The organism is Lachnoanaerobaculum sp. ICM7 (genome assembly GCF_000287675.1).
In the GTDB taxonomy this organism is placed as follows: domain Bacteria; phylum Bacillota; class Clostridia; order Lachnospirales; family Lachnospiraceae; genus Lachnoanaerobaculum.
Map to the genome: position 1 here is coordinate 57,672 of NZ_ALJL01000036.1, position 115,343 is coordinate 173,014.

Here is a 115,343-nt window from a genome sequence, read left to right on the forward strand (position 1 = left end):
TTATAATATTTGATATTTATGAGAACAATGCTTATGAGATTGAGCAGGAACTGTTGATGAACTATCCGAAGCTGAATCTCGATACAATAATAGGATCTGTGAGAGATTTAAAGAAGCTTGAACAGGTATTTGCAACATTCAAACCTGATGTGGTATATCATGCGGCGGCACACAAGCATGTTCCGCTTATGGAAGACAGCCCTTGTGAGGCTATAAAAAACAATGTAATGGGAACATACAATACTGCACTTGCGGCATTACATTACGGATGTAAAAGATTTGTACTTATCTCAACAGATAAGGCGGTAAATCCCACAAATGTAATGGGAGCCAGCAAAAGAATGTGTGAAATGATTATCCAGACATTTGCAAGGAAAGTAAAGGAAGGAAGAGCAGGTGAGCTTAGACCTATACAGGTGCAAAAGGATAACAGAATTATCGGTATGGAAGAGTATTATAGTGCTGTAGAAAATCCCACTACAGAGTTTGCGGCTGTCAGATTCGGAAATGTGCTTGGAAGCAACGGTTCCGTAATACCTAAGTTTAAAAAGCAGATAGAAGCCGGAGGTCCTGTCACAGTCACACATCCCGATATTATCAGATATTTTATGACAATCTCGGAGGCTGTATCTTTGGTACTGCAGGCAGGAAACTATGCAAAAGGCGGTGAGATATTTGTCCTTGATATGGGTACACCTATAAAGATAGACACAATGGCAAGAAATCTTATAAGACTCTCAGGACTGCGCCCCGATATAGATATCAAGATAGAATACTCAGGGCTTCGTCCGGGTGAGAAACTCTTTGAAGAGAGACTTATGTCCGAGGAAGGCCTCGAGACTACACCGAATAAACTGATAAGTATAGGTAAGCCTATTGATTTTAATGAAGATAAGTTTTTAAAACAGCTTAAGTTATTATCCGTATATATGGGAGAGAACAACGGAAATATCCGTGAACATATAAAGGAGATAGTGACAACATATCATATAGCGCAAGTCGACAGCATAAATAGTGAATTATTTGATAACAAAAATGAAATTGCAAACGGATTACATCATGAAGACTTACCACAGGCAGCAAATTGATTTTATTAACTTAAAAAGCTTACAGGAGCAGTCTTGTAGGCTTTTTTCTTTGTATAGAGTTTATTGGTTATCATGAGTATATATGATCAAAAAAGAGAGGGAAGATGTTTAGTACAGATAAAATATATGAAAAATTTGATAAGAGAGTGTGGTTGAGCAGTCCTACCATGCATGGGAAAGAACTTGATTATATGTCAGAAGCCTATAATACAAACTGGATGTCGACAGTAGGAAAAAATATTGACGAGGTTGAAAAGCAGGTTTCAGAATATATAGGAGTTAAACATGCAGTAGCATTATCATCAGGTACTGCGGCTCTTCATTTGGCAATGAAGTTGGCAGGGCTAAAGGTATATGGTATGCCAAAACCCGGAGTAGGAGCTTTACAGGGAAGGAAAGTTTTTTGCTCAGATATGACATTTGCCGCTACTGTAAACCCCGTAGTATATGAAGGAGGAGAGCCTGTATTTATAGATACCGAATATGACACATGGAATATGGATCCGAAAGCACTTGAGAAAGCATTTGAAATATACCCTGACGTAAAGATAGTGGTAATGGTACATCTGTATGGAACACCGGGTAAGATGGAAGAACTTATTTCCGTTATAAAGAAGCACAATGCTGTTTTGATAGAAGATGCTGCAGAATCAATGGGTGCAAGTTATAGAGGAAAAGAGACAGGGACATTTGGTGATTACGATATCATATCATTTAACGGAAATAAAATAATTACAGGAAGTAGCGGAGGTTGCTTACTTACAGATGATGAAGAAGCTGCAAACAAAGTTCGTAAATGGTCTACACAGGCCAGAGAAAATGCAGCATGGTATCAGCATGAAGAACTAGGATATAACTATCGTATGAGCAATGTAGTAGCTGGTGTAGTTCGTGGACAGTTCCCATATCTGAATGAACATATTGCTCAGAAGAAAGCAATTTATGAAAGATATAAAGAAGGATTAAAAGGTCTTCCAGTTTCTATGAATCCAATTGACTTTGAAAATTCTGAGCCGAATTACTGGTTGTCATGTCTGATTATTGATAAAGAGGCAATGTGCAAGCAGGTTCGTGGCGAACAGGATGTTTGCTATGTAAAAGAAGCAGGAAAGTCTTGTCCAACTGAAATTCTGGAAGCAATTGCATCTATTAATGCAGAGGGAAGACCAATTTGGAAACCAATGCATATGCAGCCAATTTATCGCTTGAATCCGTTTGTAGTAAGAGATGGAAATGGACGTGCCAGATCAAATGCGTATATTGCAGGTGGTGTAGCTGATGTAGGAATGGATATTTTCACAAGAGGATTGTGCCTGCCTAGTGATAACAAAATGACCGTAGAGCAGCAGGATAGAATTATCGAAGTGATAAGAGCATGTTTTGAATAAGTACAGTAATTGTGGGAGAAATTTATGAAGAAAGTAGGTAATCATAAATTATATCGTAAAATGGGATTTTACGAAAAACATGTAAAAAGGGCGATAGATATTTTTTGCTCAGGTCTGGCAATTATTGTGTTTTGTTGGTTATATGCAATTATCGCATTGTTGGTTCGAATTAAGTTAGGAAGTCCTGTGCTTTTTACTCAGTATAGACCAGGGCTTATTGATCCCAAAACAGGAAAAGAACAAATATTTAAAATGTATAAATTTCGAACAATGACAGACAATAAAGATGCAGAAGGAAATTTGCTCCCAGACGAGGTGCGTTTGACAAAATTTGGAGCATGGCTTAGATCAACATCATTGGATGAATTGCCGGAAGCTTTTTGCATTTTGAATGGCACGATGACGATAATAGGGCCACGTCCACAGTTGGTAAGAGATATGGTATTTATGTCTGATGAACAAAGAATGAGACATACTGCAAAACCAGGTTTGTCAGGACTTGCACAGGTGAGTGGAAGAAATGCAATTTCATGGGATAAAAAATTACAGTATGATTTGGACTATATAAAACATGTTTCTTTCGGGCGCGATTTGAAAATCCTTTTTAAAACTGTCGAAAAAGCATTTATTAAACAGGAAGGGATTACAGAAGAAGGTAGTGTAACTGCTGCAGATTATGGAGATTATCTTCTCCAAATGAAACAGATAACTAGAGAAGAATACGAAAAAAAGAAGAACGAAGCAAAAGAAATATTAAAAGGATTGAAGTAATGAATGGATTGGTTTCAATAATAATGCCTTCATATAATACTGCTAATTTTATTGGTGAGACAATAAAATCTGTATTAGAGCAAACTTATAAAAATTGGGAATTGCTGATCGTTGACGATTGTTCGACTGATAATACAGATGAAGTTGTAGCAAGATACAACGATGAACGCATTACATATATGAAAAATTCAAAAAATTCAGGTGCTGCAGTTTCGAGAAATAAAGCACTGAACGTTGCTAGGGGAAAATGGATTGCATTTTTAGATAGTGACGATTTATGGTATCCAACTAAACTTGAAGAACAGATAAAGTATATGGAAAAGAATGACTATGCTTTTTCGTACACCAGTTATAGAGAAATAGATGAAAATGGTGTGGAAAATGGTGTAGAAGTGACAGGACCCAAACGAATAACAAAGATAGGAATGTATCGTTATTGTTGGCCAGGATGTTTGACAGTTATGTATGATGCTGAAAAAGTTGGAAAAGTACAAATTGCCGATATTAAGAAGAATAATGACTATGCTATGTGGTTAAAGATAATTAAAAGAGCAAATTGCTATCATTACGATAAAGTATTGGCACAATATAGAAAAAGATCAGGCTCTATCTCTAATCATGGATATTTAAAACTGATAAAATGGCATTATAAGTTATTTAAGGAAGCGGATAGCAAAAATAGTATAATATCGTTACTTTTGACTTTTCAGAATTTAGCATATGGATGTTGGAAAAAGATACGATATGTTAAAAAGGTGAGTTAATTATGAGTATGAATGACATGCTGAGAAAAATGGCAGTTCTTTTAGAAAGAAGACAAGACGCTTTATTTTCTTATGATGTAGATAAACAAAGAAAATATATTGAAAAATTGGGAAATCCAAGAGATGAGATAGAAAGATCATATTTTCAGTATAAGTGTCAGATGCAGTTTAATGGAAAAGGAATTACTTTTTTATTAAATCTGATTTCATTTCCAGTGGCAATCATTTATTGGTTCAAATATGGAAAAAAAGGTCAAGTGAATCAAATGGAGCCGAAATCTTTGGTATTTTTTAGAGATGGTAAACCAGAAAATATTTTACCGAAATCCTTGAAGAATAAATATGATACCATTGAAAGCAATCCGGTAGAAGGAACTCTACTAACTGAAAAAGATAAGAAATTTATAAAAAAAATCATATATAGATACCCATTTTCGTGGCAATTCATTTTGAAATGTCTTATTAAAATTGGAAGATATAGTTTTGCTATTGAAGAATATTCACCTAAGGCAATAGCAGTCTGTGCGGAATATTCTTTTACATCTTCAGTATTGACAGCGTATTGTAAACAAAGAAACATAAAACACATAGATGTCATGCATGGGGAAAAAATGTACTATATGAGAGATTCATTTTTTAAATTTGATGAATGCTATATTTGGGATGAATATTATGGAAAAGTATTAACATCTATGAAGGCAGATAGAAATCAGTTTGTTGTTGAAGTTCCTGCTTCATTGAAATTCGATGAGGAGTTGCCAAGAATACAGAAATATGATTATACATATTACCTGGGAGCAGAATCAGAAGATGTATTAAAGAAAATAGCAAAAATATTGGAAAAGTTATACAAGAATGGAAAGAGAATTTCAATACGTCCGCATCCGAGATATTCTAACATGGAACTTGTTAAAAAAATATTTGCTTTTGCTAATGTAGAAGATACTAAAAAGATTTCGATAGAGCAATCTTTATTACAGTCAGGTGCTGCAATTTCGCTTTATTCAACGGTATTGAATCAGGCATTATACAATTCAATTCCAATAGTAATAGATAATATGAGCAATCCTGAAAATTTTGCTAAATTGAAAGAGCTAGGGTATGTATGTCTTTATAAAGAATATGAACTTTTGTCTAATGTAATGAGGAAACAAATATGATAGGTAAATTAATAAAAAAGATACGAACATATTTTTTTACATGCATATGTAGAAAATCTGCAAAAGAATATGGTAGCAATTTGCATATAAACTATTGGAGTAGGTTTACATCAAAGACTTTTATAGGTAATAATTGCCATTTCAACGGAATTAAAATTACTGGAAAAGGAAAAGTTGTTATAGGCGATAATTTTCATTCAGGTGCGAATGTATTGATTCTTACTTCGAACCACAATTATGATACGGGAAAAAGTATCCCATATGATGATACGACGATTGATGGAGATGTATTTATCGAAGATAATGTGTGGTTAGGACAAAATGTTACCCTTTTGCAAGGAATAAGAATTGGAGAGGGAGCTATTATTCAAGCGGGAAGTGTCGTTGTGTCAGATATAGCTTCGTGTTCAATTGCGGGAGGCCATCCGGCGAAGGTGTTTAAAATGCGAGATGAGCAACACTATTATAATTTAAAAGCGGAGAACAAGTTTTTTTAGGAGACGATATAAATGAAGGTAATGATTATTGCTCCGTATATATATGACCCTGATATGCCTGAATTTACAGGGAATAAGACTGGCTTTGGAATAATGGTTCATAATATAGTAAAGACAGTGGGAGAATATGAGGAAGTTGTTTTACTAACCAGAGCTATTACAAGTGGTGGTAATAATAGTGAGAAAAGCTATAAGGTACTTTCACATACTTGGAAACAGATTTTTTTTAATACAAGATTAAATGATTGGTTACGTGGTGCAAGGACATTTGCTCTTAATAGTAGAACTTTAAAAGATAGAATTAGATGCGTTTTTTATGAATTAGATGGAGGATATTTCAAAAGGTTGATTCGTAAAGAACAACCAGATATAGTACATATACACGGCATAGGAACGATCACACAAAGTTATATTAGAATATGTGAAGAAATGAAGATAAAATATGCGGTTACTTTACATGGGCTTATAGGGTTAAATGCTTCGATTTCAGCATCAGAATGTGAAAAACAGATAGAACGCGATTTTTTGGTGAACGCAGCTATTAAGAATGTTCCAGTTAGTGTAATCAGTAGCGGTATGAAAACAAGAATAGAAAAATATTACTTAAAAAGCAAGGCAACTAATATAAATGTTATCACAAATGGAACTGCTAAAAGTAGAATAAATCGTATGTCAACGATTTATAAAAAGGGACATTTAGATGAACAAGAATATTTGGAAAAATATTGTACTTGCCTAAGTGTTGATAATAGCTATCCCAAATTAGAAGATACTTTTAATTATTTGGAATATAGTAAAAATAACGGAAAACGGATTCTTTATTATGTTGGAAATATAACAAAGAATAAAAATCAAATACAAGCCGTAGAAATGTTTAGAAATAATAAGGAGTTTCAAAATAGTATATTGGTATTATGGGGAAGTGAAGTAGATGGAGGGGAAGTTCGAAAAAAGATTATTGAATATAAATTAGAAAGACGTATTATTTTAGGCGGATTTAATAACAAGATGAATTATTTTTGGAAAATGTGCGATCTTAATTTGTTTTTTAGCATGAATGATGGATTTGGGTTGCCGATTATAGAAGGATATATGCATGGTATACCATGTGTAATGTTTGAAGATTTGGATGCAACAGTAGACTTATTTTATCCAGAAGCAATGATAAAAGTGAAAGATAGAAATGTGGATGCAATAACAAATGCTGTAAAAGTTGCTTTAAACAAGAGCTGGAATCAAGAGGAGATTGTTAAAATAGGAACTTTATTTTCTATTGAAACAATGGCAAAAACTTATATTAAATGGTATGAAAATATCATAAAACAGCAAGTGTAATGAAAGAATTGTCAATGTGAGGAAAAATAATGAATGAAAAAATAGATACTAAACAAAATGAAAAAATTGGTTTGATGGAAATTTTTATTCCGTTATTTTGTCTGATCAATCAGTATGAAATATTGGGAGTCCATGTAGGACTAATATGCGTTATAGTGGTTGTTGGCCTTAATTTAATAAAATATAGACAGTTTTATGTATATAAACCTTTGTTCATTTTTTTCTTATTTATGTTATTGCATGATATACTAAGAACATTTATTACAGGATTCAATATGGGACTTTGGGTGGAAAGATTATTCTACTTATTATTATTATCATGTGTGCATAATAGAATTGATGATGAAAATTTATACAAGGTTTGGAAATGTATTGGGATAGTTGTAATGGCAGGACTTTTTTTTCAGTCATTTCAAGTGTATATATTAGGACAATCAGTATCTACAATAAATATATTACCATTTCTTCAGTCAGACAGTAAAAATTATTTGCTGAAATATGATAGACCACATTCATTTTTCTTAGAACCAGCAGCATATTGTACTTGGATACTGCCGTTATTATGTATGTGCATGAAAAGAAAAAAGAATGTGTGGATGATTTTTATCTCGATAAGTATTTTATTATCAACATCTTCGACTGGAATATTAATGACTGGAGTGATATGGCTATTTTATGCATTTGCAAGTGCTCGAAAAGAAGGAAAGTATGCTAATTCTTTGATGATTGTAGGAATTTTAATCATTGGAATAGGTGCACTATCAAATTTAAGTGTTTTTGCAATTGCGCTGAATAAATTAACGAATATTTCAATTGCAGATACATCTAATTCAGTACGTCTTATTTTGGGATTTCAATTATTTTTGGCAGCACCGTTTATATATAAAATTTTAGGAATTCCGTATATGAATGTAGAAAACTATATGCGTTCTGGAGAAGTTGCACTAAGTAAATATAGATTAAATCTTAATATTTCATATTTAGGGTTTGTAAATTCTATTGGAAATTGTATGTTAGTGTACGGTATATTCGGTCTATTTTTATATTTGAAACTTTTCTGGAATATATGGAAAGAATCTGATTTATATAGTAAATGTTATGTTTTGACATGTTTGATTTCGATATTCGGACAATCAGTATTTTGGAATAGTCTTTTTGTGACTCAGTTTGCGGTTATGCTTTGCTTTGTGAATGGAACATCGTTCGTAAAAGTGACATTAGGACAGGGAGCAATGAAAAACTCATATGAATAAGAAATATAAATATTTATCAAAAAATTTTATTTTATTTGGAATAAGTAGCTTTGGACCTAAAATAATAGCGTTTCTTATGGTGCCACTATATACAAACTGCTTATCCACCTCAGATTATGGTATAGGTGATATTGTAAGTACATCAGCTAGTTTAGTGCTTCCAATAGTCGTACTTTGTATTGAAAGTGCAATATTAAGATTTTGCTTTGATAAAAAATATGATTCAGATGAGGTTATATCAAGTGGACTGTTTGTGTGCTTAAAGGGAATGCTAATATGTGCTATCATTACTATACTTGTAGCAATATTTCCGGCCTTTCATATAAATACATCTTATCTAGTTGCCTTTTATTTAATGGTTTTATCAACTAGCTTGTATAATGTCTTGACTAATTATGCAAGGGGAGTTGATAAGGTGCAATATATGGTCGAGATGAGCTTAATTACTACTATTGCATCTTGTTTTTTGAATGTTATCCTATTAGTAGTGCTTCAGTACGGATTAAATGGATATTTAATAGCAAATTATTTGGGAACTTTTATGGCTGTGGTATGGGGAGCTTTTAGACTGAAAATCCATAGACATATTCGCATAAAAAAAATAAAAAAAGAGACGATTAGGGAATTACAAAAATTTGGATTCCCACTAATATTCAATAAAATTGGATGGTGGATTAATAGTTCTTCTGATCGATATATTGTAACGTGGATATTAGGTGCAACAGCGAATGGAATATATACAGTTTCATATAAAATTCCAACTATGTTAACTGCATGTAGTGATATTTTTACTCAAGCATGGCAGTTGTCAGCTATAAAAGATTTTGACCCAGAAGATAAAGATCATTTTGTGGCTGATATGTATGAACTTTATAATGGTTTTTTGGTTTTATGTTGTTCTGCCTTAATTATATTGACTATTCCATTTGCACATGTACTGTATGCGAAGAATTTCTTTGTTGCATGGAAGTATGTTCCACCATTAATGATTTCTTTTGTGTTTGGTGGTTTGGCAGGATTTTTGGGAAGTATTTTTACAGCAGTAAAAGATACTAAAATATTCTCGTATTCTACTATGATAGGAGCGGTCGTAAATACAGTATTAAATTTTGTGTTAGTTTATTATATAGGAATAATGGGAGCTGCAATTGCAACTTTAGTGTCAAATATTATTATCTGGTTGGTTAGATTGCAAAGAAGTAAGAGGTACATAAGTATACATGTAAATTTTGCTAAACATATAGTAATGTATGTAATGCTGGTTGTACAATTTATAATTTGTCTATATGGATTTGACACAACACCTGTGATTATGCAATGCATTATTTTTATTTTATTAATGCTAACTAATAGAAAATTAATAATCAGTTTATTAAAAAAAGGAAGAATAATATTGGCAAAATATCTACGCCATTAGGAGAAACAAAATATGAATACAATAGGAATAATTACATATCACCATTATTATAATTATGGTACTATGCTGCAAGCATTAGCATTGCAGAGAAAAATAGAGCGGTTGGGATATAAGGCAGAATTAATTGACTTCAAACAGGATAATTCTCTTTCAAAATATGAAATGCTTAAACTGAGAATAAAAAGACTTCCAATTTATATCAAAGAGAAGAAAAAATATCGGATATTGGCAGAAGCAAGGGAAAATATAAAATACAAAGAAGAATTATTTGAGCAATTTTATAAAAAATATGTGAAAGTTGGAAATGTACAATATACTAATACACAACAATTAATAGAGAATCCACCTCATTATGATGGATATGTAGTTGGAAGTGATCAGACATGGAATCCATATGTGGCAAATGCACCGGAAGCGTTTTTTTTGCCGTTTGTCGATAATGATATGAAAAAAGGTAGCTACGGGCCTAGTTTAGCTGTGAAATCTTTATCTAAAGATAAAGAAAAGGAATATAAAGAAAAATTGTCTGGATTTTCATTTTTATCATGTAGGGAAAAAGATGGAGCAGATTTATTGAAGCAAATTACAAAAAAAGAAGTTAAATCTGTGTTAGATCCGACGATGCTTTTGTCAGCCGAAGATTGGAGCGAATATTGTAAGGATAAGGTTTCAAGCGAACCGTATATATTAGTTTATTTTTTAGGAGAAAAATTAGAACATAGAAAAATTGTTGATGAAATTCAAAAATTGACAAATTGGAAAGTGATTAGCCTTCCTGCCACATACTTAGAGATGGAAAATGGTAATTATGAAAAAGTATGGGGAGGACCACAAGAATTCTTATCATTGATAAAGAATGCTTCTTTAATCTGTACGGATTCGTTTCATGGAACAATGTTTTCAATAAATTTTTTAAAAAACTTTTTTACTTTTTGTAAAAATAATGATTCAGAAGAAACATCTGAGAATTCCAGGCTATATAGTGCATTAAACATGTTCGGATTATCTAATAGAATAATACGGAATGCGGAAAAGATAAATATAGAGGATATTTCAATAGACTATGACAAAGTTGTTCCAATTTTGAAAGAACAGAGAAAAGCTTCTAATGAATACTTAGAAAATATGTTATATGAAATAACGAAAGAGGATAAAAATGAAAGTAGCTATTCGAGATGATGATACATCATATTTTACAAAACCTGAGGACTTACAAAAAGCTTATGACTTTTTAAGAAAAGAAGATTGCGTATCTTTATCAATTGTACCATTTGCAGTGCCAGTTCATAGAGATGATGTATTTCCATATGGTAAAGATATTAAATTCGGATATTATGATATTGCCGATAATGTTGAACTGCTAGAATATTTAAAAGAAAAAAAGAAACAAGGAAAATATGATCTACTGTTACATGGATATTCGCATGAATATAAATGGGATGATAATAAGTGGATTGCTGAAATGAAATGGAAAAGTCTAGATCAATTAAACAAAGAATTACCAAATGGAAAAATTCATTTAGAAAAATTATTGAGGACAAGTATATCTGTATTTGTTGCACCTAACAACAGTATTGATGAAAAGGCTATTTCTGTAATTGAAGAACTTAAAATGGATTATTCAGGTATTATAGGTGTCCGAGATAGAAAAATTAATTTAAAGTATGTAGTTAATTTTTCTAAAAGATGGGGATTTAGATTAATTAAAAAAATACAGTATCCAGGCATTATGAATTATGGAAAGCATAGAGAATTAAATGCTTATACCATTGATGATTATGAACGATTGATTTACGAATACAAAATTTGTAAAAAAAAGAAAGTTCCATTTGTTATTTATACACATTATTGGCAACTAAATACGGATGAGAAAGCAAAAAAACTATTAGAAAAAATATACAATTATGTAGTTGAAGATGGTGCTGAAATAGTTCCATTAAGTAGGTGTTTTAAATAATATGATCAATTTTGAATTTACAGAAAAATGTTACGCTTGTTCAGCTTGTGCGCAGGTTTGTCCAGTAAAAGCAATTTCATATGATGAGGAATTGCATCCGGTGGTTGACTTACAAAAATGCATCAAATGCGATGGATGTGAGCGGATATGCATAGAATTAAATAGACCAGAAAAGAAAAATGATATGAACTGTGTTGCTTCATATGTAGCAAAGAATAAAGACGAGGAAATCAGAAAAATGAGTTCTTCTGGTGGTGTTTTTTTTCAAATAGCGGAAAGCATCTTAGAAATAGGGGGATATGTGAGCGGTTGTATATATGACGATAGTTTTATGCCTAAACATGTTATTTCTAATGATATAGAAGTCTGCAAAAAAATGATGGGTTCAAAATATGTTCAAAGTGATTTGGGTAAGTGCATTACAAATATGAAACGTCTTGTGAAAGAGGGAAAGATAGTACTTTTTACAGGTGTACCTTGCCAGATTGCGGCTGTAAAACGTTGTATTCAAAATAGCAATTTAATTACTTTAGCTGTTGTATGTCATGGCTCTATTGAACGAAGAATATGGCAAAAATATATAAATGAAGAAATAGAAATGAGCAAAAGCCCTATTATTAAAGTGTCTATGCGAGATAAAACCAAGGGTTATCTAAATTACGGATTAAAATTTCAATTTAAAGATGGAACAGAACATGTAACATATAGAAAACAGGATGGTTATTTCCTGAAGTGTTTTACGGATGGCTTATTTGAAAGACAAAGGTGCTTGAATTGTGTATATAAAGGCGGGAATATTAAAAGTGATTTATTGCTAGGAGATGCTTGGGGAATAGAAAAGATGTTTCCTGAATTTGTTGATGAACTTGGCAGTTCTTCTGTATTAATATTGACACAACAAGGAAAAGAAATTTTTGATAAGATAGCGAAATCTTTTGAAATAAAAAAAATTGATAGCGAGATAATAATAAGAAATAATCCGAGAATTATGCTACCGTCTACAAAAAATGTTTCTCAAGACAAATTTAAACGTAAACTCAATAAATCAACGACAAATATTCATGTTTTATCAGAAAAATATGCAAAACCAACGATTTTAAATCGTATAAAATGGAAAATCACGAAGGAGTAATTGAATGCTTAATATTAAAAAGATATTGATCGATTTCTATGATAAAAGAACAGCTAAAAAGTGTTCGGCTTCTATTGGAGATATAATGAATTTACGGGGAAAGAACATTGAACATAATCAATTTTTAGCAACTACAAGATATTTGGATATAAAAGATTATATAGAGAATAATAAACAATCGTTTATATGGCAAAATACAGTTAGCAGGGCTGCATACGGAAATAAACATCGGGAAAAGGACGGAAATGAGGCTTTTTCTAGATTAATAGCTTCATATCAGACAAAGGGGTATGATTCAAATTCATTTTTTGTCGTAGATGAAAACATAAAGCTCCTTGATGGAAATCATAGAATGGGAATGAATATATATACAAATAATCATAAAATAAACATACAAGTCTTAAAACGAAATGGTAAAAATCCAGATAATTTAGATTGGTATTTGAAAAATAAAATTGCGACAGAGTTTTTACATAAAGTGTATAATACATATTTACAAATACAAGAATGGCTTGTTGAAACTGGTGATACCTTTTGCTGTATTGTGCCAGAAAATAAAGATATACCAGAACTGGATATGATGGTAAATGTAAAAAGAACACATAAATATACGATGAATCAAACATTGTGTTCAAATGTGGGGGGGTATAAGTTTTTAGAGTCAGGAAAATATGTTCAGTTTACTTTGGATAACCCGAAATACACAATTGAAAACTCTGTGCTTGTATCAAAAAGAATAAAAGAAATAGAACTTATTTTAGAAGAAAGATATGGTAAAGAATTTGTTTCACAAATTTATTTTTCACAATCATGCATGGAGGCTATGGAAGTTTTCGATAAAATAAAGATATATTTTTTAAAATAAGAAAAGAGTGGCTTAATTAGATGGAAAAACTAATATTAATAGGAGCAGGCGGACATGCAAAATCAGTTGCAGATTCAATTGATAAGACTAAATACGAATTATATGGATTTATAGATAGTAACAAAAAAGGCACACATATGGGATTGCCGATATTAGGTACTGAACTAGAAGATATTCCTAACTATGATAAATACAGCTATTTTGTTTCTATTGGAGATGTAGGATATCGCAAATTATGGTTTGATAAAATTATCAAGCGAGGACTAAAAATAATTAATATTGTTGATTCCTCAGCAATTATATCAGCCAGTGCGAAATTGGGGATAGGAAATTTCGTGGGGAAAATGGCGGTGATCAATGCCGATGCAGAGATAGGAAATAACAATGTTATAAATACAAAGGCATTGATTGAACACGAATGTAAACTTGGTAATCATAATCATTTGTCAACCAATTCTGTTATTAATGGAAACGTAATTGTAGAAGATAATGTTTTTATGGGAAGCTCATCGGTATGTAACGGACAGTTGAAAATAGGACATGATTCTATAATTGGTTCAGGCAGTGTAATTATAAGAGATGTACCGGCAAAGGTAACTGTGGTAGGCGTACCTGCCAGAGTTATAAAAAGGAGAGATTAAGAATGAAAGATATTCAAATTGTTGCAGAAATAGGCTGTAATCATAATGGTAATGTTGAATTGGCTAAAGAGATGATGAAAAGAGCAAAAGAGGCGGGAGCAGATGCAGTCAAATTTCAGAGTTTTGTTCCTGAAAATCTTGTTTCGAAATATGCACCGAAAGCAGAATATCAGAAACAAAATGATGGCAATGGTTCACAGCTAGATATGCTAAAAAAATTGGCATTGACAGAGGATGAATACCTGGAATTAATTCAGTATGCAAAGAATTTGAATATTGGAATATTTTCTACACCGTTTGATAGTGATTCATTTTCTTTTTTGCAAAGAATAGGACAAAATGTATGGAAAGTACCTTCAGGGGAAATTACAAATCTTCCATATTTACAAAAGGTAGCAGCAATTAAATGTCATAACAAACAAATAATTTTATCAACAGGAATGTCCACGGTTGAAGAAGTCGAATATGCAATAAATGTTTTGCAACAAAGTAAAGACACAAGTTTTACGGTATTACATTGTAACACACAATATCCAACAAATCCGGAAGACATGAATTTGCGTGCTATGAATAAGCTTCAAGAATTAGCACCAGATTGGAAAATTGGACTTTCAGATCATTCAGAGGGAATTGTTGCTTCTCTTGTAGCTGTTGGATTGGGAGCTAAATTTATTGAAAAACATTTTACTTTAGATAAAGCTATGCCAGGGCCTGATCATAAAGCGTCTATTACACCGGAAGAACTAAAAGAATTGTGTGTAGGTGTACATAAAGCTGAGATTATGCTTGGAAATGAAACGAAAGAAGTAACAGAATCTGAACGAAGCAATATTTTTGTTGCAAGAAAATCTATTGTGGCAAAAAGAAAAATCATGAGAGGTGAAATGTTTTCCGAAGAGAATATCACTTGTAAAAGACCTGGAAATGGAATTTCTCCAATCCATTGGTATGAAGTGTTGGGGAAAGAAGCTGAAAAAGATTTTGAAATAGATGAATTGATTTCTTGTAAAGGAGTGAATAGAGAAGATGAATAATTTAGCAATAATACCTGCAAGAAGCGGTTCAAAAGGCTTGAAAGATAAAAATATAAAATTATTAAATGGAAAACCGTTAATTGCATATAGCATAGAAGCAGCGAAGAAATCAGGAATTTACTCACATATATTGGTTTCTACGGATTCTGAAAGGTATGGTGAGATTGCGATACAATATGGAGCAGAAGTACCTTTTTATCGTTCAGAAGAAAATGCATCAGATGTAGCGTCATCATGGGATGTTGTAAAAGAAGTATTGAGAAAATATCAGGAGATGGGAATTGAATTTGATACATTTACGCTTTTACAGCCAACATCTCCATTGAGAAAGTACGAAGATATAAAAAAATCTTATGAATTATTTAAAGAGAAAGATGCAATAGCGGTTGTATCAGTTTGTGAAATGGAGCATTCGCCATTGTGGAGCAATACTTTACCAGAAAATAATTCGTTATCTGGATTTTTGCGGGCAGACAGTAATAAACAAAGACAGAAGTTAGAAACATTTTATAGGATAAATGGGGCAATTTATATGGCAGATGTGAAGGCTTTTTTGGAAAATACAAATCTGTATAGAGAAGGTTGTTACGCATATAAAATGCTGACAGAGCGCAGTATAGATATAGATACAGAACTTGATTTTAAAATTGCCGAAACTATTATAAATCAGTAAAAGAAGGTTAGTATGGGAAAGTATAGAGTAGCGTATGCGACTGGTTCACGAGCAGATTATGGAATAGTAAAAAATTTTTTAAGATTATTAGATAATGACAAAGATATTGAGTTTTCAGTATTGGTTACAGGTTCACACTTGGAAGATAAGTTTGGGCACACTGTAGATATAATACGGCAGGATGGATTCAAAATCGATTTAGAGATTCCGCTAAATATAGAGAATGGCAGTAATGCGAATGTGATGCATTGCATGGCAACAGCTTTAGATTGTTTTGGAAATTATTTTGAAAATAATAAATTTGACTTGTTAATTATACTTGGAGATAGATATGAAATGATGGCGGTTGCGATTGCAGCGGCTATGCAAAGAATCCCAATTTTGCATTTACATGGTGGGGAAGTTACATATGGTAATTATGATGAATTTATACGTCATTCTATTACCAAAATGAGTCAATATCATTTTACCAGTACAGAAGTATATAGAAAACGTGTAATACAGTTGGGAGAAGATCCTCAAAGGGTATTTTATCTTGGGGCATTAGGGGCAGAAAATTGCTACAATATAGATGAAGAAAAAGTAATTGAAAAGATAAAAGAACTTATTCCACAAAAATATTGGGTTGTAGCTTTTCATCCAGAAACGCTAACTAATGTGAAAATGGAAGACCAAGTGAAGGAAGTATTGACTGCATTGCAGAAAAATCTTGATGGAATGAGCGTTATTTTTATGGGGACGAATGCAGATACAAAATCTGATATTATACGTTCTTCATGGCTTAATTATGTAGATGAGCATGAAAATGCGTATTACTATGAAAATTTGAATGTGGATTCGTTTTTGTATTTAGTAAAAAATTCTATAGCACTAATAGGAAATTCATCTTCTGGAATTATTGAAACACCGTCATTAGGAAGGTATACAATTAATATTGGAGATAGACAAAGGGGACGAGTACATGGTAACAGTGTTATTGATGTTATTTGCGACAGCAGTATAATCGGTAAGGCAATGAAAGAGGTTATCGGGAAAAACGAAGAAATAATTAATCCGTATTATGTAGAAAATACTGCAGAAAATTATTATAAAAAAACAAAAGAAATTTTAGAAAATGGAACATCCATTTTAAAGGAATTTTATGATCTAATATAACTGTGATAAGAAATATAAATAGGAGGGGCATATGAAAATAGCAATAGCAGGAACAGGATATGTGGGATTATCAATCGCCACTTTATTGGCACAGAATAATGAAGTGGTGGCAGTGGATATTATTCCTGAAAAGGTGGAGAAGATAAACAAAAGAATAAGCCCAATTCAGGATGAGTATATTGAGAAGTATTTTAAAGAAAAAGAACTTAATTTGCTTGCTACTTTGGACACGAAGTTTGCTTACAGTGATGCGGACTTCGTTGTGGTAGCGGCACCGACAAACTACGATACACAGAAGAATTTTTTTGACACATCGGCAATAGAGGATGTGGTTACAGAGGTTATAAAGTATAACCCTGATGCTGTTATAATCATTAAATCGACGATTCCTGTAGGTTATACGGAAAGTATCAGAAGTAAATTTCACTGTGACAATATTATTTTCTCTCCGGAGTTTTTGAGAGAGTCAAAGGCACTTTATGATAATCTTTATCCTTCAAGAATTATTGTGGGGACAGATACTATGAATGCAAGGCTTATGAAAGCTGCATCTAAATTTGCAAATCTTTTAAAAGAAGGTGCACTCAAAGATGATATAGAAATATTGATTATGGGTGTTGCAGAGGCGGAGGCTGTGAAGCTTTTTGCAAATACATATCTTGCACTTAGAGTATCTTATTTTAATGAGCTTGATACTTATGCAGAAATGAAAGGACTTAATACCAAGGAAATTATAAGAGGTGTTTGTCTGGATCCAAGAGTTGGAGAGCATTACAATAATCCGTCTTTTGGATATGGTGGTTATTGTCTGCCAAAGGACACCAAGCAGCTCTTGGCAAATTATGAAGATGTGCCACAAAATATGATTTCCGCTATAGTAGAATCCAATAAGACAAGAAAGGACTTTATCGCTGATAAGGTATTACAGAAGGCAGGATATTATAACTATGGTGAAGGAAGTGCCTATGATCCGACTATGGAAAAAGAGGTTGTTATAGGTGTATACAGACTTACAATGAAGTCAAATTCAGATAATTTCAGACAATCTTCTATTCAGGGTGTTATAAAGAGAATCAAAGCAAAGGGAGCAAAGGTTGTAATATATGAGCCTACTCTTGATGATAATACTACATTCTTTGGAAGCAGAGTTATAAATGATATCGATACTTTTAAGGAAAACAGCGATGCAATAATTGCCAACAGATATGATGCTTGCTTGGAAGATGTGAAGGAAAAGGTATATACAAGAGATTTGTTTGGTAGAGATTAGTATTTAAAATATTGAATAAAGAAAAGGATATCTAGTTTGAAAAAAAGCAATGAATACCCAAAAGTAGTTTTATTTTTATGAAATATCAATGATACTGGAAAAGAAAAATTTGGACGGAATAACTATAATGAGCTTGAGGAAGATTATGAAAGAGAGGGTGATGTAGAAGGCTTGGGAGAAACACCGGAAGAACATTTCTATTTATCATGAATTGCAAGGATAATAAGCAAATTTTTGAAGAATGGAACAGCAAATCATTATTCAAAGACAGCTTCTATAATTCACATAAAGAACAGATAGACAAGTATAAAAGGGCAAGGGTAATTCTTGAAAAAATAACAGGCTCATCAGCTATTAAATCTAAAAATTGGCAAAGGGATATACAAAGTCTTGAAATTGAAATTACTAAGCTAAATAAACAAGCTCAATCTATTAAGGAAGAATACGAAAATATCAATCATATCAAATATGCAGCTAAGACTGTAAATGATGATTATGGTATCGACTTATCTATTGAGATTGACAAGGCGATTAAGAGAGGAGAAAAGCCAAGTGTAATTGAACAGATTAAGAAGTATCAAGAGCAGCAGGAAAAATATGGGCAGAGGAAAGGTAGTGATTTTTTGAAGAAATCGGGTATAATATCAATGACAACAGAATATCGTTTAGGAAATTGCAGATTTGATATTTCTAAAAATATTGGCTATGCTTTGGTCGATAAAGAGGGTGTCCCACTACCGTTAAAGGTGGAGCATTAAAGCAAGCAGAGAGGATAAAACCTATCTGTTTTTTAGGAGAAAGAAATATTATCTATATTGGATATTAAGAAAGGTGTTTTTAGAGTGTTAAAGCTCAGATATATGCCTAAGATAAAAGACAAGCCTTAAAACACATTTCACCACTTAATAAAACAAAAACAGTCAATGCGATTAGAAAGTAAAAATCTAATCGTTTTTTTAGTGAAATAGGGTTTACTTAGAGAACTTTCAAAGAATATAAGTAAAATATGCACTTGAAAATTTTACTTAAAACAGTTATACTTATTCTAAGTAAAATAGATTTGACTTAGGGGGTGATATTTTGAGATTAGAAAATAATAGAGCTGGAGAATTAAAGAAAATGCAAAGCGATTACGAATGCTTTGTTCCGCATAATTTAAAAGATATAAAATTAAATCTTGATAGTGAAATAAATGCTTTAATCAATAAAGCATATTTATTACTGGGAAGATTAGATGGCATGGCAATAACTTTACCGGATATTGATCTTTTTGTATCTATGTATGTTCAAAAAGAGGCTGTTATAAGTTCTCAAATAGAGGGGACACAAGCCTCTCTTGTTGATGTACTGCAAAAAGATAAGGGAAATGAAAAGATAAAAGATACTGAAGAAATTGTAAACTATATCAAAGCGACTCATTACGCATTTAAAAGACTAAATGAATTACCCTTATGTATGAGATTGATTAAAGAAACCCACTCGGTTCTCTTGTCTAATGTTAGAGGAGAAGAAAAAATGCCGGGTGAATATAGAAAATCACAAAACTGGATTGGACACGCAGGTTCGACTTTAAAAAATGCAAGTTTCATTCCGCCTGCACCTGATGAGATGGATATTTGTTTGAGTGATTTAGAAAAATATATACATGAAGATAGTGATATTTCAAACTTAATAAAGATAGCTCTAATCCACTATCAATTTGAAACGATACATCCATTTTTAGATGGTAACGGAAGAATGGGTAGACTACTCATAATATTATACTTAAGAGAGCAAGGCTTGATTGAATACCCTGTTCTTTATTTGAGCTATTTTTTCAAGAAAAATAGGAATAAATATTATGAACTTCTCAATAACATTCGTATTAAGGGGGAATTTGAAGAATGGATTAAATTTTTTATAGATGGAATTTGTGAAATATCTGAGGATGCAATCACTTCCATCCAAAAGATTGTTGAGCTTAAGAAGAATGATATAGAGAAAATTCGACAGTTTTCAAGTGGTAATATTTCAAATCTTCTTTTAGTATATGAATATCTATTGAAACACCCTTTTGTAGAATCGGAGGATATTAAAAATTTAGCGAGCGTTAGTAAGCCTACTGTCAATAAACTTTTGGAGAATTTAATGGATATGGAAATATTAGAGCTTGTAGAGGATAAAAAAAGGTACAGACAATATGTATATAAAAAATATGTAGACATTCTTTCAGAGGGAACAATATTGTAAAAATAAGAATTTAATAGCAGAAATAAAAATATTTGAGGCGATTGGAAAAGTAAAAAATCTAATCGCTTTTTTTATTGCAATGAAAGGAGAGTGCAGATGACAGATGAGAAAAACAAAGTTGAAAACACATTCAGTAAAAAAATAGGAAAAACAAACTATAAAGTTACAGTACATTTCAGTGAAACCAGTGATGAAACAATTACAGATAAAATAAATAGACTTATTCAGAAAGAATGTGAAGATATGAGTTACCAAAAAGATAAATAAATTTCTTAACTACCCTTGACAAAAGCTATCAGAGGATACACGTGAAAATCGTATACCTTTTGACCTATCAGCCGATCCTTTTTATTCAGATGCAAATATGTCAAGACTTAGAGAGTCTATTATGCAGGTAAGAGATGGTGAAAAGAAATTAACTGAGCATGAAATTGAAAACAAATAAAAGAAATAAGGACATCACACCTTACCGGTATGATGTCCTTTTTGTTAAACTCTTATATTCTCTCTGTTATCATGGCTGATTGGCCAAGGTATCTTAGCGTAGATAAGCTGATAGATAACATATGAGAGTATTGTTGCTCCGACAACATCCAGGAATGAATGCTGCTTTAAGAATAATGTTGAAAGGCATATTGAAATCATTATTATGAACGAAATCGCCTTTACTTTCATATTGTTATAAAAGAATCTTGATCTCAATATGGCTACATGTGTAGCGATTGAGTTGAAAACATGAATACTTGGGAACACATTTGTATTGGTATCTGTTTTATATATAAAGGCTACCAGATGTGTAAAGATATTCTTGTTCGGATCAAGGTTTACAGGTCTTAAGTCTGTTCCGTTTGGAAATATCTGGCAAATAAAGAGTGATATACTCATTCCAAGTGCGAGATACAACCCGAATCTGTAAAACTCATCTACATCTTTAAAGAAGAAGAAAATCAGTACAGATGCTACATATATGAACCATATAAAGTACGGTATGATAAAATATTCATTGAATGGGATAATATCGTCCACCCATGTATGTAAGACATGATATTCATGTGTTATAGTTCTTTCCAGATACATATACCATGGTAGATATATGAAGGTATATAAGAAAACCCATGCATGTCTGTATTTCTTTAATATTTCATGTATTCTTTTCATAATGTCCCCTAAAATTAAATTGCGTTATATTTAAGATTCGTCTATAGATTGTATAGCTATATGAAAAATAATTCAAGCGAATTGGAAAAACAGATATTACAATTTATTGAAGAAACTTAAATTATAAATGTAATATGATTATATATATGCATTTTGCACCGAATATTATATAATAATAGGTGCAAAGGAGGGCTGATATTATGAATGCTAAGCAGAAAATTATAGATAGAATAGATATGATGGAATCGAAGGACGTTTTTATAGCAAATGATTTTTTTGATATTGCAGGATATGAGACTATAAAAAGCGTATTAAATCGTCTGGTACTGTCTAAAGAGATAAAACGTATTATTAACGGAATTTATTATAAGCCTAAATATATCGAGTATATTGGTGAGTATGAATCACCATCAGTTAACGAAGTGGCTAAAGCTATAGCACGAAAATATAATTGGACCATTGCACCGTCAGGAAATACAGCTCTTAATTTATTGGGTTTATCTACGCAAGTGCCTGCTAAATGGACATATATTTCCGATGGGAGATATGTAAATTTTAGTTTTGATAATGTAACTATTGAATTTAAACATAGAAATAATGGTGAAATTTCAAATATGTCCACACTTACAGCAATGGTTATACAGGCAATTAAAGCCTTAGGAAAAGGAAATATAACGTCAGATCAGGTACAATATTTAAGTGAAAAACTGTCAAAAGAAGAAAAAGAGGAACTTTTAAAAGATGCCAGATATACCAGTGTATGGATATATGATATTATCAGAAAGATAAATGAGGTGGAAAATGTTTGAATATAATTATATTCCGCAAAAAGATCTGGAACAAATAATAAGAAATGCTGCACAGAAAAGTGGAGTAAATGAAGCTATTATAGAAAAAGACTATTGGGTATGCTTTGTACTTAACTATCTTTTTTCAAAAAGCAAGTGGAAATATGCACTGACTTTCAAAGGAGGAACAAGTCTTTCAAAATGCTTTAACATAATACAAAGATTTTCTGAGGATATAGATTTAATATTGGATTGGAGAGCAATAGGGTATGGAATTAATGAGCCGTGGGAAGAACGTTCAAATACAAAACAAGATAAGTTCAATAAAGAATCAAATCAAAAGACTGAAGAGTTTTTAAAAGAATGGTTATTACCGCAAATGGAAGAAGATTTTAAAGAGATAATTGGAAGCGATTTTAAACTCAGCATATATGAAAAAGAACCTCAAACTATATTTTTTGAATATCCAAAAAGCTATCAATCGTCGTATTTGATACAGTCTATAAGACTTGAAATTGGTGCTCTTGCAGCATGGTCACCTTCAGAAATTATTGGTATAGTACCGGATCTGTATAAGTCATATCCGGTACTGTTTAAAGGTAGCTTTATAGAAGTTAGAACCGTACGTCCGGAAAGGACATTTTGGGAAAAAGCAACTATATTACATCATGAGGCAAATAGACCACGAGAACTTGCTATACCAAAAAGGTATGCAAGACATTATTATGACTTGTTCTGTATGTCAAACTCAATTTATAAAGATAAAGCTTTTCAGAACAAAGATCTTTTGGATAAAGTTGTAAAGTTTAAACAGAAATTTTATCCAAGAAAATGGGCTAAATATGAAGACGCAAGTTTTGATACCATAAAGTTGGTACCGGAAGAGTACAGATTAAAAGAAATTGAGCTTGATTATAAAAACATGAAAGAAATGTTTTTTGCAGAACCACCGAGTTTTGATAAAGTAATGCAAGGCATATTATCGCTTGAGAAAGAAATACATAATTTATAGCATAAACAAAAAAGCACTGTTATCAGTGCTTTTCTATTATATATTTTGCTTCTTCTTCACTTATTCCACAGTCTTTGGCACTCCATCCGCTTTTTAATAGATTATATATTCGAAGTTCTCTGTCACTCAAATCACTTTTCCTGCTTGATAACTTTTTTTTTATTAAAATGATAATTAGCAGGAGAAGTAAAAAGCCTCCTATGCAGGCACCGACTATAATATAGTTTATCTTCGGAATATTAAATATTATATTTGTAAAGTTTTTGGTGGTGTTTTGTAAGTTGTTTTTATTATTGTCTGCAGCAGTACTTTCTTCTGTATTGTTCTCTTCGGCAATATAGTTTTTATTCCTTTTTGCCACTATGTCCACAGATCCTATCGGATAGTCGTTATAAGTATAATCGACTTTGCAAAGTGCGGATGATCCTGAATTTTCTTCAAAGTTTACTGTTGACTTGATATCATTTATATCGGCATCATTCGGCAATGATATTGATGCGTTATCGTCAGGTTCTATAGTATACTCGTTAAAATCAGGTATCAGTGAGATATTACTTGAAAAATTTGTGTTAATATCTGAAGAACTCAGCTTTATATTTTTAAAGTTTGCAAAGCCGAAGTTCAATAATTCCTGAGTATCCGTATAATGCGTTTTATTTCCGTTAAGTACTACCGTAATAAGTCCTATACTGTCATTTCTTGCATATGTCACCAGTGTATTTCCTGCCAGTGAAGTATAACCGGTTTTACCACAGATTGCGTTCTGATAGAAATTACCGGAGGTTTTTCTGAGCATGGAGTGATGATTGTACAAGGTTTGTCCGGTAGGGACTCTGCTTGTAGGCGGTAAATTGTAGTATGTTGCAGAATCTATTTCCGTAACCGTCGGATTTTGAAAAGCCGCACGGCTTATTAAAGCATAATCATATGCGCTGGTATAGTGCTCAGGATCGTTTAATCCGCTTGGATTTGCGAAATGTGAGTCTGTACAGCCAAGACTTGCCGCTTTTTCATTCATCATATTTGCAAATGCTTCAATGCTTCCTGCCGTATGTTCCGCCAAGGCATTTGCGGCTTCATTTGCCGATTGTAAAAGCATTGCATAGAGGCAGTCTCTTACAGTAAGTGTATCTCCCACATCTATACCTGCACTTGATGAGCCGGGTTCGACATTAAATACTGCATTTTTTGAAAATGTAACCATATCGTCAAGATTACAATTTTCCACTACTAAAAGGGCAGTCAAAATCTTGGTTATACTTGCCGGATAGTAATGTTCATGAATGTTCTTACCATAAAGTACAGCTCCCGAGTCGGCATCCATAAGAATGGCACCTTCAGATAAAACATTTGTATCTACCGGCCAGTCAACATATGCAAACGACTGCATAGGGAGAGAGAGTATGGTTATAATTGTTAAAATAATTGTTAGAGTAATTTTTTTAAAGTTTTTAATTTTTGCGTTCATTACTATATTATGCATCTATTGTTTAAAATAGTAAAGTAAAGAATTATGAATATTTTAAAATGATAATATGATATAATTTAATACAATTGTGTATTGCTAGTATTCAAAAGACATATTATAATGGGAATGTTGCATGCGATGTTTCAAATGAGATATCGCCATTTTTATGTAAGTAATGGTTATTGCTTTTGTGAAAGGGAAAAATATGAAATATGATGTAATGATAATCGGGGCAGGTCCCGGAGGTATTTTCTCGGCTTATGAACTCATAAATCAGGACAGCTCACTGAAAATTGCGGTTTTTGAGTACGGTAATCCGCTTGAGAAAAGACATTGTCCAATAGATGGAGACAAGATTAAGTCTTGCATCAATTGTAAGAGCTGCGGAATCATGAACGGTTTTGGTGGTGCAGGAGCATTTTCTGACGGAAAGTACAATATTACCAATGAGTTTGGTGGTACTTTGCATGAATATATCGGAAAGAAAAAAGCCATTGAACTTATGAACTATGTAGACGGAATCAATGTAAAGTACGGCGGCGGAAAGACCAAGCTTTATTCTACAGCAAATTCAGATATTAAGAGACTTTGTTTACAAAACAATTTGCATTTATTGGATGCAAGTGTTCGTCATTTGGGAACTGATATCAACTATGAAGTTCTTCAAAATATGTATACAGATTTAAAGGATAAGGTGGAGTTTTTCTTTAACACACCTATTGTCAAAATAGAAAAGCTGGATGCAGGATATAAGTTATATACAAAGCAGGGTGAAGAATTCACCGGTGATAAATGTATAGTATCCGTAGGTAGAAGCGGAAGTAAATGGATGGAGCAGACCTGTAAGGAGTTAAAAATACCTACAAAGTCAAATCGTGTGGATATCGGTGTAAGAGTTGAGCTTCCTGCCGAGATTTTCAGACATCTTACAGATGAGCTTTATGAGAGTAAGATTGTTTACAGAACGGAGAAGTACCAGGATTTGGTAAGAACTTTCTGTATGAATCCTAAAGGTGCCGTAGTTAATGAGAATACAAACGGTATTGTTACAGTAAACGGACACAGCTATGAGGATCCGGCGCTTCAAACAGAGAATACAAACTTTGCATTGCTTGTATCAAAGCATTTTACAGAGCCGTTCAAAGACAGTAACGGATATGGTGAGAGTATCGCCAGACTTTCAAACATGCTTGGTGGCGGTGTAATGGTTCAAAGATTCGGAGACCTTATCAGAGGTCAAAGAAGTAGTGCAGGTAGACTTAACAAGTCATTTATGACACCTACACTCAGTGCTACACCGGGAGATTTGTCTTTGGTTATTCCTAAGAGAATTTTGGACGATATCATTGAGATGATTTATGCTCTTGATAAGATTGCACCGGGAACTGCAGGTGATGAAACTTTACTTTATGGCGTAGAGGTTAAGTTCTATAACATGGAAGTAGAACTTGATAATAATCTTGAGACTCTTCACAAGGATCTTTATGTAATAGGTGACGGTAGTGGCGTAACTCACTCACTTTCACATGCTTCAGCAAGCGGTGTGTTTGTAGCAAGACATATATTGGGGAAATAAATATATATCATAGATATATTTAAATTTTCTATAACATTATCGATAAAACAAATAAATTATAATGATTAATATATAAAAACTATAAAAAATATCATGTTTTTTAGCATAGGTGCACAAAACCTATGCTTTTTTAGTATACAAAAATATTTTTTAGTGATAAAATTATAGAAAATGTTTCAGGAGGAAATTATGAATATTAAAAGTGAAATCAGTGTGGACAAGGTTAGACAGGATGCGGAGGACAATTACAGAAACGGATACTTCTGTTGCGAAGCGCTCATGGCGGCAGTTGTAGACAATTTTGAACTTGATGTTCCGAGAGAAGTTATCGCAATGTCATCAGGTATGGCTGTCGGAGCCGGTAAGAGCGGTTGTATGTGCGGTGCTCTAAACGGAGGTATCATGGCTCTCGGTATGATTTTCGGAAGAACCGAGCAGAACGGTCCGAAGGATCCTAAGGTAGTTAAGTGTATGGAGCTCACCCATGAATTACACGACTACTTTAAAGATGCAAACGGCAAGCACTCAAACTGCTGCAGAGTTCTTACAAGAGAATTTGATATGGGTGCCGGAGAGCACAAGGAGCAGTGTATCAGATTTACAGGAATTGCCGCAAAGAAGGTGGCTGAGATTATTGTTAGAGAAAAGGGATTGAAGAATATAGATTAATAAGGGGTAGTTATGAGTTTTTTAAAAAGGGTACCTTTACCTTTATGCGGAGTGGCATTGGGTCTTGCGGCACTTGGGAATCTTCTTGCGGCTTACAGTCCTTATTTGAAGATACTTTGCGGAGTTTTGGCATTTGTAGGGATATTGTTTGTAACATGTAAGTATCTAACAATGCCGAATGCTTTTGTAACGGATATGAAAAATCCGGTGACTGCAAGTGTATCGGGAACATATACCATGACTTTAATGCTTCTTGCAGGTTATATTAAGCCAATATTACCTGTATTTGCAATGATTCTTTGGTATGTGGCTATTGTTTTGCACTTTGTATTGATTGTATATTTTACTTTGAATTTTATTTTAAAGATTAAAATACCTGATGATTTGATGAAGGTAGTTGCAAGCTATTTTATCGTATATGTTGGAATAGTGGTTGCTTCCGTTACTGCACCGGCTTTTAATAATATAGCACTTGGAAAAATTTGCTTCCTGATAGGATTTATTCTTTATATTCCGCTTTTCTTCTATGTATCTTTCAGATATATAATGCTTGGAAATAAGAAGATTGAAGCAAAGGCGCTGGCATGTATCTATGCCGCACCTGCAAGTCTCTGTGTTGCCGGATATATCAGTTCTTTTGAGCAAAAGAATGCAGAGTTTTTGTCAATATTGTATGACTTTTCATTTGTGTCGTATTTGATTGCTGTACTTGTAATACTTGATGTTTTTAAAAATTATACAGCTGATAAGAAAAAACACAGATTTTATCCAAGCTATGCAGGATTTACATTTCCATTTGTTATCAGTGCAATAGCAGGAAAACAATTTTACATGGTAAGTAAAAGTATAGAACATATTAGATGGGGGATTTATCCGGGTATATTATTTGTGAATGTACAAATTATAATTGCAATTATCTTAATGTTGTTTACAGCAATAAAGTTTGCAATTCATGTTTTCTCAAAAGAATAAAGAGATTTTAAAAGATTGTTTGCATCGACAAGCAGTCTTTTTTATATTCAAAGATGCAAAAATATATTTTATATGCTATAATTTTTGCGAAAACTTACGGGGAGAGAAATTCCCGTAAAAGTTTATTTTATGTATTAGGCTTTGCTTAGATTTTGAAAGGTGTATATGGAAAAAAGAGATACAATCACAGAGATTTTTGGGGTTAATGTATTCAATGATGAGGCTATGCAAGTATACTTGCCGAAGGCGGTATTTAAAAAGTTAAAAAAGACTATAGAAGACGGTCTGGAACTGGATAACGATATTGCAGATTCAGTAGCTCATGGAATGAAGGAGTGGGCAATTGACAGAGGGGCTACTCACTATACCCACTGGTTTCAGCCTTTGACAGGTGTAACCGCCGAAAAACATGATTCTTTTATTTCCGCGCCGAAAAACGGCAAGGTCATAATGGAATTTTCCGCTAAGGAGCTTACAAAGGGAGAGTCGGACGCATCAAGTTTTCCTTCAGGCGGACTTAGAGCAACATTTGAGGCCAGAGGATATACCGCATGGGATTGTACATCTCCTGCGTTTATAAAAAAGGATTCTTTGGGTGTTACATTATATATTCCTACAGCATTTTGCTCTTACAGGGGTGAAGCACTTGATAAAAAGACACCTCTGCTTCGTTCAATGCAGGCTATAAACACTCAGGCCCTTAGAATACTCAGACTCTTCGGAAATACCACGACAAAGAGAGTAATACCTTCAGTAGGTGCGGAGCAGGAGTATTTCATTGTAGACAGGGAAAAGTATCTGCAAAGAAAGGATTTGATTTATACAGGAAGAACATTGTTTGGAGCAATGCCTCCAAAGGGACAGGAGCTTGAGGACCACTACTTCGGTTCTATCAGAGAGAGAATAGCTTCCTATATGAATGATATAAATCATGAACTTTGGATGCTTGGTGTTCCTGCAAAGACACAGCATAATGAGGTTGCACCGGCGCAGCATGAGCTGGCACCTGTTTATGAGCAGGTAAATGTGGCGGTGGATCACAATCAGGTGACTATGGAGACCATGAAAAAGGTGGCAGGCAGACATGGACTTACATGTCTTTTGAATGAGAAGCCTTTTGCAGGTGTGAACGGTTCGGGAAAACATAATAACTGGTCCTTGACTTCAGATGACGGAATAAATATGTTAAATCCGGGAGATACACCGCATGAGAATATACAGTTCTTACTTGTACTTGCATGTATTTTAAAGGCGGTTGACAAGCATGCCGATTTGCTTAGAGAATCTGCGGCCTGTGTAGGTAATGATCACCGCCTTGGTGCACATGAGGCACCGCCTGCTATTATTTCCGTGTTCCTTGGAGATCAGCTTCAGGATGTTATAGATCAGCTTTGCTCCACAGGAGAGGCTACACATTCCATTCAGGGTGCTACATTAAAGACAGGTGTGGCAACACTCCCCGACTTTGAAACAGATGCTACAGACAGAAACAGAACATCACCTTTCGCCTTTACAAATAATAAATTCGAATTCAGAATGGTAGGTTCTTCAGACTCCATCGCATCACCGAATATTGTTTTAAATACAATAGTGGCTGAAAGTTTTAAAGAGGCTGCAAATGAGCTTGAAAGTGCAAGTGATTTTGATGAAGCCGTTCATGATATAATCAAGAGACTCTTCACCGCTCACAGAAGAATTATATTTAACGGAAACGGGTATTCAGAGGAATGGGTAAAAGAAGCAAAGAGAAGAGGACTTTCAAATCTTCCAAGTATGATAGATGCCATTCCGGCTCTCGTATCTGAGGATTCTATAAAGCTTTTTGAAGAATTTGAGGTATTTACCAGAACCGAGCTTGAATCCAGAGTTGAAATAGAATATGAAGCATATTCAAAAGCAATAAATATCGAGGCAAAGACTATGATAGATATTGCGGGCAAGTCTATTATACCGGCGGTTATAAGATATACCACAAGACTTGCGGATTCTATAATTAAGTTAAAATCTGCGGTTTCAGGTATAGAGCCTTATGCACAAAATGCTATTTTAATAGAAGTGAATGAGCATTTGAAAGAGTCAAAAGTTGCACTTGAAAATCTTAAAAATTATATGGATGATGCCGCAGAAATCACGGATGTAACTGCGCATGCTAAATATATGCATGAGGTGGTGGTTCCTGCAATGGAAGTGCTCAGAAAGCCTATTGATACTTTGGAAATGATAGTGGATAAGGATCTTTGGCCGATGCCAAGCTATGGCGATCTTTTGTTTGAGGTGTAATAATGATAAAGGCTGTTATTTTTGATCTGGACGGTACATTGCTTAATACATTGACTGCACTGTCTTTTTGTATGAGTAAAACAATGAAACATTTCGGGTTAAAAGAAATTGATATAGAGCATACAAGATATTTTGTCGGAGAAGGTGCAAAGAAGTTCGTGGACAGATCATTGATATATAACGGTGATACGGATTTGAAACTTGCAAATGAAGCTTACAAAGTATATGATGAGATATTTGCTGTGGATTGTCTAAAGGGTGTTAAGCCCTATGACGGTATTACAGAACTTCTTGAAGCTCTAAAGCGGATGGGAATAAAGTCTGTAGTTTTATCAAATAAATCACAACTCGGTGTAGAGAAGAATGTGAACGGAATATTCGGCAATAAATTATTTGATTTGATATACGGAGAGAGGGACGGTATTCCAAAGAAGCCCGATCCTACCTCTTTAAATATGATAATAGAGGAGCTTGGACTCTCAAAAACAGATATACTCTATGTCGGAGATACCGCTACGGATATGCAGACAGCTCTCAGAGCCGGGGTTACAAGCATAGGAGTACTCTGGGGATTTAGAGATGAGGATGAGCTTAGAGAAAATAAGGCTGATTATATTATAAATAAACCAAGTGAAATACTTGAAATAATAAAAGAAAGATAAAAGCAATTCCGGGTCATATGGCCCGGAATATTTTTATTTAAGAATATTTAAAAATTTGCCGAGAGAAGGATTGATATTCTTTTCATCATATAAAAATACAATCTCTCTTTTCGGTATTGTAAGACCTTCAGGCATCTCTATTTCTACCAATGTTCCTTCTTCAAGTTCTTTTTGTATAAACTCCTTTATAACACAGGCGATACCTATTCCGGTTTTTGCAAACTCTATAAGAAGTTCCATATTGCTTGTTTCAATGGATTGATTAAGCTGAAGTTTGGAATCTTCTATGCAATTGTCAATATATTTTCTTGTGGCATTGTTTTTATCCAATAACATTATATTTCCATCTCTGAAGGGATTGAAGTTGTTGTTAAATATATGTTTCAGACTGTTAAGATATCCGGGAGTTGCTACAAAGACATCATGTATCTCCATTATATTTATATATGACATATTGTTGACTTTAGCAGGCTTTGCAACAAGACCGATATCAATTTTATTTTCAGAGAGAAGAAAACTTGTTTCATCGGAAGACTGAGTAAAAATACTTACCATGGTATGTGGATTTTCCTTCATGAATTTGTTCAGATACGGAAGTAAAATATATTTACAAAGTGTATTACTTGTTCCGACTGTTATTTTACCTATATTGAATTGTTTTATCTTTGTGAGATGATTTTCGCCTGCTTCTATAGCCGAAAATGCATTCTGCAAATATTCATAAAAAATCTGTCCTTCCGGTGTAAGGCTGACACCCTTTGATGTTCTTACAAAGAGTGCGATTTCAAGACCTTCTTCCAACCTTAGGATTGATTTTGATATGGCAGGTTGGCTGATATACAATAGCTTTGCGGCTTTTGATATACTGCCGGCCTTGGCCACCTCAAAAAATATTCTATATTGTGATAAATGCTGTTCCATATTCCTCCGCCTGGTTACATTATATATATTAAAATTATAGTTAATCTGTAACCAATATAACTATATGTAATACTTGATATATTAAATTTATATCGCTATTATATCATTTGATATGTTACAATCAACAGTAATTAAATGAAAAGAGGAAAAAAATATGGGAATGACAATGACACAGAAGATTTTGGCTGCCCATGCAGGACTGGACTTCGTAGAAGCCGGCCAGCTTATAGAGGCTGACTTGGATCTTGTGCTTGGAAATGATATCACATCACCTGTTGCAATCAATGAGATAAAGAAATTTGAAAATAAAAAAGTATTTAACGGTGAGAAGATAGCGCTGGTAATGGATCATTTTGCTCCGAATAAGGATATTAAATCCGCTCAGAACTGTAAGACATGTAGAGATTTTGCAGATGAGAATGAGATAGTTAATTTCTTTGATGTCGGAAGAATGGGAATTGAACATGCGCTTTTACCTGAGCAGGGACTTACCGTGGCAGGTGACTGTATAATAGGTGCTGATTCTCACACATGTACTTATGGTGCTCTTGGAGCATTCTCAACCGGTGTAGGTTCTACAGATATGGCCGCCGGAATGGTTACAGGTAAAGCATGGTTTAAGGTTCCGAGTGCAATAAAGTTTAATTTAAAGGGTAAGCTCTCAAAAGATGTTTGCGGTAAGGATGTAATTCTTCATATTATCGGAAAGATAGGCGTAGACGGTGCGCTTTATAAATCAATGGAATTTGCAGGTGAAGGTGTTGCATCCTTATCTATGGATGACAGATTTACAATCTGTAATATGGCAATCGAAGCCGGTGGAAAAAACGGTATCTTCCCGGTAGATGATATAACTTTGGATTATATCAAGGAACATTCAAACAGAAGTCCTAAGATTTTTGAAGCTGATGAGGATGCGATATATGATGAGGTTATCGATATTGATCTGTCAGCATTAAGACCTACAGTTGCATTCCCGCATTTACCTGAAAATACAAAGGTAATCGGTGAATTCGGTGATATAAAGATTGACCAGGCGGTAATCGGTTCATGTACAAACGGACATATTTCAGACCTTAGAAGTGCGGCTGCACAGATGAAGGGCAAGAAAGTTGCAAAGAATGTAAGATGTATTGTAATTCCTGCAACACAGGAGATTTACAAGCAGGCTATAAAAGAAGGACTGGTAGATATTTTCATAGATGCCGGTGCAATAGTTTCAACTCCTACATGCGGTCCTTGTCTTGGAGGTTATATGGGAGTTTTGGCGGCAGGTGAGAGATGTATATCCACTACCAACAGAAACTTTATCGGAAGAATGGGACATGTTGAATCAGAGGTGTATCTTGCTTCTCCTGCAGTGGCTGCAGCCAGTGCGATAGCAGGAAAAATAGTGGCACCTACAGTATAAAGATTGGGAGGTTAATATGGAAGCAAGAGGACATGTATTTAAATACGGTGAAAATGTAGACACCGACGTTATAATTCCTGCAAGATATCTTAATGCCACAACAGGTGAAGAGCTTGCAAAGCATTGTATGGAAGATATTGATAAGGAATTTGTGAATAAGGTTCAAAAGGGAGATATAATTGTTGCAAGAAAGAATTTCGGCTGCGGCTCATCAAGAGAGCATGCACCGCTCGCTATCAAGGCAAGCGGAGTAAGTGTGGTAATTGCAGATACATTTGCAAGAATTTTCTATAGAAATTCTATAAATATAGGTTTACCTATTATTGAAAGCCCTGAGGCTGCTGCAGAAATAAAAGCAGGTGATGAGGTCAAGGTGGATTTTAATACCGGACTTATCACTGATATTACAACAGGAAAGACCTATAAAGGTCAGGCTTTCCCTGAGTTTATGCAAAATATCATAAATGCGGGCGGACTTGTAAATTACGTAAATAATAAGAATAAATAATTAAAGGGGCTGAATTTTCAGCCCCTTAGTTTTACTTATTCTTATTTATTTCAGCCATCTTCATAGCCCTTACCTTAAGTGGAAGGCCGAATAATGTAATGAATCCGTCAGCATCATGGTGGTCATATAAATCACCTGTAGTAAATGATGCAAGTGACTCCGAATAGAGTGAGTATGGTGATGTTGTACCGGCCTTTATAATATTTCCCTTATAGAGCTTCAGTTTAACTTCACCTGTTACATACTGCTGTGTAGATTCTACAAAGCTTTGAATAGCTTCACGAAGAGGTGTAAACCATTTTCCTTCATAAACTATCTGTGCAAATTTATTGCCCATATCTTTCTTCACTTCAAATGTCGCCCTGTCAAGTACAAGCTCCTCAAGTGCATCATGAGCTTCCATAAGTATAGTTCCGCCGGGAGTCTCATAAACACCCCTTGATTTCATACCTACAACACGGTTTTCAACTATATCTATGATACCGATACCGTTGGCACCTCCAAGCTCATTTAATTTGGTGATAATCTCTGAGACTTTCATTTTCTCGCCGCCCAGTGCTACAGGAACGCCTGCTTCAAAGCTTAGAGAAATCTCGGTTTCTTTATCAGGAGCTTTTTGCGGTGTTACACCAAGCATAAGTACATGTTCATAGTTCGGCTCAAGCGAAGGATCTTCAAGCTCAAGACCCTCATGGCTGATATGCCAAAGGTTACGGTCACGGCTGTAACTTGAATCGGCTGAGAAAGGAAGGTCAATACCATGCGCCTTACAATAAGCTATCTCATCCTCACGAGACTGCATTTGCCATATATCGGTCATACGCCAAGGTGCAATAATCTTAAGATCCGGTGCAAGAGCTTTGATGCCGAGCTCAAATCGTATCTGATCGTTTCCTTTTCCTGTAGCACCGTGACAGATTGCAGATGCACCTTCTTTTCTTGCCACATCCACAAGAGCCTTTGCAATACCGGGCCTTGCCATTGATGTACCGAGAAGATACTTGTTCTCATATACTGCACCTGCCTGTACACATGGAACTATATAATCATCACAGAATTCATCAATCATATCGATAATGTAGAGTTTTTCCGCACCTGATAATTTGGCACGTTCTTCAAGACCGTCAAGCTCATTTCCCTGACCGCAGTCTATGCAGCAGCAGATTACATCATAATTAAAATGTTCCTTTAACCAAGGTATAATAGCAGTGGTATCAAGACCACCTGAATATGCCAATACAACTTTTTCCTTTGCCATAAAGCCTCCTATGTATAAAAATACTGTTAAAATATAGAAAAATAGCTTATAAACATGTATAGCTATAAAATACATTTATAAATATACATTAAAAAAGAATATTATGCAAGAGAATTTTTCTTTTTATACAAATAAAAATATAAATATCAAGAAAAATAAAAAACTGCTTGACAAACAAAAATAAATAGATTATTATAAACCCATAAAACAAGTAGGAAAACAGGAATACAGAAAACGGAGGTTTGTATGTCTAGAGTTTATAAGAGCAGTAGTGAGTTAATCGGTAATACACCATTGGTAGAAGTGTCAAATATTGAAAAGGAGCTTGGCCTTAAAGCAAAAGTTTTGGTAAAGCTTGAGTATTTCAATCCGGCAGGTTCTGTAAAGGACAGAATAGCACTTGCAATGATTGAGGCGGCAGAAAAGGAAGGCAAATTAAAGCCGGGTTCTACCATTATAGAGGCAACATCAGGTAATACAGGAATCGGACTTGCATCAGTAGGTACAGCAAAGGGATATAAGGTTATTCTTACAATGCCTGAGACAATGAGCGTTGAGAGAAGAAATATCCTTAAGGCATATGGAGCTACCATAGAGCTTACAGAAGGATCAAAGGGAATGAAGGGTTCTATTGCCAAGGCTGAGGAGCTTGCTGCAAGCATTGAAGGAAGCTTTATACCTGCACAGTTTGAAAACAAGGCAAATCCTGCAGTTCACAAGTCTACAACAGGTCCTGAGATTTGGAATGATACTGAAGGTGAGGTTGATATCTTTATTTCAGGTATCGGAACCGGCGGTACTATATCAGGTGTAGGTGAGTTCTTAAAGGAGAAGAAGCCAAATGTTAAGGTGATCGCAGTAGAGCCTACAGGTTCTCCTATACTTTCTGAAGGAAAGAGCGGTCCTCATAAGATCCAGGGTATCGGAGCAGGATTTATTCCTAATACACTTAACACAAAGATATATGATGAGATTATCACAGTAGAAAACGAGGAAGCATTTGAGTATGGCAGACTTATAGCATCAAAAGAGGGTATCCTTGTAGGTATATCTTCAGGTGCGGCACTCTTTGCTGCAATTGAGGAGGCTAAAAAACCTGAGAATGAGGGAAAGACTATAGTTGCTCTTTTACCTGACAGCGGTGACAGATACTTCTCAACACCTTTATTCACAGAATAAAAAATATTTCATCCCCTTATTATCATATGAGATAATAGGGGGATTTTTAAATATTAAAGCTTGTGCGGGATTGCGATAGAGATATATCAATGATATAATAATAGCTTAGTGAATAAACCGATACAGATGGGGGAAACTTATGTCAGAAGAAATTAAAAATACCAATACTGAGACAGTTTCAAAGAATTTTATTGAGATAGAGATAGAAAAGGACCTTGAGTCCGGAAGATTTGACCATGTGCAGACCAGATTCCCACCGGAGCCAAACGGTTACCTGCATATAGGTCATGCAAAGTCAATTATTTTAAATAATGATATTGCAAAAGAGTATGGCGGAAAATTCAACTTGAGATTTGACGATACAAATCCTACAAAGGAAAAAGAGGAGTTCGTACACTCAATACTCGAAGATGTTAAGTGGCTTGGAGGAGAATTTGAGGACAGACTGTTCTTTGCTTCAAACTATTTTGAGGAGATGTATGAGAAGGCGATTCTTCTTATAAAGAAGGGTAAGGCATTTGTTTGTGATTTAAGTGCCGATGAAATCAGAGAGTACAGAGGAGATTTTAAAACTCCGGGAAAGGAAAGTCCATACAGAAACAGAACGGTTGAAGAGAACTTAAAGCTGTTTGAAGAGATGAAGAACGGACTTTGTGAGGACGGAAGCCGTGTGCTTCGTGCAAAGATTGATATGGCATCACCAAATATCAATATGAGAGACCCGGTAATCTACAGAGTTGCAAGAATGACTCATCACAATACAGGTGATAAATGGTGTATCTATCCTATGTATGATTTTGCACATCCGATAGAAGATGCTATAGAAAATATTACACACAGCCTTTGTACCTTGGAGTTTGAGGATCACAGACCGCTTTATGACTGGGTGGTAAAAGAGTGTGAGTACGACCATCCGCCAAGACAGATTGAGTTTGCAAAGCTTTATCTTACAAATGTGGTAACAGGTAAGAGATATATCAAGAAACTTGTAGAGGACGGTATAGTTGACGGATGGGATGATCCGAGACTTGTTTCAATAGCCGCACTTAGAAGAAGAGGTTATACTCCTGATGCAATCAGAAACTTTGTAAAACTTGCCGGAGTGTCAAAGGCAGATTCTTCTATAGAGTCGGCAATGCTTGAGTATTGTATCAGAGAGGATCTAAAGCTTAAGAAGTCAAGAATAATGGCAATACTTGATCCTATAAAGCTTATAATAGATAATTATCCTGGAGGTCAGTCTGAATTATGTACAATGCCTAACAATCTTGAAAATCCTGAGCTGGGAGAAAGAGAAATAGAGTTTGGTAGAGAACTCTATATTGAGAGAGAGGATTTCATGGAAGTACCTCCAAAGAAGTATTTCAGACTCTTCCCGGGAAATGAAGTAAGACTTATGGGAGCTTACTTTGTAACCTGTACATCTGTGGAAAAGGATGAAAACGGTGAAATAATTTCGGTTCATGCCACATATGATCCTGCGACAAAGTCGGGTTCAGGTTTTAGTGAGAGAAAGGTAAAGGGAACAATCCACTGGGTAAATGCAAAAACTGCACTTAAGGCTGAAATGAGACTTTATGAGAATATAGTTGATGAGGAAAAGGGAAAGCTTGACGAGAACGGAAACTTGAATCTCAATCCAAACTCATTGACAATACTTAAAGATTGCTATGTTGAGCCATGTCTTAAAGATGCAAAGGCATATGACAGCTTCCAGTTTGTAAGAAACGGATTCTTCTGTGTAGATGCCAAGGATTCAAAGCCTGATGCATTGGTATTTAACAGAATAGTATCACTTAAGAGCTCATTTAAGCTTCCTAAGAATGACTGATGGAACTCCTTATAGATTTAAATAGTGATTGCCCTATATATGAGCAAATCTATGAATTTATAAAGAATGAGATAAAAAGCGGGCACATTTTGCCTGATACCAAGCTTCCATCTACAAGAAGTCTGGCACAGAGTTTAAAGATATCAAGAACTACTGTGGTTAATGCCTATGAACAGCTTCTGGCCGAAGGATATTTAAAATCAAGAGGCGGTAGCGGATATATTGTAAATCGTCTGGATGTTTTAAACATTGAAAGAAAGAAATATAAAAGGGAAGCCAAAAGGAAAGGTTTTAGGATTGAAGATGATATAAAGATTGATTTTTCACCTACAAGAATCGACTCAAAAAGTTTTCCTTACGCATCCTGGAGAAGTATTGCAAGAAAGGTGTTTTCAAGTGAAAAGGAAGATGTTTTTATTGCAGGAGATAAGCAGGGAGAGTTCGGACTTAGAACTCAGATAGCCGATTATCTTCATACTGCAAGAAGAGTGGTGTGTTCTCCTTCAAATATAATAGTCGGAGCAGGTAGCGAGTATTTGATATTGCTTCTAGGATTATTGATAGGGAAAAGAAATATCGCACTTGAAAATCCCGGATATATTAAAGCTAAAGAAATCTTTAAATCAATGTCATGGAATGTAGTCAGTGTGGATATGGATGATGAAGGTATGAGCATAGATATACTTGAATCAACTGATGCCGATATATGCTATCTGATGCCTGCAAATCAATATCCTACCGGTGTTATAATGCCTATAAACAGAAGAAGAGAGCTGATTTCATGGTGCTATGAAAAGAGTGACAGATATATAATAGAAGATGATTATGATTCGGAGTTCAGATTTGTAGGTAAACCCATACCTGCTATGCAGGGACTTGATCCTTCAAAAATCATATATATGGGAACATTTTCAAAGGCAATAGCACCGGCGATAAGAGTGGCATATATGGTTCTTCCTGAAAAGTTGATGGAAGAGTATGAGAGCAAACTTAAATTTCTCTCCTGTACGGTTCCAAGATCCGATCAAAATATCCTTGAAACATTCATAAAGGAAGGATATTTTGAAAGACATCTGAACAGAATGAGAACCAACTACAGGCTAAAGAGAGATGCTCTTATTGAAAGTATAAGAAATAATCTGCCACAGGCAAAAGTTTTTGAAAATAACTCGGGACTACATATCTTACTTACACTGGAACATATGAGTGAGGAAGAGATAATAAACTGCGGAAGGCTTGCAGGAATCAGACTTTATCCTATATCTGTTTTTTATACAGGTAGAAATATAAGAAAATCCACCGTTTTGGTAGGCTTTGCCGGCTTGACTATAGATGAAATAAAAAAAGGTATAGAAGATTTCGGCAAAAAGATTTATACTGAATAAAAATATTGTAAAGGAGTAAGATTATGACAATAAATAAGAATATGACAATCGGTGAACTGTTGATTACAAATGATTTAATAGCACCTATACTTATGAGAACAGGTATGCATTGCCTTGGATGTCCTTCATCACAGATGGAGACATTGGAAGAGGCTTGCATGGTACATGGAATTGACTGTGATACATTGGTATCACAGATAAATGAAATATTATCAGTTTCATAAAATAAATAGAGCTGTATCTTTAAAGATTAAAATTTTAAAGATACAGCTTTTTTATATCAACTATATAAGTTTTGCAAAGAATGAAGCAAATATAACTGTAATAATACCTGCAACAGCTATGGATAATGAACTCATAGCACCTTCGGTTTCGCCCATCTCAAGAGCTTTTGAAGTACCTATGGCATGTGCGGATGAACCGAGACCTATACCCTTTGCAATAGGATTTTTTATATTGAAAACTTTATAAACGATATCAGCAGATACATTGCCGAAAACACCTGTTACAATGATAACGGCAGTGGTAATAGTGGAGATACCTCCAAGTTCCTCCGAAACTCCGATACCTATTGCTGTAGTTATTGACTTCGGGAGCATGGATACATAATTTTCATGACTCAGACCGAAGAGTAATGACATTACAAATATTGATATCAAAGAGGTTAAAACACCTGCAATAAGTCCCGACATAATGGCTTTAAAGTTTGACTTTAACAGAGCAAGCTTTGAGTATAGCGGTATGGCAAGAGCCACAGTCGCAGGAGTCAATAAAAAGCTGATATATTTTGAACCTTTATAAAAATCTTCAAACTTGATATTAAACATAACAAGTACAAAGATTACTATAATGATGGAAATAAGCAGCGGATTAAAGGCGGCTATTTTTGTCTTTTGTCTTAAGAAGACTCCGGCCTGATATGACAGTAAACATAGAAGAACTCCGAAAAATATAGAATTACTTAAAAAATTACTCATCTATTTGCCTTTCTTTTGCTCTTTATTGTCAAGTTTTATAACAAATTCGGTTACCTTACCTGATACAACCATAACCAAAACAGTGGAAATTACAGTCATAATAAGAAGCGGTATAAGTACAGGTTTGAGAGTCGGCCAGATATCAATCAGACCTGCCGAGGCAGGGATAAACATAAGAGGCATTATATCTATTAAAAACATAGAAGCACCTTCAACCTGTTCAATCTTAACTACTTTCAAAACAAGTAATGCAAGCATAATGACAAGCCCATATATGCTTGCAGGTATGGGAAGCGGTAAAACGGCTTTTAGCACTTCCCCTAAAAAACTTACAAATAATATGATTAGAAATTGTCTGATAAAACGCATAAACTCCCTACAATTCTATTAGATTGAAATCCTGCATAGTGGCTGTCATTAACTGAGCTTCTCTCATATGACAACTGAATACAATGATTTGTTCCGGCACATTATTGGCAATCCAAAGTAAAGCGGCTCTAAGACGTATCGAATCGTAGTTTACAAAGCTGTCGTCAAATATAAACGGTAATTCTTTAGAGCGTCCCTGCATAAGTCTGCCGGCTGCTATTCTAAGTGCCAGATACACCTGATCCATAGTACCTGAGCTGGCCTGTTCTATAGGAACAAGTCTGTTCGGAGTATTAAGGAATACATTAAAATTCTCGTCAATGGATATAGAATCATACACACCGCCCGTGATACCTTCAATAAGCTCGGAAGCATCCTTATTCAGATACAATCCGAAAGAGTTCTTGATAGTCTGTGAAAGATTTTTCAAGGTCTCGGTGGCAAGATCTATAGCATCCATTTCAAAGCGGATCTTATCATTTTCCGCAATGATATTTTTTAATGAAGTATTTTCTTCCTTCAATTGTGCAAGCTTTTCCATTAGTTTTTCGAGTTCCCACTCGTTTTGTTTTTTGGCATCAATACCGCTGGCATATGCCGCCTTTTTAGCACGCAGATTTTCTATATCTACGCTCAGGGCTTCACTTTTTGCGATATCTGCTTCCATTTCGTCAAAGATTCTCAGCTTTGAACTGAGCGTCTTGTTGGCACGGTGGATATTTTCTTCTGTTATAGAATCAAACGAGCCTACTCTTGCCATTATCGCGATAAGATTTACTTTAAGCTCGGTTAAATGTCTGTTGTCCTTATTATGAATCGTATAGATATAACTTGCAAAAATCAAAGATGCAAGACAAATAATTATAAAAAGGACCATTGCAAACTGATAACTTATACCTGTAGAGGTTGTAAGAAAATTGTCTTTTCCGGTTTTAAAGATATAACCTGCAAGGATTACACTGACTATCGATAAAACAAGAAATATGGTTGAATAAACCTTATTAATTGATTTCTTCTCATTTTCATAAGCGGAAAGATAATCGTTATAGCCTTTATTAAGATCGTTTTGCAATTCTGTAATAGTCTTTTTATCATTAAAACCGAGATCTGAAAGGTGCTGACGCTTGGATGCAATACTTTCAATTAAAGTCTCTTTTTGAGAATTTAAATCAATAATTCTTTTTTCCGTAATGGCATCGGCCTCTTTTAAAGTTTTCAAATGTGTTGAAAACTCGGGAGAGGAGATTTTCTTTTCAAGAGCTCTTATTTCGGTCAAATTCTGATTGTAGGTCTTTGCCGCATCGGGATTCAAAGCGGCGGTAAACGCTTTCTTTTTTTCTTTCAAGAAATCCGAGGCTTTGTTGATATTTAAAGACATATTACCGGTGGTATTCATATTGGCAATATAGTTTTTAAGCTCCACCACCATTTTGGCGTCAGTTGCGGATTTGAGCTGTGATATACTCACCGTATTTGAATATGCCGTTTGTGAAAGTCCGCAAAGTGCTTCCTTTAAAAATTCACCGGGATTTTCAACATTCTTTCCGTCGGTTTCATTTACTACGGCAAAAGGGGTTGTTGCGGTCTTTGTAAAATCTCTCTCTATGCGATAGTTTTTGTCCTGATAAGAAAAACGCAGGCTTCCGCCATATATATCGCCATTGCCCCATGGTTTGAACTTGGTCCAGGTATCACTTTTACTTGCTCTACCTTTTGCTCTTTCAAGGCCGTAAAACATTGCTTCGATAAACATAAATATTGTGGATTTTCCGGCTTCATTGTAGCCGTATACAATATTCATATTATCGGCAAATTGCAAATCTTTATTTTTGAATTTGCCAAAGCCGTCAATATGCAAGCTTAGCAGTTTCATGTTTTCCCCCTTTCATCAGTAGTTCTAAGTAATGCATTAATGCCGTAATAAAGGGCCTTTTTATCAAGTTTGCTCATATTAGGCCTGTCAAGTTCTCGAATAAAAAAACCTATCATATCTGAAGGATGTTCTGCAAAGAGTTTTGCAAAATCATATTTAGGTTCGGAATCATCTATAATCTCAGCTATTCTAAGTGTTGATGAGAGTGAATCCAAATCAAATTCGATATCGGGATCTCTTAGACCCTTTATTTTAAATCTGTATATATTTTGTTTGCCCTTAATATTAATAGTTTCCGTCAAAGAGGTATGTAACTCCGCATTTGTAGTTTCAGGAGTTACATTTATTGTAAGTGAGATATATGAAGTATTTGAAATTTTTATAAACTCAAAATCCTTCATGACACGTGTGTTATTATCTATCTCACCATAGAAAATTCCGTGGTCTCCGGTTTCAGTCATATCCAGAGGTTCAGGAGAGCCACAGTAAGCCATATGTCTGTCAAAAAGTACTTCAGGCTTATGTATATGTCCGAGAGCTATATAAGATGAAGAAATCTTGTTTAATTCATTTTTATCAAAAGGCAAATGCATTGCATCACCGCCATGTAAAAGAAGAATTTTCACTCTGTCATTTTCACGAATGGAAAGTCCGGAAACAATATTTTCCTTAACCTCCCTGTCATGATATGAAAAGCCGTAGATTTCCGTGTTTATATCTTGGAAATACACACTGCTGATAGTCGGGGTGGACAAATAAACCACATTTTTTGCCCATGGAAAGCTGAGTATATTATTGTTTTCTCTTAAACAGTCATGATTGCCGGCAATAATAACCACTTTTGTATCCGGTATTGTGGAAAAAAGAAAGTTAACTTCTTTTAAATCACGACTGAAGGGCTGGGAGTGGAAGAGATCGCCTGCAATAAGAAGTAAATCGACTTCTTTTTTCTTTGCAACATCAATAATCTTTTGAAGCGAAGATTTTACCGCATCGGCTCTCTCTTTACCCCATGGTCTATTTGAATCAGGCTTCATACCATAATGAATATCACCTGTATGTATAAATTTCATATGGCTAAAGTATACCTCCCTATTATTATAATTCGCAATTTCCTACCGTTCTTGGGAATGGAAGTACATCTCTTATATTTGACATTCCTGTAAGGTACATAACGCATCTCTCAAATCCGAGACCGAAACCTGCATGTCTGGTTGAACCGTATTTTCTAAGATCAAGATAGAAGTCATAGTCCTTTGTATCCATACCAAGCTCTTCTATTCTGGCTAAAAGCTTGTTATAGTCATCCTCTCTTTGGCTTCCTCCCATTATTTCACCTATTCCCGGAACAAGGCAGTCCATAGCGGCAACAGTATTTTTATCTTCATTTTCCTTCATATAGAAAGCCTTGATTGCCTTTGGATAATCAGTAACAAATATAGGCTTCTTAAATACCTGCTCAGTGAGGTAACGCTCATGCTCTGTTTGAAGATCGCAACCCCATGAAACCTTGTATTCAAAGTTTTCATTGTTCTTTTCAAGTATTTCTATAGCTTCGGTATATGTAATTCTGCCGAAGTCCGACTCGGCCACATTCTTAAGTCTGTCCAAAAGTCCCTTATCTACAAACTGATTGAAGAATTCAAGCTCAGGAGCGGCATTTTCAAGTACATAATTTATTATATATTTGAGCATGCTTTCAGCAAGGTCCATATTGTCGTTTAAATCACCGAAGGCAAACTCAGGCTCAATCATCCAAAACTCTGCGGCATGTCTGGTGGTATTTGAATTTTCGGCTCTGAAAGTAGGTCCGAATGTATAAATATTTCTGAATGCCATGGCAAATGTCTCGCCGTTTAACTGTCCTGAAACTGTAAGATTTGTCTCCTTGCCGAAGAAATCCTTAGAATAATCTACGCTTCCGTCATCTTTGAGAGGCGGATTTTGCGGATCGATTGTCGTAACCCTAAACATCTCACCGGCACCCTCAGCATCACTTCCTGTAATGATTGGAGTATGTACATACACAAAATCTCTTTCCTGGAAGAATTTATGTATAGCATAGGCAATAAGAGATCTCACTCTGAATACCGCCTGGAATGTATTTGTTCTTGGACGTAAGTGAGAGATTGTTCTCAAATACTCCAAAGTATGTCTTTTCTTTTGCAGAGGATAATCGGAACTTGATTCACCTTCAATATCAATATGTGCAGCCTGAATTTCAAAAGGCTGCTTTGCGCCCGGTGTTGCTACAAGTGTGCCCTTTATAACAAGTGCGGCACCGACATTAATCTTTGTCAATTTATTAAAATCAGGCAGACTGTCATTGTATACAACTTGAATCTGCTCAAAATAACTTCCGTCACTTATAACTAGAAAGCCGAAAGACTTTGAATCTCTGTTGCTTCTTACCCATCCTCCTATTGTGATTTCAGTATCAATATACTTCGCCGTGTTTTTGTATATTTCTCTTACTGTTGTCAGCTTCATTAGATTTCCTCCTCAATACCGTTTAGGCATAAATTTAGTAACATCTAATTATAGCATACATTTAATTGTTTGGACAACTTAAGAACAAATAATATTTTATGTTTTATGCAATATTTTAGCTCTGGTGAAAATAACTAAAAATATATATAAAACTTTGTGCAATTTTTAATGTAATATAGTAAATGTTATTAATTGTGTCGTGATTATTTAAGGTGGATATTAAATTTCATCAAAACATAGAAAAAAATCCGTTAAAATAAAATCTTTTATTCACAATCAAGTATATTTGTGCTATAATTCAAGTGTAAACATAAGGAAATAGCATTAGCAACGAGGTGTGTACATGATTAAAAAGGAAATGATAGCTATGCTGTTAGCAGGAGGACAAGGCAGTCGCCTTGGTGTGCTGACACATAATGTGGCCAAACCAGCAGTTTCATTTGGCGGTAAGTACAGGATAATAGATTTTCCGTTGAGCAACTGCATCAATTCAGGTGTTGATACGGTTGGAGTCTTGACTCAGTACCAGCCTCTTAGACTGAATACCCATATTGGAATCGGAATTCCGTGGGATTTGGATAGGAATATGGGAGGAGTCACTGTATTGCCGCCGTATGAAAATGCTGCAGGTAGTGACTGGTATTCAGGTACTGCCAATGCAATTTACCAAAATCTTGAGTATATGGAAAGTTACAATCCCGATTATGTTTTGATACTTTCGGGTGATCACATATACAAGATGGACTATGAGGTAATGCTCGATTACCACAAGGCGAACAATGCCGATATAACTATTGCGGCTATGCCTGTTTCGATGGAAGAGGCATCAAGATTTGGAATACTCATAACCGACAATGCCGGTAGGGTAACGGAGTTTGAAGAAAAGCCTGAGGTTCCAAGGTCAAACCTTGCATCTATGGGAATTTATATTTTCTCATGGAAAACTCTTAGAGATTCTTTGATTGAATTATCAAATGAGCCCGGATGTGATTTTGGTAAACATATTATTCCGCATGTGTTTAACAAAGGCGGTAGAATTTTCAGTTATGAATTTAACGGATATTGGAAAGATGTAGGTACTTTGGAAACATATTGGGAAGCAAACATGGAGCTTGTTGATATAATACCTGAATTCAACCTGTATGAAGAATACTGGAAGATTTATACCAAGGGCGATATTATTACTCCACAATATATTTCGGAGGGTTCCACCGTAAATAAGAGTATTATCGGTGAAGGTGTGGAAGTTTACGGAGAAGTGAACAATTCGGTAATAGGTGCGGGGGTTGTTATTGAAGAGGGTGCGGTAGTTACCGACTCCATAATTATGAAGGGCAGTAAGATAGGCGCAAACTCCAAGGTTACCAAAGCTATTATCGCTGAAAATTCCGAAGTCGGAAAAAATTGTGAGATTGGAGCTTTTGAATTTTGTGAGAGCAGATACGATAAGAAAGTTTACAATTGCGATCTTGCAGTAATCGGGGAGAGAACAACTATCCCTGACGGTGTTGTTATTGGTAAGAATACAGCTGTTTTAGGAAAGACAACAATAGATGACTATGTGGATGGCAAACTTTTAAGTGGTGACTTCATTGTAAAGGTAGGTGGCAAAATATGAGAGCAATAGGAATAGTGTTGGCGGGCGGAAACTCAAAAAGAATGAAAGAACTTTCCAACAAGAGGGCTATTGCAGCAATGCCTATCGCCGGAAGTTACAGAAGTATAGATTTTGCACTCAGCAATATGTCGAATTCACATGTGCAAAAAGTGGCTGTATTTACACAGTACAACTCAAGATCGTTGAATGAACATTTGAGTTCATCAAAATGGTGGGATTTTGGAAGAAAACAAGGTGGTTTATTTGTTTTCACACCGACTATTACCGCTGAAAGTTCAGATTGGTATAGAGGTACCGCTGATGCATTGTATCAAAATTTGGTGTTTTTAAAAAGATCTCATGAGCCGTATGTTATTATTAGTGCAGGTGATGGTATTTATAAACTTGACTATAATAAAGTATTGGAGTATCATATTGAAAAGAAAGCAGATATTACTGTAGTATGCAAGAAAGCAAATGAAACAGAAGATTTGACTAGATTCGGTATGGTTTCAATAAATGATGATGGTAGAATAGTCAATTTTGAGGAAAAACCGATAGTTACAGATTCTGTAAATATATCCTGCGGGATATATATTATCAGAAGGAGACAACTTATTGAACTGATTGAAAGAAGTATTGCGGAGGACAGATATGACTTCGTAAAAGATATTTTGATCAGATACAAAAATTTGAAGAGAATATATGCATATAAGATTAATTCTTATTGGAGCAATATAGCTTCGGTAGAATCTTATTATAAGACAAATATGGATTTCTTGAAAAAAGAGGTGAGAGATCATTTCTTTGTAGAATATCCGGGTGTATATTCTAAGGTTGACGATTTGCCGCCGGCAAAGTATAATCCGGGGGCTAAGGTGTCAAATTCACTTATTGCAAGTGGCTGTATCATAAACGGTACAGTTGAAAACTCGGTTCTTTTTAATAAATCGTACATAGGTAACGGTTGTATAATTAGGAATTCTGTTATTTTGAATGATGTATACATTGGCGATAACACAGTCATTGAAAACTGTATTGTGGAAAGCCGTGATACAATACGTGCAAATTCGACTTATATTGGGACAGCAGAGCAGGTCAGAATAGTAATAGAAAAAAACGAAAGATATACTCTTTAAGGAGATTAAGGGGGGATTCAAATAATGCAGATTACTGATGTCAGAGTTAGAAGAATTGATAAAGAAGGTAAAATGAAGGCCGTTGTTTCGATTACTTTAGATAATGAATTTGTTATTCATGATATTAAAGTCATCGAAGGTGAAAAAGGATTGTTTATAGCTATGCCAAGCAGAATGGCGGCTGACGGCGAATATAGAGATATAGCACATCCTATAAATTCTCAAACCAGAGAGCTTATTTCAGATACGGTCATAGGGAAGTATGAAGCAATGTTGCTTGAAGACGCAGCAGATGTGAATGTATAATTTGATGAGTGTGAAATTTATATTATGAAAAGTTTTTAAGGGCTGTGAAAACAGCCCTTATTTAAGTTTTAAAGAAAATCGCTAAGCTTGATAGATTATACTTTTCTTGATATAATCATTTAAAACTTTTATAATAAAAGCGATGACATTTTGCCGCATATTATATATGTGGCGGAATACCATTTTTAAAATAATGGAGATGCTAATGAAAAATAAAAAAAATACAAAGGCAATATTAAGGAAAAACTTGTTGTATTCACTTATAGTCTTGGTGTTTTTGCTTGGAATATTGTTTGTTGCACCGGGGAAAGGCTGTGGTGCAATAATTTTTTTACTGGCACTTTTCGGTATAATATATATTATCGGATGGAATATTATGCTTTCAAGAAATTTGTCGAATTACATGGTGGAGTATGCCATGGCAAGCGAAAACACGCAGAATATATTTTCACAGGATTTGGATATACCATATGCCTTGATGGATAAAAAAGGTATTATAGCTTGGAGAAACAGGGCCTTTAATTCGCTTGTACAAAAAGACAGGCAGTCTAAAAAAGATATTCATGCAATGTTTGAAAATATCACTGAAAAGGACATTGAGGAAATTACTGATAAAACGGATTTTCACGGCGAATATCAGGATAGAAAATATCGTATAAGGATAACCAGATTGTATATTGAGGAGTCTTTTGTATATACGATTTGCCTTTTTGATGAAACCGATTTGGTGGAATTACAAAATAAGAAGGATGATTCCATGCCTGTGGTAGGACTTATCTATATGGATAATTATGATGAGGCCATGGAAAGTGTTGAAGAGGTAAGAAAGTCACTTCTTGAAGCATTGATTGACAGAAAAATAAACCAATATATAAACAGTTTTAACGGTATTGTAAAGAAGCTTGAGAAAGATAAATTTTTCTTTGTTATAAAGAGAGAAAATTTGAACTCGGCGATAGAGGTAAGATTCGATATTTTGGAGGATGTAAAGACTGTAAATATCGGTAATGAAATGAGCATCACACTAAGTATCGGCATCGGCTATGGAAGTGAGAATCTTTCAAGGAACTATGAACTGGCAAGAATGGCTATGGATATGGCGCTTGGAAGAGGAGGAGACCAGGCTGTTGTAAAGACTGAAAAAGAGATAAAATACTTCGGAGGAAAAGCTCAGACTGTTGAAAAGCAGACCAGAGTAAAGGCAAGAGTAAAGGCTCATGCGTTCAGAGAATTGCTTGAGAATAAAGATAAAGTAATTATAATGGGGCATAAAATACTTGATATGGATGCCTTCGGAGCTGCAATAGGAATATGGAGGATTGCTACAAGCCTTAATAAAAAAGCTCATATCCTGATGGGGGATGTAAATCCTTCAGCAAAGCCTATGATAGAGAAATTTAAGACTGCAGAGTATCCGGATGATTTGTTTATTTCCGAGGAAAAGGCTGTAAACAGTATTACAAACGAGTCTTTAGTGGTTGTTGTGGATGTAAACAGACCAAGTATTACAGAGGGACCTTCGCTCTTAAAGAAGGCTAAAAATATTGTGGTATTTGACCACCACAGACAGAGCTCGGAGATAATTACAAACGCAACATTATCTTATGTGGAGACTTTTGCATCATCGGCATGTGAAATGGTATCTGAGATTGTACAATATATATCTGACGATATTAAGTTGAAAACTGTGGAAGCAGACGCTATGTATGCAGGAATAGTAATAGACACGCAAAACTTTAATGTGCAAACAGGTGTAAGAACATTTGAGGCTGCTGCATTTTTAAAGCGATGCGGTGCTGATGTTACCAGAGTCAGAAAGATGTTTAGAGAAGATGCGATTGATTATCTTGCAAAGGCTGAGGCGATTCATAATGCTGAGATCTTTAAGGAGTGCTATGCTATAAGTGAATGTGATTCCGAGAATACGGCATCACCTACTTTGGTATGTGCACAGGCTGCAAACGACCTTTTAAATATAAAGGGTATAAAGGCAAGTTTTGTTTTGACATTATATAATAATATAATATATATCAGTGCACGATCCATGGATGAAGTAAATGTACAGACAATCATGGAAAAACTTGGCGGAGGCGGACACAGATCCGTTGCCGGAGCACAGATAAAAGAGGGCACAATAGAAGATGCGAAAAAACGTGTGAAAGAAGTGCTTAAAGAAATGACTGAAAAAGGAGAAATATAATGAAAGTTGTTTTATTGGAAGATGTAAAATCATTGGGAAAAAAAGGTGATATTGTAGAAGTAAGTGAAGGTTATGCAAGAAACTTTATTATACCTAAAAAGAAGGGTGTAGAGGCTAATCAGGAAAATTTAAACACTTTAAAACTTCAAAAGGCAAATGAAGAAAAGATAGCAAAGGAAAAACTTGAGGCTGCAAAGGAGTTGGCTGCAAAGCTTAATGAGGCAAGTGTTTCATTGACAATAAAGGGTGGAAAAGACGGGAGAACTTTCGGTTCCGTATCATCAAAGGAAATAGAAGAGGCTATAAAGAGTCAGCTCGGACTTGAAATAGATAAGAAAAAACTTGTAATTGCGGAGCCTATAAAGACTTTTGGAAACCACGAAGTAAAGGTAAAGTTACATAAGGATGTCACAGCTGCGTTAAAGGTAAAAGTTGGAGAAGAGTAATGGAAGAAGCTCTGGTTAAGAGAGTGATGCCAAACAGTATAGATGCCGAAAAAGCGGTTTTGGGATCTATGCTGCTTGACAAAGAGGCTGTTGCAAGTGCTATAGAAGTTCTTGATAAAAATGATTTCTACAGCAAGGCATACGGCACTGTATTTGAATGTATGGTTGAGCTCTTTAATGAAGGAAAACCTATAGATTTGGTGCTTATTCAAAATAAGCTTGTGGAAAAACAGGTACCACCCGATATAACAAGTCTTGATTTTTTCAGAGGTATAATGGACTCGGTTCCGACGTCGGCAAATATAAAAAATTACTCTAAAATTGTTAAGGACAAGTCCAATGTCAGAAGGCTTATTAAGATATCGGAGGAAATAGTAAATGATTGCTATGTGGGCGAAAAGGGAGTTGATGAACTTTTCGCAAAGACGGAAAACGAGATATTTAAATTGCTTCAGACAAAGGAAACAAAAGATATCGTACCTATAAACGATGTGGTATTAAATGTTTTGGATAAAATAGAAGCTGCATCAAAAAACAGTGATACCGTTACAGGTATTCCTACAGGTTTTGTAGATTTGGACTTTAAGACCAGCGGACTTCAGCCTTCAGACCTTGTTTTGGTGGCTGCAAGACCTTCTATGGGCAAGACCGCATTTGTCCTTAATATAGTTCAAAATATTACTATGAAGAAGAAAATTTCATGTATGGTTTTTTCTTTGGAGATGAGTGCAGAGCAGCTTGTCAACAGACTTTTGAGTATGGAGAGCAATGTGGATTCGCAAAAACTGCGTACGGGAAATCTTAATGACAATGATTGGAACAGTTTGATAGAGGGTGCTGTAAGTGTCGGATCTTCCACATTGGCAATTGATGATACTCCGGGTATTTCTATAAATGAATTAAGGTCAAAGTGCAGGAAGATGAAACTTGAAAAAGGGCTTGATATTATTATAATAGATTATCTGCAGCTGATGACAGGAAGCGGAAAGGCAAATATAAGCAGACAACAGGAGATATCGGATATTTCAAGAAGCTTAAAAGCTTTGGCAAGAGAAATGAGAGCGCCTGTTATTGCACTTTCGCAGCTTTCAAGAGCCTGTGAGACGAGACTCGATCACAGACCTATGCTTTCAGATTTAAGAGAGTCGGGAGCGATAGAGCAGGATGCCGATGTTGTAATGTTTTTGTATAGAGATGATTATTATAATAAGGATACGGAACATCCGAATGAAGCGGAGGTTATTATTGCAAAACAAAGAAACGGTGCAATTGGAACAATAAATCTGGTTTGGAAACCTGATATAACAAAATTTGTAAACATGGCGAGATAGGCAACTGTCTCGCTTTTTATATGATTAAATATTTTTTGTGCAATAAAAAAGACCTGCATGAAGCAGGTCATATGATAAGTATTATCGCTTTGAGCAAGCAATAATTAAGCTATAATAGCATCTGTAGGGCAAACTGAAGCACATGTACCGCAATCGATGCAAGCATCAGCGTCGATGTTGAACTGAGTATCTCCCTGTGAAATTGCACTTACAGGACACTCACCTTCGCAAGTTCCGCAACTAACGCACTTATCTGTAATTGTATATGCCATTGAAATTTCCTCCTAAAATTTATATGTTTCTCTTACTTGATGCTATTCTAATCTATTTAATGTAAAATAACAAGAGCAAATTTGCATGTATTGAATAAAATACAAGTTAGTACTACCTTACTTAATATACAATTTATACAATGATTTGTATTAATCAGATTATTCTATAATCTTGATATCTTGCTTTTAAACAGGTTTTAGTATATAATACGTAATCAAGTTTAAGAAAAAAAGGGGAAGTTACGATGACCTTATTGGAAAATTGGAGAAATAAAGCTTACGGCGATGTGACAGATGACAGACAAAAAGAAGAGATTTGGAAAAACTACTTTATAGTTGAAAAGGGTATTTATGAGAGTATTTTAAAGAACCCTAAAGATGTTATTAAATGCACTGTAGCTGAATTGGCAACAAAATTTGATACGGATATACAAACAATTACAGGCTTTTTGGACGGTATAAATGATTCGCTTAATAAGCCTAATCCTATTGAAGAAATGAAGGAAGATACTGAAATCAGTCTTGATATTGACCTTGAGAAGCTCTATTACAACATGGTGGAGGCCAAAGCGGATTGGCTTTATAACTTACCGGAGTGGGAAAGTCTTTTAGATGAAGAAAAGAGAAAAGAACTCTACAAGACTCAGAAAAAGAGCGGTACTGTAGTGAAAGAAAAGAAAATCGGCAGAAATGATCCGTGTCCATGCGGAAGCGGAAAGAAATATAAATTCTGCTGTGGAAAGAACTAAATAAGGGTATTGTTTTAGGTGGCGGTTTGACGTCACCTAAAATTTTAAGGAAAAATAATGGAGCAATATACAAATTTTGCAAAAGTATATGATTTGTTCATGGACAATGTTCCCTATGACAAGTGGGTGGAGCAGATAAAGGATATATTATATAAAGAGAATATAAAAGACGGGCTGATATGTGATCTGGGTTGCGGTACCGGAGCAATTACCGAAAGGCTTGCAAATCTCGGATATGATATGATAGGAATAGATAATTCATATGATATGCTTGATGTTGCAATGGAAAAGAAATGTGCTTCAGGCAATGATATATTATATCTTTGTCAGGATATGAGAGAATTTGAGCTGTACGGTACTGTAAGAGCAATAATATCTCGCTGTGACAGTTTGAATTATATAAGAGAATTATCTGAGCTTAAAGAGGTATTTGCCTGGGTGAATAATTATCTGGATCCTAATGGGCTTTTTATTTTTGATATGAATACTGAATATAAATATCAAAATATACTGGGAGACAATACTTTTGCTGAGGTAAGAGAGCAGGCAAGTTTTATATGGGAAAATACATACGACATTGATAAAAGAATCAATGAATATGATTTGAACCTTTTTATAAAGCTTGAAGATGACAGTTACAAAAGATTTGAAGAAAGACATGTACAAAAAGCTTATACTTTCGATGAAATATTATCTGCGATAGATTCAAGTAATATGGTGCTTGAAAAATATATGGATGCGGATACCTATGGAGATATAAGCGAAAATACTGAGAGAATACTTTTTGTAGCCAGAGAGAAGGGAAAGTAAATGAAAGATTATATGGTGAAAGCCACTGCGGCAAACGGATATATAAGAGCTTTTGCTGCAAATACAAAAGATCTGGTAGAGGAAGCCAAAAACGATCACAATACTTCACCGGTGGCGACTGCGGCATTGGGAAGAATGCTTACCGCGGCGGCAATGATGGGAAGTATGATGAAAGGAGAAAAAGATCTCCTTACATTAAAAATTGAGGGCGACGGACCTCTCGGAGGAGTGATTGCAACAGCAAACAATAAAGGTGAAGTAAAGGGATATCCTTTTAATCCTACGGTTATTATTCCGCCTAATGCAAAAGGCAAACTTGATGTTGCCGAGGCGATAGGTGTCGGTCTTATGAGTGTTATAATGGATACCGGAATGAAGGAACCTTATGTAGGTCAGGTGGCACTTTTATCCGGAGAAATAGCTGAAGACTTGACATATTACTATGCAACAAGTGAACAGACACCTTCAAGTGTCGGACTTGGAGTATTGTTAAATAAAGATAATACAATAAATGCGGCAGGAGGATTTATTATACAGCTTATGCCACATTGTCCTGATGAGATAATAGATAAGCTTGAAACTAAAATCAATAATCTGAAACCGGTGACCACAATGCTGAGTGAGGGTATGTCTCCAAATGATATACTTAAAAGTATTTTGGGAGATATGGATCTTGAATTTAATGAGAGTCTTGATCTTTGCTTTAAATGCAATTGTGATAAGGAGAGAATAGAAAAGGCTCTTATAAGCGTCGGAGAAAAAGAATTGCAGGAAATGATAGATGATGGTAAGCCTATAGAGGTGAAATGTCATTTTTGTAATAAGGCATATGACTTTAATGTGAACGAGCTTGAGGAAATGCTGAAAAAAGCTACAACAAGATAGTTAAGTTGTATTGACGAGAAGGCGATAAAAAAAGAGCTCTTTAAAGAGCTCTTTAAACATATCTATGATTATCTGACTACTGTAACGTTTACAGCCTGCGGACCCTTAGCACCCTCGGTTAAATCATATTCAACTGAGATTCCCTCATCAAGAGTCTTAAATCCTTCCATGTTTAAATCGGAAAAATGTACGAATACATCACTTCCGCCTTCATCTGAGATGAAACCGTAACCTTTTTGGTTATTAAACCACTTAACTGTACCTCTGTTCATAAATAATGCCTCCAAATAAAAAAGTGTAACTACAGAAAAAAGTTAAATAGCTTGAAAGATTACAGGCTCAAAAATCCGTTTTTGGGATAATTGAAAGTCGTTCTTTGTTTAGATGAAAGTAAAACTTTCTATCATCAAGCATTCAAGTGGTAATTTTTATCTGTAATCATATAGTATCACGTAATGTGTATATTGTCAAATATTTAATTAGAGGAGATAGATAATTATGCATAATAACAGTGTATTTAATCATTTAAAGACAATAAATAAACATAAGCTTACTGTAATGGACCTTTGTTTCAAAATAGGCCTAATTAAGCAGGGATTCCTACACGATTTGAGCAAATATTCGCCTGAAGAGTTTTTAATAGGTATAAAATACTATCAAGGGGACAGGAGTCCGAATGCCATCGAGAAGCTTGAAAAGGGATATTCAAGTTCATGGCTACATCATAAGGGAAGAAATAAACATCATTTTGAGTACTGGATTGACTACGGTCCTGACGAAAAAGACGGTCTTATGGGTATGAAAATGCCTCTAAAATACGTGCTTGAGATGTGCTGTGACAGAATTGCGGCTTCAAAGGTATATTCCGGAGACAGCTACACAACAGATGTTCCATGGGACTATTACTGTAAAAGAAAAGATTATATTGATTTACATAAGGATACAAGAGCGTTGCTTGAAAAAATCCTGCTTATGAATAAGAATGAGGGTGAAAAGAAGGCTTTGGCATATATGAGATGGCTTTTAAAACATCCGTATGTATATTGATTTTATATTATAAATTGTATAAAAAATTGAAAATATATATTGAGTTAATACATAAAGTCCTTATAATCTGAATTTATAAGGACTTTATAAATTTACAACTTATTTCAATGTTTTTTGTATCTATTTTCTGAATAATCTAATTATTATTTTAATAGTTTGAAATGTTTGAATATTTCGACCAAGTATTTGCTGAAAAACTCTTTGTTATCAAAATCAAGTTTTGCTAAATTTATATATTTTTCTTTTGATTTATAATCTTTTTTAAATGTTTCATCAATATCAGACATATTAAAACAGTATATATAATCGGCAAACTGTCTGATATAAGCGGTTTGTTTAGTGGCTTTTTTCTTTACTGCTTTGTCTACAAATTCACCTATACTTTTATGCACAGCATAATCTTCAATTGTCAGATAATAGTAGTCTTTGTAATTTTCAAAGAAAAATTTTAACTCGTCTTTTAATATAGGTATGCTTAATTCTACTTTATTACCTGAAATATATAGTGACACATCGTCGGTGAGTTTCAAATCATGCGGTAGAGTTTCGTTACAGATGAAATTTAAAAACAGTTTATCATTATTTACATGTACTGACTCCGGAACAAAGATTGAGTTGAAAAAATCGGAATAAGAAAGCATCTCCACAACCTTTAACATACCCAGGAGATCTTCTTCGTTATGCAAGAGTAGGGTATGTAAAATATTCGAGTCTTTATTTTGTGTATATCTGTAGTAAAATTCTATAAGTTCGCCTCCGGTATATATATCCTCTCGATACAGTCCCAGAAATTCCTCCAATGTTTTCTGGTTCATTCTTTCAAGTCCGAGAGGTTTCTTCAGATGCCTTATTTTCTTGTAAATATCAATGCTTTCATAATCATCAAGCGGATTGAAAAGATAGTATTGCCCAGCACACTCTCTTATATAAGGAAGGTCAAATCCGTCTCCGTTAAAATGAATCAAAGTATCGAAATTTGCGGCGTACTCATAAAAGGACTGCAACATGGCCGTTTCATCAGATATGCTTTCGGAAAACCATTGCTTAAAGTTTAAATTATTTTCTTCAACACTTATACAGCCGATAAGATAAAGCTTTGAATTTTTCGGACTAAGTCCTGTGGTTTCTATATCAAAAAAAAGTACTCTTTTTGGATTTCCTATTTTTGATAAATCATATTTTATATTATTTTTAAAAATCTTTTTAATTTCTTTCATACCTGTATTATAATATCCTCGAATGTTTTAATCAATAATTTGCGAAAGTGTGTTCGATTTTGTTTGATTTGTAATCTTGCTATATGATATTATAGTCTGGAGATTAAAATATTGGGAAGAGATATGATTACATATATAAAAGGAATTGTTATAGAAAAAAATATTGACAATATAATAGTGGAATGTGCCGGTTTGGGTTATGAAGTGTTTGTTTGCGGTAGAGATCTGGAAAATATATCAAATGGAAAAGATATTGTTATACATACATATTTGAAGATTTCAGAGGATGCACATACATTATACGGATTTTTAGACAGAGCTGACCTTAGTATGTTTAAAAAGCTTATAGGAATAAGTGGTGTCGGTCCGAAGGCGGCGCTCAGTATAATGTCGACTTTAAGTACATTTGACTTGAAGATGGCTATAGTTTCCGATGATCACAAGGCGATAAGTGCGGCTCAGGGTATAGGACCTAAGATTGCAAAGAGAATAATCCTTGATTTAAAAGAGAAGGTTGATCTTGAAAGCATCACATCCATAGAGAGTGAAAAGCCTGCAAATGGCGGAGCACAAAGTGAAGTTGTGGAAGCTTTGGTTTCTTTGGGATATTCAAGCAGTGAAGCTTATAAGGTGTTAAGAAGTATTGAGATAGGTGATTCAGATACTACAGAGGATATACTGAAAATTGCTTTAAAAAAGATGGCGATATTCTAAGAATAAGATATAGTGGGCATATAAATGGAAAGAAGAATAATTTCAACTGAAATAACAAAAGAAGATAAACAAATAGAAAAAAGTCTGAGACCTCAATTTTTAAATGAATATATCGGTCAGGATAAAATAAGAAAAAATCTTAAAATTTATATAGATGCGGCAAAGATTAGAAAAGAAAGTCTTGACCATGTGCTTTTCTACGGCCCTCCGGGGCTTGGAAAGACTACGCTTTGTAATATTATTGCAAATGAGATGGGGACAAACTTAAAGGTTACCTCAGGACCTGCAATTGAAAAGCCGGGGGATATGGCTGCTATTTTAAATAATCTGAATGAGGGTGATGTGCTTTTTGTGGACGAGATACACAGGCTGAATCGTCAGGTGGAAGAGGTGCTTTATCCTGCAATGGAAGATTTTGCAATAGATATTGTAATAGGTAAGGAAACCGGTGCAAGAAGTATAAGACTTGATTTGCCGAAGTTTACTTTGGTAGGTGCAACTACAAGAGCGGGACTGCTTACAGCACCGCTCAGAGACAGATTCGGTGTGGTGCAAAAGCTTGAATTTTATACTACAGATGAATTAAAAGAGATTGTAATGCGTTCATCGATGGTGTTGGGAGTGGAAATAGATGAGAGCGGAGCTGTGGAAATTGCAAGAAGAAGTAGAGGCACTCCAAGACTTGCAAACAGGCTTTTAAAGCGTGTCAGAGATTTCGCACAGGTAAAGTATAACGGTGTGATAGATAAAAAGGTTGCGGATTATGCACTTGATATACTTGATGTTGACAAGCTTGGGCTTGACAACAATGACAGAATGATTTTACTCACTATTATAGAAAAGTTTGGAGGAGGTCCGGTGGGACTTAATACTTTGAGTGCGGCATTGGGTGAGGATGCAGGTACTTTGGAAGATGTATATGAGCCATATCTTTTGATGAACGGGCTTATAAACAGAACGCCGGGAGGAAGAGTTGCTACGGAGAATGCATATATCCATCTCGGTATTGAAATGAAAGGTTAAGAATGAATAATGTAGAGCTTTTGGCTCCTGCCGGCTCATATGAGAGTCTTGTGGCGGCAGTCAATGCAGGAGCGGATGCGGTATATATAGGCGGGAAAAAATTTTCAGCCAGAGCATATGCCGATAATCCGGAAGAGGATATTTTAATAAAAGGTATTGAATACGCTCATACTTTCGGTGTAAATGTCTATATGACTGTAAACACTCTTTTAAAGGAAAGTGAAATCGGAGAGCTTTTTGTTTATATAAAGACTTACTATAATGCAGGTGTTGATGCTGTTATAGTACAGGATCTCGGTGTATTTGAATTTATAAGAAAGCATTTTCCGAAACTTTCGGTACATGCCAGTACTCAGATGACTATAACAGGAAGCTACGGAGCAATATTCTTAAAAAATCAGGGTGCAAGCAGAATAGTTCCTGCCAGAGAGATATCTTTGGAAGAGATAAGAGACATAGATAAAAAGAGTGATATTGAGATAGAGTGCTTTGTACATGGTGCGCTTTGCTATTCGTATTCGGGGCAGTGCCTTATGAGTTCGATGATTGGTGGAAGAAGCGGTAACAGAGGAAGATGTGCTCAAACCTGCAGACTGCCTTATGATGTGTATGAAGGCAACAAAAAACTTAATAAAGCCGATGAAAGAAATCTTTTAAGTTGTAAGGACCTTTGCAGTTTGGATATTTTGCCGGATCTTATAGAAGCCGGAATCGATTCCTTGAAAATAGAGGGAAGAATGAAGGCGCCAAGATATACCGCAGGTGTGGTGAGTATCTGGAGAAAGTATCTGGATCTTTATAATGAAAAAGGAAGAGCCGGATATAGTGTGGAGAAAGCGGATAGAAAGCTTTTACTTGACCTCTTTGACAGAGGGGGACAAACTGACGGATATTATAAGGAGCATAACGGTAAGGATATGATTGCTTTGCATGAAAAGCCGGTAAGTAAGCAGGTGAATACCGAGTACTTTGATTATCTTGACAAGACTTTTGTTGAAGGTAAAAAGCAATTGGCTGTTTCAGGTTCAATTAAATTAAAAGAAAATATGCCTATAATATTTGATATAAGTATAAATGATTTAAAAGATGTCTATGGCAGAGATAAAGAATTTGATAATTTTTTATCTGTAGAAATTATCGGTGACATACCTCAGCCTGCAAAGAACAAGGCTGTTTCTTTGGAAGATGTGGACAAGCAACTAAAAAAGACGGGTAACAGCAGGTTTTATTTTGAAAACTTAAGTATAGAGCTGGATGATAATCTGTTTATACCTTTGAAGGCTTTAAACGAGATAAGAAGAGAGGCCTTGGATAAGCTTGAAGAGAAAATTTTAACAAGGTATACAAGAGATGATTCGGATATAAAGGAATACGAAGGATTTATACATCCGATTATAAGTGGTGAGAAAAAAGAATCCGAGAGAGTAAAACTCAATATTCTTTGCGAGAGCATGGACCAGATAGACGGTGCAATTCAATTTGCAAGGGAGGAAGGTATTGTATTTGATGAGATAAGTATAGAGAGTGAACTGCTTGGATATGAAGGAATCACCGGAAAAATAAACACATTAAAGTCTTATTCAAACAGCTGTAATTTATATATGCCGCATATTTTCAGAGATGAGGCAAAGAAGTTTTTCGATAAGTATTTAAATACGATAAGAGATTTTAAATTTGATAATTTTATAGTCAGAAGTCTGGAAGAGATATTTTATATAAATGATAATATAGACGCTTCGGCAAGCATTATACTTGATTATAATATTTATGCTTACAATAAAAGAACTATAGATTTTTATAATGAAAAGTTTAATGTAAAGAGACTTACATATCCTTTGGAGCTTAATCTGAATGAGATGAAGCAACTTGGAAATCCGGGAAATGAAATGGTGGCTTACGGTAAGATACCTATGATGGTTTCGGCACAATGTTTAAAGAAAACAACAAAGGGATGTGATCATAAGAAGGAAGTACTTGTATTAAAGGATAGAAAAAACAGTGATATGCAGGTAAAAACACATTGCGATTTTTGTTATAACACAATACTTAATTCAAAGCCGCTTTCAGTTATAGGAATGGAAAAAGATATAAAAAAAATCTCACCGGGGACTTTGAGACTCTGGTTTACCACAGAGAATGAGAGAGAGACAAAGGCTGTTATAAGAAAATATTTCGATTATTTTATTAAAGGTCTGGATGTTGAAAATGTTTCGGATTTTACAAGAGGACATCTAAAAAGAGGCATTGAGTGATATGTTCTTTACTATAGAGCGGCATTAGTTTATACTTCTTTTAGTTATCACTAAAGTGGAGGTGTGGAATGATAGAAGCAACCAGCTGCGGTGGTGTAGTTATATATCACGGAAAGATATTGACCTTGTTTAAAAATTATAAAAATAAATATGAGGGATGGGTTTTACCGAAAGGAACTGTGGAACCGGGTGAAACATTTGAGAAGACTGCACTGAGGGAGGTTTACGAAGAAACCGGAGCAAAGGCTAAAATAGTACAATTTATAGGAACCAGCCATTATACATTTAACACAAGTACGGAAATAATCGATAAAAGAGTACATTGGTTCTTGATGAAGACCGACAGCTATTTTTCAAGACCGCAAAGAGAAGAATATTTTGTGGATTCGGGGTATTATAAATACCATGAATCTTTTCATCTTTTGAAATTTTCAAATGAAAGAATGATGCTTGAAAGAGGCTATAATATGTATATGGAATTAAAAAGAAAAGGGAGATGGGATGATAGATTTTAACAGAGTTTATGTTATGAATTTGGAAAATGCCATAAGAGGCGCAAGAAATCCGATGAATTCATGGGCGAGATCTGACAGTTATTATGATGAAAACGGTCAATATATTTTAGGAGAGAATGATTTATCGCTTGCAAAAAGGCTTAGAAATGCCGGAACAAGCGATCACAGAAAGTATTTAAGGCAGGTAATGCTTTCCGTTGATATAACCGCACCTATGTATTGGTGGAAAGAGTACGATACATATAAGGTTGCTACAGTTGCAAACTCCACATCCACGATGCACAAGATTCATTCAAAGCCTTTTGAGATAGATGATTTTTCACATGATCATCTGACTGAGAACGGTCTGAAAGTTTTAAGAGCTCTTGTAGATGAAATGGAAAAAATCAGACTTGAATATGTGGAAACTAAGGATAAGGCACTTTGGTATGACCTTATACAGCTTTTACCTTCAAGCTACAATCAAATGAGAACCTGTACATTAAATTATGAGACACTCATTAATATTTATAAATCAAGAAAGCATCATAAACTTGATGAGTGGAGAAGTTTTTGTGAATGGATAGAGACATTGCCTTATGCAAAGGAACTGATTATAGCTGAGGAATAGAATGAATATAATTGTTTCGGTAGATAAAAAATGGGGAATCGGAAATAAGGGGAAGCTCTTGGTTTCGATTCCCAAAGATATGAAACTTTTCAGGGAGGAGACTGTAGGAAAGGTGATAATAATGGGACATAATACATTATTGTCACTCCCCGGTTCTCAGCCGCTTGCGGGAAGAGAGAATATAGTTTTATCAAAAGATAAAAACTTAAAAATAAAAGGTGCAACAGTAGTAAACAGTTTGGAGTCGTGTTTGGAGTACCTCAGAGAAAATAATATAAATGATGAAGATGTTTTTGTTATAGGGGGAGAAAGTGTTTATAGGAATTTCTTGCCCTATTGCAATGTTGCTCATGTTACATATATTGACTATGAGTATGCGGCGGACAGACATTTTTTGAATTTGGATCTGGATAAAGAATGGAATCTTGTCCTTGAAACAGAGGAAGAAACTTATTTTGATATACCTTATACATTCAGAATGTATAAAAGAGTTTAGATAATTTTTTGAAAGGCAAAGAAATGGATAAGAAATTTGATTTATTGACTTTGGGACAGGCGCTTTTAAGACTTTCACCTGTAAGAGATGACAGATTGGTAAGAGGAGACACGCTTATCAGGCAGGTAGGAGGTGCGGAGTTAAATGTTGCTGTAGGTGCATCGCTTCTAGGGTTAAAAACCGGTGTTATAACAAAGCTTCCTTCACATGAAATGGGTGCATATATAAAGAATACTGTCAGATCTTATGGAATCAGTGACGATTATATAATATATGATTCAAACAAAGATGCCAGAGTTGGAATATATTTCTACGAAAATGGTGCATATCCAAGAAAGCCTAATGTAATATACGACAGAAAAAATTCATGCTTTGAAACTATAAGCGTAAACGAGTTTCCGGAAGATATGTATAAGTCTACCACATGTTTTCATACAACCGGCATAACATTGGCTCTTTGTGAAAAATCAAGAGAAACCGCAATAGAAATGATAAAGAAATTTAAAGAGAACGGATCGATTATATCATTTGATGTGAATTTCAGAGCCAATCTCTGGTCGGGCGAAGAGGCAAGAGAGACTATAGAAAAAATATTGCCTTTTGTGGATATATTCTTTTGCTCCGAGGATACGGCCAGACTTACTTTCGAAAAGACCGGAGATGTAAGAGAAATTATGAAGTCGTTTACCGAGGAGTATCCTATCTCAATAGTGGCATCTACACAAAGAACGGTACATTCACCGAAGGTGCATGATTTCGGATCCGTAATATACAATGCTTATCAGGATAAGTATTATACGGAAAAACCTTATAAGGCAATTGATGTTGTAGACAGAATAGGAAGCGGAGATGCATATATTGCAGGAACATTGTACGGTCTTTTGCATTACAGACTTGACTGTGAAAAAGCGTTGGCTTACGGCAATGCATATTCTGCCGTAAAAAACACTATACCGGGCGATGTGCCTTCTTCAAATCTGAATGATATCGACAATATAATTGCGGATCATAATATGACTGACGGCTATAAGTCTGAAATGAACAGGTAGTAAAAAAATAACATTTAAGGTTAAATTAGCCAAAAAAATAACGAACTGTTCTTATATATTGCTTTTATTTAGTTTGTTTTTTTTATTTTTTTGTGTTAATATTAAGTTTGAGATTTTATCTATTTGGAGGGATAAGCAATATGTTTCCTATTGTGAAGAAAAGAAAATTAGCTGAAAACATTTATTTATTCGATGTTTTGGCTAAGAGAGTAGCAGCAAAATGTCTTCCGGGAGAGTTTGTTATAGTAAAGCAGGATAAGCAGGGTGAGAGAATTCCGCTTACAATCTGTGACTATGACCGTGAAGCCGGAACTGTTACCATAGTTATTCAGGTTATTGGCGGCTCAACCAGACTGATTGCAGATGAGCTCAACGAAGGCGATGAGTTTATGGACTTTGTAGGACCGCTTGGAAATGCAAGTGATCTTATAGGCGAAGACATAGAGGAATTAAAAAAGAAGAAGATTCTTTTTGTAGCCGGCGGACTTGGTACAGCTCCTGTATATCCACAGGTTAAATGGCTCTTTGAAAGAGGTATTAAGGCTGATGTGGTTCAGGGTGCAAAGAGCAAAGACTTTGTAATTCTTGAGGACGAGCTTAAGTCCGTATCGGATAATTTATATGTATGTACAGATGACGGTTCTTACGGATTCAAAGGGCTTGTAACGGATAAGGTAAAAGACCTTGTTGAAAATGAAGGCAAGAAGTATGACCACTGTGTAGTTATCGGTCCTATGATAATGATGAAATTTGTATCACTTCTTACAAAAGAACTCGGCATACCGACTATCGCAAGTATGAATACAATCATGGTAGACGGTACCGGTATGTGTGGTGCCTGCAGACTGTCTGTAGGTGATGAAATTAAGTTTGCATGTGTAGACGGACCTGAGTTTGATGCACATAAGATTAATTTCAACGAAGCACTTCAAAGATTGCAGATCTATAAGACAGAAGAAGGTAAAGAACTTTTGAAGGTTGTAGAAGGCGAAACACATCATGGCGGATGTGGCGTATGTGGAGGTGACAAATAATGGCACAGGATATGTGGAAGAAAGTTGCTGTTGCTGAGCAGGAGCCTGAAGTAAGAGCTAAAAATTTTGAAGAAGTATGCCTTGGATACTCTAAGGAAGAGGCTATGGCTGAGGCTGCAAGATGTTTTAACTGTAAGAATGCTAAATGTATACAGGGTTGCCCTGTATCTATAAATATTCCCGCTTTTATACAGGAAATATTAAAGGGTGATATTGAAGGTGCGTCAGATGTTATCGCACAGTCAAGTTCACTTCCTGCCGTATGTGGAAGAGTTTGTCCACAGGAGACACAGTGTGAGGGTGTATGTATCAGAGGAAACAGAGGTGAGGCTGTTTCAATAGGTAAGCTTGAGAGATATGTAGCTGATACTGCAAGAAAAATGGGTATTAAGCCAAAGGCAAATCCGAATAAGAACGGCAAAAGAGTTGCTGTAATCGGTTCAGGTCCTGCAGGACTCAGCTGTGCAGGCGACCTTGCAAAACTTGGATATGAAGTTACCATATTTGAAGCGTTACATGAGCCGGGTGGAGTTTTGATATACGGAATTCCTGAGTTCAGATTACCTAAGGATGAAGTTGTTTTACCTGAGATTCAAAATGTTATCGACCTTGGCGTAAAGATTGAGACGGACGTTATCATCGGAAAAACGGTTACAATAGATGAGCTTTTGGAAGAAGAGGGATTTGATGCCGTATTTATTGGTTCAGGTGCAGGTCTTCCTATGTTTATGGGTATTCCGGGTGAGAACGCAAACGGAGTATTTTCGGCAAACGAGTATCTTACAAGAAATAACCTTATGAAGGCTTTCAGAGACGACTATCACACACCTATTATTAAGAGTAAAAAGGTATGTATTGTAGGTGGTGGAAACGTGGCTATGGATGCCGCAAGAACCGCTCTAAGACTTGGTGCGGAAGTACATGTTATATATAGAAGAAGTGAAGCCGAATTGCCTGCAAGAGCTGAAGAAGTTCATCATGCAAAGCAGGAAGGTATTATATTTGATATACTTACAAACCCTGTTGAGATCCTTGAGGATGAAAAGGGATGGGTAAAGGGAATGAAAGTTATCAGAATGGAACTTGGAGAGCCTGATGCCAGCGGTAGAAGAAGACCGGTAGAGGTAAAGGGAAGTGAGTTCGTTATCGACTGTGATACTGTTATCATGTCACTCGGTACTTCACCTAATCCTCTTATCGCAAGAACTACAGAAGGTCTTGATATCAATAAGTGGAAATGTATTGAAGCCGATGAAAAGACCGGACAAACTTCCAGAAAGGGAGTTTTTGCAGGTGGTGATGCCGTAACAGGTGCCGCTACGGTTATTCTTGCTATGGAGGCCGGAAGAGCCGGAGCAAGAGGAATACATGAGTATCTCTCAGAAAAATAAATATAAAATAATATGAATTAAATGAAGCCTTTATAGTCGTATTTAGTAAAAATTAACGGTTATAAAGGCTTTGTTATATCTATTTGTTATACCTGCCATGAAAAAAATATATATGCATTTCAAATGTGTTTATTGACAGAATTATATGAAATAAATATAATGAGATGAGTTTTATAAAATTTAATTTATGGAGGCATTATGAAGAAGAGAGTATTATTGTCAGCAATGGCATTGACATTCGGATTGGCATTGACAGCTTGCGGAAACGCAGGTTCGGATAAAGCTGCGGATTCAGGATCAAAGGCTGAGACTGAAGCTGCTGCAAAAGTTGACGGTGATGTATTTACAATAGGAACTACAGGACCGCTTACAGGTAGTGCGGCATCTTACGGTAATTCAGTTAAGAACGGTGCTACTGTTGCTATTGATGAGATCAATGCGGCAGGAGGAGTAAAGGTTGGAGACAAGACATATAAGCTTGCACTTAACTTCCAGGATGATGAAGCTAAAGAAGATAAGGCTGTTAACGCATATAACAATCTTATGGACAGCGGAATCAATGTATTTATGGGCGCTGTAACAAGCGGTTCATCACTTGCACTTACAGATTTAACAGCAAAGGATAATATTTTACAGATTACACCTTCGGGTTCAGCTAAGGCAATCACTGAGAATCCAAATGTTTTCAGACTTTGCTTTACAGATCCTCTTCAGGGAAAGATGATTGCAGATTTCGTTGTGGATCAGGGATATGAGAGTGTTGCTGTTCTTTACAACAACTCTGACGAGTATTCAACAGGAGTATATGAGGCTTTTAAAGAGGAGCTTAACACAGCCGGAAAGTCTGATTTACTTGTAAATGAGCAGTCATTCACAAATGATGATGTAGACTTTACAACTCAGTTGACACAGATCAAGGCTTCAGGAGCCAAGCTTATATTTGTACCGGGATATTATGAAGCTGCAGCATATATTGTACAGCAGGCAAAGCAGCAGGGTATCGATGCGGCATTTGTAGGTTCTGACGGTTGGGACGGAGTTTTAGGACAGGTTACAGATCCAAGCGCTGTTGAAGGTGCAGTATTCTTAAGTCCTTTCTTGGCTTCAGACCCTTCTGCAGCAGATTTCACAAAGGCATATGAGACTGCATATAAGGCAACACCTGACCAGTTCGCAGCTGACGGATACGATACAGTTTATGTAATCAAGGCGGCTATGGAGAAGGCAGGAAGCATTGAGAGCAATGACCTTATCAAGGCTATGACCGAGATAGAGGTAAACGGTATCACCGGTAAAGTATCATTCAATGCCGACGGTGAGCCGAACAAGGAGCCTAAGTTTGTTACTATTACAAACGGAGAGTATAAGCTTTTTGATTAATCTATGAAATTTTAAAGAGGACGGGATTATTGTCCCATCCTCTTTTTCTGACATAGACCTCGGAAAGCTTCTAACGTAAGGTAGGAGTTTTCCGTAGTTTAGGTAAAGAGGGGTAAAAAAATGTTAATTAACTTTATTGAACAGTTAATAAACGGATTGAGGACAGGAAGCATTTATGCATTGATAGCTATAGGTTATACAATGGTATACGGTATAGCTAAAATGATAAATTTCGCTCATGGAGATATAATAATGGTAGGAGCATATGCTCTTTATTTTAGTATATCGGTATTGGGTTTACCTGTTCCGGTAGCACTTTTATTAACTGTTATTGTATGTTCCGTTTTGGGCGTTTTGATTGAAAAGATTGCGTATAAGCCGCTTAGAAAAGCACAGCCTTTGGCAGTACTTATCACTGCAATAGGTATGAGCTTCTTTTTACAGAGCAGTTCTTTATTGATATTCGGTTCAACACCGATACCTTTTCAATCTGTAATTCCAAACGATAATATAAAGGTAGGACCGGTTATAATTTCAAGTATTACTCTGGTTACATTGGTAGTGACCGCTGTTGCAATGATTTTACTTACATTGTTTATAAACAAGACTAAGCTGGGTTCTGCAATGAGAGCCGTTTCGGAGGATAAGGGAGCGGCGGAACTTATGGGTATTAATGTAAACAGTACCATATCGATGACTTTCGCAATAGGTTCAGCACTTGCGGCTGTAGCGGGTATTTTGTATATAAGTCAGTACCAGTCTATGAAGCCTACACTTGGAGCACTGCCGGGTATCAAGGCGTTTGTGGCTGCAGTTCTTGGAGGAATCGGAAGTATACCGGGAGCTATGCTTGGTGGAATACTTCTGGGACTTATTGAAAGTGTGTCTAAGGCATATATTTCAACAGAGCTTGCGGATGCTATTGTTTTCGGAGTTTTGATTGTCGTTTTATTATTCAGACCTTCAGGGCTTTTGGGCAAGAAGAAGATTGTAAAGGTATAGGTGTGGTATGAAGATATTAAATAAAAAAACTATATTTAATATAGCAATAATGTTACTGGCCTATGTGTTGGTGTTTGTTTTGATAAACTCCGGAATACTCAGCAGACAATATAAATCCTTGATAGTTCCTATATGTGTGAACATAATGTTGGCTGTTTCACTGAATCTTGTAACAGGATTTTTAGGGGAACTTTCTCTGGGCCATGCCGGTTTTATGTCAATAGGAGCATATACAAGTGCTTTGATTTCCATCAATACAAGCTTTTTACCTCCGGCACTGTCATTTTTTATAGCTGTGGTTTGCGGTTGTATATTGGCGGCTGTTTTCGGATTTTTGATAGGTGTACCTGTGCTTAGACTTAGAGGTGACTATCTGGCTATAGTAACACTTGCATTCGGAGAGATAATAAAGTCTGTTATAAATTATCTTAATTTTACCGGAGGATCGAAGGGACTTAGTAAGATTCCTTTATATTCCGATTACAATAATTTTACAGTTGTATTTATTATCATGGTAATATGTATAGTGCTGATTTCAAATCTTATAAATTCAAGAGACGGAAGAGCGATAAAGTCAATTCGTGACAATGATATTGCGGCGGAGTCTATAGGAATAAAGATAAGTAAGTATAAGGTAAGCGCTTTTGTTATAGCAGCAGGTTTTGCAGGACTTGCAGGTTCACTTTATGCTCATAATGTAGGTATTATAAAGCCTAATATTTTTGACTATAATAAATCAATTGAGATACTTGTATTTGTGGTTCTTGGAGGTATGGGAAATATTCCGGGTTCAATAATATCCGCAATAATTCTTACAGTATTACCTGAATTCTTAAGAGGTGCGGACAATTTGAGAATGTTACTCTATGCTATAGTATTGATTTTGATGATGATATTTAACAACAGTAAGTTTAAGGCTAATTTATCACTGAATAAAACCTTTAGAAAGCTTGGAAAGGAGGATTAATGCTGGAGTGTAAGAATCTTGGGATTCAATTCGGAGGATTAAAGGCGGTAGACAACTTTAATCTTAATATTGAAAAAGGAATGTTATACGGTCTTATCGGACCGAACGGTGCAGGAAAGACTACAGTTTTTAACCTCTTGACAGGAGTTTATAAGCCGACCGGAGGTACAATACGACTTGACGGAAATCTTATAAACGGAAAAACACCTACACAGATCAATAATATGGGTATTGCAAGAACATTTCAAAATATTAGACTTTTTTCAAATATGTCGGTTTTAGATAATGTAAAAGTGGCATTACATGAAAAGGTAAAATATCCTCTGCTTACATCCATGACTCATATGTTCGGATTTTCCAAAAAGGAAAAGGAAATGGATGATCTTGCTTTGGAGATACTGGATGTATTTTCACTTGGCACAAAGAAAGATGTTCTGTCGGGAAATCTGCCTTATGGTGAGCAGAGAAAGCTTGAGATAGCAAGAGCTCTTGCTACAAGTCCTTCTTTACTTTTGCTTGATGAGCCGGCGGCAGGTATGAATCCTAATGAGACGGAAGAGTTGATGGAAACAATCAGAAAAATCAGAGATATGTATAATCTTACAATTCTTTTGATTGAGCATGATATGAAGTTGGTAGCCGGAATTTGTGAAAAACTTACGGTACTTAATTTCGGTACCGAGCTTGCAAGCGGAACACCGAGTGAAGTACTTAATAATCCTGATGTAATTACAGCATATTTGGGAGAGTAGGAGGAACGATGGAAATATTAAAAGTAAAAGATCTTGTCGTGAACTATGGAATGATAAAGGCTGTAAAGGGCGCAAGCTTTTGCGTCAATCAAGGTGAAATAGTTGCTCTTATAGGCGCAAACGGTGCAGGAAAAACTTCTATTTTGCACACGGTCACAGGGCTTCTCAGTGCAAAAGAAGGAAGTATCGAGTTTGACGGCAAAGATATTACCAAGTCAAAAGCACATGATATAGTTAAGCTTGGAATGGCACATGTGCCTGAGGGCAGAAGAGTTTTCGGTGATTTGACGGTAATTGAAAACTTGAAACTTGGCGCATATATAAGAAATGATAAGGCGGGAATTGAAGAAAGTCTTGAAAAAATTTATAAGAGATTTCCAAGACTGTCTGAGAGAAAGACTCAGATTGCAGGTACACTTTCAGGTGGTGAGCAGCAGATGCTTGCAATGGGAAGAGCTCTTATGAGCAATCCTAAAGTTATTGTGATGGATGAGCCTTCAATGGGACTCTCACCTCTTTATGTAAATGAGATATTTGATATTATAAGAGAAATTCATGAGAGCGGAACAACTGTACTTTTGGTTGAACAAAATGCAAAGAAAGCTCTTAGTATTGCCGACAGAGCCTATGTTCTTGAAACAGGGAATATAGTGCTTGAGGGTGATGCAAAGAAACTTATGGATGATGACAGTGTAAAGAAAGCATATCTTGGGGAATAAAAAAGGACACATAAGTGTCCTTTTTTATTCCATGCCTCCAAGAAGCCTTTTCATAATATACTGATAAATATCCTGACTGCATGAGCGCCAATTGTTTTTCATAATATTGGCCTGTTCTTCATCAGGGGAATTTATTTCTATATTTATAAGTGGGGTTTTTCCCTCCAAAACTTCACAATGTACAATGAGATCGTTTCCCGGAAGCTTATAATATTCTGCTGTAGTGGAAACTTCATTTCTCATACGGAATTTATTTGTCTGTATAAACTCGTTGATATCTGTAATGATAGCCGGAGAGATCTGTTTTTCAAAAAAAGAGAGGGCTTCTTTGCCTTCTTTTGTCATTTCATATCTGGAATTGTTGTTTATATTCTCGACACTCAGTAAGTTTGATTCCAAAAGCTCTGAAAGAGCCTGTTGGACTATAAAGTATGTAGTATATTCTTTACTGACAAAAAAGTCGGATATATTTGAGTTTGTAAGTGGGAACTTAACTTGTTTTAACATATATAGTATCATTAACTTATATAAAGTCATCGGTTCTGAGAGCATCGTCGGACCTCCTGTGTAATATAAAGATTTTACAACAAATGGGATATTATGTAAAGTGTAATACATTACCGGTTATTTTATTCGATTGCCTGCGGATTACTAACTGCCGATTAGATATAGAAATTCATTATTATTTATGATAAAATGTAGGTTATGGTTTATGGAAGAGGTGTATAAATGAGAGAGCGAATCAATCGTTTGGCAAAAGGGATTATTGAAGAAGAATTACCTATATTGGTCTGTGAGCCGGATAATATAGAACTGCCTATAAAGATGGATGAAGCCGTTCGCTTTGAAATAGAGGTACGAAGTGACAACAAAGTACCGTTTAGAGGAGTGGCATATTCCGACAATATAAGAGTAAGAGTGGTCGATGCAACTTTTGGCGGAATAAAGAACAAAGTTGTACTTGAGATCAACTCGAAGAATTTGAGCGGAGAAGAAAAGATAGAGGGTATTATAACTTTGGTAACAAATGCCGGAGAAAGAGATATACCCTATACTTTTTATATAAAAAATACCGATACTGTACTTGTGCTTGAGTCATTAAAGACAGTGGACGATTTTATGGTCATTGCAAAGGAAGACATAAATATTGCATTGGCTATTTTTATGTATAAAGACTTTTGTAAGTCGGGCTTTATGAAGGACCTGAGATATCAAAAGATTTACGAAGTACTTAATAAGGGTAATAACTTCAGATTAAACCTTGAAAATTTCCTGCAGGCTGTGGGAAATAAAGAAGCAGTGAATTTTTTGCTTGAATCGGATTCGCTTTATTTAAATACAGTAGAAGAAGATAAAGTTTATACCGTCAAAGTTCACAAAGAAAACTGGGGTTTGCTTGATATTGACGTATCAACAAATGCAGGTTTTATTAAATTAAATACGGATAAAATTAAAAACGAAAACTTTGAAGATAATACTTTTGAACTGGGATTTACTATAGATTCCGAACTCTTGCAAGACAGGAAAAATGTTGCGAGTATAAGGTTTTGTAACGGTTTAAATGAAAAGTATCTTGAAGTTGTAATAAATAAAAATCTTGAAAAAGAATATCAAAGAGAAGCAAGAATATTTGAAAGAAAACAGTGGATCAGTTATGTAAAGCTTAGAGTTGAGCATGAACTCTGCAGCGATAAAATCGAAAAAAATGAGATTTTATTTAAAATGCTTGCGGTACTGGACAGATTACAGGCAAGTACATACAGGAGTTTTTTGGTAAAGCTTTTAAAGGCTGAAATATACCTGATGCAGGGAGATAAGGCTACGGCAAAGTCTATTATCAACAGTCTGGATTCAAAAATAAAAGAGAACAGGCACGAACTTAGAGATGAGTATCTGATTTTAGAATACCTGGATACATATATGTATCCGGATGGCGAAAAGATGAGAGATCTTACAAAGCTTATTAAGGATTTATATAAGAAATATCATTCAAACATTGAATTTATGCTTGTATTAAATCTTGATGAAAGTCTTGCAGACAACCCGGCGGAAAGACAGAAGTTTTTGAAGAGAGCTTTTGAGCTTGGTGACAGGTCAAAAATATTGATGATGGAATATGCTCTTTTACTTTGCAAGAATCCACATCTTTTGACAAGCTGTACAAGATTTGAAGTGTTGGCACTCAGCTTCGGTATAAGAAATAATCTTATATCGGTTAGTCTTTCGGAGAAAATACTCTCCGTTGTAAGAGAGACAAAGAAAATTAACGGAGCTATATTAAATATTCTTCTTTCAATATACAATGCATTGCCAGGCAATGAACTTCTTATAGATATATGTGAGATTTTTATAAAAGGTAATGTAAGAAAAAAGTATGTAAATGCATGGTACGAAAGATGTATTGAAAAGGGATTGCCGGTGGAAGGCATATATGAGTATTTTGTTTACTCGCTTCCCGAAAAATATGATTTACCTATACCTGAATCTGTGCTGAAGCATTTTGAAAGAATAAACTCGATGGCTGATGACTTTAAGGTGAAGATATTTGAAAATATCGTAGAGTTTTATCCGCATAACAGTGAAATATACAGAGAGTTTATAAAGAGAATAAAGATTTTTACCATTGATAATGCAATGAAATTGAAAATGGATGATCATCTTATAAATATTTATTCCGGAATTCTTGAAGATGATGATATAGATGAAAGATTGGCAAAAATCATTCCGTTTTTAATGAACTCATATGATGTGAGAGTGCCTGAAGGTAAAGCGGGTTCTATAGTGGTTGTATATCCGGAGCTGAACGGTGAAAAGAAATATGAACTTGTAAATAACAGGGCTTTTGTAGCACTGTATTCGGAAAATGCAATTATCCTTGCAGAGGATTGTGAGGGCAACAGATATTATCCAAAAAATATGACTGTAGATAAGATATTCCATATGCAAAATCTTATAGACAGGTCTTATGAGTTGGATAAAAATCATGATATGCACAGGCTTGAGATGCTTGGAAAGATTGCAAAGAGCAGTGAAATCAGTGATGAAGATATAGTTTTAATAGAAGGTGTATTGGATGAAATAGACATTGATTCAAGATTTAAAAATATACTTTTATCAAAGCTTATTGAACATTTATGGAAAGCTTCAGAGAAGGAAGAAGAGATTAACTTTAAGCTTCTATATAAGACGGCAGAGATGAATTTGGATGAAGACAATATCTTTATGTATTGTGATACATTGATGAATATCGGAAATGTAAAAGAGGCAATAGATGTAGTCAAATTCTTCGGAGTCGATAACTTCAAAAAAGATGAATTACTTAAGCTGATTATTAAGGCAATTGACGATGAAGCATTTAATCAAAATAAAATACTTGCTTTGATGGCTTTTAATCTTTATAAAGATGAAAAGTACACAGATAAAACTTTGGAATTTATTGCAAAGGTATACAACGGAAAAACACAAAATATGTTGGATTGTCTGAAATTATGTGTTGAGAAAAATATAGAAACATATGATTTTGAAGAAAGATTGCTTATACAAATGCTTTTCTCAAATCAGACAGCAGATTTGGATGAGGCTTTTAGAATTTATACAGAGAGAAAAAGAGTTACGGATATAATCATAAGAGCATATTTTACTGTAAAGAGTGATTTATTCTTCATGAATGATGAAAATATAAAAGACAATATATTTGAGTATCTGGAAGACGGACTCAGTGATGTTGACGATATAAAGGAGTTCCCGAATATTTATATGCTGGCATTGTCAAAGTATTATTCAAAGAAGGATAATCTTAACTTTAAGCAGACAAGACTATGTGAGCAGATAGTAAATAATCTTTGTGATATGGGAATGGTATTTTCGTATTTTAAAAATCTGTCAAAGTTTGTACCTGTTGAAAGAGATATACTGGAATCTGCTTTTGTTGAATACAAGGCAAAGAAAGATTCGGTTATATTGAAGTCAAGAATTTTTCCTTTAAATGATGATTTTATTGAGGAGGAGTTTCCTAATATCTATAAAAATATATTTGTTAAATATAAGAAGATTTTTTCTGACGAGATATGGGAATATCAGATTCTTGAAAATGAAGACGGTGATATGAAAGTTTCAGTAAATGACTGTGTTCAATTCAGTAAAGGGGATAATGCCGGAGAGAGCAGGTTTATTCTTATAAATGATATAGCGGAACTGCCAAAAGACAAAGAAAAAGAAATCAAGGAAAAATTGACCGAGTTTGTGTACAAAGACGAGTTGGTAGCGAATTTATTTACACTGATATAAAAAATGAAAGGAATGTAAGTTTTATATTTACATTTGATATTTATATAAAATGGGAGATACGATGAATCCAAAGGTACTTGGAATCGCTTTATCGGATATAAGTACAAATCTTATATTTTACCCCGATGATGAAGCATTAATTTTCCCCACTGTTATAAGCAAAAAAAAGGGTGAAGATGCCTGGGTAGTGGGTGAAGATGCTTATGCTTTGGCATTGGACGGAAAAGGTATAATTACCGATAAATTATTAAAATTGACAAGAAAAGACGGTATAGCAACCATTGACGGTACAAGATATGAAGGAAAAGAAATATTGAAAATTTACTTCAGAGAAATAATAAATGCCGGAATGGAAAAATTATATAAGGAAAAGCCTGATGAAGTAGTTGTAGCTATGTCAGGTTTGGAAGAAGACATAGTCGGTGATATAAGGGCGGCCTTTGTAGGACTTGGTTATCAACCGAACCATATACATATAATCAGCAAGGAAGAAAGCTTTATCTATTTTGTTCTTTCATTAAAAAAAGATATATGGAACAATAAAGTGGGAATGTACGATCTTTCTGATGTAAGTCTTACATACTATGAAATGCTTGTAAACAGAAATTCAAGAAAACTGCTTGTTAATGCGGAGTCTGAAAATATGGATGAGGCTTTTAACCTGCAGATACTTAATAATCCGTCAGGAGCCAAGCTTGCAGATAAGATTTTGACTTCAGTTGCCGAGAAAGTAATGGATAAGAAAAAATTTTCATCTATTTTTCTCACAGGGCAGGTGTTTGCAGAACATGAGTGGGCAGACGGATTTATAAGTTATCTGTGTTCAAGAGGTAAGGTATATCTTGATACAAATATTTTCGCAAAAGGTGCGGCATTTAAAGGTGTTGACCTTGCGAGTGAGAACTCCATATATAATTTAACTGCAATTTGTGAAGGAAGACTGAGGTCGGATGTTTATATAAATGTAGAGAACAACGGTAAAGACGGAAAGATATACCTTGCAAAGGCCGGAGACTTTTGGGATGAACCCGATACTGAACTTTTAATGATACCTGATGAGAAGGAAGTAATTGATATCAGTGTGGCAGGTATTGACGGTAAGGTCAAGAAAAACATTCCTATTGTACTGGACTTTCTACCTAAAAGGCCTATAAAGACAAGAAGATTTTATTTCAGAACAAAATTTTTGGACGATAAAATCATGAATGTCGAAATAGAGGATGCAGGCTTTGGAGATATGTATCCGCCTACCGATGTAAAGAGAAATATCGAGGTAAATATATGGGATTAATACTATGTGAAGCCTTAAAAGTAAAAAAGCCTTTCAATATAGAAGTATTATCACTGAACATACACAGTTATGAAGAGTTGTGCTATATAATATTTGAGAATCCCATTTTAGTCACCGAGGGAATAGTAAGTGATGCTTTGGTTGAATTTATAAGGGATGAATTGAATTTAGAAGTCTTAGCCGATAATGTGAAAAGAAAAATGTCCAACGGAACGGCTGATGAGGATATTTTGGTATATATCATTGATTCATGCAGTCTGTACAATAATGCAGAGACAATAATTTTCAGAAATGCCATGGGAAAGATAAAGAAAATGGCGGTACATGAAGTTGCCAAGCAAAGAGCGGACTATATGTTTTATATAGGAAAGTATGATTTGGCAAAAAAGTACTATCTGGAAATCCTTGATATGGATACAAAGGCTGAGAACGGTTTTATAGGAAGTGTGTATCATAATCTCGGTGTTATTTATGCAAATCTTTTTTTGTATGAAGAGGCTTCGGATGCGTTGAAAAAGTCATATGAACTTACAAATGATGATGTGATTTTGATGGAAATATATTTTCTTAAGAGAATATTTATATCATCATATGAGGAAGAAAACGATGAGGAAATGGGTAAACTCTTAAAAACCGATTTGGCAGGTGAAGCCAAGAAAGCTTTTGATATAGCGTTAGAAGGCGTTGGTGAAAGTGAAAGAATAAAGAATGTAAATTCAATATTCGATATGGAAGATACGACAAGGAAGAAAAAAGTTTTAGGTGATTATATCGCTGATTTAAAAGCGGATTACAGAAATATGAAATAAGGCAGGTAGATATGAAAGAATTGGAAAAGACATACAGCCCTGAAAAAATAGAGGGCAGAATATATAAAAAATGGTTGGAAGAAAAGTACTTCCATGCAAAGGTAAATAAGGATAAAAAGCCTTTTACAATTATAATGCCGCCGCCAAATATCACAGGTCAGCTGCATATGGGACATGCACTTGATAATACTATGCAGGATATCCTGATAAGATATAAGAGAATGGCCGGATATGAGGCGCTTTGGCAGCCGGGAACGGACCATGCGGCTATCGCTACAGAGGTAAAGGTTATTGAAAAGCTTAAAGCCGAGGGCAAGGATAAGCACGAGCTTGGAAGAGAAGGCTTTTTAAAGGAAGCCTGGGCATGGAGAAATGATTACGGTACAAGAATAATCAATCAGCTTCAAAGACTTGGTTCATCTGCAGACTGGGACAGAGAAAGATTTACCATGGATGAACAGGGACAAAAGGCTGTAAAGGAAGTTTTCCTCAGATTATATGAAAAAGGGTATATTTACAAAGGTAGCAGGATTATAAACTGGTGTCCTGTTTGTAAAACATCTATCTCAGATGCCGAGGTTGAACATATTGAGATGGACGGCAATTTCTGGCATATAAAGTATCCTGTTGTAGGAGAAGAAGGAAAATTTGTCGAGATTGCCACAACAAGGCCTGAGACACTTCTTGGAGATACTGCGGTTGCGGTAAATCCGTTGGATGAAAGATATAAAGATATCATAGGTAAAAAGCTGGTACTGCCATTGGTAGGAAGAGAAATACCTGTAGTAGCTGATGAATATGTTGACAAAGAGTTCGGAACAGGCTGTGTTAAGATAACACCTGCACATGACCCTAACGACTTTGAGGTAGGAAAAAGACATAATCTGCCTGAAATCAATATAATGCATGATGATGCGACTATTGATATGCCGGGAAGCAAGTATGACGGACTTGACAGATATGAGGCAAGAAAACTTATAGTAAATGATCTAAAAGAAGCAGGTCTCTTGGTAAAGGTGGTTCCTCACAGCCACAATGTAGGTAGACATGACAGATGTAAGACAGTTGTAGAGCCGCTTATAAAGCCGCAATGGTTTGTAGCTATGAACGAGATGGCAAAGCCTGCAATAAAGGCGATTGAGACGGGAGAACTTAAGTTTGTACCTGAAAGCTATGCAAAGACGTATTTACATTGGCTTGAAAATATAAGAGACTGGTGTATTTCAAGACAGCTTTGGTGGGGACATCAGATACCTGCATATACATGTGAAAAATGCGGTGAGATAACGGTTGCAAGAGAAAAACCTGAAAGCTGTCCGAAATGCGGATGCCATGAGCTTGTACAGGACGAGGATACTTTGGATACTTGGTTTTCATCAGCACTTTGGCCTTTCTCAACACTGGGATGGCCTGAGGATACTGAGGAAATGAAGTACTTCTATCCCACGGATGTTCTTGTAACAGGTTATGATATTATATTCTTCTGGGTAGTAAGAATGGTGTTCTCAGGTTATGAGCAGACCGGAAAATCACCTTTCCATACTGTTCTTATACATGGACTTGTAAGAGATTCCGAGGGTAGAAAGATGAGTAAATCTCTCGGAAACGGTATCGATCCGCTTGAGGTAATAGACAAGTATGGTGCGGATGCGCTTAGAATGATGCTTATTACAGGAAATGCACCTGGAAATGATATGAGATTCTACTATGAGAGAGTGGAAAGTGCCAGAAACTTTGCAAATAAGATCTGGAATGCCGCAAGACTTATCATGATGAACATAGGTGAGGACAAGCCGGGTAAAATAGACAATTCAAAGCTTATGCTTTCAGATAAGTGGATACTTTCAAAGGCAAACAAACTTATAAAGGAAGTTACAACAAATCTGGATAAATTTGAACTTGGTATAGCACTTTCAAAGATATACGACTTTGCATGGGAAGAGTTCTGTGACTGGTATATCGAGATGGTAAAGGTAAGACTTTGGAATAAGGAAGACGAAAGTAGAGAAACTGCACTTGCCGTACTTATATATGTTCTTAACAACATACTTAAGCTTTTACATCCTTTTATGCCTTTTATCACAGAGGAAATATATTGTACCGTAAATGAAGATGTCAAGAGTATAATGATTGAGCCTTGGCCTGTAGAAAATCCCGAGTACAATTTTGAGGATGATGAAAATAAAGCCGAGCTTATAAAAGAAGCCGTAAGAGCAATAAGAAATGTAAGAGCATCTATGAATGTTCCTCCTTCACATAAGGCAAAGGGAATTGTCGTAAGTGAAAGCGAAAAGATAAGAGATACTTTTGAAAGTGCCGGAGATTTCTTTAAGCAGCTTGCAGGACTTGATAAGCTTATAATAGATTCGGATGACAGTACTGTTGAGAAAGACTCCGTAAGAGTTGCAATACCGAATGCATCCATATGTTTACCTTTAAAAGAGCTTGTAGATATTGAAAAAGAAGTTGAAAGACTTAAAAAAGAAGAAAAGAAGCTTATCGGTGAGGTGGCCAGATCGACAGGTATGCTTTCAAACGAGAAGTTTGTAAGCAAGGCTCCTCAGGCAAAAATAGATGAAGAAAAGAAAAAGCTTGAAAACTATGAGCAGATGCTTTCACAGGTAAGAGAGCAGCTTGCAAGATTAGCCGACTGATATGAATGAAAAAGAATATATAGAGAGCATTTCCATGTGGGCCAAAAAAAAGAATTCACTTTCGGAAGTAAGAAAGAACATTGAAATTCTGGGTATAAAGCTGCCGAAAGTAATACATGTGGCCGGTACCAACGGGAAAGGCTCCGTATGTGCATATCTCAGCAATATTCTTGTAGAAAATCATATGAAAGTGGGAACATTTATCTCCCCTCATTTGATTGAAGTAAATGAAAGAATATTGCTTGATATGACACCTATAAGCGATAGAGAACTTGAGACTATATCAAAATACGTAAGGGAAAAACTTGGTAATTCCGATACGCCTCCTACATATTTTGAATATATCTTCTATATCGCAACTGTATTTTTTTCAAAAACAAATCCGGATTATGTAATACTTGAAACCGGTATGGGTGGGCGACTTGATGTAACAAATGTTTTTGAAGATACATTAAGTATTATTACAAGCATAGGCATGGATCATATGCAATTTCTCGGAAACAGTATAAAAGAAATTGCTTATGAAAAGGCCGGTATTATTAAGTATAATTCCACAGTAATCTTTGATGACTCAAATGAAGAGGCAAATGAGATAATAAGAGAATTTGCCAAAGCTAAAGAGGCAAAAATTATACCGCTTTCCGATTTTGACTATGAAAGCCTGAAATTTACATATGTAAAGTACAAAAAGAAAGCGGCTGCACTTGCTATACTTGGAGCAGGGCAGCTGCTTAATACTATAGATAATATAGATGAAGCTGTAACAAAGACTGTATGGCATGGAAGAATGGAAGAGATAGAAAAGGATATTATTATTGACGGAGCACATAATGAACCGGCAATTATAGAGTTTACAGAAAATGCAATGAAGCTTGCAAAAGTAAATAATAAGAAAATCAAGCTTTTGATCTCGGTAGTAAGGGATAAAGAGGTGGAAAGGATTTTTGATATTATTACTTCCAAGCTTGAGGTAAAAAAATACTATCTGACAGCCATAAATTCTTACAGAAGCAATTCTACGGATGAGCTTTATAATAGCTTAAATATACTTTTAGAAAAAAATAAAAGACAGTCAAAGATAAGTTGCTATAATAGCAGTATAGAGGCCTTTAACGAAGCAAAAAAAGAAAAGGCTGATGATGAAATTTTGTTTTGTGTTGGTTCATTATATTTAATGGGAGAGATATTAGAGGGAAACAGATGATAGATTTTGAGGAAGAATTAAGAAAATTTAAGCCTTCACCGGATATTTCCGCAGTGGAGGATATTATAGCAAAAAGTGATATTTCAGATATGAATGATATTTTGATGGAATTGTTGAAAGAGCAAGTAAAGGGCTGATATGAAGAAAAACAGACGTCTGGAACAGATATCAAACGGTTATTATAATTTGGGATTGTCTCTTGCAAAGGAAAGGAATTTATCTTCCGCATTGAATGCGTTAAGCATATCTTTGGGATTGAATAAGAAAAATACCGATGCCAGAAATCTATACGGACTTATACAGTTTGAAATGGGCGAAGAGACCAAGGCTTTGATTTCATGGGTTATAAGTATAAATATTAATCCTATAAACAATCCGGCACAGAATTATTTGCAAAAATTGAGAAATAAATCCGCTTACCTGGAAAAATCACAGGATGCCATTTCAAAATATAATAAGGCGATTTCTCAAATAAAGACTGTAAATTATGATATGGCAAGGATAACATTAAAGCAGGCTGTAGATATAAGACCGCATTTTGTAAAGGCAATGCTCGCACTGGCACTTCTCGATATCAGAGAAGGAAAATCCAGTGAGGCAAAAAAGCTTTTGGATAATGTGCTTTCAATCGACAGATTCAATACAAAGGCTATCACTTATCTTGAAGAGATGAAACCTTTGACTGAAAAAAAAGCAAGGAAAGAAAAATTAAGTGTTATAGGCAGTCCCGTAAAGAAGGAAAAAACTGTAGAAAATGCAAATAACGGTATGCCTGTAACCGAGATATATAAGAATTATTCGGGAATGTTTACAGCTATCAATGTAGGAATAGGATTGATAGTAGGTGCCTGTGCAATGGTATTTTTATATATGCCTACTATGAAGGTAGCATTAAATAACGCACATAATAAAGAAATTGTAGAAATATCACAACAACTTAATGATGTAAATTTATCCATAGAAACTCTGAAGAGTGAAAATGAAGGATTGAACGAACAGGTAAATAAACTTACAGAAGTAAATAACACATCAACAGAGAATATGAACTATAAACTTTTGCAGTATGTTTATTTCTTAGGTCTTATAAAAGAGTACAATACAAAAAATTATACAAGGGCTGCCGAGATATTCTCAAATCTGGATGTAGGTCAGCTTACTGATGTTGACAACGGGTTGGGGATATCCGTAACAGGCACATTTGCCGAAATGGCACCTAAGATGAGAGAAGAGGGACCTAAACTGTTACTTAAAGTTGCGGACGGACTTAACAGATCCGGTGATTTTGCCGGAGCCATAGGCTATTATGACGCCGCTCTTAGAATATCTCCGGATTATGTGGAAGCCAAGTATAAGAAAGCTTTGGCATACAAGACTATGGGTGATGTTGATACTGCAAATAATCTGTTTACAGAAATTATTACAAATTATCCTGATGACAGGTTTGCAAATGAATCAAAGAAAGAAAGAGGTTATTGATGAATAATATTTCAAGTGCAAAATATTTTTCGCTTTTTTCAGGAATAATATTCTTGATAGTTGGAATATATGTGATTGTAAATCCTTTGTTTATTGCAGGTACAATAAATATTATATTATGTGTGCTGCTGTTAATAGAGGGAATTTCTCAAATAAGCGCCTATCTGTCTGAGAAAAAAGAAGGCAGAAGTATTTGGAGACTGATTGAAGGTGTTTTATCTGTTGCGGCAGGAATTTACTTTGCGGTTAAAGATTCTCTGGGATTGTCCGTTGCTTTTATAGTGGCGGCAGGCATCTGGTTACTTCTTATAGGAATAAGCAGAGTATTTATGGGAATGAGAGTAGTGAAGTTTGAAAAGAATATAGGTCAGAGACTTATTTTCATTGCAATAATTGATTTACTGCTCGGTATCATTCTTGTGATAAATCCTGTATTTGTGGCAGGCTATATTTCGGTACTTTTCGGGGTTTCATTAATAGTGCAGGCTGTGGTTGCAATATTCAGATTCTTTAGATTAAACAGAATGGAGAGAAAGTTGAAATAATACACAAAAGTGGTAAAATAGAATAAAAATATATGTGAGGTGTATGTATGAAATTTTTTATTGATACCGCAAATGTGGATGAGATCAGAGAAGTTGCTGCCTGGGGCGTGTTAGCAGGCGTTACAACAAATCCTTCATTAGTTGCAAAGTCAGGAAGAAAATTTGAGGATGTTATCAAGGAAATCACAGACATTGTAGACGGGGCTATAAGCGGTGAGGTAAAGGCTACGACTACAAAGGCTGAGGATATGATAGCCGAGGGAAGAGAAATTGCAAAGATCCATAAAAATATGGTGGTAAAGATTCCTATGACTGCTGAAGGCCTGAAGGCAATAGCTGCACTCAGTAAAGAGGGAATTGCCACAAACTGCACTTTAATCTTTACACCGCTGCAGGCACTTTTGGCTGCAAGAGCAGGTGCAAGCTATGTTTCACCATTCCTTGGAAGACTTGACGATGTGGGAACAAGAGGTGTTTCTTTGATAGAGGATATCGTTGAGATTTTTGAAATTCACGGCATAGAGACTGAGATAATTGCCGCATCCGTGCGTAACAATATGCATGTACTTGAGTGTGCCAAGGCAGGAGCAGATATTGCAACAGTACCTTATTCCGTATTTAAGTCTATGTTAAATCATCCTCTTACAGAAGCAGGAATTGAAAAATTCATAGCGGACTATGAGAAGTCGGTTAAATAACAATAAAAAAGAGCCTTTATGGGCTCTTTTTTATTGTTTGAATACGTATTCTCAAGTATTAATTATGCACGCTCTACAAAACCTGAACGAAGGCATGAAGTACATACATACATCTTCTTAGATCCACCCTCTGTTTTGACCTTAACTGACTTAACGTTAGCCTTCCATATTTTGTTGGATCTTCTATGAGAATGGCTTACTGCATTACCAAAATGAGCAGCTTTTTCGCATATTGAACATTTTGCCACGGTTACACCTCCTTTAACTTTAATTATAAAGATTTATAATTATTTTGGATTGGACTTCATCACAATAGGGAAAAACCCGTGCAAAATCCATAACGGATATATTTTACCAAATAAAAATACTATTTGCAAGACATTTTATAATTTATTATATTGTGGTAAAATGAAAAAGATTGGAGTTCAGAGCGAAGTTTTAGATTATCTTTATGAACCGAAAAATCGTATTGTTATGTAAAAAGGAGCATAGAAATGAATAATATTGACATCAAGTCTGTAAATACCATAAGAGTTCTTAGTGCAGACGGTATAGAGAAAGCAAAGTCAGGTCATCCGGGATTGCCTTTGGGAGCAGCCCCGATTGCATATGAACTTTTTGCAAATCATATGAAGCATAACCCGAAGAACCCTGATTGGGCAAACAGAGACAGATTTATTCTGTCTGCAGGTCATGGTTCAATGCTTTTATATTCATTATTCCACCTCTTCGGATATGGCGATTTGAGCATGGATGATTTGAAGAGTTTCAGACAGCTGGATTCAAAGACTCCGGGACATCCTGAGTACGGTCATACGGTAGGTGTAGAGGCTACTACAGGACCGCTTGGTGCAGGTATGGGTATGGCTGTAGGTATGGCTATGGCTGAAGCACATATGGCAAGTGTATTCAATAAAGAAGGTTATGATATAGTGGATCACTATACATTTGTATTAGGCGGTGACGGCTGCTTGATGGAAGGAATATCATCAGAGGCATTTTCACTTGCGGGAACACTCGGACTATCAAAGCTTATTGTATTCTATGATTCAAACGGAATTTCTATTGAGGGAAGTACAGATATAGCATTTACAGAGAATGTAGTGGACAGAATGAAGGCTTTCGGATTCCAGACTATAGAGGTAGAGGACGGAAACGATCTTGAAGCTATCAGAAAGGCTATTAAAGAGGCTAAGGCCGACAAGAACAGACCTTCATTTATCAAGATAAATACTGTGATCGGATATGGTGCGGGAAAGAAGCAGGGAACTGCAGGAGCACATGGTGAGCCTCTTGGAAGTGAAGCGCTTGCCGCACTTAAGTCAGGTTTCGGTTTTAATCCGGAAGAGAGCTTTAAAGTTGATGCCGATGTATATGAGAATTTTAATAAAATAAATGAAAAGAATGCAAAGATTGAAGAAGAGTGGAATAAGCTCTTTAAGGAGTATGCAAATAAATATCCTGAAGATGCAAAGAAATGGGATAATTACCACTCTGAAATCAATGCTTCTTTAATAGATAATGATGAGTTCTGGGCATGGGATGATGCACCTGCAGCTACAAGAAATATTTCAGGAAGCATTATTAACAGATTAAAGGATATATTCCCTAATCTTATAGGCGGTTCTGCGGACCTTTCGCCTTCAAACAAGACTGTAATGAACGGTGAAGGATATATCTCAAAGGATGATTTTTCAGGAAGAAATATACATTTCGGTGTAAGAGAGTTTGCAATGACCGCTATTACAAACGGTATTTTATTACATGGCGGACTTAGAGCATATTGTGCCACCTTCTTTGTATTCAGTGATTATACAAAGCCGATGGCAAGACTTTCTGCGCTTATGAATATTCCTACAATATTTGTATTTACACATGATTCTATAGGTGTCGGCGAGGACGGACCTACACATGAGCCTATAGAGCAGCTTGCAATGCTCAGATCATTGCCTAATTTCAATACATTCAGACCTGCCGATGCGAGAGAGACAATCGCGGCATGGTATGCGGCTATGGTTTCAAAGTCTACACCTACAGCTATTGTGCTTACAAGACAGAATCTTCCGCAGCTTGACGGAAGCGGAAAGAAAGCGCTTAAGGGAGCTTATATTATAAAAGAAGCTTCAAAGTCTACACCTGATATGATTTTAATAGCGTCAGGATCTGAGGTTTCACTTGCCATTGAAGCTGCAGCAGAGCTTGAGAAGGATAATATATCTACAAGAGTTGTAAGTATGCCATGTATGGATGTGTTTGAAACACAGAGTAAGGAATATAAAGAAGAAGTACTGCCGAAAACTGTAAGAAACAGAGTGGCAATAGAGGCTTTATCGAGCTTCGGATGGGACAGATATACAGGACTTGACGGAAGGGTAATATCCATGAACTCTTTCGGTGCATCGGCACCTCAGGATTTGCTTTTCAAAAAATTCGGATTTACAAAGGAAAATGTTGTAGCTACAGCTAAAGAAGTATTTAATCAATAAATAATATTAAAAACAGATATAGAATTTCTATATCTGTTTTTGTGCTTATTTAGGGAAGGAAAAAACATGGGCGGTATTTTTGGTGTAGTAGGAAAAAATGATTGTGTTATGGACCTGTTTTTCGGGGTTGACTATCATTCACATCTTGGAACAAGACGTGCAGGAATGGCTGTTTTTGACGGAGAGTATTTCAACAGAGTAATACACAATATTCAAAACTCGCCGTTTCGAACAAAGTTTGAAAAAGATGTGGAAGAACTGAGTGGAGATATGGGAATAGGTTGCATATCGGATGAGGATCCACAGCCGCTTTTAATACAATCACATTTGGGCAGCTATGCTATTACTACAGTCGGGAAAATAAGCAATCAAGATGAGATAATAAAAAAACTCTATAAAGACGGTAGAGTGCATTTCCAGGAGCAGAGCGGCGGGCGTGTGAATGACAATGAACTTGTGGCCACATTGATATCTTCAATGCCTTCTTTTAAAGAAGGGCTTGAGTATGTTCAGGAAACCATAAAAGGTTCTATGACTGTTGTAATTATGACAAAGGAGGGAATCTATGCCGCAAGAGATAAATTCGGAAGGACACCTCTGGTGATAGGTCACAAGAAAGATACATTCTGTATTACATTTGAAAATCATGCATATTTAAACCTGGGATACAGCTTTTATAAGGAACTTGGCCCGGGAGAGATAGTATTTATTACACCGGATAATGTAAAAGAAATATCACCTGCAAAATCCGAGATGAAAATCTGTTCATTCTTATGGGTATACTACGGTTATCCGACAGCTTCATATGAGGGTGTAAATGTAGAAACTATGAGATACAAATGCGGTGAACTTTTGGCAAAAAGAGATAATATAGATGCGGATATTGTAGCCGGAGTTCCTGACTCAGGTACCGCACATGCCATAGGCTATGCAAATAAATCGGGCATACCTTTTGCCAGACCTTTTATAAAGTATACACCTACATGGCCCAGGTCTTTTATGCCTACAAATCAAAGTCAGAGAAATCTTATCGCCAAGATGAAACTTATACCGGTACAGGAGCTGATAGAAAATAATGATATCCTACTGATAGACGATTCCATAGTCAGAGGCACACAGTTAAGAGAAACCACAGAGTTTTTGTATAATTCCGGTGCAAAGAAGGTACATGTCAGACCGGCATGTCCTCCGCTCTTATTCGGATGTAAATATCTTAATTTTTCAAGATCGAAATCCGACTATGATTTGATTACAAGAAGAATAATAAGAGAAAGGGAGGGGGATAATGTAAGCAAAGAACTCCTCTTTGACTATGCCGATCCGAACAGCAAGAACTATGAAGAGATGGTTGAAGAGATAAGGAAGATTCAAAACTTTTCAAGCCTCAGATTTCACAGACTTGATGATTTAATAGAATCTATAGGCATAAGCCCATGTAAGCTGTGTACATATTGCTGGAACGGTAAGGAAGCTTGATATTCTGTAATAAATTTAGTATAATATTGGTTTGATAAATCAGGTGTTGTGTTTTATGCAATACGAAAAGGATGAGTATTTTGAGGGGTTCAAAGGAATTTAAAATAATCCTTGTTAAGTTATTTAATGATATACTTGATTATGAGGAAAGCGTTTTGCGTGCTTCCGAGTTTAAGGATTTGACCAATAATGATATACATGTAATACGAGCTATAGGAATGAATGAAAAAAAGAATATGTCAATGATTGCAAAGGAGTTGGCGGTTACCATAGGAACTTTGACGATTTCGATAAACAGTCTTGTAAGAAAGGGCTATGTCATAAAGGAGAGGTCTGAGAAGGATAAGAGAGTGGTTTTTGTGAACCTCTCATCAAAAGGTGAAGCGGCTTTTTCAAGAAATGAAGAGCTGTATGATCAGATGGTCAATTCAATGCTTGAAGACCTGGAAGACAATGAAATGGACATATTGATGAAATCATTATTAAAAGTAAACAGGTGTATTAAACAGAATAAAGCTTAAAAAGTATATCGGTAATAAATACGGATATCAAGATGGAGGATTTTATTCTTCATATTTTAGATATAATAGAAATTGTAAGAAGGCGGAATGACAAATGAGTAAGAAACCATATTATATAACAACGGCTATTGCCTATGCTTCAGGAAAGCCACATATCGGAAACACATACGAGATAATATTGGCTGATGCAATAGCAAGATTCAGAAGAGAAGAAGGACTTGAGGTTTTCTTTCAGACAGGAACAGATGAGCACGGTCAAAAAATAGAAAACAAGGCAAAGGATGCAGGTATTACTCCAAAGGAGTACGTAGACAATGCGGCAGGACAGATCAGAAAAATCTGGGATATGATGAATACATCATATGACAAGTTTATCAGAACTACAGATGAAGACCATAAAAAACAGGTTCAAAAAATTTTTAAAAAATTCTATGATCAGGGTGATATATATAAGGGATTCTACGAGGGCATGTATTGTACGGCCTGTGAGTCATTCTTTACAGATTCACAGCTTGTTGACGGAAAATGTCCGGACTGTGGCGGTGATGTATATCCTGCAAAAGAGGAAGCATACTTCTTTAAGATGAGTAAGTATGCGGACAGACTAATTAAGCATATCAATGAGCATCCTGAGTTCATACAGCCTGTTTCAAGAAAAAATGAGATGATGAATAATTTCCTTTTACCGGGACTTCAGGATCTTTGTGTAAGCAGGACAAGTTTTACATGGGGAATACCTGTTGATTTTGACCCTAAGCATGTTACTTATGTATGGCTTGATGCACTTTCAAACTATATCACAGGTATCGGATATGATGTAGACGGAAACAGCAGTGAGAGATTTAAAAAGTTCTGGCCTGCAGATCTTCATCTTATAGGTAAGGATATTATAAGATTCCATACAATATACTGGCCTATATTCTTAATGGCGCTTGATTTGCCGCTTCCAAAGCAGGTTTTCGGTCATCCATGGCTTTTACAGGGTGAAGGAAAGATGAGTAAATCAAAGGGAAATGTTCTTTATGCGGATACATTGGTTGATTTCTTCGGAGTGGATGCTGTAAGATATTTTGTTTTACATGAGATGCCTTTTGATAATGACGGTGTTATAAGCTGGGATTTGATGGTGGAAAGATTCAACTCCGACCTTGCAAATGTACTTGGAAACCTTGTCAGCAGAACTATATCAATGACAAACAAGTATTTTGACGGAGTTTTGACCGATGCAAAAGATGAGAGTGTTGCAGGTTCTACAGAAACAGATACAGATTTAAAAGATGTGGTGCTTATGTCTGTTGAAAAGGTTGAAAAGAAGATGTCTGAACTTCGTGTTGCGGATGCCATCACGGAGATATGGACACTGTTTAAGAGATGTAACAAGTACATTGACGAGACTACACCTTGGATTCTTGCAAAAGAAGAGGATAAAAAGGCCAGACTTCAGACTGTTTTATACAATTTGGCAGAGTCAATTTCCATCGGTGCTTCATTACTCTACAGCTTCATGCCTGAGACATCCGAAAAGATACTTGACATGTTCGGAACAAACAAGAGAAGCCTTGAAGATATGAATAAATTCGGACTTCTTATGAGTGGTACGAAGGTTGTAAAAGAGCCTGAAATATTATTTAAGAGACTTGATCTTGAGGAAGTGTTAAAGCAGGTAGAGGCTTTAAATCTCGGCGGAAATACTGAAAAGAAAGAGCCTGAGGTAGAGGGTGTTGATGTAAAGGCAAAGGATACTATAGAGTATGATGACTTTGCAAAGCTTCAGATACAGGTAGGACAGATTATAAAATGTGAAGAAGTTCCTAAGTCAAAGAAACTTCTATGCTCACAGGTACAGATAGGAAGTACAACAAGACAGATTCTAAGCGGTATCAAGCAGTGGTATTCTGCAAAGGATATGGTAGGAAAGCAAGTGCTTGTTGTTACAAATCTTGCACCGAGAAATATTGCAGGACTTGAGAGTCAGGGTATGATACTTATGGCTGAGGATGATGCCGGAAATGCGGTTTTGGTGTCACCTGAGAAGAATATAAAGACAGGTTCTGAAATAGCATAAATATTATTGTGTGGGGAATGCTTTTCTTTGCGTTCCCCGATTTTTAAAAGCGCATAAAGGTGAATGTGTTGGAAAAAATAAAAATAAAGTTTTTTTCTTCAGCGGTACTGAAGTATATAGCAATGGTTACAATGCTTATAGATCATATCGGAGCAAGCGGATTGATATTCTTAATGTTTAATATAGGCATTTCCATGAGGATGTACTATATTTCAAGGATGATAGGACGTGTAGCCTTTCCTATATACCTGTTCTTACTGGTTGAAGGATTTGTTCACACAAAAAACATAAAAAAATATATAATCAGACTTACATTATTTGCGATACTTTCGGAAGTACCTTTTGATATGGCATTTTGGGGCGGTTTTGTCAATATGCAGCATCAAAATGTAATGTGGTCATTGCTTATATGTGTTATCATGCTTTGCGGGATAAAAAAATATCCGGATTTCAGTGTGATTTTTGTAGGTATAGGATGTTTTACGGCATGGCTTATAAAGTCCGACTATGAGTATATCGGACCTTTGGCTGTGGGATGTATGTATTTATTCAGAGAAAGAGCGGTATATAAAAATATTGCTACGGCAATTATTTTTTCATTTGAACCGCCGGCATTATTCAGTCTTATACCGATAAATATGTACAATGGAAAGAAGGGAAAGAGTTTAAAATACTTATTCTACTTCTTCTATCCTGTACATTTGTTGGCTTTGGTTTTAATTAAGAATATTTTGCGATAAAAAATATTACATAAATTTTAAGAAAATATTACATGGACAAAAAAGAAGATTTATATATAATAGATACACATGCTCATTATGATGATGAAGCATTTGAAGAAGACAGGGACGAACTTTTAAAAAGCTTTGAAGCTAAAGGTATAAAGAGAGTTGTAAATATCGGTGCTTCAATGGAAAGTTCAAGAAACAGTATCACATTGGCAAAGGAATATCCTTTTGTTTATGCTGTAGTGGGAATTCACCCGTCTTGTGCAGAAGAAATCTCAGATAAAAATATTTCTTTACTTGAAGAAATGTCTTTTGATGAGAAGGTAGTGGCTATCGGAGAAATAGGACTTGACTATTACTATGATGAGCCGGATAAAGAGATACAAAAAAAGTGCTTCAGAGCACAGCTTGACTTGGCAAAGAGGTGTGATTTGCCTGTAGTTATACATTCAAGAGATGCCGCAAAAGACACTCTTGATATCTTGAAGGAATTTGAAGGAGTCAAGGGAGTTATACATTGCTATTCTTATAGCAAAGAAATGGCCCGAGAATTTATAAAACTCGGATATGTACTGGGTATTGGCGGTGTGGTTACATTTAAAAATGCAAAAAAGCTTGAGGAAACTGTAGAAGAGATTTCTTTTGAAGATTTTGTGCTTGAAACCGACTGTCCGTATTTATCCCCTGTACCTAACAGAGGGAAGAGAAATTCTTCATTGAATTTGACTTACATTATAGATAAATTAAGTGAGATAAAGGGAGTATCAAAAGATTTTATTATAGAGAAGTCTTTTGAGAATGCAAAAAGATTGTATCCTAAGATGAAATAATGAGTTTTCATTATACTCACATAGAGTGAGATGGAGATTAAAATGACAAATATTGCTAATCCGGCAAATACTATAGAAATAATCAAAAAATACGATTTCAACTTTCAAAAGAAATTCGGACAAAATTTTTTGATAGATACACATGTTTTAGATAAAATATGTCAGGCATCTGGACTTGGTAAAAATGATTTGGCTATTGAAATAGGTCCCGGAATAGGTGCGTTGACACAATATCTTGCAACTGCCGCAAAGGCGGTTGTTGCTGTTGAGGTTGATAAAAATTTATTGCCGATATTAAATGAAACATTGGCAAATTACGAAAATATAAGTATAATAAATGCTGATTTTCTAAAAGTTGATTTGGAAAAGCTGATTGAGGAGTGTAGGCAAAAATGCGGTGACTTTGAGAATATAAGAATTGTTGCAAATTTGCCATACTATATCACCACTCCTATAATTATGAATGTACTTGAGTCACATATTCATATTGACAGTATTACAGTCATGATACAAAAGGAGGTTGCTGACAGAATGCAGGCATTGCCCGGAAGCAAAGATTACGGAGCATTGTCTTTGGCTGTACAGTATTACTCGGATCCGTATATCGTAGCATTTGTTCCGCCTAATTGCTTTATTCCAAGACCTAAGGTCGGCTCAAGTGTTATACGTTTGGATATTTATAAAGAAAAACCTATCAAGGCAGTTGATGAAAAATTGATGTTTCAAATTATTCGTGCCGGATTTAATCAAAGAAGAAAGACTTTGGTAAACTCACTCGGTAATTTTGAAGGTCTTAATTTTTCAAAAGAGAAAATAATTCACGCTTTGTCATTGCTTGGAAAGTCTGAAAAGATAAGAGGTGAAGCTCTTACTTTAGAGGAGTTTGCAAAATTGGCAGGATATTTAAAAGAGAGCATATAAATTTTGACAAGGAAGAGAAGATGAGCAAGAAAAAAAAGAATGAATTTTTACGAAGTGTAAAAGATAGAGTAGAAACTATACAGGACATGGATAAAAGTAAAAAGATAATGGCCGGAGGAGTTATAGGTATAGTTGCCTTGGCGGCAATTATAGGTGTGTCTATGTCCGGGAAGAGTGCAAGAAGTGTTGTAACCGAAACAACTGCTTCTGTTGAGAGTTCAACTACAGCGGCCCCGGTTGCTGCGGCACAGGTAATGCCTATGGAGAAGGCCGGAAATGAATTTCCTTCACTTGGTATTGAAGTGGAAACGGAGGAGCCGAGACCTGAACTTTTGGAAGAGGGTGTACAGCACTCATATATAGAAAAGGTACAGGAAAGACTTATGCAGCTTGGCTTTATGGACAATGATGAGCCTACAAATTACTTCGGTGAGGTTACAAAAGCGGCCGTAATGATTTTCCAAAGACAAAACGGTCTTGCACAGGACGGTATTATCGGACCTTCAACATTACCTCTTTTGATGGACGAGAATGCAAAGCATTATGCGGCTAAGCTCGGTGATGTAGGTGAGGATGTAAAAAGAATACAGAATCGTCTGTATGAACTTGGATATCTGGCTTCTGCAGATATGATTACAGGTACATATGACGAGAAAACTCAGGAAGCCGCATTAAAACTCCAGCAGGTAAACTCTTTAAGTGAGGACGGTAAGGTCGGAAGCGAGACCATGAACCTCTTATATTCGGATGAGATAAAGGCAAATACACTTTCGCTTGGAGAGCATAGTGAGGTGGTACAAAATATTCAAAACAGACTGTTTGAGCTGGGTTATCTTACTACAAGACCTGACGGTACATATGGTAACGATACGGAGCTTGCCGTAAGAGTATTCCAGTCAAAGAATGACCTTGTAGTGGACGGATACCTCGGGCCTTCTACAAGAGCTGTTATACTTTCAAGTGAAGCAAAGGCAAACGGTCTCGTCCTCGGTGATGAAAATGAGCAGGTTGCAAGACTTCAAAGTCTTCTTGCAAAGGCGGGATATTTAAATGAATCGAATGCTACAGGATATTTCGGAGAACTTACAGAATCTGCATTAAAGAGATTCCAAAGCAATAACGGACTTTCTGCAGACGGTAGAGCAGGAGCACAGACATTTGCCAAGTTGAGTTCGGGAAATACAAACGGACCTTCAAGAAATGATTCTTCAAACGTTGGAAAGTCGGACAAAAAATCAAGTGGAGGAAGCTCAGGAGGCGGAGGCTCATACTCAGGTAGTGTAGGAAGTATGATAAGCATTGCTTCATCAAAAATCGGAAGTCCGTATGTATGGGGAGCAAAGGGATCAAACTCATTTGACTGCTCGGGATTTGTATACTGGGTTCTTAAGCAGATGGGAGTAGGACAGTCATATATTACATCTTCGGGATGGAGAAATCCGGGAAGATATACAAGAATAAGTTCATTCTCAGATATACAGGCAGGAGATATCGTAGTAGTTTCAGGACATGTCGGTATAGCTGCCGGAGGCGGCGAGATAATAGATGCTTCATCTTCAAGAGGTAGAGTAAAGAGAAGCAGCATGTCAAGCTGGTGGAGAAATAACTTTATAGTTGCTTGGAGAATATTCTAATATTTAAATTAAAGTCTATGTCTGTTTAGGATATAGACTTTTTTGTTGATTAATTTAGATTGTAAAAAAACTGCTCTAAATATATAATATTTTTATAAAACATTGAAAGGAATAAGTAGATGATTGATTATACCGAAGGTGCCGGCGTTCAATATCATATTGGCGTCGGCAAGGGTGATGTGGGAAAGTATGTAATACTTCCGGGAGATCCGAAAAGATGTGAAAAGATTGCCGCATATTTTGATGATGCAAAACTTGTGGCGGACAGCAGAGAGTATGTGACATATACAGGTTATTTGGACGGTGTAAAGGTTTCCGTAACTTCAACAGGTATCGGAGGACCTTCGTCGGCTATAGCACTTGAAGAGCTTGTAAGATGCGGTGCCGATACTTTTATAAGAGTAGGAACCTGTGGCGGAATGAAGCTTGATGTATGCGGTGGTGATTTGGTAATAGCTAACGGAGCTATAAGAATGGAAGGTACAAGTAAAGAGTATGCTCCTATAGAATTTCCTGCAGTGGCTGATTTTGATATAATTACCGCACTAAAGGAAGCGGCCGATAAACTGAAATACAAGTCACATATAGGAGTTGTTCAGTGTAAGGATGCATTCTACGGTCAGCATGAACCTGAAAATAAGCCTGTAAGCTATGAACTTGTAAATAAATGGGAGGCTTGGCTAAGGCTTGGTACACTGGCTTCAGAGATGGAGTCTGCGGCATTGTTTACAGTGGCATCATATCTTGGTGTAAAGGTCGGATCGATATTTTTGGCAATTGCAAATCAGGAGAGAGCAAAGGCAGGTCTTAGCAATGAGCAGGTACATGATACAAGTAAAGCTATTGAGACGGCTGTTGAAGCTATCAGAATACTTATAAAAAAGAGCAGTTAAAATAAACAGATTCAAAGATTAAATCTATTTAATATTACATTTAAATATAACAACTTGATTACAAATAATTTATGATATATACTTAAAATGTTATTCAAATATAATATTTATATTCGTTTTTAAGGAGGAAAAAATGAAAAAAAGATTATTAGCTATCGGTATGGCGGCACTTATGGGATTTTCACTTGTTGCCTGTTCTTCAGGTTCAACTGAAAGCACAAAGGCTGAGAGCACTGAGAAGGCACAGGAGAGCAAGGACGGTGAAGAAAGTACTGCGGCCGAAGAGAAGAAGGCATCTACAGATTTAAAAATCGGTATGGTAACAGATGTCGGCGGTGTAAATGACGGATCATTCAACCAGTCAGCATGGGAAGGTCTTCAGAGAGCACAAAAGGAGCTTGGAATACAGGCAAAGTATCTTGAGTCAAAGACAGATGCCGATTATATTCCAAATATTGAAACATTGGTTGATGATGACTATGATCTTATCATCTGTATCGGATACCAGTTGGCAGACGCTCTAAGAACAGAGGCGGAAGCAAATCCTGATAAGAAGTTTGCAATTGTAGATGACGCTTCAATCGAGCTTGACAATGTTGCATGCCTTATGTTTGAACAGGCACAGGCATCATATCTCGTAGGATATATTGCAGGAAAGACAACAAAGACAAATACTACAGGTATTGTTATCGGTATGGCAACAGATGTTATGAACGAATTCGGATACGGATATCTTGCAGGTGTTAAGGATGCAAATCCCGATGCAAATATTTTACAGAACAATGTAAACAGCTTTGCGGATACAGGTGCAGGTAAGACAGCAGCAAACAACATGGTGGCAAATAATGCAGATGTTATTTTCCATGCGGCAGGCGGTACAGGACTTGGAGTTATCGATGCGGCTAAGGAAGCGGGAATATGGGCTATCGGTGTTGACTCGGATCAGTCAAAGGTTGCTCCTAAGACAATTCTTACATCAGCTATGAAGAGAGTTGACAATGCAGTGTATGATGAGGCAAAGGCTGTACTTGACGGTGAATATAAGTCCGGAGTTAAGACTTATACATTAAAGGACGGCGGTGTTGATATAGCACCTACAACAGACAATCTTCCTGAAGAACTTATTAAGGAAGTTGAAGATGTTAAGGCAAAGATTGTAGCAGGAGAAATAAAGGTTCCAAACAACAAGGCTGATTTTGAAGCCAAGTATGGTGATATCTACGAATTGGATTAATTAATCTGTTTATTTTTAAAGGGCAGCACTGTGCTGCCCCCTTAAATATATCTACGAATTTCGTAGGTATATTTAAGGGGACACCCTTATAGAATGGAGTAATATGAGAGATATCAGTTTAGATAAGGTAAATGAAATAAGAGAGAGAATGCTTGAGACTGTAAAGACTGCAAGCCTCACACATGAGCAAAAAGTAGCTACCATGGCAAACCATGCGGATTCACTTCTTGAAGTTTTGGACAAGCCGGAAGGACTTGATGAGTTACTTGATGCCGAGATAGATAGTCAGTGTATATGTGATTTGTTTGAAGGACATGCTCCTATGAGACCTAGATACATAATACCTGATTATGCAAAGTTTATGAAGGAAGGAAGTAAGTTCCTTCAGCTTGATCCGCCGAAGGATTTATATGAAGCTTTGAATTCACTGCTTATTTTCTATCGCCATGTACCGAGTGTAACAAACTTTCCGGTATATGTGGGACAACTTGATGAATTGCTTGAGCCTTTTGTGCATGATGTGGACAGAGATCTGGCTAAGAAGATGATAAAGCTTTTCTTTATCAATATGGACAGAACTATTTTGGATTCATTTTCACATGCAAATATAGGTCCAAAGGACACTTTGGCGGGAAGATTGATACTTGAAGTTGAGGCCGAACTTGAGCAGGCGGTTCCAAATATCACACTTAAGTATGATCCTGAGATAACAAGTGATGAGTTTGCTCTTATGGGAATAAATACAGCACTTCACAGTGCAAAGCCTTCATTTGCAAACCATAAAATGTTTACAAGTGAGTTTGGCGAAAGATATGTTATTGCAAGTTGCTATAACGGCTTGCCTCTTGGTGGAGGTGCATATACTCTTTCAAGATTGATTATAAAAAATATCGCAAAAAGAGCCAAGAACATAGAGGATTTCAAGATAAATACTTTGCCTTATGTAATGGATATTATGGCAAGATATATGGATGAAAGAATCAAGTTTGAAGTTGAAGAGAGCGGATTCTTTGAAAACAACTTCCTTGCGAAAGAAGACTTTATAAAGAGAGAGAGATTCTCGGCAATGTTCGGTATGGTAGGTCTTGCAGAAGCTGTAAACATTCTTCTTGAGAAAGAAGGAATTGAAGGCAGATACGGACATAGTGAGGTTGCAGACAAATTGGCTGTAGAAATAATGGATATTATAGATGAGTTTAATAAAAATCATTTCAATAAATACTGTGAAGTATCAGATTGTCATTTCCTCTTACATGCGCAGGTAGGAATTGCTACAGATGTTAATGTATCTCCGGGAACAAGAATTCCGATAGGTGAGGAGCCTGAGGATCTTATAGAGCATTTGAAGCATTGTAAGAAATTCCACAAGTACTTCCCTTCAGGTACAGGAGATATTTTCCCTATTGACCTTACAGTACATAAAAACCATGAGTATGTACTTGATATTATAAAGGGTGCAATGAAAGAAGATATAAGATATCTTTCATTCTATTCATCAGATTCGGATGTAATAAGAATTACAGGATATCTTGTAAAAAAATCGGAAATAAATAAGCTTGAAAAGGGTCAGAGTGTACTTCAGGATACTACAGCTCTCGGAATGGGAGCAAAACACAATTGTAAGATATTGGAGAGGAAAGTACGTTAGTGTACAGTGCCGATATCAATAAGATAATACCGTTTAGCAGCGTGGACGGACCGGGAAACAGGACTGCGATATTTTTGCAAGGTTGTAATTTCAATTGCAAATACTGTCACAATCCGGAAACCAGAAACCATTGCATTAATTGCATGGACTGTGTAGAGCCCTGCCCAAGCGCTGCTTTAAAAAATGAAAACGGTAAGGTTGTATTTTATCCTGAAAAATGTATAGGTTGTGATACCTGTATAAATATTTGTAAACATGGTGCTACACCGAGAATTGTAAGACTTACTTCAGAGCAGACATTTGAAAAGATATGTGAGAATGTTCCTTTTATAAGAGGAATAACATTTTCAGGCGGCGAATGTATGTTGTATCCTGATTTTATGAGAGAAGTTTTTACGCTTTGTAAAGAAAAAAACTTGGGTACATTGATAGACAGCAACGGAAGTGTGGATTTTGAAAAACATACAAAACTTTTGGAAGTCACAGACGGAGTAATGCTTGATATAAAGGCATATGACAGACAGGAACATATAAATGTAACCGATGTAAAAAATGATATCGTGTTAAAAAATGCGTTATTTTTGGCATCGGTAGGTAAACTCTTTGAAGTAAGAACTGTAATAGTACCTGAATTATTTGACTTTAGAAAGACTGTATTTGATACATCTGCGGCTTTGGCTCCTTTCCTGGTTAAGTCAAATATAAGATATAAGCTTATTTCATATAGAGAAAACGGTGTAAGAAAAGAATATAGAAATTATAGAATGCCGACTGAAGAAGAGATGAATGAGGCTAAAGAAACAGCACAAAAAAACGGCTTTAAGGATATTGTAATTATATAGCAAAAGCAGTATCAGAAGCCTTTATAGGACAAGGAGGGAAAATGGACGTAGCTGTCAAGATGCAGGATATAGTCAAGAAATTCGGCGACTTTGTTGCTAATGACGGTATCAACCTAACTGTAAAAAAAGGAGAAGTTCATGCCATTTTAGGTGAGAACGGTGCCGGAAAATCTACACTTATGAATATTTTATACGGTTTATACCATCCTACATCAGGAAAAATATTCATTGACGGAAAAGAAACCGCTATAGGTACTCCACAAAAGGCAATTGATTTGGGAATAGGAATGGTACACCAGCATTTCATGTTGATACCTCCTTTTACAGTTACCGAAAATATTGCACTTGGTATGGAAGATACAAAGGGCGTTGTTTTGGATTTGAAAAAGTCAAGAGAAAAGATTGTAGAACTGTCAAAGAAATACGGATTGTCGGTAGACCCCGATGCCAAGATAGAAGATATTTCCGTAGGTATGCAACAAAGAGTAGAGATAATAAAAGTTTTGTACAGAGGTGCAAACACTTTAATACTTGACGAGCCGACAGCTTCACTTACTCCACAAGAGATAGTTGAGCTTATGGATATAATAAAGAGTCTTACAAAAGACGGCAAATCTGTAATTCTTATCACACATAAGTTAAAGGAAATAAAGGCTTGTGCGGATTCCTGTACTATTATCAGACATGGAAAATATATAGATACTGTTGATGTAAAAGTAACAAGTGAAAGTGAGCTTGCTGCCATGATGGTAGGAAGAGATGTTTCATTTACTGTTGAAAAAGAAAAGAGAGTGCCCGGAGAAGTAGTTCTTGAAGTTAAAGATCTCTGTGCCAAAGACTATAGAAAGGTAGATATTCTTAAGTCCTTAAGCCTTAATGTAAGAAGAGGTGAAATAGTCGGTATTGCCGGTGTAGACGGCAACGGACAGTCTGAGCTTGTAGAGATACTTACAGGGCTTAAAAAAGCCGAGTCGGGTAGTGTAAGCATACTTGGAAAAGATGCTTTTAATGTTACACCAAGACGGAGTTTTGAAATGGGTATTACAAGTATACCTGAAGACAGACAAAAACATGGCCTTGTACTGGATTTCACAGTTGCGGAAAATCTTATTTTGCAAAACTTTGAAAAAGAGCCTTTTTCAAAGAGCGGAATATTAAATGATAAAAATATAGAAGCACATGCAAAAAAACTTATAGAAAAGTTTGATATAAGACCGAATGACAGTGCGAAAAAAGCTGCAAAGACATTATCAGGAGGAAATCAGCAAAAGGTTATAATTGCGAGAGAGGTTACAAACGACTCGGATCTTTTGATTGCGGTAAACCCTACCAGAGGTCTGGATGTAGGAGCTATTGAGTTTGTTCACAGATACCTGGTTGAACAAAGAAATAAAGATAAGGCGGTATTGCTGGTATCTTTCGAGCTTGATGAGATAATGAATCTTTCAGACAGAATAGAGGTAATTTTTGACGGACAGATAACAGGAGAGGTTCTTGGCGAGGATGCCGATGAGAAAGAGCTTGGACTTTTGATGGCAGGAGGAAAAAAGGATGAGTAGGAAAAATAATATACTTTCAAGCAACGCTTTTTATACTCTTATATCAATAGTCATAGGCTTTATTGTAGGTGCTATACTTTTAAGTATTGCAAAAATCAATCCTTTGGACGCGTATAAACAGCTATTTAACGGTGTTTTCGGTAAGCCCAAATTTATGGTCTGGTGTTTGATTTATGCGGCACCGCTTATATTTACAGGGCTTAGCGTAGCATTTTCATTTAAAACGGGTGTTTTTAATATAGGTGCGGAGGGACAATTTGTAGTCGGATCGCTCACAGCCTGCGTTTTAGGTATACTTGTGAAGGCTCCGGCAATTATTCATGTTCCGCTTTGCTTTATAGGTGCGGCGCTTGCAGGCGGTATCTGGGGAGCAATAGTAGGAGTTTTGAAGATCAAAAAAGGAGTAAATGAAGTTTTATCCTATATTATGTTTAACTGGATAGCTTTCTATTTATCAAACTTTGTTGTAAATCTAAGTATCATCCATAAAGACGGTGGTGGAGAGGCAACAAAGGATATAGCGGCAACAGCAAGAATTTTGGCTCCTAAATCAATTATAGCGGCTACAGGCGCGTCAGCTGCAAACTACGGTTTTATTCTTGCAATAATATTTGCTGTAATAGTATGGTTTATCATAAACAGAACAACTCTGGGATTTAAGCTTAGGGCTGTAGGTTTCAGTAATACGGCTGCACAGTATGCGGGTATTGATACGGGAAAATCATTCCTTACGGCAATGGCATTTTCAGGTGCATTGGCAGGTATCGGAGGTGCCGTACAGCTTATGGGTATGAGTGGAAGAATTTCACAGTTCTCAGGGCAGGAAGGATACGGCTTTCAGGGTATTACAGTGGCACTTATAGCTTCATCAAATCCGATTGCATGTATTTTTGCCGGAATATTCTACGGCGCAATGAAATACGGCGGTGGTAAACTCTCTTTGGTAAATGCTCCGGCTGAGGTGGTAGATATCATAATGGGTATTATCATTTTGTTTATAGCAATATCAAGCCTCTTTAAAAATATATTCTTAAATCATGGAAAGAAGGGAGCGGTATAATGGAAGTTTTAATAAGGAATTTAGGTCTTCTTATAAATGCAATATTGATAGCAACACCACCTCTTCTTTTGGCGGCGCTCGGATCATGCTTTTCTGAGAGAAGCGGTGTGGTAAACATCGGTATAGAAGGTATGATGACAATCGGTGCATTCATGGGTGCATGTGTGGCATATTTTAGCGGCAACGGTTGGTTAGGATTTTTTGTAGGCGGACTTAGCGGCGCCGTTCTTGGAGTTATACATGCAATTGCATGTATACAGTTTGGAGCGGATCAGACTATATCAGGTACCGCGATAAACTTTATAGGACCCGGACTTGCTGTGTTTTTATGTAAGGCGATATTTGACAATTCATCAGATTCACCGGCACTTGACACAGCTGCAAAGCTTCCAAAAATGTTTGAAGGTGTGTTTAAGTCAGGTTCATTCGGCTATAATGTTTTTTCCACTTATTCAGTGGCGTATTTAAGCTTTTTATTGGTTTTGGTAGTGTGGTTTGTATTCTATAAAACAAAGTTCGGAATGCATTTAAGAGCTGTCGGAGAGCATCCACAGGCTTGCGCAACTCTTGGAGTTAATGTATATCTGACAAGATATATCTGTGTTATACTTTCAGGCTTTCTTGCAGGACTTGGAGGAGCATTCGTTACACTTGCAACTGTAAGTCAGTTCAGACCTGCGGTAATAGTAGGTCAGGGATTTATTGCGATTGCGGCGGTAATCTTCGGTAAGTTTAAACCGCAGGGAGCATTTAAGGCATGTTTACTTTTCGGACTTTGTAACGGTATAAAGGCACTGCTTGGAGCAGGTAATGCTGTTTCACCGAATTTAGTTTCAATGATTCCATATGTAGTAACAATTCTTGCACTTGTGTTTGTAGTAGGAAGTACAAGAGTACCGGCTGCAAATGGTAAGCCTTTCTTAAAGGCTAGATAGGGGGATTATGTTAGCAACAAAATTATTTGATCACACAATTTTAAAGGCTGATGCAACAAAGGAAGATGTAAAAAAAGTATGTGAAGAGGCAATGGCTTACAGCTTTTGCTCTGTATGTGTAAATTCATACTATGTTCCTTATGTTGCCGAACTTCTTCACGGAAGTGATGTTAAAATATGTACTGTAGTGGGCTTCCCTTTGGGAGCTATGTCTACAAGAGCAAAGGCGCTTGAAGCAAAGATTGCGGTAATGGACGGCGCCGATGAGGTAGATATGGTTATAAATATCGGTGCATTAAAAGATAAAGATTATGATGTTGTTCTGGAAGATATAAAGGCTGTAAAGGAAGCTTGCGGAAACGCTCTTTTAAAAGTAATTATTGAGACTTGTCTTTTAACAGATGAAGAAAAGGTTAAAGCATGTGAGCTTTCAAAAGAGGCGAATGCCGACTTTGTAAAGACTTCTACAGGATTTTCTACTGCAGGTGCCAAAGTGGAAGATGTTAAGCTTATGAGAGAAACTGTAGGTAAGGACATGGGAGTAAAAGCAAGTGGTGGAATACATGATAAAGAGTTTGCAAATGCATTGGTTGAAGCAGGTGCAAGCAGACTTGGAACAAGTGCTACTATAAAGATAGTGGAATCAGCCTTTTATGATGTATAACGGTTAAGATATGAATAGAGAAGATATTATAAAATTACCTAAACTTGACTTACATTGCCATTTGGACGGTTCATTATCAAAGACATTTTTAGAGAATGCTTTGGGAAGAACTTTTACCATGGAAGAGCTGTCAGTCAGTATGGATTGTAACAGTCTGGTGGAATATCTTGAAAAATTTGATATTCCATTGGAAGCCATGAACACCGCCAAAAATATCAAGGCCGCCACTGTTGATGTGATGAAGTCGGCATCAAAAGAAGGGGTGAGATATATTGAAATAAGATTTGCCCCTCTTTTGTCTGTTTCAGACAGTTTGAAGACAGGGGATGTGATAGAAGCTGTAATAGCGGGAATCAATGAAGGAAGCAATCTTTTTAATATTCATGGCAATGCCATATGCTGTGCAATGACACATCATGATATTGAAGATAGTAAGGCTATGTTTAAGGTTGCAAGAGAATACTATGGTAGCGGTGTGGCAGGACTTGATTTGGCAGGAGATGAAGCAAATCATCCTATAGGAGAGTTTAAAAATCTGTTTAAATATGCAACAGATTTGGGTATGAACTTTACTATTCATGCAGGTGAGGCAGGACCTAAGTCCAATATAGAAGGCGCTATAGAATATGGTGCAAAGAGAATCGGACATGGTATTGCTATGAGAAATGATGAAAGGCTTTTGAAACTTGCTAAAGATAAACGTATTGGTATAGAAATGTGCCCAATAAGTAATTATCAGACAAAGGCGGTAGGAAAAAATGAGATTTATCCATATTCAGACTACATAAAAAGGGGCATACTTGCTACCGTCAATACAGACAACAGATTGGTCAGCAATACAAGTATTACAAATGAGATATTATTCTTGCAGGAAAGAGATATGATATCCGATTCAGATATTATTCAGGGAATAAAAAATTCAATAGAAGTATCCTTTGCAAGTGATAATATTAAAGATATGCTCTTAAAAGAATTAAATTAAGGGAATATCTGCTTGTGTACACGTTTGTATGACCGGAAGGTTTTATTTATGAGAAAATATAAAAGAGTTTTTGTGGTTGTACTGGATTCTTTGGGAATCGGTGCAATGCCGGATGCCGAAAGATTCGGTGATACAAATACAGATACTTTCGGACATATAGTAAAAAGCTATGGAAAACTTGATATTCCTAATTTAAAAAAGCTGGGAATGTACAATCTTCATCCTGTAGAAGGAGAGTCCGGAGTGGAAAAACCGCTTGGAAGATTTTTCAGAATGGAAGAGATGAGTAACGGTAAGGATACAATGACAGGTCATTGGGAAATGATGGGACTCAGAATTGAAAAGCCGTTTCAGACATTTACAGATACAGGTTTTCCTAAGGAGCTTATAGATGAGCTTGAAAAAAGATGCGGTAAGAGAGTAATCGGTAACAAGTCAGCTTCAGGTACGGAGATACTTGAAGAACTTGCGGAAGAAGAGATAAATACCGGAGCAATGATAGTGTATACATCTGCCGATTCGGTACTTCAAATCTGTGGAAATGAAGAGACATTCGACCTTCAAAACTTATACAGATGCTGTGAGATTGCAAGAGAACTTACAATGAAGGATGAATGGAAGGTAGGAAGAGTAATTGCCAGACCTTATGTAGGTAAGAAAAAAGGGGAATTTAAGAGAACTTCAAACAGACATGACTATGCTCTAAAGCCTTTTGGAAGGACTGCTCTTAATGTATTAAAGGATGCCGGACTTGATGTTATTTCCATCGGAAAGATAAACGATATATTTGTCGGAGAAGGAATTACAAAGGCATATCACTCGGATTCAAGTGTGCATGGTATGGAACAGACTATTGATATGCTCTCAGAAGATTTTACAGGGCTTTGCTTTACAAATCTTGTGGATTTTGACGCTCTTTGGGGGCATAGAAGAAATCCGATAGGATATGCAAAAGAAATTGAAAAGTTTGATGTTAAGCTTGGTGAGTTTATGGAAAAGATGAATGATGACGATCTTTTAATACTCACTGCAGATCATGGAAACGATCCTACACATACGGGAACAGACCACACAAGAGAGGCCGTATTCTTTATGTCATATTCAAAGAAATTTGACGGCGGAAAATTACTTGATACAACCGATACATTTGCAGTAATCGGTGCAAGTATAGTGGACAACTTCGGACTGAAGATGCCTGAAAATACAATAGGCTACAGTATTTTAGATAAGCTATAATGGAGGTTATATGAATCCGGTTTTCGAAAAAGTGAAAAAGAGCTATGATTATATCAGAACAGTTACAGATTTTACACCTGAGGTTGCTTTGGTACTTGGCTCAGGTCTTGGTGAGTTTGCAAAGCATATGGAAGTTGAATGTGAGATTCCATACTCAAGTATTGAGGGATTTCCTGTATCGACTGTGGCAGGGCATGACGGAAGATTTCTCTTCGGTACGGTTGAGGGTGTAAAGACAGTTATTATGAAGGGAAGAGTTCACTATTATGAGGGTTATCCTGTAACAGATGTAGTACTTCCTACAAGACTTATGATTATGCTTGGAGCAAAGAAGTTAGTTCTTACAAATGCTGCAGGCGCTGTAAATACTTCATATAAGCCGGGTGATTTGATGATGATCACAGATCATATATCAACCATAGTACCTTCACCACTTATAGGTGAAAACATAAGTGAATTCGGAACAAGATTTCCTGATATGAGTAATGTTTATTCAAAGAGACTTCAGGATGTGGTAAGAAAGTCCGCTAAGGAAGTGGGAGTTTCTCTAAGAGAGGGTGTATACATGCAATTTAGCGGTCCGGCATATGAGACACCTGCCGAGGTAAAACTTGCAAGATTGCTTGGTGCCGATGCTGTAGGCATGTCCACTGCGATAGAGGCTGTTGCTGCAAATCATATGGGAATTGAAATCTGCGGTATTTCATGCTTCACAAATATGGCGGCAGGTATCTTAGATCAACCTCTCAGCCATGAAGAGGTATCCGAGGCTGCAAATAAGGTTTCTCATATATTTGAGGGATTGGTTAAAAACATAATAAAAAACATATAATTTTTTTGGGGGCATAGTGCCCCCTTTTTCACTGTACAAGTATTATTAAAATGAATGTGATTTTCAGTTTTATCCACTTGTTTTTTTAGTAGTTTCATTATAAAATAGCTTAAGATTGTTTTGTATTTAACAATTTTATTAATATTATATTTTACATGAAAAATATAATATTATAGTGATTAAAATACACTTTAATCACAACAATTTATTAATTAATACGGAGGTTTGTATATGGCTCAAATAGGAGTTTCTGCTATGAAACGAATTGAAGATTTGCTGGATATCGGAAGTTTTGTGGAAATTGGATCATATATAAGTTCAAGGAACACAGATTTTAATCTATCTGACAAGGAGACTCCAAAGGATGGGGTTTTGACCGGTTACGGTACGATTAATGACAGTCTGGTATATGTGTACAGTCAGGATCCTTCAGTGCTTGGCGGCTCAATAGGAGAAATGCATGCAAAGAAGATTGTTTCACTATATGATATGGCAATGAAGATGGGAGCACCGGTAATAGGGCTGGTTGATTGTGCGGGTCTTAGACTTGAAGAGTCTTTTGATGCATTGGATGCCTTTGGAAAAATATATTTAGCACAGACAAAAGCAAGCGGTGTTATTCCACAGATACAGGCGGTATTCGGTCTAAGTGGCGGTGGAATGGCAATAAGCAACGGACTCAGTGATTTTGTATTTATGGAGCAGGATAAGGCAAAAGTCTTTGTAAATTCTCCAAATGCTATAAACGGAAATTCACAGGATAAGAATGATTTTTCAAGTGCCAAGTTCCAATCGGAATCCACAGGTTTGGTTGATTTTATAGGAACCGAGTCTGAAATCATTTTAGGAATCAGAGAGCTCATTTCAGTTCTTCCTGCAAATAATGAAGATGATATGTCATATATCGAATGTATGGATGATTTAAACAGACTTACACCTGAACTTGAGGGCAGAATAAGCGATCCTGCACTTGCACTGAATATTATTTCAGACAGCGGATATGTACTTGAAGTAAAGAAAAATTTTGCGAGAGAGATGTTTACAGGATTTATCAGATTAAACGGTAATACTGTCGGAGTTGTTGCAAACAGAAGAGCACTGTATGATGAGAACGGTGAAATTGCAGATGAGTTTGAAAATGTACTTTCTCATCAGGGAAGTGATAAGGCGGCAGGTTTTGTTGAATTTTGTGATGCTTTCAATATTCCTGTACTTACACTTGTAGATGTAAAAGGATATAAAGCTACAAAATGCAGTGAGAAGAGAATGCCTAAGGCAGGCGCAAAGCTTACATATGCATATGCAAATGCAACAGTTCCTAAGGTAAGCCTTATAGTAGGTGATGCTTACGGAAGCGCTTCACTTTCAATGAATTCAAAATCAATAGGTGCTGACATTGTATTTGCATGGGAAAATGCAAAGATGGGTATGATGAATGCAAGTGAGGCTGTAAAGATAATATATTCAAAAGAAATTGATTCAAGTGAGGATATAAAGACAACTCTTGAAGAGAAAACAAGAGAGTATGAGAACTTACAAAATTCAGCCGTATATGCTGCAAGAAGAGGATATGTAGATGATATTATCACAGTAGCAGATACAAGAAAGAGATTGTTGGCAGCCTTTGAAATGCTTTTTACAAAGAAAGAAGATCGTCCATATAAGAAACATGGATCAATTTAGAGGTGAATCATGAAAAAGAGAATAAAGTATTTAATCTTAAGTCTGTTTATGATTGCCATGCTGGCACTTAGTGCATGCGGTAAGAAGGCCGACTCTGAGAGTTCAATACCTGAGGAGGTTTCAAACCAGCTTCCTGTACAGGCTGAAAGCTTATTGAATCAGCTGTACAAAATGGATGATGCGGAGCTTGATCAGGTAATTGAGGGTGTAGAGCAAAACGGTCAGACAGCCTTTGCCGAAGGAGTAAAAAACTTTAAATCAACAAAGGAGCTTGTCGGAGATCTTGTAGGAATTGATGATACAAAAGTCTCAGCTTCAGAAGGCAATTATGTTGTTAAGGTAAATTATTCCGGCGAAAAGAGAAAATCCGAGATGACACTCGGTTTTGACAGCAAAACAAATCAGGTAGCGGTATTTTCTATCACACCTAAGTACAGCGTTATTGAAAATATGGAAAAGGCCGCACTGAATACAGTTCTAGGTATGGGAACAGTATTTATTATATTGATTTTTATATCATTCCTTATAAGCTTGTTTAAGTATATAAATGTATTTGAGAATAAATTAAAAGCAAAGACTAAGGAAGAACCTGTAATTGAGGCGGTAAAGGTAAACGAGCCTGAAAATCTTGAGGATGATTTGGAGCTGGTAGCGGTTATAACGGCAGCCATAGCGGAGTTTAGCAATACAGATGCATCAAACCTTATAGTTCGTTCAATAAAGAGAGTTAAAAGATAGTGGAGGGAAAAATGAAGAATTATACTATTACAGTAAATGGCAAATCATATGAAGTTTCTGTTGAGGAAAGAGGAGGAGCAAGTGCTCCTGTTACACCTGTAGTGTCTACACCGGTTGCACCTGTTGCTAAGCAGGCGGCACCTGCTGCAAGTGGAAGTGAAGGTAGAGTAAAGGTTGTTGCACCTATGAGCGGAAAGATCCTTGGAATCAAGGTAAGTCTTAATCAGGCAGTTAAAAAAGGTGAAGTGGTAGCTGTACTTGAAGCTATGAAGATGGAAAATGATATCGTTGCACTTGAGGACGGTACAATTGCAAGTATAAATGTAAATGTTGGAGACAGTGTTGAAACTAATCAAACTCTTGTAACAATCAACTAATATCCGGAGGGAGAAAAAATGGATTATATATTAAATACATTATCCAATTTGATTGCTCAGACCGCATTCATGAATCTTACCTTTGGCAATTTGATAATGATTTTTGTTGCCTTTATATTCCTGTATTTGGCAATCAAAAAGGGATTTGAGCCTCTTTTGCTGGTTCCGATTGCTTTCGGTATGTTACTTGTAAATATCTACCCGGATATAATGCTTAGACCTGAGAATTCGGCAAACGGTGTTGGAGGTTTGCTTCACTATTTCTATGTATTGGATGAATGGAGTATACTACCTTCACTTATATTCATGGGTGTAGGTGCACAGACCGATTTCGGTCCGCTTATAGCAAATCCGAAATCATTCTTACTTGGTGCAGCGGCACAGTTTGGAATTTATGCGGCTTATTTTATAGCAATCTTTATGGGATTTAATGATAAGGCGGCAGCGGCAATATCTATTATTGGTGGAGCTGACGGCCCTACTTCTATCTTCCTTGCAGGTAAGCTTGGACAGACTGAATACCTGGGACCTATAGCTGTAGCGGCGTATTCATATATGGCTTTGGTACCTATCATACAGCCGCCTATTATGAAATTCTTTACAACTGATGAAGAGAAGAGAATCAAGATGGAGCAGCTTCGTCCTGTATCACAGCTTGAGAAGATACTTTTCCCTATAATAGTTACGGTAGTGGTATGTCTTATACTTCCTACTACAGCACCTTTGGTAGGTATGCTGATGCTTGGAAACCTCTTTAAAGAGAGTGGAGTTGTAAAGCAGCTTACAGAGACAGCAGCAAATGCAATGATGTATATCGTTGTTATCTTACTTGGAACCAGTGTTGGTGCTACAACAAGTGCGGAGGCATTCCTTAAAGTTACAACTTTAAAGATTGTAGCACTTGGACTTATAGCTTTTGCTTTCGGTACCTGGGCAGGTGTAATATTCGGTAAGATAATGTGTAAGGTTACAGGCGGTAAGGTAAATCCGCTTATCGGTTCGGCAGGTGTTTCGGCAGTGCCAATGGCAGCCAGAGTTTCACAAAAGGTTGGTGCAGAGTATGATCCTACAAACTTCCTTTTGATGCATGCTATGGGGCCTAATGTGGCAGGTGTTATCGGTACGGCTGTAGCTGCCGGAACCTTTATGGCAATATTCGGAATAGTATAAGGAGGGATTATGGCAGAAATTCAGAAAAAGCCTGTTCAGATAGTTGAGACTGTGCTACGTGATGCACATCAGTCTTTGGTAGCAACAAGAATGACTACAGAACAGATGCTTCCTATAATAGATAAAATGGATAAAGTAGGATACAGGGCTGTAGAATGTTGGGGTGGTGCTACATTTGACGCTTCGCTCAGATTCTTACATGAAGATCCGTGGGAAAGACTTCGTAAGTTTAAAGACGGATTCAAAAACACTAAACTTCAAATGCTCTTTAGAGGACAGAATATCCTTGGATACAATCATTATGCAGATGATGTTGTAGAGTACTTCGTTCAAAAGTCGGTTGCAAACGGTATTGATATAATTCGTATTTTTGATGCGTTAAATGATATCAGAAACTTAAAGACAGCTGTTTATGCGGCAAATAAAGAGAAGAATGCTGAAGTTCAAATAGCTCTTTGCTATACTTTGGGCGATGCATACACACTTGAGTATTGGAAAGATATTGCAAAGAGAATTGAGGACATGGGTGCAGATTCTCTCTGTGTAAAGGATATGGCAGGACTTTTGACACCATATGCCGCAGAGGAACTTATAGGAAGCCTTAAGGAATCTACAAACTTACCTATAGAGCTTCATACTCACTATACAGCAGGTGTGGCTTCTATGACTCTTTTAAAGGCGGTAGAGTCAGGCTGTGATATAATTGATACAGCTATTTCACCTCTTGCGCTTGGAACTTCACAACCTGCAACGGAAGTAATGGTAGAGACTTTCAGAGGAACACCATATGATACAGGTCTTGATATCAACTTACTTTCTGAAATAGCAGACTATTTCAGACCTATAAGAGAAGAGTTTATAAAGAGCGGATTACTTAATCCTAAGGTACTTGGAGTAAATATCAATACTTTAAAATATCAGGTTCCGGGAGGAATGCTTTCAAACCTTATAAATCAGTTAAAAGAAGCAGGTAAGGAAGATAAGTACAGAGAAGTTTTGGAGGAGATTCCAAGAGTTAGAAAAGACTTCGGAGAACCGCCACTTGTTACACCTTCATCACAGATAGTAGGTACACAGGCGGTTATGAATGTGCTCTCAGGTGAGAGATATAAGTTGGTTCCAAAGGAATCAAAGAAGATAATGCTTGGAGAATTCGGTCAGACTATCAAACCTTTCAATAAGGAAGTGCAAAAGAAGATAATAGGTGATGAGAAGCCTATTACATGCAGACCGGCAGATCTTATTGCACCACAGCTTCCTGAATTTGAGAAGCAGGTTGCAAAGTGGAAAGAGCAGGATGAAGATGTGCTTACATATGCACTTTTCCCAAAGGTTGCAGAGGAGTTCTTTGAGTACAGAGCAGCACAAAAGACAAAAGTGGATATGACTAAAGCAGACAAAGAAGCAGGAGCATATCCGGTATAGGTAAAATAAGTATTCAAAAATCCCTTACTTAATGTAGGGGATTTTTATGTAAGTGAAAATGAGAGAAATAAAGAGAAAAGTTTTAAAACAATTTAGCAGTGCCAGAATTATTCTGTTTGGATTTATTATTATGATATTTATAGGGGCAAGTATTCTAAGTTTGCCTATTTCATCAAGAAGCAGGGAATTTACACCTTTTATAGATGCCCTGTTTACCGCAACCAGCGCAAGCTGTGTTACAGGCCTTATAGTATATGACACCGCTACACATTGGTCGGTATTTGGGAAAATTATAATAATAGCTATGATACAATGCGGAGGACTCGGTGTGGTAACGATGTTAACCGTATTTACTCAGGTTACAGGCAAAAAAATAGGACTAAGAGACAGAGCCACATTACAAAGCGCACTTTCAGCACCACAAATTGGCGGTATTATCAGACTTACAAGTTTTATATTTAAAGCGACTATTATTATAGAGATGATGGGTGCACTCCTTATGTTCCCAAGCTTTATGAAAAATTTTGGGATAACAAAGGGAATATATTATTCTGTATTTCATTCTATATCTGCATTTTGCAATGCAGGTTTTGATTTGATGGGTGATGTAAGCAAATTTTCATCTTTGACAAAGTATCAATCCGATATAATGATAAATATAACAATAATGTTATTGATACTGATAGGAGGTCTGGGTTTTCTTATATGGAAGGATATATTTGATTACAGGTTTGATATAAAAAGATATTCCACTCAAACTAAGATAGTGCTTACAATGACATCTATTTTGGTATTGTTTCCGTCCATATTATTTTTCTTTACAGAATTTAGCGGATTGGACATCAAGACGAGAGTGCTCTCAAGTTTATTTCAGGCGGTTACACCAAGGACTGCAGGATTTAATACTATAGATTATACGAAGTTCAGCGACAACGGTATAGCAATGACTGTTATATTAATGCTTATAGGCGGGGGCTCAGGCTCTACCGCCGGAGGTATTAAGATGAGCACCGTATTTATTTTAGCTGTTACAATGTGTTCCATTTTAAAACAGGACAAGGAAGTAGCGGTATTTAAGAAAAGAATTGAGCCGGATATAATAAAAAATGCAGTTGCTGTACTGTTTTTGGATGTTGCTTTATTTATAGCAGGATCCATGCTGATAAGCGGTATAGAGGGATTTTCGCTGAAAGAAACAATGTTTGAGTCCGCATCCGCAGTCGCAACGGTCGGCTTAACTTTGGGAATTACCCCAAGTCTCGGGACAGTTTCAAAACTTTTATTAATATGTATGATGTATATCGGAAGAGTAGGAGGTATAACGCTTATATTTGCAGCAGTTACTCCTAAAAATAACGGAAATGCAAGATACCCCAAGGATCAGGTAGCAGTAGGATAAATTTTATAGAAGGTGAATTATGAAGAGTTTTTTAGTAATAGGAGTAGGGCGTTTTGGGCGCCATTTATGTAAGAAATTATATGAACTGGGATATGATGTAATGGCTGTGGACAGAAACGAGGACTGTATAGAGCCGGTGCTGCCTTATACCTTAAATTCAATGATAGGAGACAGTACAAAGAGTGAGTTTATAAAATCAATCGGTGTAAGTAATTTTGATGCCTGTTTTGTGGCAATAGGTGATGATTTTCAAACTTCACTTGAAACAACGTCACTTCTTAGTGAGTGTGGAGCAAAATATGTGGTAGCCAGAGCATCCAGAGATACGCAAGCAAAATTTCTTTTAAGAAACGGGGCAAATGAAGTGGTATATCCTGAAAGACAGCTGGCTGAATGGACTGCAATAAGATACAGTTCAAATAATATTTCAAATTATATAGAGCTGCCCGGAGAAAATTCTATATTTGAATGTAAGGTTCCTAAAAGCTGGGAGGGAAAAACCGTATTGGAGCTTGATATAAGGAAAAAATACAAAGTTAATATTATGGGAATAAAAAAAGGTGAGAACTGGTATATGACTATTACTCCACAGACAAAGTTTGAAAAGGATCAGGATATAATGGTTTACGGAGCAAATAAATATTTGAAAAAATTCTTAAATTTTGATTCAAGCAATTTTACAACTGAAGAAGAGGCTGAAGAAGATGATTGATGATATTTCTATTAGATTTGCAAAACCTGAGGATGCTAAAGAACTGCTCAAAATATATGCATATTATGTAACGGATACGGCAATATCATTTGAAACAGAAGTACCAAGTGAGGAAGAGTTTAAATTAAGAATAGAAGAGGTTTTAAAAAGCTATCCGTTTATTGTTGCCTGTAAGGATGATGAAATACTTGGATATGCCTATTTGCATTCATTTGTAGGAAGAAAGGCTTATGAATTAAGTGCAGAGACCACCATATACCTAAATCCGGATAAGAAGAAAATGGGTATAGGCAAAAAATTATACTCGGTCTTGGAGGATATAGCAAAGGAGCAGAATATAACAAATTTATATTCATGTATCGGTTATGTGGATAAAGAGGATGAATATTTAAATAATAACAGTGTACAGTTTCATGAACATATCGGGTTTAGAATGGTTGGAAAATTTGAAAACTGCGGTCATAAATTCGGTAGATGGTATCATATGGTGTGGATGGAGAAGATTATAGGTAAGCATGAGGAGATTAAAGAATTTATAAAGTTTGAGGAGACAGATTATATTCTTTAAAACTAAAAGTTTATGTACAATTGAGCTAACAAGACTTAAACGATTGATACAACTGAATTAGAAGCATAAAGTACATTCTTTAAAAAGTGTACTTTATTTTTGTTTTGTACATTATTCTAGAGTGGTATTTTGTATGTTTTGTAGTACGTAATATTCTCTAATATAAGAAATTGATTTGTACATTTTTTACTCTAATTGGTGTAGAAGAAGTGACAGTTCAATTGTACATTTTATTTAAAATATTTATGGTTATAAGATTAGTATTTGAAGCATAGATAAAGTAGATACAGTGGTATAATAGTGTCAAAAGACTTTCAGGAGAAATGAGATGAGATCGCATACAGTTATTCTAGGCGCTGGTGCTACTATTGCAGCAATACCAGATGGTGATAAAAACGGAAAAAGTTCTCCAGTTATGAATGGATTGCTAAAAAACTAAATT

Annotated in this window: 107 protein-coding genes and 1 pseudogene (1 of these 108 only partly in view); 94 read left to right on the forward strand and 14 right to left on the reverse strand. The window is 35.9% G+C overall.

The genetic code is table 11. The features are described 5' to 3' along the window. The 21 genes and pseudogenes from HMPREF1140_RS11920 to HMPREF1140_RS12020 all read left to right on the forward strand — a co-directional run. Positions 1-1,088, forward strand: partial view of a polysaccharide biosynthesis protein gene (locus tag HMPREF1140_RS11920; protein ID WP_009664078.1) — the 3' portion only. It extends 964 nt beyond the left edge of the window; the window shows 1,088 of its 2,052 coding nt (coding positions 965-2,052); its start codon lies off the left edge, out of view; it ends in the stop codon at positions 1,086-1,088. Positions 1,089-1,192: 104 nt separating this feature from the next. Further along, entirely contained in the window at positions 1,193-2,476 is a 1,284-nt protein-coding gene (locus HMPREF1140_RS11925) for a DegT/DnrJ/EryC1/StrS family aminotransferase (RefSeq protein WP_009664157.1), read from the forward strand. 24 nt (positions 2,477-2,500) lie between these two features. Beyond that, positions 2,501-3,247: a sugar transferase gene (locus HMPREF1140_RS11930; protein ID WP_009664111.1), complete on the forward strand. Its 747-nt coding sequence runs from the start codon at positions 2,501-2,503 to the stop codon at positions 3,245-3,247. After that, positions 3,247-4,011: a glycosyltransferase family 2 protein gene (locus HMPREF1140_RS11935; RefSeq protein ID WP_009664158.1), complete on the forward strand. Its 765-nt coding sequence runs from the start codon at positions 3,247-3,249 to the stop codon at positions 4,009-4,011. The genes HMPREF1140_RS11930 and HMPREF1140_RS11935 overlap by 1 nt, the downstream gene beginning before the upstream one ends. 2 nt (positions 4,012-4,013) lie before the next feature. Beyond that, positions 4,014-5,171: a hypothetical protein gene (locus tag HMPREF1140_RS11940; protein WP_009664212.1), complete on the forward strand. Its 1,158-nt coding sequence runs from the start codon at positions 4,014-4,016 to the stop codon at positions 5,169-5,171. Next, positions 5,168-5,668 (forward strand): acyltransferase, encoded by a 501-nt coding sequence (locus tag HMPREF1140_RS11945; protein ID WP_009664110.1) that lies wholly within the window; start codon positions 5,168-5,170, stop codon positions 5,666-5,668. Before HMPREF1140_RS11940 ends, HMPREF1140_RS11945 begins: the two co-directional genes overlap by 4 nt. A 12-nt stretch (positions 5,669-5,680) precedes the next feature. Beyond that, complete coding sequence (locus HMPREF1140_RS11950) at positions 5,681-7,003, forward strand: glycosyltransferase (RefSeq protein ID WP_009664170.1); 1,323 nt, start codon at positions 5,681-5,683, stop codon at positions 7,001-7,003. Positions 7,004-7,032: 29 nt separating this feature from the next. After that, positions 7,033-8,256 carry a hypothetical protein gene (locus tag HMPREF1140_RS11955; protein ID WP_009664217.1) on the forward strand — a complete coding sequence of 408 codons (1,224 nt, stop codon included), beginning with the start codon at positions 7,033-7,035 and terminating at the stop codon, positions 8,254-8,256. After that, positions 8,249-9,673: an oligosaccharide flippase family protein gene (locus tag HMPREF1140_RS11960; protein ID WP_009664099.1), complete on the forward strand. Its 1,425-nt coding sequence runs from the start codon at positions 8,249-8,251 to the stop codon at positions 9,671-9,673. Before HMPREF1140_RS11955 ends, HMPREF1140_RS11960 begins: the two co-directional genes overlap by 8 nt. Before the next feature lie 12 nt (positions 9,674-9,685). Continuing rightward, on the forward strand, positions 9,686-10,852 hold the full coding sequence (locus HMPREF1140_RS11965; RefSeq protein WP_009664188.1) for a polysaccharide pyruvyl transferase family protein: 1,167 nt from the start codon (positions 9,686-9,688) through the stop codon (positions 10,850-10,852). Beyond that, a complete protein-coding gene (locus HMPREF1140_RS11970) occupies positions 10,830-11,630 on the forward strand; it encodes a DUF2334 domain-containing protein (protein WP_009664093.1) in 801 nt (266 codons plus the stop codon). Before HMPREF1140_RS11965 ends, HMPREF1140_RS11970 begins: the two co-directional genes overlap by 23 nt. A 1-nt stretch (position 11,631) precedes the next feature. After that, complete coding sequence (locus HMPREF1140_RS11975) at positions 11,632-12,762, forward strand: Coenzyme F420 hydrogenase/dehydrogenase, beta subunit C-terminal domain (protein ID WP_009664123.1); 1,131 nt, start codon at positions 11,632-11,634, stop codon at positions 12,760-12,762. Positions 12,763-12,766: 4 nt separating this feature from the next. Continuing rightward, complete coding sequence (locus tag HMPREF1140_RS11980; RefSeq protein WP_009664063.1) at positions 12,767-13,627, forward strand: hypothetical protein; 861 nt, start codon at positions 12,767-12,769, stop codon at positions 13,625-13,627. 20 nt (positions 13,628-13,647) lie between these two features. Continuing rightward, the gene (locus tag HMPREF1140_RS11985) at positions 13,648-14,268 is read left to right on the forward strand and encodes an acetyltransferase (protein ID WP_009664119.1); all 621 of its coding nucleotides are present in this window, start codon (positions 13,648-13,650) and stop codon (positions 14,266-14,268) included. Positions 14,269-14,270: 2 nt separating this feature from the next. Beyond that, entirely contained in the window at positions 14,271-15,302 is a 1,032-nt protein-coding gene (neuB, locus tag HMPREF1140_RS11990) for an N-acetylneuraminate synthase (protein WP_009664218.1), read from the forward strand. Further along, positions 15,295-15,975 carry an acylneuraminate cytidylyltransferase family protein gene (locus HMPREF1140_RS11995; RefSeq protein WP_009664171.1) on the forward strand — a complete coding sequence of 227 codons (681 nt, stop codon included), beginning with the start codon at positions 15,295-15,297 and terminating at the stop codon, positions 15,973-15,975. Before neuB ends, HMPREF1140_RS11995 begins: the two co-directional genes overlap by 8 nt. A gap of 12 nt (positions 15,976-15,987) precedes the next feature. After that, positions 15,988-17,130: a UDP-N-acetylglucosamine 2-epimerase gene (neuC, locus tag HMPREF1140_RS12000; protein WP_009664177.1), complete on the forward strand. Its 1,143-nt coding sequence runs from the start codon at positions 15,988-15,990 to the stop codon at positions 17,128-17,130. A 31-nt stretch (positions 17,131-17,161) separates the two neighbouring features. After that, on the forward strand, positions 17,162-18,400 hold the full coding sequence (locus HMPREF1140_RS12005) for a nucleotide sugar dehydrogenase (RefSeq protein WP_009664182.1): 1,239 nt from the start codon (positions 17,162-17,164) through the stop codon (positions 18,398-18,400). Positions 18,401-18,612: 212 nt separating this feature from the next. Continuing rightward, positions 18,613-19,011: pseudogene (locus HMPREF1140_RS12010) on the forward strand (hypothetical protein); the annotation flags it as partial. 469 nt (positions 19,012-19,480) lie between these two features. After that, positions 19,481-20,629, forward strand: coding sequence for a Fic family protein (locus HMPREF1140_RS12015; RefSeq protein ID WP_035620566.1), 1,149 nt, complete (start codon positions 19,481-19,483; stop codon positions 20,627-20,629). A 96-nt stretch (positions 20,630-20,725) separates the two neighbouring features. Then, positions 20,726-20,896 carry a transposon-encoded TnpW family protein gene (locus HMPREF1140_RS12020; RefSeq protein ID WP_009664143.1) on the forward strand — a complete coding sequence of 57 codons (171 nt, stop codon included), beginning with the start codon at positions 20,726-20,728 and terminating at the stop codon, positions 20,894-20,896. Between the two features lie 222 nt (positions 20,897-21,118). On the opposite strand, the gene HMPREF1140_RS12025 is transcribed toward HMPREF1140_RS12020, so the two are convergent. Further along, entirely contained in the window at positions 21,119-21,787 is a 669-nt protein-coding gene (locus tag HMPREF1140_RS12025) for a phosphatase PAP2 family protein (RefSeq protein ID WP_009664089.1), read from the reverse strand. 200 nt (positions 21,788-21,987) lie between these two features. Between HMPREF1140_RS12025 and HMPREF1140_RS12030 the strand changes: the two genes are divergently transcribed. Continuing rightward, complete coding sequence (locus HMPREF1140_RS12030; RefSeq protein ID WP_009664132.1) at positions 21,988-22,596, forward strand: DUF6088 family protein; 609 nt, start codon at positions 21,988-21,990, stop codon at positions 22,594-22,596. Further along, the gene (locus HMPREF1140_RS12035) at positions 22,589-23,587 is read left to right on the forward strand and encodes a nucleotidyl transferase AbiEii/AbiGii toxin family protein (RefSeq protein ID WP_009664156.1); all 999 of its coding nucleotides are present in this window, start codon (positions 22,589-22,591) and stop codon (positions 23,585-23,587) included. The genes HMPREF1140_RS12030 and HMPREF1140_RS12035 overlap by 8 nt, the downstream gene beginning before the upstream one ends. A 22-nt stretch (positions 23,588-23,609) precedes the next feature. On the opposite strand, the gene HMPREF1140_RS12040 is transcribed toward HMPREF1140_RS12035, so the two are convergent. After that, on the reverse strand, positions 23,610-25,055 hold the full coding sequence (locus tag HMPREF1140_RS12040; RefSeq protein ID WP_009664076.1) for a D-alanyl-D-alanine carboxypeptidase family protein: 1,446 nt from the start codon (positions 25,053-25,055) through the stop codon (positions 23,610-23,612). Between the two features lie 205 nt (positions 25,056-25,260). On the opposite strand from HMPREF1140_RS12040, the gene HMPREF1140_RS12045 reads away from it, so the two are divergent. From HMPREF1140_RS12045 to HMPREF1140_RS12065, 5 genes are all read left to right on the forward strand, one after another. After that, positions 25,261-26,631, forward strand: coding sequence for an NAD(P)/FAD-dependent oxidoreductase (locus HMPREF1140_RS12045; RefSeq protein WP_009664184.1), 1,371 nt, complete (start codon positions 25,261-25,263; stop codon positions 26,629-26,631). Positions 26,632-26,820: 189 nt separating this feature from the next. Next, positions 26,821-27,300 carry a C-GCAxxG-C-C family protein gene (locus HMPREF1140_RS12050; protein ID WP_009664209.1) on the forward strand — a complete coding sequence of 160 codons (480 nt, stop codon included), beginning with the start codon at positions 26,821-26,823 and terminating at the stop codon, positions 27,298-27,300. Positions 27,301-27,312: 12 nt separating this feature from the next. Next, the gene (locus tag HMPREF1140_RS12055) at positions 27,313-28,272 is read left to right on the forward strand and encodes a TDT family transporter (RefSeq protein WP_009664151.1); all 960 of its coding nucleotides are present in this window, start codon (positions 27,313-27,315) and stop codon (positions 28,270-28,272) included. Positions 28,273-28,437: 165 nt separating this feature from the next. After that, complete coding sequence (locus HMPREF1140_RS12060) at positions 28,438-30,552, forward strand: glutamine synthetase III family protein (protein ID WP_007592750.1); 2,115 nt, start codon at positions 28,438-28,440, stop codon at positions 30,550-30,552. 2 nt (positions 30,553-30,554) lie between these two features. Continuing rightward, positions 30,555-31,214 (forward strand): HAD family hydrolase, encoded by a 660-nt coding sequence (locus tag HMPREF1140_RS12065; RefSeq protein ID WP_009664053.1) that lies wholly within the window; start codon positions 30,555-30,557, stop codon positions 31,212-31,214. 33 nt (positions 31,215-31,247) lie between these two features. Here HMPREF1140_RS12065 and HMPREF1140_RS12070 read toward each other — a convergent pair whose 3' ends face one another. Beyond that, entirely contained in the window at positions 31,248-32,135 is an 888-nt protein-coding gene (locus HMPREF1140_RS12070; protein ID WP_007592746.1) for a LysR family transcriptional regulator, read from the reverse strand. Positions 32,136-32,289: 154 nt separating this feature from the next. Here HMPREF1140_RS12070 and leuC point away from each other — a divergent pair, with 154 nt between their 5' ends. Next, entirely contained in the window at positions 32,290-33,546 is a 1,257-nt protein-coding gene (gene leuC, locus HMPREF1140_RS12075) for a 3-isopropylmalate dehydratase large subunit (RefSeq protein WP_009664077.1), read from the forward strand. A gap of 16 nt (positions 33,547-33,562) precedes the next feature. Beyond that, entirely contained in the window at positions 33,563-34,054 is a 492-nt protein-coding gene (leuD, locus tag HMPREF1140_RS12080) for a 3-isopropylmalate dehydratase small subunit (protein ID WP_009664189.1), read from the forward strand. A 31-nt stretch (positions 34,055-34,085) separates the two neighbouring features. Here leuD and HMPREF1140_RS12085 read toward each other — a convergent pair whose 3' ends face one another. Beyond that, the gene (locus HMPREF1140_RS12085) at positions 34,086-35,312 is read right to left on the reverse strand and encodes an argininosuccinate synthase (RefSeq protein ID WP_009664100.1); all 1,227 of its coding nucleotides are present in this window, start codon (positions 35,310-35,312) and stop codon (positions 34,086-34,088) included. A gap of 246 nt (positions 35,313-35,558) precedes the next feature. On the opposite strand from HMPREF1140_RS12085, the gene cysK reads away from it, so the two are divergent. The 4 genes from cysK to HMPREF1140_RS12105 all read left to right on the forward strand — a co-directional run bounded on the left by cysK (position 35,559) and on the right by HMPREF1140_RS12105 (position 39,931). Beyond that, positions 35,559-36,491, forward strand: coding sequence for a cysteine synthase A (gene cysK / locus HMPREF1140_RS12090; RefSeq protein ID WP_009664181.1), 933 nt, complete (start codon positions 35,559-35,561; stop codon positions 36,489-36,491). A 139-nt stretch (positions 36,492-36,630) separates the two neighbouring features. Next, a complete protein-coding gene (locus HMPREF1140_RS12095; RefSeq protein ID WP_009664071.1) occupies positions 36,631-38,322 on the forward strand; it encodes a glutamine--tRNA ligase/YqeY domain fusion protein in 1,692 nt (563 codons plus the stop codon). Then, positions 38,322-39,707, forward strand: a complete 1,386-nt coding sequence (gene pdxR, locus HMPREF1140_RS12100) for a MocR-like pyridoxine biosynthesis transcription factor PdxR (protein ID WP_009664144.1) — start codon at positions 38,322-38,324, stop codon at positions 39,705-39,707. The genes HMPREF1140_RS12095 and pdxR overlap by 1 nt, the downstream gene beginning before the upstream one ends. A 23-nt stretch (positions 39,708-39,730) precedes the next feature. Further along, the gene (locus HMPREF1140_RS12105) at positions 39,731-39,931 is read left to right on the forward strand and encodes a DUF1858 domain-containing protein (protein ID WP_009664103.1); all 201 of its coding nucleotides are present in this window, start codon (positions 39,731-39,733) and stop codon (positions 39,929-39,931) included. A gap of 60 nt (positions 39,932-39,991) precedes the next feature. Here HMPREF1140_RS12105 and HMPREF1140_RS12110 read toward each other — a convergent pair whose 3' ends face one another. Genes HMPREF1140_RS12110 through asnS form a run of 5 tightly spaced genes read right to left on the reverse strand, consistent with a single transcriptional unit; the run spans position 39,992 to position 45,416 of the window. Then, entirely contained in the window at positions 39,992-40,684 is a 693-nt protein-coding gene (locus HMPREF1140_RS12110) for an LrgB family protein (protein ID WP_009664107.1), read from the reverse strand. Continuing rightward, a complete protein-coding gene (locus HMPREF1140_RS12115) occupies positions 40,685-41,053 on the reverse strand; it encodes a CidA/LrgA family protein (protein WP_035620568.1) in 369 nt (122 codons plus the stop codon). Between the two features lie 7 nt (positions 41,054-41,060). Continuing rightward, on the reverse strand, positions 41,061-42,926 hold the full coding sequence (locus HMPREF1140_RS12120) for an ATP-binding protein (RefSeq protein WP_009664162.1): 1,866 nt from the start codon (positions 42,924-42,926) through the stop codon (positions 41,061-41,063). Further along, on the reverse strand, positions 42,923-43,999 hold the full coding sequence (locus HMPREF1140_RS12125; RefSeq protein WP_009664165.1) for a metallophosphoesterase family protein: 1,077 nt from the start codon (positions 43,997-43,999) through the stop codon (positions 42,923-42,925). The genes HMPREF1140_RS12120 and HMPREF1140_RS12125 overlap by 4 nt, the downstream gene beginning before the upstream one ends. A 25-nt stretch (positions 44,000-44,024) precedes the next feature. Continuing rightward, positions 44,025-45,416: an asparagine--tRNA ligase gene (gene asnS / locus HMPREF1140_RS12130; protein WP_009664074.1), complete on the reverse strand. Its 1,392-nt coding sequence runs from the start codon at positions 45,414-45,416 to the stop codon at positions 44,025-44,027. 343 nt (positions 45,417-45,759) lie between these two features. Between asnS and HMPREF1140_RS12135 the strand changes: the two genes are divergently transcribed. The 6 genes from HMPREF1140_RS12135 to dnaB all read left to right on the forward strand — a co-directional run bounded on the left by HMPREF1140_RS12135 (position 45,760) and on the right by dnaB (position 52,435). Then, positions 45,760-47,034: a glucose-1-phosphate adenylyltransferase gene (locus tag HMPREF1140_RS12135; protein WP_009664092.1), complete on the forward strand. Its 1,275-nt coding sequence runs from the start codon at positions 45,760-45,762 to the stop codon at positions 47,032-47,034. Further along, the gene (gene glgD / locus HMPREF1140_RS12140; RefSeq protein WP_009664085.1) at positions 47,031-48,152 is read left to right on the forward strand and encodes a glucose-1-phosphate adenylyltransferase subunit GlgD; all 1,122 of its coding nucleotides are present in this window, start codon (positions 47,031-47,033) and stop codon (positions 48,150-48,152) included. Before HMPREF1140_RS12135 ends, glgD begins: the two co-directional genes overlap by 4 nt. A 24-nt stretch (positions 48,153-48,176) precedes the next feature. Continuing rightward, positions 48,177-48,458 (forward strand): septation regulator SpoVG, encoded by a 282-nt coding sequence (gene spoVG / locus HMPREF1140_RS12145; protein WP_007592713.1) that lies wholly within the window; start codon positions 48,177-48,179, stop codon positions 48,456-48,458. A gap of 205 nt (positions 48,459-48,663) precedes the next feature. Continuing rightward, positions 48,664-50,658, forward strand: coding sequence for a DHH family phosphoesterase (locus tag HMPREF1140_RS12150; RefSeq protein WP_009664167.1), 1,995 nt, complete (start codon positions 48,664-48,666; stop codon positions 50,656-50,658). Beyond that, the gene (gene rplI, locus HMPREF1140_RS12155; protein WP_007592710.1) at positions 50,658-51,104 is read left to right on the forward strand and encodes a 50S ribosomal protein L9; all 447 of its coding nucleotides are present in this window, start codon (positions 50,658-50,660) and stop codon (positions 51,102-51,104) included. The genes HMPREF1140_RS12150 and rplI overlap by 1 nt, the downstream gene beginning before the upstream one ends. Further along, positions 51,104-52,435, forward strand: coding sequence for a replicative DNA helicase (dnaB, locus tag HMPREF1140_RS12160; protein ID WP_009664195.1), 1,332 nt, complete (start codon positions 51,104-51,106; stop codon positions 52,433-52,435). The genes rplI and dnaB overlap by 1 nt, the downstream gene beginning before the upstream one ends. A gap of 104 nt (positions 52,436-52,539) precedes the next feature. Here the strand turns inward: dnaB and HMPREF1140_RS12165 are convergent, their stop codons facing one another. After that, complete coding sequence (locus tag HMPREF1140_RS12165; protein WP_007592708.1) at positions 52,540-52,707, reverse strand: DUF362 domain-containing protein; 168 nt, start codon at positions 52,705-52,707, stop codon at positions 52,540-52,542. A gap of 245 nt (positions 52,708-52,952) precedes the next feature. Between HMPREF1140_RS12165 and HMPREF1140_RS12170 the strand changes: the two genes are divergently transcribed. Genes HMPREF1140_RS12170 through hslO form a run of 3 tightly spaced genes read left to right on the forward strand, consistent with a single transcriptional unit; the run spans position 52,953 to position 55,151 of the window. Further along, the gene (locus tag HMPREF1140_RS12170) at positions 52,953-53,456 is read left to right on the forward strand and encodes an SEC-C metal-binding domain-containing protein (protein WP_009664197.1); all 504 of its coding nucleotides are present in this window, start codon (positions 52,953-52,955) and stop codon (positions 53,454-53,456) included. 57 nt (positions 53,457-53,513) lie between these two features. Next, entirely contained in the window at positions 53,514-54,266 is a 753-nt protein-coding gene (locus tag HMPREF1140_RS12175) for a class I SAM-dependent DNA methyltransferase (protein WP_009664125.1), read from the forward strand. Continuing rightward, the gene (hslO, locus tag HMPREF1140_RS12180; protein ID WP_009664088.1) at positions 54,267-55,151 is read left to right on the forward strand and encodes an Hsp33 family molecular chaperone HslO; all 885 of its coding nucleotides are present in this window, start codon (positions 54,267-54,269) and stop codon (positions 55,149-55,151) included. Between the two features lie 68 nt (positions 55,152-55,219). On the opposite strand, the gene HMPREF1140_RS12185 is transcribed toward hslO, so the two are convergent. Then, positions 55,220-55,423 carry a cold-shock protein gene (locus HMPREF1140_RS12185; RefSeq protein WP_007592698.1) on the reverse strand — a complete coding sequence of 68 codons (204 nt, stop codon included), beginning with the start codon at positions 55,421-55,423 and terminating at the stop codon, positions 55,220-55,222. Positions 55,424-55,649: 226 nt separating this feature from the next. Between HMPREF1140_RS12185 and HMPREF1140_RS12190 the strand changes: the two genes are divergently transcribed. After that, a complete protein-coding gene (locus HMPREF1140_RS12190) occupies positions 55,650-56,198 on the forward strand; it encodes a DUF5662 family protein (RefSeq protein ID WP_009664106.1) in 549 nt (182 codons plus the stop codon). 143 nt (positions 56,199-56,341) lie between these two features. Here HMPREF1140_RS12190 and HMPREF1140_RS12195 read toward each other — a convergent pair whose 3' ends face one another. Beyond that, positions 56,342-57,415, reverse strand: coding sequence for a ribonuclease H-like domain-containing protein (locus tag HMPREF1140_RS12195; RefSeq protein ID WP_009664164.1), 1,074 nt, complete (start codon positions 57,413-57,415; stop codon positions 56,342-56,344). Positions 57,416-57,538: 123 nt separating this feature from the next. Here HMPREF1140_RS12195 and ruvA point away from each other — a divergent pair, with 123 nt between their 5' ends. From ruvA to HMPREF1140_RS12265, 14 genes are all read left to right on the forward strand, one after another. Beyond that, entirely contained in the window at positions 57,539-58,129 is a 591-nt protein-coding gene (ruvA, locus tag HMPREF1140_RS12200; protein ID WP_035620620.1) for a Holliday junction branch migration protein RuvA, read from the forward strand. A 24-nt stretch (positions 58,130-58,153) separates the two neighbouring features. Next, a complete protein-coding gene (gene ruvB, locus HMPREF1140_RS12205; RefSeq protein WP_009664070.1) occupies positions 58,154-59,152 on the forward strand; it encodes a Holliday junction branch migration DNA helicase RuvB in 999 nt (332 codons plus the stop codon). 2 nt (positions 59,153-59,154) lie between these two features. Next, on the forward strand, positions 59,155-61,404 hold the full coding sequence (locus HMPREF1140_RS12210; RefSeq protein ID WP_009664174.1) for a U32 family peptidase: 2,250 nt from the start codon (positions 59,155-59,157) through the stop codon (positions 61,402-61,404). A 68-nt stretch (positions 61,405-61,472) separates the two neighbouring features. Further along, positions 61,473-61,919 (forward strand): NUDIX hydrolase, encoded by a 447-nt coding sequence (locus tag HMPREF1140_RS12215; protein WP_009664109.1) that lies wholly within the window; start codon positions 61,473-61,475, stop codon positions 61,917-61,919. Next, complete coding sequence (locus HMPREF1140_RS12220) at positions 61,906-62,529, forward strand: hypothetical protein (protein WP_009664180.1); 624 nt, start codon at positions 61,906-61,908, stop codon at positions 62,527-62,529. Before HMPREF1140_RS12215 ends, HMPREF1140_RS12220 begins: the two co-directional genes overlap by 14 nt. A 1-nt stretch (position 62,530) precedes the next feature. Next, on the forward strand, positions 62,531-63,025 hold the full coding sequence (locus tag HMPREF1140_RS12225; RefSeq protein WP_009664131.1) for a dihydrofolate reductase: 495 nt from the start codon (positions 62,531-62,533) through the stop codon (positions 63,023-63,025). Positions 63,026-63,048: 23 nt separating this feature from the next. Continuing rightward, the gene (locus HMPREF1140_RS12230) at positions 63,049-64,074 is read left to right on the forward strand and encodes a sugar kinase (RefSeq protein WP_035620622.1); all 1,026 of its coding nucleotides are present in this window, start codon (positions 63,049-63,051) and stop codon (positions 64,072-64,074) included. A gap of 140 nt (positions 64,075-64,214) precedes the next feature. Continuing rightward, entirely contained in the window at positions 64,215-65,108 is an 894-nt protein-coding gene (locus HMPREF1140_RS12235; RefSeq protein WP_009664185.1) for a sulfide/dihydroorotate dehydrogenase-like FAD/NAD-binding protein, read from the forward strand. After that, positions 65,108-66,499 (forward strand): NADPH-dependent glutamate synthase, encoded by a 1,392-nt coding sequence (gene gltA, locus HMPREF1140_RS12240; protein WP_009664168.1) that lies wholly within the window; start codon positions 65,108-65,110, stop codon positions 66,497-66,499. The genes HMPREF1140_RS12235 and gltA overlap by 1 nt, the downstream gene beginning before the upstream one ends. A 198-nt stretch (positions 66,500-66,697) precedes the next feature. After that, complete coding sequence (locus HMPREF1140_RS12245; protein WP_009664178.1) at positions 66,698-67,879, forward strand: ABC transporter substrate-binding protein; 1,182 nt, start codon at positions 66,698-66,700, stop codon at positions 67,877-67,879. Between the two features lie 120 nt (positions 67,880-67,999). Further along, positions 68,000-68,881 (forward strand): branched-chain amino acid ABC transporter permease, encoded by an 882-nt coding sequence (locus HMPREF1140_RS12250; protein WP_009664128.1) that lies wholly within the window; start codon positions 68,000-68,002, stop codon positions 68,879-68,881. 7 nt (positions 68,882-68,888) lie between these two features. Continuing rightward, positions 68,889-69,848: a branched-chain amino acid ABC transporter permease gene (locus tag HMPREF1140_RS12255; protein ID WP_009664172.1), complete on the forward strand. Its 960-nt coding sequence runs from the start codon at positions 68,889-68,891 to the stop codon at positions 69,846-69,848. Further along, positions 69,848-70,600: an ABC transporter ATP-binding protein gene (locus HMPREF1140_RS12260; protein WP_009664166.1), complete on the forward strand. Its 753-nt coding sequence runs from the start codon at positions 69,848-69,850 to the stop codon at positions 70,598-70,600. The genes HMPREF1140_RS12255 and HMPREF1140_RS12260 overlap by 1 nt, the downstream gene beginning before the upstream one ends. A gap of 8 nt (positions 70,601-70,608) precedes the next feature. Beyond that, complete coding sequence (locus HMPREF1140_RS12265; protein WP_009664047.1) at positions 70,609-71,319, forward strand: ABC transporter ATP-binding protein; 711 nt, start codon at positions 70,609-70,611, stop codon at positions 71,317-71,319. Between the two features lie 24 nt (positions 71,320-71,343). Here HMPREF1140_RS12265 and HMPREF1140_RS12270 read toward each other — a convergent pair whose 3' ends face one another. Then, the gene (locus tag HMPREF1140_RS12270; RefSeq protein WP_007592661.1) at positions 71,344-71,871 is read right to left on the reverse strand and encodes a DUF4364 family protein; all 528 of its coding nucleotides are present in this window, start codon (positions 71,869-71,871) and stop codon (positions 71,344-71,346) included. Between the two features lie 177 nt (positions 71,872-72,048). On the opposite strand from HMPREF1140_RS12270, the gene HMPREF1140_RS12275 reads away from it, so the two are divergent. The 9 genes from HMPREF1140_RS12275 (at position 72,049) to fsa (ending at position 84,283) form a co-directional block, all read left to right on the forward strand. Beyond that, positions 72,049-75,606: a DUF5717 family protein gene (locus tag HMPREF1140_RS12275; protein ID WP_009664045.1), complete on the forward strand. Its 3,558-nt coding sequence runs from the start codon at positions 72,049-72,051 to the stop codon at positions 75,604-75,606. A gap of 61 nt (positions 75,607-75,667) precedes the next feature. Next, entirely contained in the window at positions 75,668-76,897 is a 1,230-nt protein-coding gene (locus HMPREF1140_RS12280) for a DUF5716 family protein (RefSeq protein WP_009664216.1), read from the forward strand. Continuing rightward, complete coding sequence (locus tag HMPREF1140_RS12285) at positions 76,888-77,706, forward strand: tetratricopeptide repeat protein (RefSeq protein ID WP_009664055.1); 819 nt, start codon at positions 76,888-76,890, stop codon at positions 77,704-77,706. The genes HMPREF1140_RS12280 and HMPREF1140_RS12285 overlap by 10 nt, the downstream gene beginning before the upstream one ends. A gap of 11 nt (positions 77,707-77,717) precedes the next feature. Beyond that, complete coding sequence (locus HMPREF1140_RS12290) at positions 77,718-80,360, forward strand: valine--tRNA ligase (RefSeq protein WP_009664140.1); 2,643 nt, start codon at positions 77,718-77,720, stop codon at positions 80,358-80,360. A 1-nt stretch (position 80,361) separates the two neighbouring features. Then, entirely contained in the window at positions 80,362-81,564 is a 1,203-nt protein-coding gene (locus HMPREF1140_RS12295; protein ID WP_009664147.1) for a bifunctional folylpolyglutamate synthase/dihydrofolate synthase, read from the forward strand. Next, positions 81,561-81,701, forward strand: coding sequence for a hypothetical protein (locus tag HMPREF1140_RS13620; RefSeq protein ID WP_007592648.1), 141 nt, complete (start codon positions 81,561-81,563; stop codon positions 81,699-81,701). Before HMPREF1140_RS12295 ends, HMPREF1140_RS13620 begins: the two co-directional genes overlap by 4 nt. Position 81,702: 1 nt before the next feature. Then, positions 81,703-83,040, forward strand: a complete 1,338-nt coding sequence (locus HMPREF1140_RS12300) for a tetratricopeptide repeat protein (protein ID WP_009664120.1) — start codon at positions 81,703-81,705, stop codon at positions 83,038-83,040. After that, complete coding sequence (locus HMPREF1140_RS12305; protein ID WP_009664214.1) at positions 83,040-83,585, forward strand: HdeD family acid-resistance protein; 546 nt, start codon at positions 83,040-83,042, stop codon at positions 83,583-83,585. Before HMPREF1140_RS12300 ends, HMPREF1140_RS12305 begins: the two co-directional genes overlap by 1 nt. A 47-nt stretch (positions 83,586-83,632) precedes the next feature. Continuing rightward, positions 83,633-84,283 (forward strand): fructose-6-phosphate aldolase, encoded by a 651-nt coding sequence (gene fsa / locus HMPREF1140_RS12310; protein ID WP_009664108.1) that lies wholly within the window; start codon positions 83,633-83,635, stop codon positions 84,281-84,283. Positions 84,284-84,345: 62 nt separating this feature from the next. On the opposite strand, the gene rpmB is transcribed toward fsa, so the two are convergent. Continuing rightward, on the reverse strand, positions 84,346-84,531 hold the full coding sequence (gene rpmB, locus HMPREF1140_RS12315) for a 50S ribosomal protein L28 (RefSeq protein WP_007592637.1): 186 nt from the start codon (positions 84,529-84,531) through the stop codon (positions 84,346-84,348). A 246-nt stretch (positions 84,532-84,777) separates the two neighbouring features. On the opposite strand from rpmB, the gene tkt reads away from it, so the two are divergent. The 27 genes from tkt to HMPREF1140_RS12450 all read left to right on the forward strand — a co-directional run bounded on the left by tkt (position 84,778) and on the right by HMPREF1140_RS12450 (position 114,901). Beyond that, complete coding sequence (tkt, locus tag HMPREF1140_RS12320; RefSeq protein WP_009664192.1) at positions 84,778-86,769, forward strand: transketolase; 1,992 nt, start codon at positions 84,778-84,780, stop codon at positions 86,767-86,769. Positions 86,770-86,835: 66 nt separating this feature from the next. Continuing rightward, complete coding sequence (locus tag HMPREF1140_RS12325; RefSeq protein WP_009664083.1) at positions 86,836-88,245, forward strand: amidophosphoribosyltransferase; 1,410 nt, start codon at positions 86,836-86,838, stop codon at positions 88,243-88,245. A gap of 71 nt (positions 88,246-88,316) precedes the next feature. Then, a complete protein-coding gene (locus HMPREF1140_RS12330) occupies positions 88,317-88,766 on the forward strand; it encodes a MarR family winged helix-turn-helix transcriptional regulator (RefSeq protein WP_198006706.1) in 450 nt (149 codons plus the stop codon). A gap of 94 nt (positions 88,767-88,860) precedes the next feature. After that, the gene (gene metG, locus HMPREF1140_RS12335; RefSeq protein WP_009664059.1) at positions 88,861-90,831 is read left to right on the forward strand and encodes a methionine--tRNA ligase; all 1,971 of its coding nucleotides are present in this window, start codon (positions 88,861-88,863) and stop codon (positions 90,829-90,831) included. A 65-nt stretch (positions 90,832-90,896) separates the two neighbouring features. After that, entirely contained in the window at positions 90,897-91,571 is a 675-nt protein-coding gene (locus HMPREF1140_RS12340) for a TraX family protein (protein WP_198007478.1), read from the forward strand. Between the two features lie 32 nt (positions 91,572-91,603). Further along, on the forward strand, positions 91,604-92,389 hold the full coding sequence (locus HMPREF1140_RS12345; protein ID WP_009664122.1) for a TatD family hydrolase: 786 nt from the start codon (positions 91,604-91,606) through the stop codon (positions 92,387-92,389). A 42-nt stretch (positions 92,390-92,431) separates the two neighbouring features. Next, a complete protein-coding gene (gene rsmA, locus HMPREF1140_RS12350; RefSeq protein WP_009664097.1) occupies positions 92,432-93,310 on the forward strand; it encodes a 16S rRNA (adenine(1518)-N(6)/adenine(1519)-N(6))-dimethyltransferase RsmA in 879 nt (292 codons plus the stop codon). A 20-nt stretch (positions 93,311-93,330) separates the two neighbouring features. Next, entirely contained in the window at positions 93,331-94,944 is a 1,614-nt protein-coding gene (locus HMPREF1140_RS12355; RefSeq protein WP_009664215.1) for a C40 family peptidase, read from the forward strand. A gap of 119 nt (positions 94,945-95,063) precedes the next feature. Beyond that, positions 95,064-95,837, forward strand: coding sequence for a uridine phosphorylase (udp, locus tag HMPREF1140_RS12360; protein ID WP_009664202.1), 774 nt, complete (start codon positions 95,064-95,066; stop codon positions 95,835-95,837). Positions 95,838-95,970: 133 nt separating this feature from the next. Beyond that, positions 95,971-97,071, forward strand: coding sequence for a BMP family lipoprotein (locus HMPREF1140_RS12365; RefSeq protein ID WP_009664133.1), 1,101 nt, complete (start codon positions 95,971-95,973; stop codon positions 97,069-97,071). Positions 97,072-97,174: 103 nt separating this feature from the next. Next, the gene (locus HMPREF1140_RS12370; RefSeq protein WP_009664196.1) at positions 97,175-98,719 is read left to right on the forward strand and encodes a YjjI family glycine radical enzyme; all 1,545 of its coding nucleotides are present in this window, start codon (positions 97,175-97,177) and stop codon (positions 98,717-98,719) included. Then, entirely contained in the window at positions 98,719-99,561 is an 843-nt protein-coding gene (locus tag HMPREF1140_RS12375; RefSeq protein ID WP_009664046.1) for a YjjW family glycine radical enzyme activase, read from the forward strand. Before HMPREF1140_RS12370 ends, HMPREF1140_RS12375 begins: the two co-directional genes overlap by 1 nt. 41 nt (positions 99,562-99,602) lie before the next feature. Further along, positions 99,603-101,120, forward strand: coding sequence for an ABC transporter ATP-binding protein (locus HMPREF1140_RS12380; protein ID WP_009664117.1), 1,518 nt, complete (start codon positions 99,603-99,605; stop codon positions 101,118-101,120). Further along, a complete protein-coding gene (locus tag HMPREF1140_RS12385) occupies positions 101,113-102,180 on the forward strand; it encodes an ABC transporter permease (RefSeq protein ID WP_009664176.1) in 1,068 nt (355 codons plus the stop codon). The genes HMPREF1140_RS12380 and HMPREF1140_RS12385 overlap by 8 nt, the downstream gene beginning before the upstream one ends. Further along, on the forward strand, positions 102,180-103,115 hold the full coding sequence (locus HMPREF1140_RS12390; protein WP_009664179.1) for an ABC transporter permease: 936 nt from the start codon (positions 102,180-102,182) through the stop codon (positions 103,113-103,115). Before HMPREF1140_RS12385 ends, HMPREF1140_RS12390 begins: the two co-directional genes overlap by 1 nt. A gap of 7 nt (positions 103,116-103,122) precedes the next feature. Then, positions 103,123-103,779, forward strand: coding sequence for a deoxyribose-phosphate aldolase (gene deoC, locus HMPREF1140_RS12395; protein WP_009664149.1), 657 nt, complete (start codon positions 103,123-103,125; stop codon positions 103,777-103,779). A 10-nt stretch (positions 103,780-103,789) separates the two neighbouring features. After that, the gene (gene add / locus HMPREF1140_RS12400) at positions 103,790-104,761 is read left to right on the forward strand and encodes an adenosine deaminase (protein ID WP_009664064.1); all 972 of its coding nucleotides are present in this window, start codon (positions 103,790-103,792) and stop codon (positions 104,759-104,761) included. A gap of 48 nt (positions 104,762-104,809) precedes the next feature. Then, on the forward strand, positions 104,810-105,997 hold the full coding sequence (locus HMPREF1140_RS12405; protein WP_009664155.1) for a phosphopentomutase: 1,188 nt from the start codon (positions 104,810-104,812) through the stop codon (positions 105,995-105,997). 10 nt (positions 105,998-106,007) lie between these two features. Next, positions 106,008-106,829, forward strand: a complete 822-nt coding sequence (locus tag HMPREF1140_RS12410) for a purine-nucleoside phosphorylase (RefSeq protein WP_009664159.1) — start codon at positions 106,008-106,010, stop codon at positions 106,827-106,829. 231 nt (positions 106,830-107,060) lie between these two features. Further along, positions 107,061-108,512 (forward strand): acyl-CoA carboxylase subunit beta, encoded by a 1,452-nt coding sequence (locus HMPREF1140_RS12415; protein ID WP_009664080.1) that lies wholly within the window; start codon positions 107,061-107,063, stop codon positions 108,510-108,512. Positions 108,513-108,521: 9 nt separating this feature from the next. Then, positions 108,522-109,250, forward strand: a complete 729-nt coding sequence (locus HMPREF1140_RS12420) for an OadG family protein (RefSeq protein WP_009664146.1) — start codon at positions 108,522-108,524, stop codon at positions 109,248-109,250. Positions 109,251-109,261: 11 nt separating this feature from the next. Continuing rightward, the gene (locus HMPREF1140_RS12425) at positions 109,262-109,627 is read left to right on the forward strand and encodes a biotin/lipoyl-containing protein (protein ID WP_009664116.1); all 366 of its coding nucleotides are present in this window, start codon (positions 109,262-109,264) and stop codon (positions 109,625-109,627) included. An 18-nt stretch (positions 109,628-109,645) separates the two neighbouring features. Beyond that, positions 109,646-110,797: a sodium ion-translocating decarboxylase subunit beta gene (locus HMPREF1140_RS12430; RefSeq protein ID WP_009664072.1), complete on the forward strand. Its 1,152-nt coding sequence runs from the start codon at positions 109,646-109,648 to the stop codon at positions 110,795-110,797. Positions 110,798-110,806: 9 nt separating this feature from the next. Further along, positions 110,807-112,222, forward strand: a complete 1,416-nt coding sequence (locus HMPREF1140_RS12435) for an oxaloacetate decarboxylase subunit alpha (RefSeq protein ID WP_009664052.1) — start codon at positions 110,807-110,809, stop codon at positions 112,220-112,222. Positions 112,223-112,280: 58 nt separating this feature from the next. Continuing rightward, positions 112,281-113,621 (forward strand): TrkH family potassium uptake protein, encoded by a 1,341-nt coding sequence (locus HMPREF1140_RS12440; protein WP_035620580.1) that lies wholly within the window; start codon positions 112,281-112,283, stop codon positions 113,619-113,621. 19 nt (positions 113,622-113,640) lie between these two features. Beyond that, complete coding sequence (locus HMPREF1140_RS12445) at positions 113,641-114,333, forward strand: potassium channel family protein (protein WP_009664208.1); 693 nt, start codon at positions 113,641-113,643, stop codon at positions 114,331-114,333. Further along, complete coding sequence (locus HMPREF1140_RS12450) at positions 114,326-114,901, forward strand: GNAT family N-acetyltransferase (protein ID WP_009664105.1); 576 nt, start codon at positions 114,326-114,328, stop codon at positions 114,899-114,901. Before HMPREF1140_RS12445 ends, HMPREF1140_RS12450 begins: the two co-directional genes overlap by 8 nt. Positions 114,902-115,343 lie beyond the last annotated feature (442 nt).

Excerpts from the sequence above, each read along its gene's own strand:
- HMPREF1140_RS12150 (WP_009664167.1), top strand. The coding sequence starts at position 48,664 with ATGAAAAATAAAAAAAATACAAAGGCAATATTAAGGAAAAACTTGTTG.
- neuB (WP_009664218.1), top strand. The coding sequence starts at position 14,271 with ATGAAAGATATTCAAATTGTTGCAGAAATAGGCTGTAATCATAATGGT.
- HMPREF1140_RS12325 (WP_009664083.1), top strand. The coding sequence starts at position 86,836 with ATGGGCGGTATTTTTGGTGTAGTAGGAAAAAATGATTGTGTTATGGAC.
- leuD (WP_009664189.1), top strand. The coding sequence starts at position 33,563 with ATGGAAGCAAGAGGACATGTATTTAAATACGGTGAAAATGTAGACACC.
- HMPREF1140_RS11995 (WP_009664171.1), top strand. The coding sequence starts at position 15,295 with ATGAATAATTTAGCAATAATACCTGCAAGAAGCGGTTCAAAAGGCTTG.
- HMPREF1140_RS12390 (WP_009664179.1), top strand. The coding sequence starts at position 102,180 with ATGGAAGTTTTAATAAGGAATTTAGGTCTTCTTATAAATGCAATATTG.
- fsa (WP_009664108.1), top strand. The coding sequence starts at position 83,633 with ATGAAATTTTTTATTGATACCGCAAATGTGGATGAGATCAGAGAAGTT.
- HMPREF1140_RS12415 (WP_009664080.1), top strand. The coding sequence starts at position 107,061 with ATGGCTCAAATAGGAGTTTCTGCTATGAAACGAATTGAAGATTTGCTG.
- HMPREF1140_RS12025 (WP_009664089.1), bottom strand. The coding sequence starts at position 21,787 with ATGAAAAGAATACATGAAATATTAAAGAAATACAGACATGCATGGGTT.
- HMPREF1140_RS12095 (WP_009664071.1), top strand. The coding sequence starts at position 36,631 with ATGTCAGAAGAAATTAAAAATACCAATACTGAGACAGTTTCAAAGAAT.
- HMPREF1140_RS11935 (WP_009664158.1), top strand. The coding sequence starts at position 3,247 with ATGAATGGATTGGTTTCAATAATAATGCCTTCATATAATACTGCTAAT.
- HMPREF1140_RS12300 (WP_009664120.1), top strand. The coding sequence starts at position 81,703 with ATGAAGAAAAACAGACGTCTGGAACAGATATCAAACGGTTATTATAAT.
- HMPREF1140_RS12385 (WP_009664176.1), top strand. The coding sequence starts at position 101,113 with ATGAGTAGGAAAAATAATATACTTTCAAGCAACGCTTTTTATACTCTT.
- HMPREF1140_RS12365 (WP_009664133.1), top strand. The coding sequence starts at position 95,971 with ATGAAAAAAAGATTATTAGCTATCGGTATGGCGGCACTTATGGGATTT.
- rsmA (WP_009664097.1), top strand. The coding sequence starts at position 92,432 with ATGACAAATATTGCTAATCCGGCAAATACTATAGAAATAATCAAAAAA.
- HMPREF1140_RS12380 (WP_009664117.1), top strand. The coding sequence starts at position 99,603 with ATGGACGTAGCTGTCAAGATGCAGGATATAGTCAAGAAATTCGGCGAC.
- HMPREF1140_RS12070 (WP_007592746.1), bottom strand. The coding sequence starts at position 32,135 with ATGGAACAGCATTTATCACAATATAGAATATTTTTTGAGGTGGCCAAG.
- HMPREF1140_RS12190 (WP_009664106.1), top strand. The coding sequence starts at position 55,650 with ATGCATAATAACAGTGTATTTAATCATTTAAAGACAATAAATAAACAT.
- HMPREF1140_RS12110 (WP_009664107.1), bottom strand. The coding sequence starts at position 40,684 with ATGAGTAATTTTTTAAGTAATTCTATATTTTTCGGAGTTCTTCTATGT.
- HMPREF1140_RS12060 (WP_007592750.1), top strand. The coding sequence starts at position 28,438 with ATGGAAAAAAGAGATACAATCACAGAGATTTTTGGGGTTAATGTATTC.
- HMPREF1140_RS11970 (WP_009664093.1), top strand. The coding sequence starts at position 10,830 with ATGAAAGTAGCTATTCGAGATGATGATACATCATATTTTACAAAACCT.
- HMPREF1140_RS12165 (WP_007592708.1), bottom strand. The coding sequence starts at position 52,707 with ATGGCATATACAATTACAGATAAGTGCGTTAGTTGCGGAACTTGCGAA.
- HMPREF1140_RS12175 (WP_009664125.1), top strand. The coding sequence starts at position 53,514 with ATGGAGCAATATACAAATTTTGCAAAAGTATATGATTTGTTCATGGAC.
- HMPREF1140_RS12185 (WP_007592698.1), bottom strand. The coding sequence starts at position 55,423 with ATGAACAGAGGTACAGTTAAGTGGTTTAATAACCAAAAAGGTTACGGT.
- HMPREF1140_RS12135 (WP_009664092.1), top strand. The coding sequence starts at position 45,760 with ATGATTAAAAAGGAAATGATAGCTATGCTGTTAGCAGGAGGACAAGGC.
- HMPREF1140_RS12290 (WP_009664140.1), top strand. The coding sequence starts at position 77,718 with ATGAAAGAATTGGAAAAGACATACAGCCCTGAAAAAATAGAGGGCAGA.
- HMPREF1140_RS11960 (WP_009664099.1), top strand. The coding sequence starts at position 8,249 with ATGAATAAGAAATATAAATATTTATCAAAAAATTTTATTTTATTTGGA.
- spoVG (WP_007592713.1), top strand. The coding sequence starts at position 48,177 with ATGCAGATTACTGATGTCAGAGTTAGAAGAATTGATAAAGAAGGTAAA.
- HMPREF1140_RS11975 (WP_009664123.1), top strand. The coding sequence starts at position 11,632 with ATGATCAATTTTGAATTTACAGAAAAATGTTACGCTTGTTCAGCTTGT.
- HMPREF1140_RS12265 (WP_009664047.1), top strand. The coding sequence starts at position 70,609 with ATGGAAATATTAAAAGTAAAAGATCTTGTCGTGAACTATGGAATGATA.
- HMPREF1140_RS12330 (WP_198006706.1), top strand. The coding sequence starts at position 88,317 with ATGAGTATTTTGAGGGGTTCAAAGGAATTTAAAATAATCCTTGTTAAG.
- add (WP_009664064.1), top strand. The coding sequence starts at position 103,790 with ATGAATAGAGAAGATATTATAAAATTACCTAAACTTGACTTACATTGC.
- HMPREF1140_RS11985 (WP_009664119.1), top strand. The coding sequence starts at position 13,648 with ATGGAAAAACTAATATTAATAGGAGCAGGCGGACATGCAAAATCAGTT.
- HMPREF1140_RS12105 (WP_009664103.1), top strand. The coding sequence starts at position 39,731 with ATGACAATAAATAAGAATATGACAATCGGTGAACTGTTGATTACAAAT.
- HMPREF1140_RS12270 (WP_007592661.1), bottom strand. The coding sequence starts at position 71,871 with ATGCTCTCAGAACCGATGACTTTATATAAGTTAATGATACTATATATG.
- HMPREF1140_RS12085 (WP_009664100.1), bottom strand. The coding sequence starts at position 35,312 with ATGGCAAAGGAAAAAGTTGTATTGGCATATTCAGGTGGTCTTGATACC.
- HMPREF1140_RS12030 (WP_009664132.1), top strand. The coding sequence starts at position 21,988 with ATGAATGCTAAGCAGAAAATTATAGATAGAATAGATATGATGGAATCG.
- HMPREF1140_RS12245 (WP_009664178.1), top strand. The coding sequence starts at position 66,698 with ATGAAGAAGAGAGTATTATTGTCAGCAATGGCATTGACATTCGGATTG.
- cysK (WP_009664181.1), top strand. The coding sequence starts at position 35,559 with ATGTCTAGAGTTTATAAGAGCAGTAGTGAGTTAATCGGTAATACACCA.
- pdxR (WP_009664144.1), top strand. The coding sequence starts at position 38,322 with ATGGAACTCCTTATAGATTTAAATAGTGATTGCCCTATATATGAGCAA.
- HMPREF1140_RS12020 (WP_009664143.1), top strand. The coding sequence starts at position 20,726 with ATGACAGATGAGAAAAACAAAGTTGAAAACACATTCAGTAAAAAAATA.
- HMPREF1140_RS12040 (WP_009664076.1), bottom strand. The coding sequence starts at position 25,055 with ATGAACGCAAAAATTAAAAACTTTAAAAAAATTACTCTAACAATTATT.
- HMPREF1140_RS12260 (WP_009664166.1), top strand. The coding sequence starts at position 69,848 with ATGCTGGAGTGTAAGAATCTTGGGATTCAATTCGGAGGATTAAAGGCG.
- HMPREF1140_RS12450 (WP_009664105.1), top strand. The coding sequence starts at position 114,326 with ATGATTGATGATATTTCTATTAGATTTGCAAAACCTGAGGATGCTAAA.
- HMPREF1140_RS12220 (WP_009664180.1), top strand. The coding sequence starts at position 61,906 with ATGATAGATTTTAACAGAGTTTATGTTATGAATTTGGAAAATGCCATA.
- HMPREF1140_RS12370 (WP_009664196.1), top strand. The coding sequence starts at position 97,175 with ATGAGAGATATCAGTTTAGATAAGGTAAATGAAATAAGAGAGAGAATG.
- tkt (WP_009664192.1), top strand. The coding sequence starts at position 84,778 with ATGAATAATATTGACATCAAGTCTGTAAATACCATAAGAGTTCTTAGT.
- HMPREF1140_RS11950 (WP_009664170.1), top strand. The coding sequence starts at position 5,681 with ATGAAGGTAATGATTATTGCTCCGTATATATATGACCCTGATATGCCT.
- HMPREF1140_RS12210 (WP_009664174.1), top strand. The coding sequence starts at position 59,155 with ATGAATAATGTAGAGCTTTTGGCTCCTGCCGGCTCATATGAGAGTCTT.
- rplI (WP_007592710.1), top strand. The coding sequence starts at position 50,658 with ATGAAAGTTGTTTTATTGGAAGATGTAAAATCATTGGGAAAAAAAGGT.
- HMPREF1140_RS12230 (WP_035620622.1), top strand. The coding sequence starts at position 63,049 with ATGGATAAGAAATTTGATTTATTGACTTTGGGACAGGCGCTTTTAAGA.
- HMPREF1140_RS12215 (WP_009664109.1), top strand. The coding sequence starts at position 61,473 with ATGATAGAAGCAACCAGCTGCGGTGGTGTAGTTATATATCACGGAAAG.
- HMPREF1140_RS12435 (WP_009664052.1), top strand. The coding sequence starts at position 110,807 with ATGGCAGAAATTCAGAAAAAGCCTGTTCAGATAGTTGAGACTGTGCTA.
- neuC (WP_009664177.1), top strand. The coding sequence starts at position 15,988 with ATGGGAAAGTATAGAGTAGCGTATGCGACTGGTTCACGAGCAGATTAT.
- HMPREF1140_RS11955 (WP_009664217.1), top strand. The coding sequence starts at position 7,033 with ATGAATGAAAAAATAGATACTAAACAAAATGAAAAAATTGGTTTGATG.
- dnaB (WP_009664195.1), top strand. The coding sequence starts at position 51,104 with ATGGAAGAAGCTCTGGTTAAGAGAGTGATGCCAAACAGTATAGATGCC.
- HMPREF1140_RS12225 (WP_009664131.1), top strand. The coding sequence starts at position 62,531 with ATGAATATAATTGTTTCGGTAGATAAAAAATGGGGAATCGGAAATAAG.
- HMPREF1140_RS11945 (WP_009664110.1), top strand. The coding sequence starts at position 5,168 with ATGATAGGTAAATTAATAAAAAAGATACGAACATATTTTTTTACATGC.
- glgD (WP_009664085.1), top strand. The coding sequence starts at position 47,031 with ATGAGAGCAATAGGAATAGTGTTGGCGGGCGGAAACTCAAAAAGAATG.
- HMPREF1140_RS12170 (WP_009664197.1), top strand. The coding sequence starts at position 52,953 with ATGACCTTATTGGAAAATTGGAGAAATAAAGCTTACGGCGATGTGACA.
- HMPREF1140_RS12445 (WP_009664208.1), top strand. The coding sequence starts at position 113,641 with ATGAAGAGTTTTTTAGTAATAGGAGTAGGGCGTTTTGGGCGCCATTTA.
- HMPREF1140_RS12405 (WP_009664155.1), top strand. The coding sequence starts at position 104,810 with ATGAGAAAATATAAAAGAGTTTTTGTGGTTGTACTGGATTCTTTGGGA.
- HMPREF1140_RS12235 (WP_009664185.1), top strand. The coding sequence starts at position 64,215 with ATGTTTCCTATTGTGAAGAAAAGAAAATTAGCTGAAAACATTTATTTA.
- HMPREF1140_RS11925 (WP_009664157.1), top strand. The coding sequence starts at position 1,193 with ATGTTTAGTACAGATAAAATATATGAAAAATTTGATAAGAGAGTGTGG.
- gltA (WP_009664168.1), top strand. The coding sequence starts at position 65,108 with ATGGCACAGGATATGTGGAAGAAAGTTGCTGTTGCTGAGCAGGAGCCT.
- HMPREF1140_RS12045 (WP_009664184.1), top strand. The coding sequence starts at position 25,261 with ATGAAATATGATGTAATGATAATCGGGGCAGGTCCCGGAGGTATTTTC.
- HMPREF1140_RS11965 (WP_009664188.1), top strand. The coding sequence starts at position 9,686 with ATGAATACAATAGGAATAATTACATATCACCATTATTATAATTATGGT.
- HMPREF1140_RS12275 (WP_009664045.1), top strand. The coding sequence starts at position 72,049 with ATGAGAGAGCGAATCAATCGTTTGGCAAAAGGGATTATTGAAGAAGAA.
- HMPREF1140_RS12285 (WP_009664055.1), top strand. The coding sequence starts at position 76,888 with ATGGGATTAATACTATGTGAAGCCTTAAAAGTAAAAAAGCCTTTCAAT.
- HMPREF1140_RS12420 (WP_009664146.1), top strand. The coding sequence starts at position 108,522 with ATGAAAAAGAGAATAAAGTATTTAATCTTAAGTCTGTTTATGATTGCC.
- HMPREF1140_RS12250 (WP_009664128.1), top strand. The coding sequence starts at position 68,000 with ATGTTAATTAACTTTATTGAACAGTTAATAAACGGATTGAGGACAGGA.
- HMPREF1140_RS12410 (WP_009664159.1), top strand. The coding sequence starts at position 106,008 with ATGAATCCGGTTTTCGAAAAAGTGAAAAAGAGCTATGATTATATCAGA.
- leuC (WP_009664077.1), top strand. The coding sequence starts at position 32,290 with ATGGGAATGACAATGACACAGAAGATTTTGGCTGCCCATGCAGGACTG.
- HMPREF1140_RS12305 (WP_009664214.1), top strand. The coding sequence starts at position 83,040 with ATGAATAATATTTCAAGTGCAAAATATTTTTCGCTTTTTTCAGGAATA.
- HMPREF1140_RS12115 (WP_035620568.1), bottom strand. The coding sequence starts at position 41,053 with ATGCGTTTTATCAGACAATTTCTAATCATATTATTTGTAAGTTTTTTA.
- HMPREF1140_RS12280 (WP_009664216.1), top strand. The coding sequence starts at position 75,668 with ATGAATCCAAAGGTACTTGGAATCGCTTTATCGGATATAAGTACAAAT.
- HMPREF1140_RS12050 (WP_009664209.1), top strand. The coding sequence starts at position 26,821 with ATGAATATTAAAAGTGAAATCAGTGTGGACAAGGTTAGACAGGATGCG.
- HMPREF1140_RS12295 (WP_009664147.1), top strand. The coding sequence starts at position 80,362 with ATGAATGAAAAAGAATATATAGAGAGCATTTCCATGTGGGCCAAAAAA.
- HMPREF1140_RS12440 (WP_035620580.1), top strand. The coding sequence starts at position 112,281 with ATGAGAGAAATAAAGAGAAAAGTTTTAAAACAATTTAGCAGTGCCAGA.
- HMPREF1140_RS13620 (WP_007592648.1), top strand. The coding sequence starts at position 81,561 with ATGATAGATTTTGAGGAAGAATTAAGAAAATTTAAGCCTTCACCGGAT.
- HMPREF1140_RS12255 (WP_009664172.1), top strand. The coding sequence starts at position 68,889 with ATGAAGATATTAAATAAAAAAACTATATTTAATATAGCAATAATGTTA.
- ruvB (WP_009664070.1), top strand. The coding sequence starts at position 58,154 with ATGGAAAGAAGAATAATTTCAACTGAAATAACAAAAGAAGATAAACAA.
- HMPREF1140_RS11940 (WP_009664212.1), top strand. The coding sequence starts at position 4,014 with ATGAGTATGAATGACATGCTGAGAAAAATGGCAGTTCTTTTAGAAAGA.
- ruvA (WP_035620620.1), top strand. The coding sequence starts at position 57,539 with ATGATTACATATATAAAAGGAATTGTTATAGAAAAAAATATTGACAAT.
- HMPREF1140_RS12195 (WP_009664164.1), bottom strand. The coding sequence starts at position 57,415 with ATGAAAGAAATTAAAAAGATTTTTAAAAATAATATAAAATATGATTTA.
- HMPREF1140_RS11930 (WP_009664111.1), top strand. The coding sequence starts at position 2,501 with ATGAAGAAAGTAGGTAATCATAAATTATATCGTAAAATGGGATTTTAC.
- deoC (WP_009664149.1), top strand. The coding sequence starts at position 103,123 with ATGTTAGCAACAAAATTATTTGATCACACAATTTTAAAGGCTGATGCA.
- HMPREF1140_RS12055 (WP_009664151.1), top strand. The coding sequence starts at position 27,313 with ATGAGTTTTTTAAAAAGGGTACCTTTACCTTTATGCGGAGTGGCATTG.
- HMPREF1140_RS11980 (WP_009664063.1), top strand. The coding sequence starts at position 12,767 with ATGCTTAATATTAAAAAGATATTGATCGATTTCTATGATAAAAGAACA.
- HMPREF1140_RS12125 (WP_009664165.1), bottom strand. The coding sequence starts at position 43,999 with ATGAAATTTATACATACAGGTGATATTCATTATGGTATGAAGCCTGAT.
- HMPREF1140_RS12345 (WP_009664122.1), top strand. The coding sequence starts at position 91,604 with ATGGACAAAAAAGAAGATTTATATATAATAGATACACATGCTCATTAT.
- HMPREF1140_RS12355 (WP_009664215.1), top strand. The coding sequence starts at position 93,331 with ATGAGCAAGAAAAAAAAGAATGAATTTTTACGAAGTGTAAAAGATAGA.
- udp (WP_009664202.1), top strand. The coding sequence starts at position 95,064 with ATGATTGATTATACCGAAGGTGCCGGCGTTCAATATCATATTGGCGTC.
- asnS (WP_009664074.1), bottom strand. The coding sequence starts at position 45,416 with ATGAAGCTGACAACAGTAAGAGAAATATACAAAAACACGGCGAAGTAT.
- HMPREF1140_RS12430 (WP_009664072.1), top strand. The coding sequence starts at position 109,646 with ATGGATTATATATTAAATACATTATCCAATTTGATTGCTCAGACCGCA.
- HMPREF1140_RS12035 (WP_009664156.1), top strand. The coding sequence starts at position 22,589 with ATGTTTGAATATAATTATATTCCGCAAAAAGATCTGGAACAAATAATA.
- HMPREF1140_RS12005 (WP_009664182.1), top strand. The coding sequence starts at position 17,162 with ATGAAAATAGCAATAGCAGGAACAGGATATGTGGGATTATCAATCGCC.
- metG (WP_009664059.1), top strand. The coding sequence starts at position 88,861 with ATGAGTAAGAAACCATATTATATAACAACGGCTATTGCCTATGCTTCA.
- HMPREF1140_RS12425 (WP_009664116.1), top strand. The coding sequence starts at position 109,262 with ATGAAGAATTATACTATTACAGTAAATGGCAAATCATATGAAGTTTCT.
- HMPREF1140_RS12120 (WP_009664162.1), bottom strand. The coding sequence starts at position 42,926 with ATGAAACTGCTAAGCTTGCATATTGACGGCTTTGGCAAATTCAAAAAT.
- hslO (WP_009664088.1), top strand. The coding sequence starts at position 54,267 with ATGAAAGATTATATGGTGAAAGCCACTGCGGCAAACGGATATATAAGA.
- HMPREF1140_RS12065 (WP_009664053.1), top strand. The coding sequence starts at position 30,555 with ATGATAAAGGCTGTTATTTTTGATCTGGACGGTACATTGCTTAATACA.